Consider the following 98014-nt stretch of genomic DNA (forward strand, 5'->3'; position numbering starts at 1 on the left):
TATTGGTCGCATCGTCGACACCTACACGCCCGCAGAATCCACAAACTACTTCGTGGCCGCAGGGTACTTGCAACCTGATCGGCTAACGCTCTAGTCTAACTCCGCTGTTGTCGCGGCGAAGGCCAGGATCCATTACCCCGACCGTACATGTTGAAGCAGGCTGGAGCCACCAGCGTGCCAATTCCAGCCGTCCGTGGTCATGGGTCCCGGATCTGCGCTTACGCTTGTCCGGGACGACGTGGGGAGAGATCACGCCACGCGCGGCACGGCGTCGAACCTGTTCACCACGATATCCCGCTTGGTCTCGTCCACCCGCACGGTCATGTCGAAGCGGCCGTCGTGCAACTCCTTGGCCAGCACCTCGGAATTGCGGTGCAGCCAGGAGATGCCGGCGCCGTCGGCGGCATCGATGGAGAGGTCGAGCGTGGTGCGCGTGGCCGCCAGCCGTTCCTCGATCGTGGCGAGCAGTGCGTCGATCCCCTCGCCTGATACAGCCGAGACCAGCATCGCCGGATGATCCTCGGGCCTGCGCGCTGCGATGTTGAGCAGCTCTTCGCGTTGCTCGGCATCGTAACGGTCGATCTTGTTCCAGACCTCGATGATGCGACCGGAATCGTCGGGGTTGATACCGAGCTGGCGCAGCACCGCATCGACGTCGCTCTGCTGCGCCTCGGCATCCTCATGCGAGATGTCGCGCACATGCAGGATGACGTCGGCCTCCAGCACCTCTTCCAGCGTGGCGCGGAAGGCGGCGACGAGCTGGGTCGGCAAATTGGAGATGAAGCCGACGGTGTCCGACAGCATCGCCTTGCCGCCATGCGGCAGCGTCAGCGCGCGCAAGGTGGGATCGAGGGTTGCAAACAGCATGTCGGCGGCCTGCACGTCGGCACGGGTCAGGCGGTTGAACAGCGTCGACTTGCCGGCATTGGTGTAACCGACCAGCGCGACGACGCGATACGGCACGCGCTGGCGACCAGCGCGATGCAGCCGCCGCGTCGCCTGCACCTTCTTCAGCTCGCCCTCGAGCTTGGAGATGCGCTCCTGGATCAGGCGGCGGTCGGCCTCGATCTGCGTCTCGCCGGGACCGCCCATGAAGCCGAAACCGCCGCGCTGGCGCTCGAGATGGGTCCACGATCGCACCAGGCGCGAGCGCTGGTAATTGAGATGCGCAAGCTCGACCTGGAGCGAGCCCTCCTTGGTCTTGGCGCGGCGGCCGAAGATTTCCAGAATGAGCCCGGTGCGGTCGAGCACCTTGGCGTGCAGCTCCTTCTCGAGATTACGCTGCTGGATCGGCGCCAGCGCGCAATCCATCACCACGAGCTCGGCGTCGAGGCTCTTGGCCAGCGCGGCGATCTCCTCGACCTTGCCCTTGCCGATATAGGTCGCGGGCCGGATCTGGCTGATCGGCGCGATGACGGCGTCGGCAACGACGAGATCGATGGCGCGCGCGAGGCCGGTGGCTTCGTCGAGCCGGGCCTCGGCGTCGCGCTGGATGTGACTCTCCGATTGCGCGTCGGCACCGCCTGCGCGCACTCGCAAATAGGGGCCGATGACAAGCACCCGCCCCGTCTGCTTAGCCCCTGCCGACCGCGGACGGTCGGCATCCCCGTCGAAATTCCGGGGTTCCAATCAGATCACTCTCAAGCCGGCTGATCCTCGCCGCCTTCGAACAGCTGGATCGGAGCGCCCGGCATGATGGTCGAGATCGCATGCTTGTAGACGAGCTGCGAATGACCGTCGCGCCGAAGCAGCAAACAGAAATTGTCGAACCAGGTCACGATGCCCTGGAGCTTCACTCCGTTGACCAGAAAGATCGTCAGTGGCGTTTTGGTTTTGCGAACGTGATTGAGGAAAGTGTCCTGCAGGTTTTGTGCGCGGTCTGCCGCCATTGTTTTTTTCTCGCTTTGAGTTTCTTTTTATTGCGCCGGTCGTGACCCTGTTTTCAAAAAAGAGGCCTTCTTCCGGTTGCCGTCCCTCATGAGATCCCCCTCGGAGGAACGGCAGATCAATTAGAGGACAGGTCGGCTTGTTAGGCAAGCCGCTTGACGCGGCAGGGCCTGCTCGATTGCCCCGAAAAACTACGGAAATCGATGATTTTTCTCGCTTATCCCTGCGGTCTGACCGGGGCGCCGGGGCCTCAGCCGACGCCCAGCGCCTTCAACTTCCGATGCAGCGCCGAACGTTCCATGCCAACAAACTCGGCCGTGCGAGAAATATTTCCTGAAAAACGGCTGATCTGGGCAATCAAATAGTCGCGCTCGAACACTTCGCGAGCCTCGCGCAGCGGTAGGCCCATGATGTGCTCGCCATTGTTGCTGGTCGGCATCGCCGGCACCATCGAGCCGACATCCTGCGGCAGCATATCGGCGGTGATAATCACCTCCGGTCCGCCCGCGGCCAGAATCATGACTCTCTCAACGTTGTTGCGGAGCTGGCGCACATTGCCCGGCCAGACATGCGATTGCAGCACCGCCATCGCGTCCTGCCCGATCTGCCGCTTGGGCAGGCCGCTGCCGGCCGAGATCTGCTCCATGAAATAGTCGATCAGCTCCGGAATGTCCTCGCGCCGCTCCGAGAGCGCGGGCACGCGGATCGGCACCACCGAAAGCCGATGATAGAGGTCCTCGCGGAAACGGCCGACCGCGATCTCCTCCTCGAGGTTGCGCGCGGTCGAGGAGATGATTCGGACGTCGACCTGAACCTTGCCGGTGCCGCCGACGCGCTGGAACGACTGCTCGACCAGCACGCGCAGGATCTTGTTCTGGGTCTCGCGCGGCATGTCCGCAATCTCGTCGATGAACAGCGTGCCGCCATGGGCTTCCTCGAGTGCACCCGCCTTGCGCGGCTGCTCGCCGTTGGACTGCTCGACGCCGAACAGCTCGTGCTCCATCCGCTCCGGCGTGATCGCGGCGGCATTGATGACGACGAAGGGGCCGTCGGCGCGGCCCGAGGCCGTGTGCAGCGTACGGGCGGCCAATTCCTTGCCCGCGCCGGCGGGGCCGACGATCAGGATGCGGCTGTTGGCCTTGGCCGCGCGCTCGATGGTCTGGCGCAGCTGGTTCACGCTCGGGGAACGGCCGACGAGCTGGCTGGCGCTCGGCGCGAGCTGCTTCAGCTCCTTGACCTCGCGCTTGAGCCGCGAGTTTTCCAGCGCGCGGGTGGCGACCAGGATCAGCCGGTCCGCCTTGAACGGCTTCTCGATGAAGTCATAGGCCCCGCGCTTGATCGCGGCGACCGCGGTCTCGATGTTGCCGTGGCCGGAGATCATCACGACAGGCAGATCGGCATTGTCCTTCTTGACCTGCTCGAGCAGCTGCAAGCCGTCGAGCTTGGAGCCCTGCAGCCAGATGTCGAGGAACACCAGGTGCGGCCGGCGATTGGCGATTTCGGCCAAGGCCGAGTCGCTGTCGCGTGCGGTTCGGGTGACGAAACCCTCGTCCTCGAGGATGCCCGCAACGAGATCCCGAATATCGGCCTCATCATCGACAATCAGAATTTCACTTGCCATGGGGTCGCGCCTATCTTGTCAGATGCCTGATGAGGCTTCGATTTTCGTTGAATCATTGGTCTTTTCAGCGGGCTCTTTGGTTTCGCCCGCCGGCTCTTTTGTTTCCTGCGCCTGCTCGGCTCCCTCGGCCTTCTTGGCCTCGCCGGAGATCGCAAAGCGCATCCGCATCCAGGCGCCGCGCTGGCCTTCGCGGAAGTCGGAGGCGTCCTTCAGCTCGATGCGGCCGCCATGGTCTTCCAGCACGCGGCCGACGATGGCGAGGCCAAGGCCGGTGCCCTTGGCGCGCGTCGTCACATAGGGCTCGAGCAGCCGCGAACGCGCGACCTTGGGCAGGCCGATGCCGTTGTCGACGACGTCGATCAGCACGTCCTCGTCCTCGCGCGACACCACGACGTCGATACGGCCTTTGCCGAGCTCCTCCGCCGGGACCTGCTCGATCGCCTCGGTGGCGTTCTTGATGATGTTGGTGACCGCCTGCGAGATCAGCCGCCGGTCGAACTGGGCGCGCAGCGGATCGTCCCTGAACTCGGCCTCAATCTCGATCTCGGGATGGGCAACCTTCATCAGGAACACCGCCTGCCGCACGGTGTCGGCGACGTCCTCGCCTTCCATCACGGGCTTCGGCATCCGCGCAAAGCGCGAGAACTCGTCGACCATGCGCCTGATATCGTCGACCTGGCGCACGATGGTGTCGGTGCACTGCTCGAAGATCTGCTTGTCCTTGGCCTCGGTAATGTCCTTGCCGAACTTGCGGCGGATGCGCTCGGCGGAGAGCTGGATCGGCGTCAGCGGGTTCTTGATCTCGTGGGCGATACGGCGCGCGACATCGCCCCAGGCCGAGGTGCGCTGCGCCGACACCAGCTCGGTGATGTCGTCGAGCGTGATGATGTAGCTGTCGTGCGGCTGGTTCTTCTCGGCGCTGACGCGCACTGAAAGATTTCGCTCGGTGCCGTCGCGCGTGATCGTGATCTGGCCCTGCACCAGGCGCTGGGTCCCTTCCCGCGACGTCTTCATCATCTCGTCGAGCTCGGGCAGCACGTCGGAGAGCGGATGACCGAGCGTCTCGGCCTCGGAATGCCCGATCAGCTTCTCGGCGGAGCGGTTGAGGATGCCGACGCTGCCCGAGGTGTCGACGCCGATGATGCCGGCGCTTGCAGAGGACAGCACCGCCTCGATGAAGCGGCGGCGGCTGTCGATGAGGTCGCTGGCGTTGACGAGCTCGTCGCGCTGGCTGCGCAATTCCTGCGTCATCTTGTTGAAGGTCTCGCCGAGCTGGGCGAGATCGCCTTCCGATTGGTGCACGGGCACCTTCACATGGAGGTCGCCGGTCGAGACGGTGTGGGCCGCGTTCATCAGCCGCCGGATCGGCGCCACCAACGAGTTGGCGAAGTTCAGGCCGATCAGCACAGAGGCCATCAGGATGGTCAGCGCGATCACCGCAAACATCAGCGCAAACGCCACCTGAATGCCGAGCCGGCGCGACTCGATCTGGGCGTATTCGGCGACGCTGATCTCGGTCTGCTTGAGCTGACTGACGACCTTCGGATCGAGTGGCCGTGCCACGTACAGGAAGGTGTCGCTGAAGGCGCGCAGGCGGATCACTGCCGCGACGTAGCTCGCATCTGGCAGCACCGCGATCTCGGGCTCGGATTCGTTGACGTTGCTGAGGAAGTCCGGCGCCGGGGGCGAATACGCCAGTCGCATGCCGGTGTCAGCTGACTCCAGGATATTGGTGTTCTTGTCGATGATCATCGCGCCCGGCAGATTGCGGGAGCCGGCGCTGGCGGTCAGCAGCTCGCGGAACGACCGGCGATCCTGGTCGTAGAGTGGCCTTGCATGGGCGATGTCATTGGCCATGCCAATGATGTCGCCGCGGATCAATTGCGCATGGTCCTGCATGTAGGCCCGTGCGATATCCAGCGAGTTCTGGATGACTTCCTTGGTCGGCCCCGAGAACAGCCGGTCGAGACCGCGTTCGAGCGTGACGTTGGCGACGACGGAAACAAGCACCGCCGGCAGCACCGCGACGATCGAGAACAGGCTGACGATCTGGACATGCAGGCGCGCCGCCGCCCTGCCCCGCCGCCGCGCCAGGATCAGCTGCCAGAGCTCGCGCACGATGATGCCGACCAGCAGCAGGATCGTGCCCGCATTGATCAGGTAGAACGAGCGGACCACCTCCGGCGTCGGATCGATCCTGGTGAGGCCGGTGAGGACTAGGAAGGTCAGGAGGCCCGACAACAGCGCCAGCGCCACCGCAAACGGCACCAGCCAGCGCCGCACCGACCAACGCCGGGGCTCTTCCGCTGGGGCCGTGTCAAAGGATGCGGCCGAGGTGTCTGCGCTGGTCATTCCGGCAATGGGGTGCTGAAAACGGGTCCGCGATGGGCGGGTACTGATGTATTCGTACCACATTGTTGCCGAATTGTGACAATTCCACGGCGTCCGCGCCGCGACGGACGAGCGCATCCACAGGGGTGGCGGCCGGAACAGAATCAGGCCATCCCGGCTTGACCCGGCATGGACAGGATTTTTCTCGTGATCACGGTGACGGCGATGCTGCTGCTGATCGTGGCTACTGACCTCTTGGTCAATGGCCCCAGCAGGCAGGACCAGACGGCGGAGATGCCAATACGCAGCCGGTCGTGGCGCGCCTGGTCAGATCCGGCGGAACATTTCAGCCCGATGATGCGGACAGGCTCAGCTCACCTTTGGCAGGGGGAGCTGAGCCGCCGTTCCGAAATTAGCCCCCGCTCCGATACACCTGGATATCGAGATCCCGGATCTTCTTCCGCAGCGTGTTGCGGTTGAGGCCGAGCAGATCGGCGGCGCGGATCTGGTTGCCGCGGGTGGCGGCCAGCGCGGCAGTGAGCAGCGGCACCTCGATCTCCTTGAGGATGCGGTGATAGAGGCCCGGCGGCGGCACGCCGTTCGGGAAGCCCTGGAAGTGCGACGAGAGATAGGCCTCCACCGCACCGCCAAGATTGTCGACGCCCTGCTGGACCGCAGCACCTGGGCTGACCGAGGGCGGCGCGAGCTCGCCGTCGATGACGGAGGCCGTGATCACGTCCTGCGGATAGAGCGCAGCGAGGCGCCGGGCGAGGTTTTCGAGCTCGCGCACGTTGCCGGGCCAGCGATGCTGCTTCAGCCGCTCCAGCGCCAGCGAATCGAGCTTCTTCGGCGGCAGGCCGTCCTTCTCGGCCAGCGCGAAGAAGTGACGGATCAGATCGGGCAGGTCCTCGATACGTTCGCGCAAGGGCGGCAGCCGCAGCGGCACGACGTTGAGGCGGAAGAAAAGATCCTCGCGGAACAGACCCTGCTGGATCAGGACGCGCAGATCCTTATTGGAGGCAGCGACGATGCGCACGTCCGTCTTGATCGGCGTACGGCCGCCGACCGTGGTGTATTCGCCCTGCTGCAGCACGCGCAGCAGGCGGGTCTGCGCCTCCATCGGCATGTCGCCGATTTCGTCGAGGAACAGCGTGCCGCCCTCGGCCTGCTCGAAGCGGCCCGACGCTCTGGTGTTGGCGCCGGTGAAGGCGCCGCGCTCATGGCCGAATAATTCGGACTCGATGAGGTCGCGCGGGATAGCCGCCATGTTGACCGCAACGAACGGGCCGTTGCGGCGCTTGCCGTAATCGTGCAGCGCGCGCGCCACCAGCTCTTTGCCGGTGCCGGACTCGCCCGTGATCATCACGGTGAGGTCGGTCTGCATGAGCCGCGCGAGCACGCGGTAGATTTCCTGCATCGCCGGCGAGCGGCCGACCAGCGGGATCGCCTCCATCTCGGCGTCGTCGTCAGGCGTCGCGACCCGCTCCTTCGGCTCGGCTAGTGCACGGCCGACGATGGCGATCAGCTCCTTCAGGTCGAAGGGCTTTGGCAGATATTCATAGGCGCCGCGCTCGGAGGCGCGAATCGCCGTCATGAAGGTGTTTTGCGCGCTCATGACGATGACCGGCAAATTTGGCCGCATCTTCTTGATCCGTGGCAGCAGGTCGAAGGCGTTTTCGTCCGGCATCACCACGTCGGTGATGACGAGATCGCCCTCTCCCTGGCTGACCCAGCGCCACAGCGTCGCGGCATTGCCGGTCAGCCTGACTTCATACCCGGCCCGGGAAAGCGCCTGGTTGAGAACCGTGCGGATGGCGGTGTCGTCATCAGCTACGAGAATGCTACCTGCGGGCATCGTTAATCCTCATTTTGCCCCCTGTGATGCAGACGACGACTTCCCGGCAGAGCCGTCGCGACTGCTGTGATCGGGATGTTTCACCGATGTGGAATACATCGGCATCAGCACGCGAAAGGTGGTCTTGCGCGGCTGAGACTCGCATTCGATGATGCCCCCGTGATCGCCAATGATCTTGGCGACCAGCGCAAGACCGAGGCCAGAGCCGGTCTGCTTGGTGGTCACGAAGGGATCGAACAGATTGGGCAGAAGATCGTCCGGCACGCCTGGTCCATTGTCCCTCACGCAGAATTCAAGCGGCAGGGATACCCGGGATTTTTGACCGGGGACCGACAGGCGCACGCCGGGCCGGAACGCGGTGGTGAGCTGGATCTCGGCGTCGGGGACGTCGATCAGCGCTTCGGCGGCATTTTTCACCAGATTGAGGAACACCTGGATCAGCTGGTCCTGGTTGGCCAGCACCGGCGGTAGCGACGGATCGTAATCCTCGATGAAGCGGATGTTGCGGGCAAAGCCCGACTGCGCCAGCCGCTTCACGTGGTCGAGCACCGAATGGATGTTGACGGGGCCGCGCACCACGGGCCGCTCGTCGCCGAATACCTCCATGCGGTCGACCAGCGTCACGATGCGGTCGGCTTCGTCGCAAATCAGGCGGGTCAGCATGCGGTCTTCGGACGAGGCCTGCTGCTCCAGCAGCTGTGCCGCGCCGCGGATGCCGGAGAGCGGGTTCTTGATCTCGTGTGCCAGCATGGCGGCCAGCGCAATCACCGAACGGGCGGCGCTGCGATGGGTGAGCTGCCGGTCCATCTTGTCGGCGATGGAGCGCTCCTGAAGCATCACCACGATGTGGCCGGGCCGTTCGGTGAGCGGCGCGACATGCAGATCGACCTGGCGGTCGCCGCCCATGCGCGGTGTGCCAAGATCGACCTTGTATTCATTGACCGGCGAGTTCGACGAGCGCACCTGGTCGATCAGCGCCAGCAAGGGACTGCCGAACGGCACCAGCTCTTTCAGCGACTGCCGCTTCAAGAACTGCGTCGAGATATCGAAGAACGCTTCGGTCGCAATATTGGCTGCGACGATCTTGCCGTCCGGTCCGATCATCAGCACGGGATTGGGCAAGGCATCCAGGATCGCGTCGCTCTCGGACAGAAGCGGCCGGCGATGGTCAGCAGCTGAGCTCATGCAGCGGCGCTCCATGCGAAATCGTCGAAGGCATCCTGAAGTGAGCGGTGGACGAGGCCCGGATCCTCAGATGTGAGGATGTTCCGGCGCCAGGCCTTCAGCGTCTCGACCGGCGCGCCGCTCGCACCGGCCGCGACATCAAGCGCCCAGCCGAGATGTTTTCGCGCGTGCTTCAGGCCCACGCGCAGGCCATAGAGCGCGCAGACGCCCTCATAGAGCGTGCGGACATAATGCAGCTGCGTTGCGAGCGACGGCGTGGCTTCCGCCGCCCCGCCGTTCAGGCGCCGGCCGATCTCGCCGGGCAGCCAGGGCTGGCCCTGTGCGCCGCGGCCGATCATCACGGCATCGGCGCCGGAAGCTTCGAGCGCCGCGAGCGCCTTCTCGAACGTGGTGATGTCGCCGTTGACGACGAGCGGAATGGAAATGGCCTCTCGCACCGCGCGGATCGCATCCCAATCGGCCTCGCCCTTGTAGAACTGGCAGCGGGTGCGGCCATGCACGGTGACGAGCTTGATGCCGGCGGCCTCCGCGCGACGCGCGAGCTCCGGCGCGTTGCGGGTGCGGTCGTCCCAGCCGAGCCGCATCTTCAGTGTCACCGGAACCTTCACAGCGGCAATCGTGGCCTCGATCAGGCTGACGGCATGATCGAGGTCGCGCATCAGGGCCGAGCCTGACTGGCCGCCGGTGACGTGGCGGGCGGGACAGCCCATGTTGATGTCGATGATGTCGGCGCCCTCGGCCTCGGCGATCCGGGCGCCTTCCGCCATCCAATGCGCCTCGCAGCCGGCGAGCTGGACCACATGCGGCCCGATCCCGGCCGCTTCGCAGCGCAACCGCGACATGCGGTGACCGTTAGCGAGCTCATCGCTGGCCGTCATTTCGGAGATGACCAGACCCGCCCCAAGTTCGGCGGCCAGCCGGCGGACGGGTGAATCCGTCACTCCCGACATCGGTGCCAGGAAGACCGGGGTAGCGATTTCAATATCGCCTATTTTCAACGGCTTAGAGCCTGATCTTGCCGGGCCGGTCACAGCGGTCTCATTGAGTGGACAGGGGCCTCATCGCGCCTGCCATGGCCTATCTTGCGCACAATTCTTGTGCAGTCAAGCGCCATGCCTACAGTTTAGACAGTTCTGCAAATCTTTCAAGTGCAGTGCAGCAAAATGCTGAATCCCACAATCCGGGGAAACCCCTTTTTTTGCGGGCCTGCCGTGCTAGAGGCATGCCGGCAATCACCCCATGCCCGGCGCCTCTCCTTAAACAGTCGAATATTTGAGTCCTATGGCGAAATCACAGCGCACCGCAGTCGTTCTTGTCGCGGCCGGTCGTGGCCTGCGCGCAGGCGCGGGCGGCCCGAAGCAATATCGTGAGATCGGCGGCGTGCCCGTGATCTACCGCGCCATGGAAGCCTTCAGCACCCACGCCGACGTGTTCGCCGTGCAACCGGTGGTGAACCCCGACGACAGCGCCATGTTCACGGCAACGGTCGCAGGGCTGCAGCACGAGGCGCCGACCAATGGTGGCGCGACGCGTCAGGCCTCGGTGCTCGCCGGTCTCGAAGCGCTCGCCAGGCACAAGCCCGACATCGTCCTGATCCACGACGCCGCGCGTCCCTTCGTCTCGGCCGGCGTGATCTCGCGGGCGATCGAAGCGGCAAGCCGGACGGGCGCGGCGATCCCCGTCGTTCCCGTCACCGACACCATCAAGATCACCAGCGCGGACGGCAATGTCGAGGACACACCCGATCGGGCAAGTCTACGAATCGCGCAGACGCCGCAATCCTTTCGTTTCGACGTCATCCTCGAGGCGCATCGTCGCGCGGCAAAGGACGGACGAGGCGATTTCACCGATGATGCCGCGATCGCCGAATGGGCGGGATTGACGGTTGCGACCTTTGAAGGCGATGTTGCCAACATGAAGCTCACCACTCCCGAGGATTTCGTGCGCGAGGAAGCGCGCCTGGCCAGCCTGCTCGGCGACATCAGGACCGGCACGGGCTATGACGTGCACGCCTTCGGCGACGGCGACCATCTCATGCTCTGCGGCGTGCGCGTGCCGCACACCAAGGGTTTCCTCGCCCATTCCGACGGCGATGTTGGCCTGCATGCGCTGGTCGATGCGATCCTCGGTGCATTGGCCGACGGCGACATCGGCTCGCACTTCCCGCCGAGCGATACCAAGTGGAAGGGCGCCTCCTCCGACCGGTTTCTGAAATACGCCATCGAGCGCGTGACGGCGCGCGGCGGCCGCGTCGCCAATCTCGAAGTCACCATGATCTGCGAGCGGCCGAAGATCGGTCCCTTACGCGACACCATGCGCGCGCGCATCGCCGAGATCTCCGGCGTCGACATCTCCCGCGTCGCGGTGAAGGCGACGACCAGCGAGCGGCTCGGCTTCACCGGCCGCGAGGAAGGCATCGCGGCCACCGCGAGCGCCACCATTCGCCTGCCGTTTAACGAGAAGATTTGGAGCGTCTAGGCCATGGGCGGCAGCGACGCACGCGCCCTCTCCCGCTCGCTGCTCGATTTGTGCCGGATGCGCAAGCTGACGATCGCGACCGCCGAGTCCTGCACCGGCGGTCTTGTTGCCGGCGCCCTGACCGACATCCCCGGCTCGTCTGACGTCATCGATCGCGGCTTCGTCACCTATTCCAACGACGCCAAGCGCGCGATGCTCGGGGTCGAGGCCAGCACGCTCGCCAATTTCGGTGCCGTCAGCAAGGAGACCGCGACCGCGATGGCGGTCGGCGCGCTGGAGCGTGCTGGCGTCGATCTTGCTGTGGCCATCACCGGCATTGCCGGCCCCGGGGGGGCCACGCCCGGCAAGCCGGTCGGCCTCGTCCATTTTGCCGCTGCTGCGCGCGACGGCCGCATCATCCATCGCGAGCAGCGTTTTGGCGCGATCGGCCGCACCGCCGTGCGCCAGCGCTCCGTGGTCGAGGCGCTGCGCATGCTGATGGAACTCGCCCGCGGCCCGCAGGCCGCGGCCAAGCCGCGCCGCACCGCCGCCGCAACGAGACTGCGTCCCCGCGTCACCCGCTCGCCACGCCGGCATGTGGTGAAGCGCCGGCCACCGCGGTCGCCGCGGGGCTGATGCACGCTACGCCGCCGCCAGCAGCGCGCTGGCGTGGTCCAGCACACGCTGCTTGACCGCATCGGTATCCGACGGCTTCACCTTCGCGCTCACCGTCAATTCCACGACAGGCGCGGCCGGATCGGCGGCGATCACCTTGGACACGTTGACGGACGGCTCGGTCCGCGCGTCGACGCGGGGATCGTCGCGCAACTCCTTCAAGATCTGGTCGGCGAGTGTATTGGCTGAACCTGCCCGGACCGGAAACGTCACCTTGACCTCGCCCGTGCCGGGATAGGCGCTGTGATTGATGATCGCTGCGCCCCACACCTGCCCGTTCGGCAACAGAATCTGCGTGTTGTCGGCCGCTACCAGCTCGGTCATGAACAGCGACAGCGATCTCACCTTGCCGGCCTTGCCGCCGACCTCGACGTCATCGCCGATGTGGAAGGGCCGGAACAGCAGCAGCATCACGCCGGCCGCGAGATTGGACAGGGTGCCTTGTAGCGCCAGACCGATTGCGAGGGACGTCGCGCCCAACACCGCAACGAGGCTTGCGGTCTGGATGCCAAACAACTGGAGCACGGCGATGCCGACCACCGCCAGCACGCCGTAGCGCGTAACACTGGACACGAACAGAGTGACGAGCGGATCGACGCGATGGCCGACGGCGAGCATGCGCGTGACGACGCGCTGCATGGCGCCGGACAGGTACCAGCCGATTGCAAGCAGCAGGATCGCGTAGATCGCGTTGAGCCCATACAGGACAAGCGAGGCTTTCAGCGTGTCGAAATTGATGGTCATGATATCTCCAACCGGAACATTCGGTTGAGAACTCGCAGTTGCGGAGAACGATCCCTTTCGAGCCCGACCGACCGTCAGACGCCCGTTGCCGGATCGCATAGGTGAGGTCGACCTGAATTCCCCGGTATCTATCGGCGGGAATACGACATTCAAGGCAGGTCCGATCCTTGCGAGGTTCGCTCGATCCGATGGATGACGGGAAGGTTTTGCTCGATCGCCTTCGCGAGCACAGTTCCCGTGGTCCGACCGAGCTCCTTCGCGATCAACGTGATTGGCTTGGTCCCTGCAAGTTTCCTGAGCCGATTGAGGTCGTCGTCGCTCCACGATTGTTTCCAGCGCGCCATGTCTCCTGGGTCCCGCTACACAAGCCCTGCGCCCGACTCGGACTGTAATTGTCCTCCTCACGAAAAGCAGCCGGTCCAGATGTGCCGTCCACGGCAAGGGGTGTTCCGTCACTCCCCAGCGTTTTGGCACAAACTGCACTTGTCACCGTCGCTCATCGAGGCGTGAGTGGCGTATTACGCCTCGCAGCCGCCGGATGTGGTGAAGGCGGTGGATTGATCAGGACGACGCCAGCTTCGGCCGGCCGTAGATCGCATCGGCCCGCTTCTCGAACGCGGCCGAGAAGCGCGCAAACGCAGCGTCGAACATCGAGCCCATCAGCATGGCCAGCATGCGGCTCTTGAATTCATAGGCGAGGAAGAAGCCTACATCGCAAACGTCATGGCCCTCCTGCTGGCTTTTGGGCTCGAACGTCCAGCGGTTCTCGAGATTGCTGAACGGACCTTGCAGATATTCGACCAGGATTTTCAGATTGGCGCGATCGAGCGTCACGCGGCTGGTGAAGGATTCCTTGACCAGCTTGAACGACACCGTCATGTCGGCGACGAGCACCTCGGTGCCGTCGGGTTTCGCCATGCGCTGACGGATCTTCAGCGCGCTGCACAACGGCACGAATTCCGGGTAGCGCTCGACGTCGGCGACCAGATCAAACATCTTGGATGCGCTGTGATTGACACGGCGCTTGCTCGAAAATTTGGGCATAGCGGTTCAGCGGGCCGTTGCGGCCCGCGCAGCCTTCAGTCTCGCAAAGTCCTCGCCGGCATGATGCGACGAACGGGTGAGCGGGCTCGCCGACACCATAAGGAAGCCCTTGGTGTAAGCCACCTTTTCGTAAGAATTGAACTCGTCCGGCGGCACGTAGCGCATCACGGCGTGATGCTTGCGCGTCGGCTGGAGGTACTGCCCGATGGTGAGGAAGTCGACGTCGGCGGAGCGCAGGTCGTCCATCACCTGCTGCACCTCGTGGCGCTCCTCGCCGAGGCCCACCATGATGCCGGACTTGGTGAAGATCGCGGGATCGAGCTCCTTGACCCGCTGCAACAACCGGATCGAATGGAAATAGCGCGCACCGGGCCGCACGCTGAGATAGCGCGACGGCACGGTCTCGAGATTGTGGTTGAAGACGTCGGGCTTGGCCGCGACGACGATGTCAAGCGCGCCTTCCTTGCGAAGAAAATCGGGCGTCAGGATCTCGATCGTGGTCGAGGGGCACGCGGCCCGGATCGCACGGATAGTCTGTGCAAAATGCTCGGCGCCGCCATCGGCGAGATCGTCGCGGTCGACCGAGGTGATGACGACGTGGGCGAGTCCCAGCTTGGCGACGGCCTCGGCGACGTTCTGCGGCTCGGCCGCATCCAGCGCATTTGGCATGCCGGTCTTGACGTTGCAGAAGGCGCAGGCACGGGTGCAGGTGTCACCCATGATCATGAAGGTCGCGTGCTTCTTGTCCCAGCACTCGCCGATATTCGGGCAGCCCGCCTCCTCGCACACCGTGTGCAGGCCATTGGCGCGCACGATGTTGCGCGTGTCGGCATAGCCGCGGGTATTAGGGGCGCGCACGCGGATCCAGTCCGGCTTCGGCGGCGAAGCGGAATCGGGGCGGTTCACCTTTTCGGGGTGGCGCGGGCGCAACGGGTTCGTGATGGTATCGACAATAACGACCATGGGGTGTCCGGTCTGTTCAGGTCCTACCTAGTCGGTCTGGTTGCCTGCTGCAACCCGGCTCGCCCTGCTTCAGGGAACATGGCAGATATGGGCAATATCCTGCTCTGTTCTCTGGCGATTCTCACGTCGAATGGCTCCAACCTCGAAGACTTCCACACCGCGGCTTGGCAAAGCCCTGAAGCGCGGCTTTTTCGACCGCAATGTCCGCGAGGTCGCGCCCGATTTGATCGGTGCGACCATGCTGGTCGATGGCGTCGGCGGGATCATCGTCGAGGTCGAGGCCTATCATCATACCGAGCCGGCGGCGCACTCCTACAACGGCCCGACGCCGCGGAACCAGATCATGTTCGGCCCGCCCGGCTTTGCCTATATCTATCGTTCCTACGGCATCCACTGGTGCGTCAACTTCGTCTGCGAGGCGGAAGGTTCGGCCGCCGCCGTGCTGATCCGCGCGCTGGAGCCGACGCATGGCCTCGCCGCGATGCGCCGCCGCCGCCACCTCCAGGATCTGCACGCGCTGTGCTCGGGCCCGGGCAAGCTCACCGAAGCGCTTGGGATCACCATCGCGCACAACACACTGCCGCTGGACCGGCCGCCGATCGCGCTGCATGCGCGGACAGAGGATGTCGAGGTCGCGACCGGCATCCGCATCGGCATCACCAAGGCCGTCGAGCTGCCCTGGCGCTATGGCGTCAGGGGTTCGAAATTCCTCAGCAAGCCGTTTCCGAAATAAGGTTACGACGCCTGCTTCAGCCGCTCGAGCGCTTCGAGCAGCTTGGCTTTGCGGGCCAGCGCCGCCTCGCGCTTTTCGCGCTCCTCCTCGACGACCTCTTCGGCCGCGTTGGCGACGAATTTCTCGTTCGCGAGCTTCGACTCGGCGCGCTTGATGTCGGCGTCGGCCTTGCCGATCTCCTTGTCGAGACGCGTGCTCTCGGCGGCGACGTCGATCACGCCCTTCAGCGGCAACGCGGCCACCTCGCCTCGGACGAGGAGCTGAACTGCACCATCGGGCGCGCGGTCGGCAAAGGAGATGTCGGAGAGCCGCGCCATGCGCTTGATGACGTCGATCCAGCGCGGTGCACGTTCCCTGGTCTCGGCTGAGGCACCCACGAGCACGAGCGCCGTCAGCGTCGCCGGCGGGATGTTCATCTCGGCGCGCACCGAGCGGATCTGCGTGACGAGGTCGATCACCCAACCGATTTCGGCTTCAGCCTTCGGATCGGCGAAGTCGGCATGGTCGAAGATCGGCATCACCAATGCCGGCGAGATCAGCGGATCGGTCGGACCGGCCGCAGCCGCAAGCATCGCAAGCTGCTCCGGCGTCGGACCGGACGGCTTCAGCGGCCACGGCGCCAGCGCGAGCAGGCCGTCGCGCTTGGCCGTCACCTCCCAAAGCTCTTCGGTGATGAAGGGCATGAAGGGATGCAGCAGCTTCAAGATCTCGTCGCGCGCCCAGGCAACCATGGCGCGGGTCTCGACCCTCAGCGGGCCGTCGGCGCCGAGCAGCGCAGGCTTTGCGAGCTCGACATACCAGTCGCAATAGACATTCAAGACGAACCGGTACATTGCACTCGCAGCTTCGTTGAAGCTATGAGCTTCAAGCGCCTCTGTAACCTCGCGAGTGGCCTGTGCTGTCTCGTGTGCGATCCAGCGATTCAGCGGCTCCTTCGCCTTCGCCGGCTCAAAGCCTTCCGGCAAGACGCAATCGTTCATCTCCGCGAAGCGACAGGCGTTCCAGAGCTTGGTCGCAAAATTGCGATTGATTTCGACAAGCTGCGACGAAAGCTTGATGTCATGCGTGTGGGCCGCCTCTCGCGCCAACGCAAAGCGGAGAGCATCGGCGCCGTACTCGTCGATGAGGTTGAGCGGGTCGATGACGTTGCCTTTCGACTTCGACATCTTCGCGCCCTTCTCGTCGCGAACGAGGCGATGAATATAGACGGTCGAGAACGGCGCCTCCTTCATGAAGTGAAGGCCCATCATCATCATGCGCGCGACCCAGAAGAAGATGATGTCCCAGCCCGTGACCAGCACGTTGGTCGGGTAATAGCGCTTCACCTCGGGCGCGTCTTCGGGCCAGCCGAGCGTCGAGAACGGCCACAGCGCCGAGGAGAACCAGGTGTCGAGCACGTCCTCGTCGCGGGTGATGAAGCCTTCGCGCTTGTTGCGGTCGAGCGCCATCTCGCGGCCCTGCTCGGCCGTGATGACTTCCTGCTCGACGTAATAGCCGAGCGCGTGGCTGACGGCCTCCTCCTCGGTCTGGGCGACGAAGACCTTGCCGTCGGGCCCGTACCAGGCCGGGATCTGATGGCCCCACCAAAGCTGGCGCGAGATGCACCAGGGCTGGATGTTCTCCATCCACTCGAAATAGGTCTTTTCCCAGTTCTTCGGCACGAACGACGTCTCGCCCGAACGCACCGCCGCGATCGCGGGTTTTGCGAGTGTCTTGGCGTCGACATACCACTGATCGGTGAGATACGGCTCGATCACGCTGTTAGAGCGGTCGCCATGCGGCACCATGTGGGTGTGCGGCTCGATCCGTTCGACGAAGCCGAACGATTCCAGCCGCTCGACGATGCGCTTGCGCGCAGCGAAGCGGTCGACCTTGTTGAACTCCTCGGCGAATTGCGAGGCGCCTTCAGGCAGGCCCTTCAGATAATCCTCGTTGTCGAGGAGATCGAGGCAGCCTTCCTTGTCGAGCACGCTGATGCGGCGCAGGCCGTGGCGATTGCCGACCTCGAAATCGTTGAAGTCGTGCGCCGGCGTCACCTTGACCGCGCCCGAGCCCTTTTCCGGATCGGAATATTCGTCGGCGACGATCTTAATCTTGCGGCCGACCAGCGGCAGGATGACGTTCTTGCCAACCAGCTTCTGGTAGCGCTCATCCTCCGGATGCACAGCCACGCCGGTATCGCCGAGCATGGTCTCCGGGCGCGTCGTGGCGACCACGATAAAGGTCGTGGAATCCTCGGGATTGAAGGTTTTGCCTTCGATCGGATAGCGCAGATACCAGAGGTTGCCCCTGACCTCGGTCTGTTGCACTTCGAGGTCGGAGATCGCGGTCAAGAGCTTGGTGTCCCAGTTCACCAGCCGCTTGTCCTTGTAGATCAGGCCGTCGCGGTGCAGTTCGACGAACACCTTGACGACCGCCTTCGACAGGCCCTCGTCCATGGTGAAGCGCTCGCGCGACCAGTCGCAGGAGGCGCCGAGGCGCTTGAGCTGGTTGATGATGGTGTCGCCGCTCTCGGCTTTCCATTGCCAGACCCGCTCCAGAAACTTCTCACGGCCCATCTCGCGACGGCCGGGCTGCTGGCGCTCCATCAGCTGGCGCTCCACCACCATCTGGGTGGCGATACCGGCATGGTCGGTACCGGGCTGCCACAGCACGTCGCGGCCCCGCATCCGCTCGAACCGGCACAGGATATCCTGCAGCGTGTTGTTGAGGGCGTGGCCCATGTGCAGCGAGCCCGTCACGTTCGGCGGCGGGATCACGATGGTAAAGGGCACGGCGTCGCGGCGGTCGGGGCGACCGGCCTTGAAGGCAAGGCTGTCCTCCCACACGACGGACATGCGGGCTTCAATATCGGCGGGCTGGTAGTTTTTCTCGATCATGGGGCGCTAGAAAGCCGCGCGCGGGGTTCAAGTCAACGGAAAGCTCAGCGGCAAAAGGGCTTTCCGGCCCGACCGGCAGGTCGATTATGACACAGGAGCAGGGTTTTATCGGGGTCGAGCGGCCTACTTCAGCGGCCGCCGCGAGAGACCCGCTCGATTTCGGCCTTCACGATGCGTTCGACGAGGCCCGGCAGATTGTCGTCGAGCCAGGATTTCAGCATCGGACGCAGCATCTCCTTGACCAGATCCTCCAGCGTCCGCGCATTGCTGCTGAGCACCGTGTGGGCCAGGGAATTGAAGGCGGATTCGACCGCCGAGACGGTCGACTGGGCCAGGATCGGCTGCTGCGGCGGCAGTGGCGGCGCATCGAAGTCGACCGATGCATAGGATGGCGGCGGCGATGTCGGACGGGGCGGCGGCGCTTCGGCGAATTCGAGATCGTCGCGCGGCTCGACCCTGTGGAAGCTCGGCGGCGGTGGCGCGGGCGTCGGCTCCGGGTCCATCGCCATCTCGTCGGTCAGCTCGAGCACGTCGGGTTCGGGCTCAGGCTCGGGTTCGGGGACCCGCACTTCTGGCGCAGGCGTAGCTTCGTCGAGGCCCGCCAGCAGCGCGTCGATGTCGTCCTGGTTGTTGGGGCCGACATCCGCTGCTGGCGCAGGGGGCGGCGCCGGCGCGGGCTTCGCGGCCGGCGGTGGCGCGGGCTTTTCAGCGGCAGGTTTTGCAGGCGCGACCTTGGATGGTGGAATGTCGGCCATCGCCTGGGGCTTTGGTGCGGGCGTGGCGGGTGCCGGCGCGGGCTTTGCAGCCTCTGCGGGCGGCGGCTTGGCCTCATCATCGGCAATGATGCGCCGGATCGAGGCCAGAATCTCCTCCATGGAGGGTTCTGTGACCTTTGCAGGCTGCGTCATCTCCGACTCCACATCATCAACGCCCTCGCATGCGTTGTTTTACACCAAGCACGACAGGATTGGCCGGTTCCGGATGTGCGCCCCGACATTTTCGTCGCGACAGCCAGACTTGTCCCCAGATCACGGCTCAACGTGAGGCGGCGCGCCCCAGCCCCGTCACTCAAGCATTACGCATGCAACATTGGATGCGGGGCGAATCGACCCGCAGCTTCTTGGCAAGGCTATGTCAGGGATTTTGGTGATTGCAAGCAAAGCACCGGTCGGCCATGGCAGTTTGCGAGGCCGACCGGAGGACTACGGGTCTTAGCGTCCGTCGGGCGTACGCACGCCGACCCAGCTATCGCGGACCTGCTGGTAGTGCACGCTCGGATCGTAGACCGTGGTGTTGAGTCCGAGCACCTGCGGTGCAAGGCGGCCAACCGCGTTGAGCACCGAATAGGACGCCACCACGCGGTCATGCTGGGCCGTGACGAGTGCAACGCGTGCGTTCACCAGGGCCTGCTGTGCGTTGAGCACGTCGAGCGTGGTGCGCTGGCCGGCCTTGGCCTCTTCGCGGACGCCGTTCAGCGCGATCTCGGAAGCCGTGACCTGCGCCTGCGCGGACTGCACTTGCGCCTTGCCGGCTTCCAACTGGCCCCAGGCCTGCACGACGTTCGCGCGGGTCTGGTCGCGGGTGGTTTCAAGATTCAGGCGCTGCTGCGCCAAGTTCTCTTTCGATTGGCGGATCAGCGCATATTCAGCGCCGCCTTGAAAGATCGGCACCGAAGCAGTCGCGATGGCGGACGCGGTATTCGTTCGGAAAACCTGGAGGGTCTGCTGGTAGGCCGTACTCACGCCAGCTTGAACCGTGACCGTCGGCAGCAGTGCGCCTTCGTTGATCTTAACCTGAAGATAGTTGACGTCGATGCCGTACATCGACGCCGTGACGTTGGGATTCTCCACCAGGCTGAGACTGACCGCAGAGGCGATCGTCCCGGGCAGGAAGCGATCGACCGGCGAGCCGGGAGCAAGGTTGGTCGGCTCGTTTCCGATGATCCGGCGGAAAGTCGCGCGCGTCGTCGTGAGATTCGATTCGGCGGTCAGCGCTTGAGTCTTGCCGGCAGCCAGCTGCGCTTCGGATTGCGCCACGTCTGTGCGCGTGACCTCGCCGACGTTGAAGCGATCTCGCGTTTGCTTGAGCGTCTGCTCGAGCACGCGCACGTTGCTGCGCTGAACTTCGAGAGTTGCCGCGTCACGCAGGTAGTCCATGTAGCTCGTGGCAGCCTGCAGCAGGACCGTCTGCTCGAGCACACGCAACGCCTCGCGGGAGCCCGAGACCTGGCTCTCCGCCGCGCGCGTTCTGTTGGCAGTCTGATTGCCGTTGTAGAGCGTCTGATTAACGGTCAGGCTCGCACTGTTGGACTGGAGGACGCCATTGAATGTCGCTCCCTTCTGCGCTTGCTGGGTATCCTGATATTGATACCCGGTGCCGAGGGTCACATTGACCTTGGGGCGGTAGCCCGACAAGGCCTGCGGCACACCTTCGTCGGTCGAGCGCACCTGAGCGCGCTGTGCGTTGAGCTGCGGATTGTTCTGATAGGCGCGCACCAGCGCGGCCTCGATCGTATCCGCCAAGGTAGGCGTCGTCCCGGCCAGTGCCAGCAGCAGGACCGAAACCGCAGCTCCGGTGAAGAGCTTCACCCCATGCATCCGAAAATCCGTTCATTTTAACGCCCGGCTCGTGCCCGCGAGCCGGGTTACCGTATCCAAGTGGAGTCGTTGCCCCGCTGCAACATAGGACGCGGCCGAGCGCAACGGAACTACCTCCGGGTTGTTCTCAGCGGAAACTCTTCACGTGCAGCATCCCGGCCACACTTCTGATTCAGAACGGGATTTTAACGGGGTTTCGGCCGTCAGAAGACGAAGGCGGCGGCCCGTTCCAGCCCCGGAAGCACCGGGGCGGCGGCGTCGAACAGCGACCGATGGCCGAATTCGCCGTGGGTACGGGTCACGATCATGGCCCGTGATGGCCGGGATTCGGCCGTGACCCCCACCAGGCGTCCCCCTTCCCTGAGCTGGCCGAACAGCCCGTCCGGCGTCACTTCGGTCGCGCCGTTGAGGATGATCACGTCATAGGGCGCGGCAGCCGGATCGCCCTCGGCACAGGCGGCGACCTTGCAGGTCACGTTGGTGAGCCCGAGCCCGGCGAAGGCGTCCTTGGCTTTCGCAGCCAGAGCCGAATCGCTCTCCGTTGCCGTGACCTGGCGCGCAAGCTTGGCGGCCAGCGCGGCGAGGTAGCCGGTGGCGCAGCCGACGACCAGCACGTTGTCGCTTTCGCCGATCTCGGCGGCCTGGAGCAGCTTGCCGATCAGCTGCGGCTTGATCAGGAAGCGCTTGGCGCCGCCCTCGCTCACATCGAGATCGAGGTCGAGATAGGCCAGCGCCTGCCGGTTCGCCGGCACAAAGGCCTCGCGGGGAACCGTGAGCATGGCATCGAGAATGCCGCGATCGGTGACGTCATTGGTGCGCACCTGGCCATCGACCATTTTTAGGCGCGCGGTCGAGAAACCGGACATTTGCGGACCCTGCAAGGCGGACAATAGCCGCGGACGAAACTTGGCGGCATATTTGGAGCAGGCTCCGCGAAAACGCAACACGTCCGTTGGCCGGTGAACCAACGGCGACGCCACGCAGGCATCGGAGGCGAGATGGCCTATTCGATCGCGACGGCAAGGCGGCCGATCAGGGCCGCCACTTCGTCCAGCCGCGCCGAATCGGGGGTCTCGACCGCGCGGGCCAGACAAGCCAGGCATTCATCGTCGCTCAGCTCGGGAATATCGGCCGGCAGAATCGAGGGGGCCAGGTGGGCGCGGTCGATCTGGATGTCGGGCATGGGAATCAGCTCCGTAAGAGTCCGGCCCCACCAAGCTCGATTCGAATTAAGTCGATTTGGTGCCGTCTGCGTAGTGGGGATGCCGCCGTCCCACACATCCGCTTGAGCGCGATTCTGCTGGACGCAAGCGTAACGACGCGGAGAAACTGATCGTGCGACATCGCGCGCCGCATCAGCGAACGCCAACAAATAATTGAAAACGAAGCGGAATTTGGCTCCCCGGGCTGGATTCGAACCAGCGACCATCCGATTAACAGTCGGATGCTCTACCGCTGAGCTACCGAGGAAAAGGCGAACCAGTCGTTCGCGCGCGGCTGCGTATAACAAAGCCGGTTGCGCTTGCAAAGGACGAATTCGTCATCCTTCGCAAAGCATTGAGGAAGGGCCCGCCGGGTCCCTCTTCGGGCCTGGGTCAAGTCAAGATTACTCAGCGGTGAAGGACGTGGTCTTGGTGCCGGGATCGTAGCGCAGCCGGAGCGCGGTCATCTTGCAGAGATTGACGTTCTTCCAGAGCACCGACTCGTCATAGTTCTGCCAGTCGACGCGGATGTTCCAGACGCAGCCCTCGTCGTCCTCGTCGAACTCGACATAGGTCGAGGCCTGGTTCTGCAAAACCTTGTCCAGCTCGTTGTCCCATTCGTCCAGGCCATCGTCCGGCGCGTTGAAGCCGAGGAATTTGATGGCATAACCGGTCTCGTTGACGACGGTGACGTTGCGGGCATCGGCGGCGAACGACGACGAAGCACCTGCGATCGCAAGTCCGATCGCGATCAGTCCAGACAGAAAAAACTTCATGTGAAATTCTCCGGCTCGTTGCGCGACGCGAGACGCGCAACGAGCCAGTTCATATCGTTTCGAATTCTCCGCAGCAATGAACCGGCATTCATAGATCGGCGGTGTTTGTCTTCTCCGGCGCAGGTACGGCCGGCGGCGTTACCGCGGCACCATTGGCCTTGCCGGTAACAGCGCCGACCAGCGCCTTCACGGGATCATCGCCCGGCGCAAAACCGCTCTGGCGCAGGATCTCGTCGATCATCGGACGCAGCGCGTGGACCTTGAGGAGCTCGCCGGCAAGCCCCTCACCGAAGCCGACGCCGCCGCCCGCAGCCCCGTTTCCATTGCCGCCGAAGGCGCCGCCGGTGTGCAGGATGCGAACGTCCTTGAGGTTGCCGATCGGCCTGACCATCTCGGCCAGTGCCAACGGCATCGTCTCAATCCGCTTCTTGGCGAGCTCGAAATCGATGACGTTGGTGCCAAGCTTGTTCTGCGCTTCGTTCTTGAGCGTAATGACGGCAGCCTCCGCCTCACCGATATTCCTGACGCCGACCGCCTTGATCTTGTTCGACTCGGCTTCAGCCGTGGCCAGCGTCTTGACAGCCTCGGCGCGGTCCAGCGACGCCTTCTTCTCGGCTTCGGCCGCCACGATCAGCTCGGTCGATTTGCGCTCGGCCTCGGTGCGGGCGGCGAGCACCTGGGTAAGGCGGGAACGGTCGGCGACCTCGACGGCGCGCGCGGTCACGACCTTTTCCTCTGCCGAGACGGCGAGCGCTTCAGCGGCCTTGGCCTCGGCGACGGCTTCCGAGGTCTGCTTGCTCTTGGATGCGATCTGGATCTCGTTCTCCTGCGTTGCGATCTGGATTTCGCGCTGCGCGTCGGTCTTGCGCTTGTTGATCGCCAGATCGGACTCGATGACCGCGGTTTCCTTGACCTGCTTGGCGCCAGCTTCCTTCTCCGCGACCGCACGGTCGGTGTCGATGCGTGCGTTCTCCTCGGTCAGGCGCGCGGTCTGCGTCGCGGTTGCGACTTCAGCCCTCGTGCTCGCGGTCTTGTTGGCGATGTCGCGCTCCTGCGACAGCTCGGCCTCCTTCTTGGTCCGCTCGATCGTCAGCGTCTGCTGCCGCGCCTCGAGGTCCTTTTGCGCGATTGCTACTTCGTTGTCGCGCACGATCGAGTTACGGTCGCGCCTGCGCGTCTCGGTGACGGTTTTCAGCTGGGTCAGGCCTTCGGCGTCGAAAAAGTTTTCCGGATTGAAGAACTTCACATCGGTCTGGTCGAGCTTGGTCAGCGAAACCGACTCCAGCTCGAGACCGTTGGATTTCACGTCGGACTCCACGGTCGCCTGCACGTGCTTGACGAAATCGCTGCGCTTTTCCTGCAGCTCCAGGATGGTCATGGTGGCCGCCACCGAACGCAGGCCGTCGACAAATTTTGCCTCGACCTGGTTACGCAGGGCTTCGGCGTCATTCGTCAGCGCGCCCAGCGTCTGGCTCGCGAGCGCAATACTCTCATCGTCGGGCCGGACGCGGACGTAGAATTCGGCGACGATGTCGACGCGGAGGCGGTCCTTGGTGATCAGGGATTCCCGCTCCTTGCGCTCGACGGTCAGCCGCAGCGTCTTCAGATTGACGCTGGCGTAGGAGTGGAAGATCGGCAGGATCATGGCGCCGCCATCGAGCACGACCTTCTTGCCGCCGAGGCCGGTGCGCACGAAGGCCTCGTCGCGGGTGGCGCGCTTGTAGAGGATGGTGAAGACGATCCCGAGGACGACGATCAGCGCGACGCCGATCGTGGCCGGGACTGCGATGTCGAACATGACTTTCTCCAATAATGACTTGCTGGCTGCTTAGATTGATTAGAGTGGACTTGTTAGAGTGGGCCTGGACGGATTGAGTTCATCGTCGGCCTTGACCGCCACGAAGCGGGTGCCGGCGCGATCGACCAGAAGGACCAGGGTTCCCTGCGGCAATGGGCCCGATGCGGGCGCTGCAACCGCCCAGACGAAATGCCTGTTGCCGTGGATGTCGGCGACGCTGACGCGGCCGGGCGGCCCCTGATCGAGCGGGCCGATGACGACCTCGCCGACGCGGCCGACGAGATCGCCGAGGCCAACCACATAGCTTTCATCCCTGGGAATGATCCGCGCGATGGCCCCACTTGCGGCGCGGACCAGCGGCACCGACACCGCCACCGCCCCGACCGACGCGAGTGTCGCCGGCAAGGGACCGGCGATCATCCGCGCAATGTCCTGGATCAGGAAGCCGGTGATGGAAAAGGCGCCGAGCGCCAGCAGCAGGAAGATCAAGAGCGGCACGCCGCCGACATTGATCCAGGAGATGGCGTTGATCACCCCATTGTCGCTGGGATGACCGAAATCGATGTTGGTGCCGAGCATCTCGCTCAGCGACGCCCCGACCAGCATCGAGACGACCTCAATAGAGCCAACGATGAGGATCATGGCCGCCGCGATCGCGAACGGCCTGACCTCCGGCGAAATCACGTGCTCGAGCAGAGCGCTCATGACACATTACTCAAGAGCGCGATTTCAACCGCGCCAGCCTCGCTGCAATCTCCTTGTCGCGATGCAACGTGCTGAGCTCGTCGATGTCGCTCGAATACGGAATGCCTTGCGGCACGCCGGTGGCGCGCGCCACAGCCTTGCCCGCACGCAGTGCTTTCGCCGCGGCCGAGGCGCCGCCCTGTTTTCGGGGTGACGTCGAGGCCTGGTGGCTTGCGAGAGCCTCGCTCTTCTGGAGATCGGCGCGGCGCTGCTCGGCATCCTGGAGCGCCGACAGCACGGCACGCAGCGAGGTGACACTATTCTCGATCTTCTCATTGTTCTCGTCGATGGCGCGGGAGAGCACCTCGAACTGCGCCTCCAGATCCATCTGCCGCGCGATGCCGGCGCGGGCGAGATCGTCGCGGCTATCCGCGATCGCGCCCTCGATCTTCGCGGCGAGATCTGTCATCTCGCGCTCGATCTCGGTGCGCCGAGCATTGAGCCGGTATTCCTCGGCACGCGCGGCCGCGAGCGCATCGCGCGCTTCGCTCTCCGCGCGCTCGATCTCGCGGATGGCCTGTCCGACCACCCCAAGCTTGTTCTTGCCTTCCGCCTGCTCGATCGCGTCATAGGCGATGCCGGCGATCAGACGTCCGACCCGGGACAGGAAATTTTCGGGAGCGGCAGCGATGGTATCCATAGCGTTCTCCTCCTCTGGCAGACTGTTCGGCGTGACGCCGTAGTGAACCTCGAAACCGTCGTCGGTGCGGATCAGGTGCGCGGGCACGCTCTGCCCCCAGCCCTCCGCGTAGCCGACGTAGTCGAAGGGCACGCTGAAGCGGCCCTGCACGGTTGAAATCGAAATGGTCGCCGGGCCCTTGATCTTGGCGAGCTTGTCGTCGAGCGGCAGGCGGCGGCCTTGCGCTGCGCGATAGTCGGCGCGGTCGCGCAGGCCCAGCGTCACCAGCCGCGACGGCAGCGCGGTCTGCTTGCGGATCGGCTCATAGGCATGGGCATGCAGCAGGACGACGTTGGAGCCCACATTATGGGTCCGCGCGACCTCGTCGAGGATCTCCATCATGCGGTCATAAGCCCTAAACGTCGCCTCCATCGCGGCCCTGGCGGCCGGGTCAGGGGCTAGCCTGTAACGCAGCGCCGAAGGCGCATGTCGGGGCGACGGGCTCATGGAAAGCACTAAAGCACCATTTTAGTGCTTTACAAGAGGGAAGGTCGATCACGTTCCGCTGATCCTGATGCACTCTGAGGGTTAGTCGCTGTCGCGCCGGGCCGCGTTCAAGGCGGGCCATCACCTCTAGATCACCGCCAATCAAAGACTTCTTGCACGCACGGGTTGCAATTTAAGCAAAGGCGCGAGCTGCGTCGGCGGCATGAGACCCAGGTTGAGACGCATGTCCTCTCGGCTCCGTCATTGCGAGGAGCCCGCGACAAAATTGCGAAGCAATTTTGCGCTGGTGCAACGAGGCAATCCAGAGTCTTTCCGCGGTGGGATTCTGGATTGCTTTGCTGCGCTCGCAAAAACGGAGCTGGACGCAACACCTCGCGCCACCAACTCGCACTGCAACCCGAATTTCGGTAAAGTGGAATATTTCTGTGGAGGCGGGTTGACCGAGCCCCTGGCGTGTTTTGCCCGTCGGGCAGCACAAAGGCTTGTAGGTGGGTTAGCCGAAGGCGTAACCCACTCTGCGTAGCTTTCGAATTATTTAGTGAAGCGCTTTGACAGAGATATGACGCTCGAAAGACGCATCTGCTTTGAGGGTCCGCGGTACCGTCACGGCCTTCCACAGCCTGTCCGCAGCATATCCACAGGGCGACTATGCCGGATTCGTGAGCCCGCACGAGCCACTTGCTGCGCACAAATCCACAGGCCGCGCTCAGCCGCCGGCCTGGTCGAACATGGTGCGGCAAGCCTCGCTCAAGCTTGAGCGGTTACGGCGCAGGCAGGCCGTGATGGCGCGGACGTTGGGGATTTCGCCGGCGCAGAGCCGATAGACGTCGGGGGTGCAGGCCCGGCGCTGCTCCGGCGTGCCCTGCTGCGCCTGGGCGGCGCTGGCAAACAGCGTCAGGAACAGCCCGACCGTCGAGGCACGACGCGCCCGGCTTCTCACACCCGCAAACCGCAAGAACCTCGCCTTCATGACCGGTCTCCTGTCTGCCCTGCTCGCGCCGGCCCGCGTTGGCCGGCATGTGCAAAGAGATAGGAGGAATAAATCGCGCCGGATGTGATCTCTTTCACACTGGCGGGGCGGCGGAGGAACCTAGTGTCTCCGCGGGGATTTTCAGGAATCGCTAACCAAACCGATCTCGATCGCCCGATCGTTAAAATGCGAACGATCGGGTCAATCGGGAAACAAGCCGGCTTTGCGACAGTGCGCCATCCGCGTTCGGGAGGGTGTGATGAGCGAAGCCGAATTCAACTTGCTGCTGGATACCGTCCGCGACGCCATGATCAACGAAGATTTCGCGCCCGCGCCGGAGCAGGAATTCGTGCCCCGCTCGTGGAGCTTTCACGCGACGCCCAAGGGAAATCCGATGGCCAGAAATCCAATGGCCAGAACTCCAATGGCCGCGAATGACAATGAGGGTGCCTGGCCCCTCGTCCCCTTTCCAGACGGCTGGTACGCCGCCTGCTGAGGCGTTGTCGCTAAGACCGACGTCGTGCGACGGCCGCGGGGTTGCCTAAACCGCTGATCCCCTATATTGCTCCGCCCTCGTTGAGGCCACGTGGCGGAGTGGTTACGCAACGGTCTGCAAAACCGTGTACACCAGTTCAATTCTGGTCGTGGCCTCCATCACAACTCCCTGATATCCGAGCATAAAACCGCCCCCAAGCGCCGGTCGTGCCGCGCCTGCGGGCATCGCCCTCACCGGGTTTGCCCGGGGTGGTTGGAAACCCCGGATTCAGGTCGCTTGGCATAAAGTTCGCATCACCTGGGTGATGCAGTCCCAACAAGCGAGCGCTGGAGAGCACGTGGGCGAGATCGTCCGACTTATCCCGAAGTCCGAGCTGGAGCGAGCTCGCCTCATTCGTGAGGCGCGCGCGATCTATGACAGCATCTTCCCGCCTTCCGCGCCCGACCAAGGGACGCAGGACGACGAGGAGAGCGTCGAGAACTAGCAGGCTGAAGTCAGGACCGTTTGCCGCGGCGGAAATCGCGTCGCCGGCCTTTCGGCGCCGGCTTTGGCGCCAGTTCCGGCATCTCGGCCTGAACCTCGCGGTAGCGCGTCAACAGCCGTTCAAAGCTCGCGTTCAGCGTCTCGGCGATGTCGGGGCGCCGTTCGAGACAGGCCAGCAGCGTTGCGGCTGCCTCGATGGTCGACAGTCCGTCCTTGCGCGGCTCCCGGCGCAGCCGCCCGTAGCGCGAGGGCTGCGCGGGATTGAGGATCACGCGCTGGCATTTCAGCATCCAGGGATTGCGCCACCACAGCGCCTTGGCCTGACTCCAGGTGCCGTCGAGCAGCACCACACCCTCGAGCTTGCCGAGGATGGCGCGCTGGTTCTCCGCGACCTCGCCCTTGCGGTTGAGTGCAACGATCTCACCCTCCGCTTCGAGGTCGGCCGCGCGGGCCGAGCCGAGATAGAGCACGGCCCAGTGCGAGGCGTTTTCAACGGGGTGACCGAGCGCCTTGGACAGGCTCGGCCAGGACAGGCCGACCCGCAGCGTCGCCTTGGGGAAATGCTTCGCAGTCAGCCGCGCAGTGCCGAGCGCCCTGTCCTGCTCCTGCGGATGCTGGAGGATCAGGAGTCCGAGGCGGCTCTCGATCGGCGTGACACTGTCGCAGATGCAGAGCGGCATCGGCTTCTGGCAGTGCGGGCATTCGGGAACAGGCTCCGGCGCTGCGGCCGTGGTTTCAGCTGGGTTCGACATGCCGCCGCTATACGCTTGAAGCGGTGCTGCAACAACCTATTCCGCCGGCGCCGCGAGTGGCTGCGGCTCGGACCGCCGGCGCAGGCGGTCGATCAAGAGGTAAATCACGGGTGTCGTGTACAGCGTCAGGATCTGGGAGACGAACAGGCCGCCGATGATGGTGATGCCAAGCGGGCGGCGCAGCTCCGTGCCGGGACCCGTCGCGACCACCAGCGGAATGCCGGCGAACAGCGCCGCCATGGTCGTCATCAGGATCGGACGGAAGCGCGCCTGGCAGGCCTCGAAGATGGCTTCCGCCGACGACAGGCCGCGCTGGCGCTCGGCATCGAGCGCGAAGTCGACCATCATGATGCCGTTCTTCTTGACGATGCCGATCAAGAGGATGATGCCGACGAAGGCGATCACCGTCAGCGGCGTGTTGGTGATCTGGAGCGCGAGCAGCGCGCCGAGGCCGGCCGAGGGCAGCGTCGAGATGATCGTGAGCGGATGGGCGAGGCTCTCATAGAGCACGCCGAGCACGATATACATCGCGACCAGCGCGCCGAGGATCAAGAGTGGTTGACGCCCGCTGGTCTTGGCGAAATCGCCGGCATTGCCGTCAAAGCTGCCGCGAATGCCCTCGGGCATGTGCAGCTCGTCGACCGCACGCTGGATGTTTTGCGTAGCGGCCTGGAGCTCCACGTCCGGCAAGGTGTTGAACGACACCGTGGTCGAGGGCACCGACTGCGAATGATAGACCGCAAGCGCAGCGAGCCCGCGCGTCGCGTGCACCACGGCGGACAGCGGCACTTGCACGCCGCCAGCGCCGGCGACATAGATGCGATCGAGGTTGGACGGATCGACCTGGAATTTCGGATCGATCTCCAGCACGGTCATGTACTGGTTGCGCTGGGTGTAGATGATCGAGATCTGGCGCTGCGAGAAGGCGTTGTTCAGGGCATTGTCGATGTCCTGAACCTTGACGCCAAGCGCTGCTGCCTTCTGGCGGTCGATGTTCAATGTCAGCTGAAGCCCGCCGGGATCGCGGTCGCTGGAAATGTCGGTGATGCCCTCGACCGTCTCCATCCGCTTGGCCACGATCGGCGCCCACTTCTGGAGCAGGTCGAGGTCGGTGCTTGAGAGCGTGTATTGAAAGTTGGAATCGCTCTGCCGGCCGCCGGCGCGGACATCCTGGGCAGCAAACATGAAGAGACGGATGCCGGGCACGGCGAACAGTGCCTTCCGCAACCGGTCGATCACGACCTGCGTCGAGATGTGGTCGCGCTCCTCGGGCGGCTTCAGGCTGATGAACATGGTGCCGCGGTTGGAGGTCGCCGCGCCCGGCCCCCCGCCTCCGCTGCCCACGGTCGAGCCGATGCCGGCCACGGCCGGATCCTGCATCACGATGTCGGCGAGGCGCTGCTGCAGCGTCAGCATGGACTGAAACGAGATGTCGGCCGAGGCGCGCGTCGCGCCGATGACGAAGCCGGAATCATCCGTCGGGAAATAGCCCTTGGGCACCTTGACGTAGAGCATCACCGTCAGGCCGATGGTGGCGAAGAACACCAGCAGCGTCAGCAGCGGGAACTCCAGCACCGCGCGCAGGGTGCGGGTGTAGAACGAGACGATGCGCGACAGCGAGCCTTCGATCAGGCGGTCGAACAGCGTGGCGGACCCCGAAGTGGTCTGCCGGATGTAGTGGGCGCAGATCATCGGCGTGACCGTCAGCGACACCAGCGTCGAGACCACGATCGCGAAGGTCAGCGTCAGCGAGAATTCGCGCAGCAGGCGGCCGACGATGCCGTCCATGAAGATCAGCGGCGTGAACGCGGCGATCAGTGACAGGCTGATCGAGACTACGGTGAAGCCAATTTGCTTGGCGCCCTCCAGCGCCGCCTGCATCGGCCGCATGCCGTGCTCGAGATTGCGGAACATGTTCTCAATCATGACGATGGCATCGTCGACCACGAAGCCGACCGAGATCGCCAGCGCCATCAGCGACAGATTGTCGATCGAGAAGCCGGCGACCCACATCCCGGCGCAGGTGCCGGCCAGCGCCAGCGGCACCGAGATGCCGGCCGCGACCGTCGGCGTCACGCGGCGCAGGAACACGAACACCACGACCATGACCAGGACGGCGGTCGCCAGCAGCGTCCATTGCATGTCCATCACGCTGGCGCGGATCGTTGAGGTGCGATCGACCAGGGTGGAGACGTCGACGCCGGCCGGGATCCATTGTTTCAGCGCGGGGATCAGCGCCTTGACCCGGTCGACCGTGTCGATGACGTTGGCGTCGCCCTGCTTGGTGATCTGGATCAGCACCGCCGGCTGCTTGTTGAACCAGGCGATCGAGCGCGCGTTGCGGACGGAATCCTCGATGTCGGCGACGTCGGAGAGCCGGACGAAATTTCCGTTCGAGCTCTTGATGACGATGTCGCGGAATTCCTTGGCCGTGCGCATCTGCCTGTTCAGCGACAGCGTCTCGCTCTGGCGCTCGCCGTTGAAGATGCCGACGGGACCGAGGGGATTGGCGTTGATGATGGCGGTCCGGACGTTGTCGGTCGCGATCCCCGCATTCGACAGCGCGACCGGGTTGAGCTGGATCCGCACCGCCGGCTGGTCGGCGCCGCTCACGGTCACGTCGCCCACGCCCGGCACCTGCGAGATGCGCTGCGCCAGCACCGTGTCGGCGACGTCGTAGATGGCGCTGGCGGACAGCGTCTTGGAGGTCAGCGCGAGCACGAAGACGGGCGCGCCGGCCGTGTTCGCCTTGCGGAAGCGCGGCAGCGCCGGCAGATCGCTCGGCAGGTCGACCAGCGCGGCGTTGATGGCGGCCTGAACGTCGTGCGCGGCCTTGTCGATGTTGCGGCCGATGTCGAACTGGAGCTGGATGTTCGCCGTGCCGAGCGACGAGGTCGACGTGATCTGGTTGATGCCTGCGATTTCGCCGAGCCGCCGCTCCAGCGGCGCAGCCACGGTTGCAGCCATCACCGACGGATCGGCCCCGGGGCGGTTCGCCGAGACGAAGATGGCGGGGAAGTCGACATTCGGAACCGAGGCGACGGGCAGGAACTCGTAGGCGACGCCCCCCAGCAGGAACAGCCCGATCGACAGCAGCGTGGTCGCGACGGGGCGGCGGATGAAGGGCTCAGAGATCGATACCATCACTGCATCCCCTCGGTCGCGCCGGCCGTAGGCGGCGCGTCGGGCTCGGGCGGCGGCAGCGCCTGCTCGAGGCGGCGGTTGATGCGGTCGAGCGCGAGGTAGATCACGGGCGTGGTGTAGAGCGTCAGCAGCTGGCTCAGCAGCAGGCCGCCGATGATGGAGATGCCGAGCGGAAAGCGCAGCTCGGCGCCGGTGCCGCTCTCGATCGCCAGCGGCAGCGCGCCGAACAGCGCGGCCAGCGTCGTCATCATGATCGGGCGGAAGCGCAACAGACAGGCCTGCACGATCGCCTCATGCGCCGGCATGCCCTGCCCGCGCTCGGCCTCCAGCGCGAAGTCGATCATCATGATCGCGTTCTTCTTGACGATGCCCATCAGCAGGATGATGCCGATCAGGCCGATGACCGAGAGATCCTGTCCGCACAGGATCAGCGCCAGGATGGCGCCAACGCCGGCCGAGGGCAGTGTCGAGAGGATCGTGATCGGGTGGATGTAGCTCTCGTAGAGCACGCCCAGCACGATGTAGATCGTGATCACGGCGGCGAGCAACAGCCAGGGCTGGCCGGCGAGCGCCTTGGCGAACTCGGCGGCATCGCCGGCATAGACGCCGACGATGCTGTTGGGCATCTCGATCCGGGTCTCGATCGCCTTGACCGCCTCGACGGCGTCGCCGAGCGCGGCGCCCGGCGCGAGGTTGAAGCTGAGCGAGATCGCCGGGAATTGCGCCTGGTGCGAGATTGCAAGCGGCGCCGTGGTGCGCTTCAGCGTGGCTACCGCATCGAGCGGCACCTGGGCGTTTGGCGCGCCGACGAGGGCGCTGCTGGCGCCGCCCGGCAGGTACAGTTTTGACAGGATCGAGGGATCACGCTGGTACATCGGCAGCGCCTCCAGCACCACGCGGTACTGGTTGGCCTGGCCGTAGATGGTCGAGATCTGCCGCTGGGCAAAGGCGTCGTTCAGCGTGTCGGTGATGGCTTGCAGGCTGACACCGAGCTGGCCGGCGCGGGTGCGGTCGACGTCGAGCTGCGCGCGCAGGCCGCCTTCCTGGGCTTCCGAGGAGACGTCGCGGAACAGGGGATCGCGCCGCATCTCGTCGACGAGCTTCTTCGCCCATTCCGACACCAGCGTCGCGTCGGTCCCGGTCAACGTGTACTGGTATTGCGAGCGGCTCGACTGGGTCGATATCTGCACGTCCTGCACCGGCTGGAAGTAGACGGTCATGCCGGGGATACCGGAGACCTTGTCCTTCAACCGGGCAATGACCGCGCTGACATCGTCGCGCCGCTCGCCGCGCGGCTTCAGCGTCATGACGAGGCGCCCGACATTGGTGGTCGGGTTGACCGAGCCCGCGCCGATCACCGAGACCACGCCGGTTACGTCAGGATCGGCCTTGATGGCGTCGGCGGCGTCGGCCTGCCGCTTTTGCATCTCGCCGAACGACACATCGGGCCCGGCTTCCGTCACCGCCGTGATCGAGGCGGTGTCCTGCAGCGGCAGAAAACCCTTGGGCGCGACGACGTAGAGGACCAGGGTCGCGGCCAGCGTCGCAAAGGTCACGACCAGCGTGGTGCGCTGATGCCGCAACACCACGAGCAGCGTGCGGTGGTAGAACTCGACGGTACGGTCGATGAAGCGGCTGACGGCGGCCAGCCCCGGCACCGCGAACTCCTCATGGGCGTGCTTAAGCAGCCGCGAGCACATCATCGGCGTCAGCGTCAGCGACACCACGGCCGAGGTCACCACCGCGATCGTCAAGGTCAGTGCGAATTCGCGGAACATGCGGCCCACGAGGCCTGACATGAACAGCAGCGGAATGAACACTGCGATCAGCGACACCGTCAGCGAGATCACGGTGAAGCCGATCTCGCTGGCGCCCTTCAGCGAGGCCTGCATCGCGCTGTCGCCGTTCTCCATGTGGCGGACGATGTTCTCGATCATGACGATGGCATCGTCGACGACGAAGCCGGTGCCGATCGTGAGCGCCATCAGCGACAGGTTGTCGAGGCTGAAGCCGGCAAAATACATGATGCCGAAGCTCGTGATCAGCGACAGCGGCAGCGCGACGCCCGCGATCAGCGTGGCGCGCAGCGAGCGCAGGAACAACAGCACCACCAGCGTCACTAGCACCACGCTGAGGACCAGCGTGAACTGCACGTCGTGGACCGAGGCGCGAATGGTGACGGTGCGGTCGGAGACGATGGTCAGGTTCACGCCGGCCGGAATCGCACGCTGGACTTTCGGGATCTCGGCGCGGATCTGGCTGACGACGTCGATGACGTTGGCGCCGGGCTGGCGCTGGATGTCGATGATGACGGCCGGCGTGCCCTGGTACCAGCCGCCGGTGCGGTCGTTCTCGAGCCCGTCGACGATCTGGGCGACGTCGGCGATCGTGACCGGCGAACCGTTGCGATAGGCGATGATGATGGGACGGTAGGCCTCCGCGGCGGCGATCTGGTCGTTGGCCGCGATGGTGTAGGCTTGCTGGGCGCCGTCGAGCGAGCCCTTCGGCCCAGAGACGTTGGCATTGGCGATGGCGGCGCGCAGATCTTCCATCGCGATGCCGTAGGCAGCGAGCCGCGCCAGATCCGCCTGGATGCGCACGGCCGGCTTCAGCCCGCCGAGCACGGACACACGGCCGACGCCGGAGATCTGGCTCAGCCGCTGCGCCAGCAGCGTATCCGCAATGTCGCTCATCGCGCGGAGCGAGATCGTGTCCGAGCGCAGCGCCAGCGTCATGACCGGCGCGTCCGCCGGGTTCACCTTGGCGTAGGTCGGCGGATACGGCAGCGTCTTCGGCAAGACGCCTGCGGCCGCGTTGATCGCGGCCTGCACGTCCTGGGTCGCGCCGTCGATGTCGCGGTTGAGGTCGAACTGCAGCGAGATCTGGCTGACGCCGAACGAGCTCGTCGAGTTCATCGCCGTCAGCGACGGAATCTGCCCGAGCTGCCGCTCCAGGGGCGCAGTGATCAGCGAGGCGATCACGTCGGGGCTCGCGCCGGGCAACTGCGTCGAGACCTGCACGGTCGGGAAATCGACCTGCGGCAGCGCCGAGACCGGCAGCGCGAAATAGCCGAGCGCCCCGCCGATCAGCAGGGCAATGCCGAGCAGCGAGGTCGCGATCGGCCGGCGGATGAAGGGTTCGGAGACACCCATGAGATGCGCCTGCCGCTCAGGCGGCTGTTGCCGGGATCATGGCTGCTTGGCTCCAGGTCCCGATGGTTGAGCCCCCGGCCCCGGCGCCGGGCCCGTCTGGCCCTTCTGGTCGCCCTCACTGCTGCTCCGCTTGGCGCGGTGCTCGCCGTCCTTGCCCTGTCCGTCCTTCTGGCCGTCCGGCGCGCGCGTGCGCTTGCGCGGGGCGAGATCGGCCGACGGCGTCTGCTCGTCGCGGCCAATGATGACCTTGGAGCCGTCAGACAGATTGGCGAAGCCCGTGGTGACGACCTTGTCGTTCGCGGTGAGGCCGCTGGCAATGACCGCATCATGCTCGTTCTGCTGCGTCACCGTCACGGGCTTGGCCGAGACGATGTCGCCCTCGCCGATGACATAGCTGAACGTGCCGATCGGTCCGCGCTGTACCGCCGATGTCGGCACCACCAGCGCCTGCGACAGGGTTTCGACCTTGAGGCGGACATTGACGAACTGGCCGGGCCAAAGCTGGTAGTTGGCGTTGGGGAATTCGGCCTTGAGCTTGAGCGTGCCGGTGGTCTGGTCGACCTGGTTGTCGATGCCGGTGAGCTTGCCGGTGTCGATCACGGTGACGCCGTCGTTGCCGAACACGTCGACCGCGAGCACGCCTTTGGCGGCGGCAGCATTGACGCGCATGATCTGCTGCTGCGGCAGGCTGAACCACACCGCGATCGGCTGCAATTGTGTGATGACGACGAGGCCGGTGGTGTCGGCGGCGTGGATGATGTTGCCCTGGTCGACCTGGCGCAGGCCGGCACGGCCTGACAGCGGCGCCACGATCTTGGTGTAGCTCAGCGTCGCCGCCGCATTGTCGATCGACGCCTGGTCGGCCTTGACCAGCGCCTCGGTCTGCGCGACCGCCGCGCGCTGGGTGTCGGCCTGCTGCTTCGAGCCGGCATTGGACGCCGCGAGCTGCTCGTAGCGCGTCAGATCGATGCGCTGATTGGCGAGCTGGGCTTCGTCCTGGGCCTTCTTGGCGACGGCCTGGTCATAGGTCGCCTGGTAGAGCGCCGGGTCGATCTCGCCGAGCACGTCGCCCTTCTTGACGTCCTGGCCTTCCGTGAACTTCACCGCGATCAGCTTGCCGTCGACCTGCGAGCGCACGGTGACCGTGTTGAGCGCGCGGATCGCGCCGACGCCGTCGAGATAGACCGGCACGTCCTGGACCTTGGGCGTCGCCGCCAGCACCGGCACCGGCAGATCGGGCCGCTGCTGGTTGCGACCGTTCCCCGCCTGCTGCGGCTGCTGGTGCATCACGGTCCAGCCGAGATAGCCGAGGCCGCCGAGGATCGCGAGCGTGATCAGGGTCATGACGAAGCCGCGGCCGCGCGACTTTTTCGCCGTCCCCGCTTTCGCGTTGTCCTTCGTATCCGGCTTAAAGAGCATTGACCGGTTTCTCCATTCGCGGCTCCCAGCCGCCGCCGAGCGCCTGATACAGGCTGACAATGGCAAGAAGGCGTGCGAGCTGCGCCTGCGCCAGCGTGTCTTCGGCCTGGAATAGCGTCAGCTGGGTGTTGAGCACGGTCACGATATCGGCGGTGCCGGCACGCAATTGCTGCTCGGCGAGGTCGAAGGCACGCTGCGAGGCGTTGACGACATCGCGCTGCAATTGCAGCTTGATCGTGGTCTGCTTGATCGAGAACAGCGCGTTGTCGACGTCGGTGAAGGCCTGGACGATGGTCTTGCGGTAGGTCTGGAGCAACTCCTCCTGCCGCGCCTTGGCGTACTCGAAATTGCCGAGGATCTTGCCGCCGTCGAAGATCGGCTGGGTTGCGCTGCCGACCAGCTGGAAGAACGCCGCGTGCGGCTGGAATAGCGACACCAGTGCCGAGCTCTGATAACCGCCATTGCCGGTGAGCTGGATGGTCGGGAAAAACTGCGCGCGGGCGTTGCCGATATTGGCGGTCGCCGAGGCGAGCTGCGCTTCCTGCCGGCGGATGTCGGGCCGCTGCGTCAGCAGCTCCGACGGCAGCCCCGGGGTGACGCGCGGGATCGCGATCCGGTCCAGCGAGCCGCCCGCGACGCGCACGCTCTCCGGTGGCCGCGACACCAGCACCGCCAGCGCATTGGTGTTCTGGTCGAGGGTCTGGCGCAGCGGCGGCACCAGCGCCTTCTGGTTGGCCAGCACGCTCTCCTGCTGGGCGACGTCGAGATCGGTGCCGGTGCCGGCCTTGCGGCGCTCGCGGATGGCATCGAGGATACGCTGCGCGCTCGCAATATTGCGCTGGGCGGTGCGCAGGCGGTCCTGCGAGGACAGCACCTGGAAATAGGCATTAGCGACGGCTGCGAGCGTCGTCAGCGCGACGGTGTCGCGGTCGAACCGGCTGGCATTGGCGGTCTCCTCCGCCGTCTGCAGCGCGTCGCGGTTCTGGCCCCAGAAATCGAGCTGGTAGCTGGCGCTCAGCGACGCGGAGTAGTTGACAACCTCACGGCCGCCATTGGTCAGGCCCGATGCGCTCGAGCCGGATGTGCGCGAATAGGTCTCCGAACCGCCTCCCGACAGGCTCGGCAACAGCGCTGCGCCCGCCTGGCGCGCCTGGGCGTCAGCTTCGACAATCCGCGAGACCGCGGCGGCGATGTCGAGGTTGACGGTCTGCGCCTCCTCCATCAACTGCGTTAGTTCAGTCGAGCGGAAGCCGCGCCACCAATCCAGCGTCGGCGGCGCGTCCGCCTTCCCGGTGTACTTGTATTGCGTGGGGACATCGAGCGCGGGATCTGGAAGGTCCTGGGTCAGCACACAGGCGCCCGAGCTCGACGCCAGGCAGACCACGGCGAACGTACGCAGCGTTCGGGACGCAAGCTCGAGGAAGTGCCGCTTGGCGACGGCCGGAACCCGCTGTGTCACATCCACCCCCTGCCGGGCAGATCACACCGCCACCGCGCGGCCGGATTAGCCGATTCGCGGACGGACGGCCGGAGGCCTTTCTGTAACTCGTTCACGGCGTGATGCTTTCTGCGGGACCTGAGATTCATCCTAGCCGGGCGCGGAACTGCGGGACAGTCCCGCACCTGCGAAAAGCACACCTGATCGTCCCCGGCGTCTGGACGATGAAAATACAAAAAACCACTGTCTCGCAGCGGCTTTTTGATTTGTCGCGTCATTCCGAAGCGCGTTCAAGCTTACCAAGATTTCATGTGATATTGCGGCCACACTGGCCGCGAGACCAGCAAAGGCGGCCTTTGCTCCACTGAAACCTGCGCCGCAACGCACCGTAGCTTGTTTCACACGAGGCAGGACACTTTCAGGCATGCGCATCGCGGTCGTCCGCGACGACAGCAAGAAAAACTGTTCTACGGCTCGCCGTTCATGCCGATGGCGATGCGCTACCATTTTTGCGTGTTGCTGCCATCCGACACGGTCATGCCGGCTGTTGCCACAACCGAATGCAGCAGAGCAGCTTGGGTCAGAAACCATCTTGGCGGCCGGCAAATCGTACACCTATACTACCGGTCGCTGACCGCATGCAGGGCGCGCTCGGGTCTGGCGACATGGTGAGTTGGGCGCGACTAGCTCGCGGTCGGATATTATCCGTTCAATTGATGGATTTTCCGATGTCGAATGCCATCTCGGTGACGCCCGAGACTGTAGAGACAACGCTCGCCGATCTGCCACGCATCGTCCGACTTGCGGTTGCCTTCGGCTCCCGGCTCAGGCGCGGAACGCTTGATGTCACCCTGCCCGACGGGCGCTTGATCCGGATGGGCGGACAGGAGCCGGGACCGAAGGCCGCGATGCGCCTGCACAATTACAGCTTTGCCGCGCGCCTGATCAATGGCGGCGATATCGGCATCGCGGAAGCCTATCTCGCCGGCGATTGGGATACGCCGGACCTGACGCAATTTCTCTACCTGTTCTGCGTCAACCACGATCTGATCCAGGCCATGCTGCGCGACAAGCCGCTGATGCGGTTCGTGCAGACGGTGCAGCACTGGTTCAACCGCAACACCCGTCGCCAGGCCCGGCGCAACATCCACGCCCATTACGACATCGGCAATGCGTTCTATTCGGCGTGGCTCGATCCGAGCATGACCTATTCGTCGGCGCTGTTCGAGGGCTCGAGCACAAACCTCGCGGCCGCGCAGACCAACAAATATCGCCGTCTCGCCGAGGCGCTCGACCTGAAGCCGGGCCAGAAGCTGCTCGAGATCGGCTGCGGCTGGGGCGGCTTCGCCGAATTCGCCGCCAAGACTTTTGGTGCACGCGTCGTTGGCCTCACCATCTCGACCGAGCAGCGCGACTTCGCGCGCAAGCGCATCCACGAGGCGGGCCTCGCCGAGAAGGTCGATATCCGACTGCAGGATTATCGCGACGAGCGGGATCGCTACGACCGGATCGCATCGATCGAGATGATCGAGGCTGTCGGCGAGCGGTTCTGGCCGCGCTATTTCGCCCAGCTGCGCGACCGGCTGCTGCCGGGCGGGCTTGCCGGCATCCAGGCCATCACGATCCAGGATCGGCTCTTCCAGGGCTACCGGCGCGAGGTCGACTTCATCCAGCGCTACGTCTTTCCCGGCGGCATGCTGCCCTCGCCCGCGGTGCTGAAGTCGCTCGGGGACCGATTCAACGTCCCTGTCATCGGCGAGCGCATCTTCGGGCAAGATTATGCCAAGACGCTTGCCACCTGGCGCGATAATTTTCGCGCGGCTTGGCCCGGCTTGGTGCCGCTCGGCTTTGACGACCGGTTCCGGCGGCTGTGGGAGTACTACCTCGCCTATTGCGAGGCCGGATTCCTGTCCGGCAATATCGACGTCCGGCAGGTCATCTTCGCAAAGCAGCAATAAGAGTTTGCCGGCCCGCCTTGCAAGGGTCGCTTGTAAGGCCGGCGGCCCTACTTTAGGGTCTCGATGACTTCACGCATCCAGCCGGTAATTTGCCTGACATGACCACCAAAAACGACGTTGTCGAAGCCATCGGCAACACCCCGCTCATCAAGCTCAAGCGCGCCTCCGAGCTGACCGGCTGCACCATTCTCGGCAAGGCCGAGTTCATGAATCCCGGCCAGTCGGTCAAGGACCGCGCCGGCAAATGGATGATTCAGGAAGCCGAGAAGCGCGGCGAGCTGAAGCCGGGCGGCCTCGTGGTGGAAGCGACCGCCGGCAACACCGGCATTGGGCTGGCGGTGGTCGCGAGCGCGCGCGGCTATCGCACGCTGATCGTGATCCCGGAGACGCAGAGCCAGGAGAAGAAGGATTTTCTGAAGCTGTGCGGCGCCGAGCTCTTGGAATCGCCGGCACTGCCCTATTCCAATCCGAACAACTACCAGCATGTCGGCCGCCGCCTTGCCGACGAGCTGCGCAAGACCGAGCCGAACGGCGTGTTGTTCGCCGACCAGTGGAACAACCTCGACAACGCCAAGGCGCATTACGACTCGACCGGCCCCGAGATCTGGGAGCAGACCAGCGGCAAGGTTGACGGCTTCGTCTGCTCGGTCGGCAGCGGCGGCACGCTCGCCGGCGTCAGCCGCTACCTGAAAGAGAAGAACAAGGACATCCGGATCGCCTGCGCCGATCCGCACGGCGCCGGCATGTTTGAATACTTCAGGACCGGCGAAGCCAAGGCAACGCCAGGCGACTCCATCACGGAAGGCATCGGGCTCGGCCGGAAAACCGCGATCGTCGAGAGCGCCAAGGTCGATGACGCCTATCTCATTCCCGATGCCGAAGCGGTCACGGTGATCTACGAGCTGCTCCAGCACGAAGGCCTCTGCCTCGGCGGGTCCACCGGCATCAACATCGTCGGCGCGATGAGGCTCGCCAAGCAGCTCGGACCCGGCAAGACCATCGTCACCATTCTCTGCGATTCCGGCAGCCGCTATCAGTCAAAGCTGTTCAACGCCGACTTCATGCGCGCCAAGAACCTGCCGGTGCCGGAATGGCTGGAGAAGCGCAGCAACGTCAAGCTGCCGTTCGTCTAGCTCCAGGCTCTCAGCTCCAAGTTGGGCGCGCCGTGCCTTGCGACACGCGCGCAAGGCGCTGGTCCGATGTCGACGGCTTGCCGGCTGCGCGCGCGGGCGGCTCGAAGGGGTTGGTGTAAGAGCCCTCGTTGTCGGCGCCCGGCCAGAAGGTGAGCGCCAGCAGCAGAGCGAGATTGACCAGCCCGCCGAGCATCGTGCCCTGATGCTCCTGGCCGATCGCCCAGGCCGAAAACCGGCCTGCCGCCACATGATCCACGATCATGAGCGCGATCCAGGCCGGGATCACGCAGACCGGATCCCAGCCGATGTCGCGGATGCGCATCGATTGCAGCGTGAAGGTCACAACGCCGAAGAACACCATCGCAGCAATGATGGCCCAGTTTCGGGTGAGATCTTCGGGATGGACCATGCTCGGTGATGTCGTGCGCAACGCGGCCATTGCGATCGCAAAACAGATCGCGGTCATCACGATCGCCAGCACGACCGTGGCCAGAAAGAAATGCAGGCGCCCAAGGCGGGCATTGAGGCCGAACACGAAGCCGAGCATGTGACACATCCCCTTTTTGGGGCGTTATGCGCAGAAAGAGCTTTCGAACGCGTGAAGTGCTGGGGGTGTCGAAAGGTGTTATGGTTTTTAGCTGGCGATGAAATTGCGTAAAAGTTTACGCTTCGGCGCGGTCGTGCGGCGGTGCGGTAGGGTGGGCAAAGCGCAGCGTGCCCACCATTCCGCTGGCGATCGCGGAGAGATGGTGGGCACGGCGCAAGAGCGCCTTTGCCCACCCTACGAGATCAAACCTTGCCGGCCGATCGGCGGCCCCTCCGGGATGTCGCGGGAATCAGCGCAGGATCTGGCTCAGGAACAGTTTGGTGCGGGCATGCTGCGGGGTGGCGAAGAATTCGTTCGGCGTGTTGGCCTCGATGATCTGGCCGGCGTCCATGAACACCACGCGGTTGGCGACCTCACGGGCAAAGCCCATTTCGTGGGTCACGACCAGCATGGTCATGCCCTCCTTCGCCAGGTCGACCATGGTGTCGAGGACCTCCTTGACCATTTCGGGATCGAGCGCCGAGGTCGGCTCGTCGAACAGCATCACCTTCGGGTTCATGGTCAGGGCGCGCGCGATCGCGACGCGCTGCTGCTGGCCACCTGACATCTGGCCGGGGAACTTGCTGGCCTGGTGCGGGATCTTGACCCGCTCCAGGAATTTCATCGCGGTTTCCTCGGCGTCCTTCTTTGGGATGTTGCGCACCCAGATCGGCGCCAGCGTGCAATTGTCCAGCACCGTCAGATGCGGAAACAGATTAAAGCTCTGGAACACCATGCCGACTTCGCGGCGCACCGCGTCGACATGCTTGAGGTTCGGCCCGAGCTCGATGCCATCGACGACGATCTTGCCCTCCTGGAATTCCTCGAGCGCATTGATGCAGCGGATCAGCGTCGATTTGCCCGAGCCCGAGGGCCCGCAGATCACGATGCGTTCGCCCTTGTTGACCTCGAGGTCGATGTCGCGCAGCACATGAAACTCGCCGTACCATTTGTTGAGGCCGGAAATGTTGACGATGGGATCAGCGGACATGATGACCTCGATCAGTTGCGGCGGTGGATGTTGAGGCGGCGCTCGACGAAGAGCGAGTAGCGCGACATTCCAAAGCAGAAGATGAAGTAGATGATACCGGCGAAGGCAAAGCCGGTGAACGCGGTCGACGGCGTCGACCATTTCGGATCCGAGAACGAAGCCCGGAGCGAGCCCAGCAAGTCAAACAGCGCCACGATCGAGACCAGCGAGGTGTCCTTGAACAGCGAGATGAAGCTGTTGACGAGGTTCGGAATGACGTGGCGGAGCGCCTGCGGCAGCACGATCAGCGAGGTCGTCTTCCACCAGGACAGCCCCAGCGCCGCCGCCGCCTCGTTCTGCCCGCGCGGGATCGCGGCGAGACCGCCACGGACGTTCTCGGCCTGGTAGGCGCCGGTGAACAGCGCGATGCCGATCAGCGCGCGCACCAGGCCGTCGACAGTGAAATTGCCCGGCAGGAACAACGGCAGCATGTAGGTGGCGAAGAACAGCACGGTGATCAGCGGCACGCCGCGCCAGAACTCGATGAAGGCGATCGAGAAGATCCGGATCAGGGGGATTGAGGCGCGCCGGCCGAGCGCCAGCGCAATGCCGATCGGCAGAGAGGTGACGATGCCTGTCACGGAGACCACCAGTGTCACCAGCAGCCCGCCCCAGAGATTCGTCGCGACGATCGGCAAGCCGCCGTGGTCGAGCCCCATCAGCATGATAACCATCGCGATGGCGACGAAGGTGGCGATGCTCGACGCGAGCGCGCGCCACCCCGTGCGAATGCCGCCGCCGAGGACAAAGGCGATCAGCGAGACGAACGCCGTCGTGATGGCAAAATCGACCCAGACCGACTGGCCCGTCCCCTGGAGCTGGTCGCGCAGCCAGGTCAGCGGGTAGATCAGCCAACGGATCGCAATGCCGACCAGCACGATGAGATTGCCGACAACCCACAGCAGCGGCGCGATGGCCGATGTCTTGCTCAGGCCGAGCAGCACGTGCCCGGCGCTAACGATGCTGTCGTCGAACAGTTCCAGCAGGCCGGCGGTCCAGCTCAAGCCGAAGCCGCTGATGCCGCCGCCATGCAGGAGGAAGAACGCGACGACCGGAAAGGCGAAGAAGAACAGGCTGGCGTTGAGGCCCTTGGCAGGCAGGCGTGGAATCAGCAGCGGCAGGAGCAGTGCAGCCGCCAGGATCAGCGCGAGATTGACGCGCCAGCGCTCGGCCTCGGGATAGAAACCATAGATCAACTGCGGCAGCTTGGCCTGAATGTAGGGCCAGCAGGCGCCGACGGAAAATCCGGCGTTCTCGGCGAGGCAGGCGCCGCGGTCGTTGCCGCTCCAGACCGCATCGACGATCAGGAACCTGATGGACGGAATGATGGTGAACCAGAGCAGCAAGGCGCTGACGATCGTGAGCAGGATATTGGTCGGCGAATTGAACAGGCGGGTGCGCAGCAGGCCGACAAAGCCGGTAGTCTTGACCGGCGCGGGACGCTCGGCGACGAGGTCCCGACGGACGAAGGATGACGCCATGATGTCGGTCATGCGCCGAGGCTCCGGTTCAGGCGCCAGCCGTAGATGCTCATCACGCCGCTGGTGACGAGCGAGATCAGGAGGTAGACGCCCATCGTCATCGTGATGATCTCGATTGCCTGCCCGGTCTGGCTCAGCGACGTGCCGGCCCATACCGACACGAGGTCGGGATAGCCGATCGCGACCGCGAGCGAGGAATTCTTGGTAAGGTTGAGATACTGGTTGGTCAGGGGCGGCACGATCACGCGCATCGCCTGCGGCACCACGATCAACCGCAGCGTGGTGCCGCGACTCAGGCCCAGCGAGGACCCCGCCTCCATCTGCCCCTTGTGGACTGACTGGATGCCGGCGCGCACGATCTCCGCAATAAAGGCCGCGGTATAGGTCGACAGCGCCAGCGCCAGCGCCACGAATTCCGGAATGACGCGCGCGCCGCCGGCGAAATTGAACCCCTTGAGCTGCGGCAGCTGGACGGTGATGGGCAGACCGAACACCAGCATGGTGACAAGCGGCAGCCCGATGACGAGGCCCAGCACATAAGGCCAGATGTGGATCATCTGTCCGCGCAAGAACAATGCCCGCCGCGCATGGATGCGCAAGCCCAGCGCGGCGACGACGCCGAATGCCAGCGCCGCCAGGAACGGCTCCAGACCGGCCTGGCCGATCGGCTGTGGAATGACGAGACCGCGATTGCTGATAAAGGCGATGCCGAGCAGCGAGATGCTCTGTCGCGGATTGGGCAGCGCCGCGAGCACCGCCAGGTACCAGAACAGGATCTGGAACAGGAGCGGCTGGTTGCGGATGAGCTCGACATAGATCTCGCCGATACGCGACACCAGCCAGTTCGGCGACAGCCGGCACAACGCGACGATGAAGCCGATCACTGTAGCGAACACGATGCCCACCGCAGAGACCACGAGCGTGTTCAACAGCCCGACCACGAACACCCGCAGGAACGTGTCAGAGCCGGTATAGGAAATCAGGGTCTGGTTGACGTCGAAGCCGGCGTTGTTCGCGAGGAAGCCGAAGCCGGCGGCAATGTGCTGGTTTTCGAGATTGGCGCGGGCATTCGAGATGATCTCGTAGGCGATCCAGCCCAGCACCGCCGCGAAGGCAAACTGGACGGCGACGCCGTTCCAGCCTGCCTTGCCACCCAGAAGCCGCCTGATCTTCAGCGCGATCTGGAGCGGCGGTTTACGAGCTTCGGTGCTCATTGCCATGTGCCGGCTGATCGGGCCGGATCAGCGGATCGGCGGCGCGTACTGAAGACCACCCTTGTTCCAGAGATTGTTGAGACCGCGGTTGATTGCGAGCGGCGAGCCCGCGCCGACGTTGCGATCGAACACCTCGCCGTAATTGCCGACGGCCTTCACGATTCGGATCACCCAATCCTTGGTCAGGCCGAGCTGTTCGCCGAAATTGCCGTCGGTGCCGAGCACGCGTTTCAGCTCCGGATTCTCCATCTTGGCTTTCTCGTCGACGTTCTTCGAGGTCACGCCGAGCTCCTCGGCGGTGATCATGGCGAACAGCGTCCATTTCACGATGTCGAACCACTGGTCGTCACCGTGGCGCACCATCGGTCCGAGCGGCTCCTTCGAGATGATCTCGGGGAGAACCATGTGGTCGTTGGGATTGGCGAGCTTCAGACGGTTGGAGTAGAGGCCGGACTGGTCGGTGGTGAAGACGTCGCAGCGCCCGGCCTCATAGGCCTTGACGGTCTCGTCGTTGGTGCCGAACGCGATCACCTCGTACTTCATGTTGTTGGCCTTGAAGTAGTCGGCGAGGTTCTGCTCGGTGGTGGTGCCGGTCTGCACGCAGACCGAGGCGCTGTTCAGCTCCAGCGCCGAATTCACCTTGAGCGACTTCTTCACCATGAAGCCCTGCCCGTCATAGTAGGTCACGCCGGTGAAGTTGGCGCCGAGCGAGGTATCGCGGGAGATGGTCCAGGTGGTGTTGCGCGAGAGCACGTCGATCTGGCCGGACTGCAGCGCGGTAAAGCGGTCCTTGGCGGAGGTCGGCACGAATGTGATTTTAGTCGGATCGTTGAAGATCGCGGCCGCGATGGCGCGGCAGACGTCGACGTCGAGCCCGGTCCAGTTGCCCTTGTCATCGGGCGAGGAGAAGCCCGGCAGGCCCTGGCTGACGCCGCAGGACAGCGTGCCCCGGTCCTTGATGGTCTTGAGCGTTTGTGCGTCGGCGGCCTGGGCAGAGAGGCCGACGGCGAGAGCAAGAGAGAAAGCCAGGGTCACGCGTTTCATGGGCTTCAAGCCTTTCAAAGTCATCTCAAGGTCGGGAACGGTGTCTCTGCCAAGACTTTCCCTACAAAAAGGGTAGCCTTGCAAGAGTCATGCTGGAAAACCTTGCCGAACACTCGCCCATCCCGGGAGGCCATACCTTAATCCTCGTCGCAGGCGCCCGCACTTGAGGCCGTGGCGCAAGGTCCGGTCAGACGATGGATCGAAGGTCGCGGCAGGCCCCTCAACATGCGGCGACTGAATAGCACCCGCGCATCACAGAACGACTGGCGAGCCGGGTCAAGGGGTTGACGGGACTCTTCTGTGTTCTGTTATTAACGTCGGTGGCCCCCAGGCCGCCCCGACCGCGCGATCCGCGCCCGGCGGAAACGCTTTTTGAAAGCAGACGCATGGATTCCTCCCACCCCGCACAGCAGCACGCCGAAACCCGGCTGGTCACCTCCGGCCGCGACACCAAGGCGCAGAAGGGGTTCGTCAATCCGCCGGTGTTCCACGGCTCGACCGTGCTCTATCCGACCGCCGAGGACCTGCACGCCCATCGCGGCGAGTTCACCTATGGCCGTCACGGCAGTCCGACGACCCGGGCGTTCCAGGACACGCTGATGGCGTTGGAGGGGACACAATGCGCTGGCGTCGGCATCGTGCCGTCGGGCCTGTCGGCGATCTCGACCACCCTGCTCTCGGTCTTGAAGACCGGCGACCATCTGCTGGTCTGCGACAATGTCTATCGTCCCACGCGCAATTTCTGCAACGGCATGCTCGCCCGCCTAGGCATCGAGACCACCTATTTCGATCCGCTGATCGGCGCCGGCATCGAGAAGCTGTTCAAGCCCAACACCCGCGCGGTGCTGGTCGAGGCGCCGGGCTCGCAATCGTTCGAGATGCCTGATATCCGCGCCATCGCTCAAATTGCGCATGCGCGCGACGCGCTCGTCATCGACGATAACACCTGGGCCACGCCGCTCTATCACCGCTCACTCGAGCAGGGCGTCGACATCAGCATGATGGCTGCCACCAAATATATCGGTGGCCATTCCGATATCATGTTCGGCACCATCTCGGCCAACGCCAAGACCTGGCCGCAGATCGCGGAAGGCATCCGCCTGCTCGGCGTCTGCGCAGGCCCCGACGACGTTTTCCTGGCGCTGCGCGGCCTGCGTACGCTGTCGGTCCGCCTCGCACAGCATCACCGCTCCGGTCTCGACATGGCGCACTGGCTGGCCAGCCGGCCCGAGGTCGCGCGCGTCCTGCATCCGGGCCTCGAGACCGATCCGGGCCACGCCATCTGGAAGCGCGACTTCACCGGCGCCTCCGGCCTGTTCAGCATCGTGCTGAAGCCCGTGCCGCAGAAGGCCGTCGACACCATGCTCAACACGCTCAAGCTGTTCGGCATGGGTTTTTCCTGGGGCGGCTTCGAGAGCCTCGCGATTCCCTTCGATTGCACCGACTATCGCACGGCGACGAATTGGGCGCCGGACGGTCCGACACTGCGACTGCATATCGGGCTCGAGAGCACCGACGACCTCAAGGCCGATCTCGATCGCGGCTTTGCGGCCCTCAAAGCGGCAATGTGAGCCTGCTCACAAGGCATTGCGCCTGCGGACGCGCCAAGACACGCCGCGGGAACGTGCAAGCACCGAATGCGTTAACGCCGACGCGCCAACAAGGGGTTTGATCCGCTGGCGTTTGGCGTTAGCCTGCCCCTTCGACTCCAATCCGGACACGGAGCATGGGAACGTTGGTTCTGCTCGATCTGATGGGCGGCGTAGCGCTGTTGCTGTGGGGCCTCCATATGGTCCAGAGCGGCATCCTGCGCGCCTTTGGCCCCGACCTGCGACGCCTGCTCGGCAAGGCACTCGGCAACCGCTTCAGCGCGCTCGCTGCGGGCCTGGGCCTCACCGCGCTACTTCAGAGCAGCACGGCGACCGCACTGCTCACCAGCTCCTTTGCCGCCGAGGGTCTGCTCAGCCTCGTCGCCGCGCTCGCCATCATGCTGGGGGCCAATGTCGGCACGACGCTGATCGTGCAGGCGCTGTCGTTCAATATCGCGGCCGTAGCTCCCGTACTGTTCGTTCTCGGCCTCGTCGCCTTCCGCTCCGGCCCGCGCTCGCGGATCAAGGATATCGGCCGTATCGCGATCGGCCTTGGATTGATGCTGTTGTCGCTGCACATCCTGCTCGACACGCTGGCGCCGGCGGAGAACGCACCGGGCGTGCGCGTCGTGATGTCGGCGATCACTGGCGATCCGGTTCTGTGCATCATCGTCGCCGCGCTTCTGACCTGGGCCGTGCATTCAAGCGTCGCCAGCGTGCTGCTGATCATGTCGCTGGCCTATTCGCAGTTCATCACGCCCGATGCGGGGCTGGCGCTGGTGCTCGGGGCCAATCTCGGCAGCGCCGTCAACCCCGTGTTTGAAGGCGCAAAACGCGACGATCCCGCGAGCTATCGCCTGCCGGTCGGCAATCTCGTCAATCGCGTCGTCGGCATTGCACTGGTTCTGCCGTTCCTGGGCACGATCGCCGGCCACATGCACGCCTGGCAGCCCGATCTCGCCAAGATGATTGCGGCCTTCCACATCGCCTTCAACGTCGGCACGGCCGTCATCTTCATCGGCCTGCTCGACACCATGTCGCGCCTGCTGACGAAACTTCTGCCGGATCGCGTGCTAGAAACCGACCCGGCCCGCCCCCGCTATCTCGACGAGACGGCGCTGGAGACGCCCTCGCTCGCGCTTGCGGACGCTGCCCGCGAGACGCTGCGCATGGGCGATCTGGTCGAGGTCATGCTGCGCAAGGTGATGGCCGCGATGATGACCGGCGACCGCTCGCTGGTCGACCAGGTCTCGAAGACGGACAATGTGGTCGACAGTCTCGACGAGGCCATCAAGCTCTATGTCACCAAGCTGACCCGCGGCAGCCTCGACGAGAGCGAGGGAAGGCGCGCGATGGAGATCATCTCCTTCGCCATCAACCTCGAGCATATCGGCGATATCATCGACAAGAATTTGAGCGAGCTCGCGACCAAGAAGATCAAGCGGCGCTTCCAGTTCTCGGCTGAGGGCGCAGACGAACTCGCCGCGTTCCACAAGCGCACGATGGAGTCGTTGCGGATCGCCTTCGGCGTCTTCATGTCGGGCGATGCCAACGAGGCCCGCAAGCTGCTGGTGGAAAAGACTGCGCTGAAGAACACCGAGCTCGCCGCCGTCGAACGCCATCTCGACCGCCTGCGCGAGGGCCGCCCCGAGACCATCGAGACCACGTCGCTGCACCTGGACGTGCTGCGCGATCTGCGCCGCATCCACTCGCATATCTGCTCGGTCGCCTATCCCGTGCTGGATGCGGCCGGCGAGCCCTATCGCCGGACCGAGGCGGAGACGAACGCCCTGCCCGCCTCGGGCGCCACGGCGCTGCCGCGCTAGGGCTGCGACGCGACGCGCGGCTTGACTTGCGTGATGGCGACGCCGGAGATCGCGAGCAGCCCGCCGACGATCAGCTTGGGCGTTATGCGCTCACCCAGGAACAGGACGCTCGAGATCAGCGCAAACACCGGCAGCAGCAAGCCAAACGGTGCGACGCGCCCCATCGAGCAACGGGCGATCAGCCAGAACCAGAGGCTGAACCCGACAATGCCGCCGATGAAGATCGTATAGGCGAGTGCCAGCCAACCACGTCCATCAGCCGTGACAAGGCTCGCCAGCTGTCCATGTTCGAGGAGCAACGACATCAACATGACCTGCGGCACCGTGAGCAGCGACGCCCACCCCATCAACATCAGGGGATCAAAAGGGCCGTAGCGCTTGGTCAAGACGTTGGACACCGCGAACGCGAAGGCTGCCCCGACCACAAGCAGCAGCGGAAGTACGTTTGCCGACAGGCCAGGCCCCGCCACCAACACGACCACGCCGACGAAAGCAAGCACCACTCCGGCGGACGTAGTTAGGGACGGCCTCTCCGCGAGCAGCGGCCAGGCCAGCAGGACGGTGAAAGGCGGCGCGAGTTGATATGCAACGGCCGACATGCTTCCCGAGCCGAGCCCAAGGCCAACATAGAACAGCCCGAAGTTCAGTCCACCAAGGAAAAACGAAATAGCTGCGATAGGGCCGAACTGTTGCCGCGTGGGGCTTTTGACAAAGGGAACAAGCAGCAACGCGATGGCCAGAAAGCGTATCGCGAGGAAGAAGAGCGGCGGAAACTCCGTAACCCCCACCTTGATGGCCACGAACTGATAACCCCAGAGCAAGGGAACGGCCACCGCGCAGACGATCTGGATGGCAGACATGGCACCTTTCCTTTCAAGACCGATCAGTCCAAATATCGACGCGCCAATAGCGGAGACGTCCATGGGTTGTTTATCTAATGAAACGGTCGAGAAGAGCGTCAACGGTGGCTTGCGACGTGTTTCGCGTCGGTGCCGTTTTGGCAACCACTCGCAGCCCCCAAAGGAAACAGATGAGAATTCGGGCGGCACTTGAAGGCTCAACACCGTCGGCCAGCTGCCCCGCCGCCTTCGCGCGGGATAGTGCGTTCGCCACCCTGCCCTCCATCGCCTTAAAGTAGCCCGCGACGCGCCGGCCAACCTCGGCATCCTGGCCCGCCAGCTCCATGGCGGTAGCCACTAGCAGGCAACCGCGCCGCCCGTTGCCCCCGCTGGTGCGCTCGACGTAACCGGCCAGGTAGGCCTTGAGGCCGTCAATCGGATCCTTGCGCGGGTCGAATTCGAACTCCATCCGCGCCAGGGCATCGGCAATGTAGCGATCGAGCGCCCGCAGGAAGAGCGAATGCTTGTCGCCAAAGGCGGCGTAGAGGCTGCCGCGCGAGAGTTTTGTAGCCCGCAGCAGGTCAGGCAGCGCCGTGCCGTGATAGCCGCGCGACCAGAACACATCCATCGCACGCTCGACCGCGGCCTCGATGTCGAAACCTCGGGGCCGCCCACGCGGCGACTGCACTGGGGATTGGTGGCGCATAGCCCATATATGAACCGATCGGTCTTGAAATAGCAAGCGCCGTTTTGGATCGGTTCCGAACAGCTTTTGGGAGGTTTGCGGCCTGGTCCCGGATCAGCGGTCCAGCGTCTTCGACGTCCGGCCGCGGTTCCTGATGATCAGCATGATGTTGCGGACATAGATGATCGTCGCCAGCGCTTGTCCGAGAATGATGACGGGCTCGCGCTTGACGACGCCGTAGACCAGCGTCATCAACCCGCCGCCCATCGAGCAGAACCAGAACGCCATCGGCACCACGCTGTTGCCGGCGCGCTCGCTCGCAATCCACTGCACCAGGAAGCGCGCGGTGAAGAACAGTTGCGCGACCAGGCCGAAGGCGAGCCAGAAATCGAACTTGGCGACGAAGACGTCGTAGAGATAGTTGTTCAGCGCCTGGCCGTATTGGATGATCATGCCTTCACCTCAGTCACTTCTGGCGCCGGCTTCTTGCGGCGGATCAGCCACCACACGCCGGCGAGATCCATGATCCCGATCCACAGCCGGTCGAAGAAGCCGTAATTGGACACTCCGGAATGGCGCGGCCGGTCGATCACGTCGACATAGGCGATGTCAAAACCTTCGCGGCGGACCAGCGCCGGCAGAAACCGATGCAGCCCGTCGAAATAGGGCATCATCAAGAACACCTCGCGCCGGAATGCCTTCAGCCCGCAACCGGTGTCGCGCGTGCCGTCCTTCAGGATGCCGTTGCGGATGCCGTTTGCTACGCGCGACTGGAATTTCTTGAAGCCGGTGTCTTTGCGCCCGACGCGCTGTCCCGCGGCAAGCCCGACATTTGCGCCGTTCTCGACCGCGGCAATCAGATCCGGCAGGAAGACGGGATTGTTCTGGCCGTCGCCATCGAGCGTCGCCACGATCGCGCCGCGGGCCGCACGCACGCCGCTGCGCACCGCCGCCGACTGGCCGCCCGATTTGGCATGACGCAGCTGCCGCAGATTGTCCCGCTCCGCCATGATCGCCGCGAGCCGCTCGCCGGTCGCATCGGTCGAGCCGTCGTTGACATAGATGATCTCATAGGCCCAGCGGCCATCGAGCGCGGCCGTGATCTCCTCGATCAAAGGCGCAATGTTGTCGGCTTCGTTGCGCACGGGGACGACGATGGAAACCGAAGGCTGGGACGACGACAAATCGAAGCTCGTGGTTGGAATTGGCCTGCCTCCGGGGGGAACCGGCAGCCCCGGGAAGCAGCCGCTTTTATGGGGCGGATGCCCCGCGGGCAACCCTTTTGAGGCGCCCGGGAAGCGGTCCCGGCAGCGGCACGATGGTGCCGTCGGCCCGGATCGCAAAAGCGAGGCGGCGCGCCGCAAACCAGTAACGGACAGCCATGGCGCCGATCATGCCGACCAGCGCACCGGCCGTGACGTCGCTCGGGTGATGCGCCAGCAGCACCAGCCGCGTCAGGATGATCACGACCGCGTAGGTGAACATGAACACGCGCAGACGCGGCCATAGCGTTGAGACCGCAAAGGCGAGCGCGAACGCCGTGATTGCATGGCCAGACGGCAGGCTCGCATAGGCGCCCGTTCCCTCGAACGGGATGAAGTTGAACGGATCGGCCTTGCCGCCGACGAAGGGCCGGCCCCGACCGATCAGATATTTCAGGATCTCTCCGGCGAACACCGACAGGGCAACAGACAGAAACAAGAATTGGAGCCGCGTGCCCAAGCCCAATAGCAGTACGCGGCGGGCGCCGTGGAGCCCCGCCGCAACGAGCGCCACGACAACCAGCGCAACTCCCAGCACCGAGAGCACATACTCGTCCTGGCCGAAATCGGTGAGGATGCGGATCGGCCAGAGCGCCGGCGTGCCGCGCGCCGGCATCAGCTGGATCTCGGTCCCGTCGAACGCGACCATCAGCACGATAATCAGAGCAGCGCCCGCCGCACTGAGCCACAGCGAATGCCGCGCCAGCTTTCGCGCGGCCTCGGCGCGGCGCGAATGCGAGGGCGTACGCACGAGCTGAGCCAACGCACCGCCAAAGATCGCGAGCAATTGCGCGGGGTAGCTCGCGCGCGGCGCAATATCGGTTGAGGCCGGCATCCTACTCGGTGCCCTCGGAGCGGAAGATCGAGATCGAGATCGCGCGTCCCTGTGAGAAATTATAGCCGTCGATGCGCGCCCCAACCTTGTAGCGCAGCCCGATCGCCTCGGCGCGCTGGACGAAGCTGCGCTCCGAGCGCTGCTCGATCAGCGCAAACCGGCAGCTTCCCTGCCTGAGGAAATCGGCGGCTCCCGATCCGTCGGTCAGCAGCGTCTGGGTGCCGGTCAGGAACACGAGGCTCGGCTCATGATAGCCGGCCGACGCCGCCTTCGGCCCGACACAGGTGACGTTGCGCAGCGCGCGCGCGACCTCGATGCTCGGAAACAGCGGCGTCAGCGACGGCAGCACGATGCCGTAGACCACGACCGCCAGCATCAGCGCCGCGACCAGCGCGTTGAGCACCGAGCGTTCGGCGCGGTTGCTGTCGAAGAGCCACCAGGCGAACAGGCCGAAAATCAGCGAGGCCGCGATGAACGGCCAGGCCGCGAAGGCCGGCTGCCGCGTCAGCACGACGGCGCCGACGACTGCGATGATCGAGCCGCCCGCGGGGATCGCGAACCACCAGGCCGAGCCGCGCGCCAGCCAGGAGCGCGACAGCACATTCCGCTCCAGCGCGCCGGCGGTGAGGATCGCAATCGCGGGATAGAGCGGCAGCACGTAATGCGGCAGCTTGGTCAGCACCGCCTCGAACACGATCCAGGACGGGATCAGCCAGGCCAGCAGGAACTGCGCGCCGGGCTCGCGCCGCGCCCGCCACACCGCAGGCGCCGCCATCGCCGCGAGCGGCGCGCCCGGCCAGAAGGTGATCCAGAACAGCGCCAGGTACAGTCCGGGCGGCGCGCCATGGGATTCCTGCGCGCCGATCTTGCTCAGCATGTCGCCGCCGACGGAGTCGGCGAAGAAGGCATCGCCCGCGCGCCAGAAGATCGCGATGAACCAGGGCAGCACCAGCACCAGCAGCCACATCAGGCCCCAGAGCGGACGCAGCTTCCACAGCCATGAAGCATCGCGGTCCTGGATCGCGAGCGCAACGATCGTCAGGCCCGCGAACATCAGGATCAGCGGGCCCTTGATCAGGATGCCGACGGCGAGCGCGGTCCAGAAGATCGCAGGCCAGCTCCAGGGCGGATGGGTTTCGTCCTCGGCGCGCTGCCAGGACAGATAGGCGCGTGCCATCGCGCCCATTGCGGCGACCACGCAGAACAACAGCATCGCGTCGGTCTTGGCGAGCCGCGCCTCGACGCCGAGCAGCACGGAGGAGCACATCAGAAGCCCGGCAAGGACCGCGGCGCGCCGCGTCACGAAGCCAAGCGCCGCCCAATAGGTCATCAGCACGGCGCCGATCGCCCCCAACAACGACGGCAGCCGGTAGACCCAGATCCGGAGTTCAGCCTTCGGCAGCTTTAGCGCCGTCGCGACTTCGACCGCGGCGGATTGCAACCAGTAGATGCCGACCGGCTTCTTGTAGCGCACGTCCTCCTGGAAGCGGATGTCGACATAGTCGCCGCTCTCGACCATCTGCTTGGTGGCCTGCGCAAAGCGCGCCTCATCGCGGTCGACCGGCGGAATCGTGAAGAAGCCGGGCAGGAAGAGCAGTAGTGCGCACAGCACGAGGAAGGCCACAGCGCGGGCGTGGCTGGCGGTGACAAAGTCGAGCATCAGCACGAGCCGGCTGCCCGGATTCACAGGCATTTTCGGCTCTCGGGGCGCGCCAAAACGGGGAGTCGGATAGGTCTCGGCCATTGGTTCCGCTTACGCTGAAACCGCCATCGCCACAACCGCTTGAGCCACAGTCATTGAATTCGAATGACAACTGTGTCCGCGGCGCCAACGGCGTCGATCACGGTCAGCCGTGCAAAGCCCGGGCCGGGCGGATCGATCAGGCGCTGGCGCCGCCCGTCGATCTCGCCGAGCGCGGTACCGTTGACCATGACAGTCATCGGCAACACCCCGCCGGCGACCTTAACCGGCATGGCGGAAGCCTCGGCCCCGCCCGAGCGATCCACGTCGATCCGGGAGCCGTTGAGCGGGAACTGGATGTGGAGCGCCTGCTCGCCGCCGGTTCGGACGAGCTCCCCGACCGGACGAAACCGCTTCAGCGGCAACGGCAACTTCGCGTTGCTGGCGACCAGGGTTCCCTTGGGCGGCTTCGGCAGCGGCGTCAACGTCTTGCCGGTCCGCGCGAAGGCATCGAACAGAATGGGCGCAGCGGCGACACGGCCAATCAAGCCAGGAACCGGCGCGCCGTCGGGCCGGCCGACCCAGACGCCGATCGTCATGCGGCCGTCGAACCCGACCGACCACGCGTCGCGATAGCCATAGGAGGTGCCGGTCTTGAAGGCGATACGGTTGTGGGCGGCGTTCTCCGGCGGTGGGGTTCCGAGAAGCACGTTGCCGACCTGCCAGGCCGCGACCTGATCCAGCAGCCGCAACGGCTCGCGGTCGTCCACGGCCGCCATGACCTCGCGCAGCGGCTTGGTGGTGCCGAGCCGGGCGAAGCCCGCATAGAGCTGGGCGAGATCCTGCAGCGTCACGCCGACGCCGCCAAGGCCCATCGCGAGCCCGGGTGCTTCGTCTTTGGGCAAAACCAGATTGCCGCCGGCCTGCCGCAGCCGCGAGGCCAGCCGGCTCGCGCCGACGCGGTCGAGCAGCACGATCGCCGGCACGTTCAGCGACAGCTGCAGCGCCTTCTTCACCGGCACCGTGCCCTGGAACGTCATGTCGAAATTTTCCGGCGCGTAGGAGCCGAAGCGGACCGGACGGTCGTCGATCAGGCTGTCGGGGTGGACAAAACCGTCCTCGAAGGCGAGCCCGTAGATGAACGGTTTCAGCGTCGAGCCCGGCGAGCGGATGGCGCGGGTCATGTCGACCTGCCCTGCCCGGCTCTCGTCGAAATAATCGGCAGACCCCACGCGTGCGAGCACGTCGCCGCTCTCATTGTCGACCACGATGATGCCGACCGAGATGTTCGGCCCCAGCGCAATCGCGCGGTCGCGCGCCAGGGGCTCGAGCACTTTCTGGAGATTGGAATCCAGCGTCAGCTTGATGACCGGCGCATCCTTGACGGTTGTCAGCGCGCTGTCGGACGCGTGCGGCGCCAGGATCGGCATCGGCTTGCGTAGCTTTGGCACCGGCACGGCTTGGGCCTGCTTCGCCTCGTCGGCGCTGACCACATGCTCCTCGACCATGCGGTCGAGCACGCGGTCGCGGGCGATGCGCGCGGCGTCCGGATAGCGGTCGAGCCGACGGGTCTCCGGCGATTGCGGCAGCGCCACCAAAAGCGCTGCTTCCGCCAGTGACAGTCGCTTCGGCTCCTTGCCGAGATAGGCGATGGAGGCGGCACGGATGCCTTCGAGATTGCCGCCATAGGGCGCGAGTGCGAGGTAGAGGTTGAGGATCTCGTCCTTGCTCAGCGTCCGCTCCAGCTCGATCGCGCGCACGATCTGGTGCAGTTTTGCGTAGAGCGAGCGCTGCCGCCTCGGCTCCATCAGTCGCGCGAGCTGCATCGAGATGGTCGAGCCGCCGGACACGATGTGGCCGCGCGTGGTGAGCTGCACCGCGGCGCGGCCCAGCGCCAGCGGATCGATGCCATCATGGGCGTAGAAGCGCTGGTCCTCATAGGCGAACAGCAGCTTGAGATAGGTCGGATCGACATTGGCCATCGCATCGACCGGCAGCCGCCAGCGTCCGTCGGCCATGGCATAGGCGCGCAGCAATTTACCGTTGCGGTCGACGACCGTGGTCGAGACACGACGCGCCTCGTCGAGCGGGAGAGGAGCGAGAGAATAGACCCAGCCGATGAAGCCGATGATGGTGAGGATGAACGCGAGCGCGAGGGTTGAGAGCAGACGGTGCCCCCCGCCCTTCGCTCCGTCATCCCCGGGCTTGTCCCGGCCATCTACGCCGTCCATCAGCGCCTCGCTCATCTCACTGCTCACTTCGCCGCCCGCACCTCGACAGTGCCCGTGCCGGTGCGGCCGTAGCGCGAGGGGTTGTACATGTCCTCGACATAGGCCTGCGGCAGCACGTATTTGCCGGGCGAGACCACGCGCACGACGTAGGCGACGGTGAAGACCGCCTTGGAGTCCGAGGCGCGATCCACCGCCGCCGTAAAGCGGTCGTCGCGGAACTCGGTATCCTCCGGCTCCTGGCCGTCCTCGATCCAGTCCAGGGTGCCACTGTCACCCGACGACACCAGCTTGGGATTGTCGATCTCAAGACCTGCCGGGAGATAGTCGGACACCATGATGTGGCCGTACTCGGGCTTCGCCTCCGTAATCTTCAACACCACGGCGAAGCGATCGTTCTGCTTGACCTTGCTGATATCGGCGGGCTTGCCGTCGAGCGTGAAGTAATTACGCTCAATCTTGAAGCCGTTCGATGCAGCCGGCTCCGGCGTGACCGGCGAGCCCGACACCGAGATCACCGCCTGCACCGGCGCGTCGCCGGTGTTGGTGATCTTCAGCGGCTTGCCGCTCAGCGTGTCCGCCTTGTAGCTGCGGTAGAGCGCGGTCTTGACGCTCTGGCCGTCGACCTCGATCGAGAGGTTTTCCTTGGCCAGCGCCCGCGCCGCCAGCACCAGCCACGCATTCTCCTGCGTCGAGGTGTAGGGCGTGAGCCCGCGCGCGGTTTCGACCCGCATCACGGCTTGCGTCAGCGTCGCCTTCGGCGCGTTGCCTTCGCTTGCGAGCGAGACCAGTGCTGCGGCATCGCGCAGCTGCGAGCCGTAGTCGGTGCGACCGAACTCCAGCACCGGCTTTGGCGCGAGGCTATCGAGCGCCGCGCCATAGACCCGCTCCGCACGGTTGCGATCGCCGACCAAAGCGAGCGCTGCCGCGAGCTGGGATTTGGCGATCGGCGTCGCCAGATTGTTCAGCTTGGTATCCGCGAGATAGCGGAGGTCGCCGATGGGAGCAGCGCCATTGCGGGCCAGCACATAGAGGCCGTAGGCGAGATCACGGCCACCATCCTTCTCCGGCTCATTGCCGTTGACCACCGAGTTGCGGATACGATCCAGCGCGTTCTTGAACAGGACGTCCGGCACCACAAAACCCTTTTCGCGGGCGCGGGTGAGGAAGTCTGTCACATAGGCATCGAGCCAGGCATCATCGCCGCCCGCCGACCACAGGCCGAACGAGCCATTGGAGCCTTGACGGGCCAGGAGCCGCTCGATCGCATCGCGGATGCGGCTATCGACTTCGGTGTCCATCGCGAGATGTGCCCCGGCCGCGAGATCGTTGACGTAGAGCAGCGGCATGGCGCGGCTCGTGATCTGCTCCGAGCAGCCATAGGGATAGCGGTCGAGCGCCTTGAGGATCGTCGCCGCATCGAGTGCGGTCGACAGGCTCGCCGAGACAGAGACGCTGCCGGTGCCCGGCACGAGATCGGAGAACATGTCCGATGTCAGTGTCAGGCTCTCGCCCTTCGCCAGCGTCCGGATCGAGCGCCGCGCTAGCACCTGGGTTGCCGCCTTGACGTCGAGCGCATAGTGGCGCGCGAGCGCAAGGCCGTTCGGTCCCTTGATGTCGACGTCGAGCGTCGCCTGCCCCGCCGCGGTGGCGTCGATCGCAAGCGTGAACGAATTGCGCTGCTTGGCGGCGAGCTTGACGGTGGTGGCGGCATTGCCGGTCATCTTCACCGGACCGCCGGTCTTCACGTTGATGATGTAGTCGCCGCCCTCGCCCTCGACATTGTCGATCTCGAGATTGACCGTGCCGTGGTCGCCATTGAGAAGGAAGCGCGGCAGGGTCGTGGTCAGCACCACGGGATCGCGGATCACCACGTCCGTGTTGGCGCGGCCGAGCTTGGTCGCGGTCCACGCCACCGCCATCACGCGCGCGGTGCCGGCGAACTCCGGAATATCGAAGCTCACTTCCGCACTGCCGTCGGCGCCGACGGTGACGATGCCCGAATAGAGCGCGAGCGGCTTCTGCGCGGGCGGCGAGCCCTGGAGCTCGGCAGCGCCGGCGTCGCCGCCTGACTTGATCTGGCCGCGCGTGCCCGACATGCCGTCGATCAGTTGCCCATAGAGATCGCGGATCTCCGCGCTCAGGCGGCGCTGGCCGAGATAATAATCATCCGGCGCCGGCGGCTTGTAATTGGTGAGGTTGAGAATGCCGACATCGACCGCAGCGATCACGATTTTGGCGTCCTCGCCCGGATTGAGCCCGTCGAGCTTGACCGGAATCTTCAGCATCGCGTTCGGCCGGATCAACGCCGGCGGCGTCAGCTTGACCTGGAGCGTACGCGTCTGCTTGTCGATGCCGAACCATTTCAGGCCGATGGCGCGGCCCGGCATGCGCTGGGCTGCCGCATCGAGCGGACGGCGCAGCGTCGCCACCACATAGGCGCCCGTGCCCCAGTCCTTGCCGACCGGAAGTTTTATCTGCGCGGTGCCTTCCTTGACGTCGATGGTCTGCGTCGTCAGCAGGCGATCGCCGAGCACATTGACGGTGAGCTTGCCGGCGGAGCGGACATTGACCGAGACGGTCATGGTATCGCCGGAGGTGTATTGCGGCTTGTCGATCGAGGTCTCCAGCAGGTCCGGCGTATCGGCGCTGCCGTCGGAATACCAGCCGACGTCGAACTGCACCGAGGTTACCGGGCCGTCTGCATCGTTCGACTTCACGTCGAGCCGGTAGCGACCGGGCTTGGGCGCCAGCGTGATCCGCGTTGGCTTGTCGGCGGCAATGGTGACGTCGCCGTCGGCGACGCGCGAGGTCGACTTGACCGGCTCATACTCCCAGTAATTGTTCTGGCGGTACCATTGGTAGCGCGACTCCATCTTCAGGAGCTCGTAGCGCAGCCCGTCGCGGGGAAGCGTCTTGCCCTCGGGCGAGACGAACACGATATCGAACTCGGCCTTGTCGCCTTCCGCGACGTTCTTGTCGCCGAATAGCGGCTTGATCCCAATCAGCGCGGCCGCCGGCGCGACCGGCAGCACGAGCTTGCGCTCGACGGCGCGTCCCCCCGTCTCGACCATACGGACGAAGATCTGCGCTTCCTGCGGACGCGTCGAGGCCGGCTGCTTCTCCAGTATCACCGGGAAGATCGCAACGCCGTTGGCGTCGGCTTCCGGCAAATTCTCCAGTGGTGTGCGCTCGTTCGAGGTGGTCTGCTCGTCATCGACGCCGAACTGGTAGCCGGCATAACCGGGCCGTTCGCTCGTGGGCGCGATCAGCATGTCGCCCTCGAGCTGGAGGCCGGATGCGGGCGCGCCATAGAGGAAATGACCGTCGGCCTTAAGCTCCACAGGAGCGTTAGCTTTGATCAGCTTGTCCTTGGCCGACAAGTCGAATTCGATCCGATCGGGGACGTAGTCCTCGACCATGAATGTGGTCTCGCCGACCGATGAGCCCTTCGGATCGGTGAAGGCGCGCACCCGCCAGGTGCCGGTCGGAACGGCCGAGTTCAGCGGCACGGCAAGCGTGCGGCCGCCGGCGCCCTGGTCGGACAGCACGGCGCGGCGGAATTCAACGCCGTCGGGGCGCTCGATCACCAGGATCAGCGGTCCGCCATTGACGGCATTGCCCTGCCCGTCGCGCAGCAGTGCGGTGAGATAGACCGTCTCGCTGGAGCGATAGACGCCGCGCTCGGCATAGACGAAGGCGTCGGCGCCCACGGGCACCGCACGGCCCGCGACACCGCGGTCGGACAGATCAAAGGCCGAGGTCTTCAGGCTGAGGAAGGCGTAGTCGGCCTTCTCGCTTGTGACGGTCAGCATCGCCGGCGACAGGCCGCCCTCGCCGCGCGCCAGCCCCGCCTCGAACAGCACGTGGCCGTTCTCGTCGGTCTTGCGCGTCGCCAAAATCTCGTTGTTGCGGGCGACCAGCCGTACCTCGGCTTTGCCGACCGGATCGGTCGAGGCCAGCGAATTGACGAAGACGTGGATGCCGTCATTGCCGGAATAGGCCGTGACGCCGAGATCGGAGACGATGAACCATTGGGTGGCGAGCTGGTAATCGTCGTCGCTGCCCGGGCCCTTGGCCGCTGCCGTCATCACATAGACGCCGGGCTGGAGCTCACCGAGCGCCTGGTCGACCGGAAATGCGGTGATAACGTCCTGGTTCAGTGTCGTCGCAGTCGCGAGCTCGCCGGTCCAGACCTTCACGCCGCGTTCGCCGCCGAGATCGCTGAGCTGGTACTTCGACAGCGTCTTCTGGAAGTCGCTGTCGACCACCGTGTTGATCAAATTGCGATCGCCGATCCGGAACACGTTGACGGTAACCGCCGGCGTGTTGACGCTGACCACGGGAATGCCGCGCTGGCCCGTGCGCGGCAGCACATAGGCGCGGCTGGTAAAGCGCACGAATGGCTTGCGGTCGCGCACATAGATGTTGAACTCGGCCGATTTCGGCAGGCCTTCCTTTACGGTCGACGGCAGGCCGGCGCGCAAATTGATGTTGTAACGCTCGCCGTGCTTGAGCCCGTCGACGCAGAGCTGCTTGCCCTCGGCCGACAGTGCCGGCTTGTCCTGGCCGGCAAGCGCAAGGAACGGCGCGAAGTCGGTGCGCTTGGCGAGCTCTTCCGAGAACTGGAAGCAGGCACGCGGGCTCGCCGGATCCGAGTCCACGGTATAATCGAGCAGCCGGAAGCCGTGCTCGTCGCGCAGCTTCTCGTAATTGCCGCGAACATCGGCGACCTCGCGCATATCGAGCGACAGCCGCAGCGCATCCAGCGCCGGCCGCCACAGTTTGCGTTCGGCGAGCGACTTGCCGAGCACGGCGAGCGCATCCGCCTCCTCACCCGGATTGCCGGCGCGCTGGTAGGCGATGTAGGCAGCGGTCGAGGCGCGCTCCAGCAGGAAAGTCTGCTCGCTCGAGCTCTTCGGCGATATCTGGAAGATGACCTTTGCGAGCCGCAGCCAGTTGCCGGCGTCGTCAGGCGTGACGGCGGCGATCTGGCCGAGCACCGAGAGCCCGGTGCGGTAATCGTTGCGCTTGAAGGCGGCATCCGCGTCGGTGCGCAAGGTCGCCCCGGTCTTGGCGACCGGCCCCGCCTCACTCTTGATCTGCGCCTCCAGCTTGATCGCGGAATCGGCGAGATCGTCGCGCTTGAACGCCTTGTCCCCGGCTTGCGCCGCGCTCAGGCCAAGCGCCAGCATGGCGCAGAGTGTGACGGCGCGAACCAGACCGATCATGAAGGACTCCCGGAAATCGCGGACGAACGCCGCGTCGGTGATAAAGTGCGCGGAAAGGTGACGGACTCAAGGCGATGGAACCAAAGGTGCAAATCGTCGCATTCACCATGGCAAGTCACGCCCCAAGGCACGCCCAGAGGAGACCGATCGAAATATCGCCGCGCACGCCGTCCTGGGGCGCAGCAATATCGGACCAGTCGTCCGGCAGCCGTGTCCCGGAAGCTAGTCAGCGCCCCCGGCGATGTGATCCATCGTCCAGTACGCTGCCGCTCGACCCGGCACCCTGACACTCCGCCGTTCCGCTTTGTCGCCGCTCCCTGGAAAACGGTTCGGTTCAGGCTTGGCGAAGCACCAGATTTTTCCTATTGGCATGATATATGACGGCCAGCCCCCGAACCGGGGTGGCCCAGGACGGTCCCGTAGCTCAACTGGATAGAGCATCAGATTTCTACTCTGAGGGTTGCAGGTTCGATTCCTGCCGGGATCGCCAGCCCTGATTTTGTCGACCGGTGCCGGCGTTCGTGATCGACGCCACGGCGTGACGCCCAATTGCAATTCGCGGCCTTTCACGAACGCGTGGGTGCCCTCGCCCCGGTCTTTGAACCGTGCGGGTGCGCCCTATCTATGCGCGGCGGGCAAACTGCGCCCGATAGGGACTGCCGATGCCGCGAACGGAATTGACGAGAATGGGGATCGCCGTTGCGGTGGCGATCGTCGCGATGTCGTTTCTGGCGCTCGACGCAGTCGTGGACGTCAACTCCGGCGTGATCGCAAAGCGGATCGAGCTGGCGCAGGCGTCCATTGCCGACGTTGCTATGAGCCAGCATCAGCTCGCCTCCGCCGTTCAGGCCTGCGCGCATCGAGACCAGCAGCAGCAGCCGACGGCGGTCGAGCGATTCTAGCTTGGGCCCCGAATGGTCCAGCATTCCGTTTGTTCACGGTCCGACTCTGCTTCGTTCCCAAAGCACGAATCGCGACCGCAAAACGTAGTGCCGCGCATGTCTTAACGGCGCGTTTCGCAAATCCCCCCGAGCACGGGGCTTTCTCATGACTGGTGCTAAGACCCGAACCGGGTCGACTTGTCTGTCAGACGAAAATCGGCCCTTCGCTCGTCGTCGCGCCGATCGCGAGCGAGTTGATGCCACGCCAAGGCCAGTTCGATGAGGCGTTGCCGGTCGGGGCCTTCGGACGCCGCGGCGCGCTTCATTGCTGCCTCGGCTTCATGCTGAGGGTCGTACTTCGTGCACATGCGGGCAACTTTAACCGGCCGATATGGACAAGGGCGTGGCAATTTCGTCCGTATGATTGCGGTGGACGAAGGTCGCACCGCGTGCGCGCTTCCGCACGATATTACCGCGACGAATTTGAGGTGCCGACGTCCCGACGCGACTGTTGTGAGCGCCGCGCGCTGCCGCGGGGAGCGCCAGAGAAAAGTTGGGACAGTTATCGCGTCTCGCCGCAACGTTGAGGCGGGCACCGGGCCCGCCCCATTCATGCCGGATGTCGCCGTGAGCCGTTCAGTAGCAGGCGCGCGGATCGGCCTGCACATACTGACCGCTCGGATAGCGGTAATAGCAATTGCCTTGTGCGAAATAGTAGCCGGGGCGCGAAGCAGCGGTGGCACCGGCAATCGCGCCAGTCGCGCCGCCGATCACGGCGCCTGCGGCCGCACCCGAGGCGTTGCCGGAAATCAGGCCGCCGAGCACGCCGCCGACGATGGCGCCGCCCAGCGCGCTCGCGCCGGGATCGGGTGCTGGCGGCGGCGGTTCATAGGCGACCGGCGGACCCGGCGGTGCGTAGGCCACCGGCACGTCGTCGATATAGTCTTCGGAAATGTAGGCAGGCGGGCCGTCCATCGGCTGCGGATAATAATACCAGACGCCGCCGACATCCCACCACCAGCCCGGGCGGCCGTTGTGGACCTCGTGGCGCCAGCGTCCGCCGTCCCAGGCAAGATGGCCGCGATAGGCCTGTCCGCCCCAATCGCGCGCTGGCGCGGGCCCGCGGGCCATGTAGCGACCGGATCCGGGCGGCGGACCGCCGGCATTGCGCGGTCCCGGACCATGCGGGCCCGGAGCTGCTGCTGAACCTACTCCTGGACCTGCTCCCGGAGCCATGTGGGCCTGGCCGCCGGGCTGAGGCGTGGGGTGCACGGCCTGTTGCGGCGGAGGACCCTTGCGCATGTTCGGATTGGCGGGGGGTGGGCTACCTGCGCCCTGCCCTGGCGGCTGGCCGGCGCCCTTCGGCGGCGCTGCGTCCTGCGCTTGCGCTGACACTGCCAGCAACGCCATGGCCGAAACTATGGGAATGATGATCTTCATGCGGCTGGACGCACTCATGCGCGCTTACCCCCCTCAACTTTCGCAATTGCCGTAGTCCACGCGCGATAGACGATTCGGATCGCGCCTGGGTGATGCCGACGGACATGACCGGCCTGTCAAATTGACCCCGACAGGTCGGCTATGTCCCGTTACAAATGATTAAGATCACGGCAATTTTTCGTCCGGGCGTGTCCGGCGAGACCGGCCTAGCGGGCAGGCTCGATCACATTGCAATTGCTTCGCCCCGACATCAGGCAGTCCTGCATCTTGCTGGCGGCCGTGAGGTCGCGGGCGAGCCACAGCCCGACACCGAGGATGACAGCGGCGATGATCAGACCCGCGATTGCGCCGCGCCGACTGTCGCCGGATTGGGGTTTTGGCGGCGCGCCGGGCTTGTCGGCAGGATCAGGCTTGGACATGGCTACTTGGATTTGGGGACCTTGTCGCGCGGTGAGGCCCTTTATCACCTCTGCGACGTCGCGTCACATCCTGCCCTGCCCCTCGCCGCTTAGCCCCTGGTCGCCCTCAGCGCCTCCTTGCGCGAGGTCTCGACCGCCGGGATCGCCTGCTGCCGGCGCGGCGCGCAGCTGGTCAGGATGAAGGCGGTCTGGGTGCACTCCCATGCGGCCCCCAGAACGGTGCTCTCGATGGGCTGCGGGCGGGCGAGTAACAGCACCGCACCTGTTACCGCCACTGCCGCGGCCGTGATTGCAAGGGCCTTCAGGCTCAGCCGGAAAAAGATCATGCCCGTGCTCCGTCTCGTGGCGAACGCTAGGCGCCGCCGTTGGGGTGCCCTTATGAGGGACATCACAATTCGGCAGTTTTTCCGGGCTACGAAGGATCGGCTGGTCGAGCGATTTTCGTTGACCTGATCGGCTGCGATTATGGGTGGCTTCGCGGCGCGTGACGATGTACACGCTTCTGCGTCGCGTGGTGCCTGCTTGTGCCCAGCCGACGTACCAACAGTCACCGATGTAGGATTGAAAGCGAGGAAGGCAAGGCCCGTGAGTGGATTTAGGGAACCCGGGTTTTCAGACCGGCAAAAGGCGGCGCAGGAAGCGCGCAAGAATCTTTTGAACAAATTCAAGTCGCAGCCCGGGCCTGATGATCCCGCGGTTGTGGCGAAGCGTGCCGAGCGCGAGGCTCTCGCGGTCAAGCGCGCCGAAGCGAAGGCTGCGCGCGATGCGGAAAAGGCCGAGCAGAAGCGTCGCGAGGAAGAGGCCGCAGCGCTGGAAACCGCGCGGATCGCCCGCGAAGCGGAAGAAGCGGCAGCAAAGGCGGCTGAGGTCGAGGCCGAGCAAAAGGCCAAGCGCGACGCGCGTTACGCCGCCCGCAAGTCCAAGCGGAAGTGACCTTCAACAAAATTTGACCTGAAGCGCACGTGCTTCAGGTCAAATCCTGACGGTACGGACCAGCCACGTCCGCGCGAACGCGCGCGTACGTTGTCAGGCCCTCGACCGAAATCGGAGCAGCGCATGCCGGGCTCGCCCCCTCGAGGCGCCCGGCACGACGGCAAGAGATCAGTTCTTCTTCATGCCGTCGTCTTTCTTCATGCCATCCTTCGACATCGTGTCTTTCTTCATGCCGTCGTCCTTGGACATGGTGTCCTTCTTCATGCCGTCCTTGGACATCGTCTCCTTCTTCATCATGCCGTCGTCCTTGCCCATCTTGTCCTGGGCGAACGCGGCCGGCGACAGCGCCAGGCCAAGCGAGAGAGCGGCAGCCGAGACGCCGAGCACGATGCGGGTGCGAATGGTCATGAGAAATAATCCCTTCAAGGTGGTGTTTGTCAGCGACTTGTGCCGCTACACAATCTCGACGGATCGACGCGCATGCTTGTTACGCGACGTTGCGGACTTTTTTTCTGTCAGGCCGGCGCCCCTGCTCGCCAATCGTGCTAATGCCCGGAACAGGGCCAAGCCGCGTGTGCGTCGCAGCAACGACGCGACTTGCAGCCGCATTCGATCTCGAACTATCAGATGAGAGAATATCGGGTGGAAGACCGGCTAGGATGGGCCCTGGGCCGGCCTCAAAACCCGATCCTGCCAACAAGAAAACAGTCCAAGGGGATCACGTCATGCTTACCCGCCGCCATCTGCTCGCGACCGCCGTCGCCGCGCCCGCCATTCTCCGCTTCGGCATCGGTACTGCGCATGCCGCGACCACGCTGAAGATCTCGCATCAATTCCCCGGCGGCACCATCGACAAGGGCGATTTCCGCGACCGGCTCTGCCGCATGTTCGCCGCCGAAGTCAGTAAGCGCAGCAACGGCGACATCGCCGCCGAAATCTATCCGAATTCCTCGCTGATCAAGACCAACGCGCAGTTCTCGGCGATGCGCAAGGGCGCACTCGACATCTCGCTGTATCCGATGCCCTACGCCGGCGGCGAATTGCCGGAGACCAATATCGGCCTGATGCCCGGCCTCGTCACCACCTACGACCAGGGCATGCGCTGGAAGAAGGAGCCGGTCGGCAAGGCGCTGACTGACTTCCTCGCCGACAAGGGGATCATTCTCCTGAGCTGGGTATGGCAGGCCGGCGGCGTCGCCAGCCGCTCCAAGCCGATCGTCGCTCCCGAGGATGCGAAGGGTATGAAGGTGCGCGGCGGCTCGCGCGAGATGGACATGGTGCTGCAGACCGCCGGCGCCTCGGTGCTGTCGGTGCCCTCGAACGAAATCTACGCGGCGATGCAGACCGGCGCCTGCGACGCCGGCATCACCTCCTCCACCAGCCTGATCTCGTTCCGGCTCGAAGAAGTAGCGAAGTCGCTGACCTCGGGCGCGGGCGCATCCTACTGGTTCATGCTGGAGCCTCTGATGATGTCGAAGGCGATCTTCGACAAGCTGCCGAAGAACCAGCAGGACGTTCTGGTCGCCGTCGGCGAGGAGCTCGAGGCGTTCGGCCGCAAGGGCGCGCAGGATGACGACGTCGAGGTCGCCAAGGTCTACGAGAAGGCCGGCGCAAAGGTCTCGGCGCTGGATGCCGCGACGGTCGGCAAGTGGCGCGACATCGCCCGCGACACCGCGTGGAAGGATTACGGCGCCAAGACCGCGACCGCTGCGAACCTGCTCAAGCTCGCCTCCGACGTCGCTGCATGAGCCACGGTCCGCTCCCGGATCGTGACGACACGGCGAATGCTGCCGCAAGGACCGGCCTTGCGGCGGCGCTCGATCGCGGCCTCGCCGTCCTCAATCGCATCATCGTCGCGTTCGCCGCGCTGGCGCTGGTCGCCGCCTGCGCCATCCTGAGCTACAGCGTGCTGAGCCGTGCTTTGTTCAAGGCCGCCAATTACTGGCAGGACGAGGCCGCAGTGTTCCTCTTGGTCGGCGCCACCTTCATGACGGCGGCCTATGTGCAGCAGAACCGCGGCCATATCGGCATCGAGGCCTTCGTCGGCCTGCTGTCGCCGCTGGCGAACCGGATCCGGCTCTGGATCGTCGACGCCGTGACGTTCCTGTTCTGCGTCTTCTTCGCCTGGAAGTCGTGGACGCTGGCGCATGAAGCCTATGTCGACGGCCAGGTCTCGAACTCGATGTGGTCGCCGCCTCTGGCCATTCCCTATTCCCTGATGGCGCTTGGCATGAGCCTGCTCTGCGTCCAGATCCTCGTGCAGCTGGCGCTGCCGTTCGCGGGAGCCAAGCGTTCATGAGCGTTTTCGGTATCGGTATCGCTTACGGGGTCGCGACGCTGCTCGTGATGTTTTCGGGCATGCCGATTGCGTTCGCGCTCGGCGCGGTCGCGGTCGTGTTCATGGGCATCTACATGCCCGCGGCATCGCTGGATACGGTGACGCAGAACGTCTACGAGGAGATGGCCTCGATCACGCTGCTGTCGATCCCGCTTTTCATCCTGAAGGGTGCGGCGATCGGCAAATCGCGCGCCGGCCAGGATCTCTATTCGGCGCTGCACGCCTGGCTGCATCGGGTGCCCGGCGGCCTCGGCGTTGCCAACGTCTTCGCCTGCGCGCTGTTCGCGGCGATGGCGGGCTCCTCGCCCGCGACCTGCTCGGCGATCGGCTCGGCCGGCATCCCCGAGATGCGCAAGCGCGGCTATTCCGGCGGCTTCGCGGCCGGCATCATCGCCGCCGGCGGCACGCTCGGCATCCTGCTGCCGCCCTCGATCACCATGATCCTGTTCGCGGTCGCCGCGGAGAAATCGCTGGGACGCCTGTTTCTCGCCGGCATCGGCCCCGGATTGCTGCTGGTCTCGCTGTTCGGCGGTTATGCCGTGATCCGCTTCCGTCAGGAATATGCCGCGGCCGAGGCGGCCTACAAGAACGGCGGCCCGGAAGCCGCGATCCTCGCCCGCGACGAATATACGCTTGCCGAGCGCTTCAACGTGCTGCCGCGCGTGCTCCCCTTCGTCCTGCTGCTGACCGGCGTCATGGCCGCACTCTATGGCGGCTATGCCACGCCGTCGGAGACCGCCGGCCTCGGCGGCCTGCTGGCGCTGGGATTGATCGCGGCGATCTACGGCGTGTGGCGGCCGAGCGATCTTGGCCCGATCATGAAGTCGACGATCCGGGAATCGACCATGCTGATGATGATCATCGGCATGTCGCTGCTCTATTCCTACGTGATGAGCTATCTCCATATCTCGCAATCGGCCGCCGAATCCGTCGTCGCCATGCATCTGCCGCGCTGGGGGCTGCTGTTTGCGATCCTCGTCATGGTGGTCGTGCTCGGCTTCTTCCTGCCGCCGGTCTCGATCATTCTCATGACCGCACCGATCATCCTGCCGCCGTTGCGCGCCGCCAATTTCGACATCATCTGGTTCGGCGTGGTCATGACCATCGTGATGGAGATGGGTCTGATCCATCCGCCCGTCGGCCTCAACATCTTCGTCATCCGCAACGTCGCGCCGGACATCTCGCTGAGCGAAGTGATCTGGGGCACGCTGCCCTTCGTGCTGCTGATGATGGGCGCCGTGCTGCTGCTCTGCCTCGTGCCTGATATCTCGACCTGGCTGCCGGATTTGGTGATGGGGCCGGACGGAAGCAGATGACGGTCTCTCCGCCGTCTTTGCGAGCGCAGCGAAGCAATCCAGAGTCTTTCCGCGGTGGGATTCTGGATTGCTTCGCTGCGCTCGCAATGACGGAAAATTAGGAAGCAGCCCGCTTCTTCTTCGCATTCAGCGCTGTCGCGACGCGGCTCACCGGCGGCTTGCCCAGCACGCCGCTCATCGCATTGGTCGCCGCCAGCAGCTTCTCCATGTCAACGCCGGTCGTCACGCCCATGCCCTCGAGCATGTAGACGACTTCCTCGGTCGCGACATTGCCCGTCGCACCCGGCGCGTAGGGGCAGCCGCCGAGACCGCCCGCGGCGGCGTCGATGACGCGGACGCCCTCCGCCAAGCCGGCATAGAGATTGGCCAGCGCCTGGCCATAGGTGTCGTGGAAATGCATCGCGAGCCTTGCGGCGGGAATGTTGGCGGCCACCGCGCGCAGCATCGCCCTGGCCTTATCAGGCGTGCCGACGCCGATGGTGTCGCCGAGCGAGATCTCGTAGCAGCCGAGATCCCACAGCGTGCTCGCAAGATCGGCGACCGCCTTCGGCTTGATCTCGCCGTCAAAGGGACAGCCGAGCACGCAGGAGATATAGCCGCGCACCTTCACGCCGTCGGCCCTGGCGCGCGCCAGCACCGGCTTGAACCGCTCGATGGACTCCGCAACCGTGCAGTTGATGTTGGCGCGCGAAAAGCCCTCGGAGGCCGCCGCGAACACGGAGACCACCTTTGCGCCGGCGGCACGCGCGGCGTCATAACCCTTCTCGTTCGGCACCAGCACGTGGAATTCCGCGCCGGTCACGTGGGCAACGCCGCGCAGCACGGCATCCGAGCTCACCATCTGCGGGATCGCCTTGGGCGAGACGAAGGCGCCGACCTCGACCGTGTCGAGGCCGGCAGCAACCAGCGCCTCGATGAAGGCGATGCGGGCCTCGACGCTGACGGGCGTCTTCTCGTTCTGGAGGCCGTCGCGCGGCCCCATCTCGACGATGCGGACGGGATCGCTCATGTCATTCTCCGGAAGCCTCGACCACGGCGAGCTCGACGCCCTCCTGGACGATATCGCCGACCTTGCACTTGATCGACTTCAGCACGCCGGCATAGGGCGCGCGCAGCGTCTGCTCCATTTTCATGACTTCCAGTGTCAGGATCGGCGCGCCCTTCTCGAGCTTCGCCCCCTCCTCGGCCAGCACGGCGACGACGGTACCCGGCAAGGGTGCCGCGATCTTGTCCGCGCCGGCCTGCTCCTCGGTCTCGCCGCCGAACGGATCGACCCAATGCAGGTCGAAGCGACCGTTGCGCGTGCGCAAATACAGCTCATGGCCGTCGATCACGGCGGCGACGGAGGACTTCATACCGTCGAGCGTCAGGTCGAAGCCGCCCTCCTTCGGCGCAACCGTGAACGCGAGTTCGCGCTCGCCGATCACCAGCGTCGATGGCCCGCTGCCGTAATTCAGGCTGATCTTCTGCTCGGGCCCGTGGCCGACCCGGAACGCAAAGCTGCGCTGACGGCGGCCGACCGGCATCCAGCCAAAGGTCTGCCAGGGTGAATTCGCCTCCCCTTGCGCGGCCTGCCGCTCGTCATTGACGATCGCGGCGGCTGCGGCACACAGCTCGAGCTCACTGGGCGCCGGCGCCGTTGAGGTCAGGGCTGCCAGCTCGCGCTCGATGAAGCCGGTGTCGATCGCATTCGTCCGCACCTTCGGGTGCGTGATCAGCGCGGACAGGAACGGAATGTTGGTGACGATGCCGCGGACGTCGGAGTCTTCCAGCCCGCGGTTGAGCCGGTCGATCGCAACGTCGCGCGTCGGCGCCCAGGCGATCATCTTTGCCAGCATGGCGTCATAGTACGGCGAGACCGTATCGCCCTCGCGATAGCCGGCGTCGATGCGCAATCCGCCGGTCTCCTCGGGCAGCCGCCAGGTCGAGAGCTTTCCGACCGAGGGCATGAAGTTCTTGGTCGGATTCTCGGCATAGACACGCGCTTCGACGGCGTGGCCGTTGAGCTTGATCTCGTCCTGCTTCATCGGCAGCGCCTCACCGAAGGCAACGCGCAGCTGCCATTCGACGAGGTCGATCCCGGTGATCAGCTCGGTCACGGGATGCTCGACCTGAAGGCGCGTGTTCATCTCGATGAAGAACACGTCCTTGCCGTCGGAGACGAACTCGATGGTGCCGGCGCCGACATAATTCACCGCGCCCGCTGCTTTTCGTGCAGCAGCGCAAACGGTCTCGCGCTGGGCGGGATTGAGCGTCGGCGACGGTGCCTCCTCGATCACCTTCTGGTGACGGCGCTGCAAGGTGCATTCGCGCTCGAATAGCGACAGCAGATTGCCCTGGCTGTCGCCGATGATCTGCACCTCGATATGCCTCGGATTGTCGACATACTTCTCGATCAGCATGCGGTCGTCGCCGAACGCGGCCTTGGCCTCACGCTTGGCGCTGACGATCGCGGGCGCAAGCTCGGCCGCCGAGCGGACGATGCGCATGCCGCGGCCACCGCCGCCGGCGGAGGCCTTCACCAGGATGGGAAAGCCGATCTTGTCCGCGGCCTTCGACAACGTCGCATCGTCCTGGGCCTCGCCGTGATAGCCGGGGACCAGCGGCACGCCGGCCTTTTCCATCAGCGCTTTCGAGCCGGATTTTGAGCCCATCGCCGTCATCATCCCGGCGGTCGGGCCGACAAACACCAGGCCTGCATCGAAACAGGCCCGCGCGAATTCGGCATTTTCCGATAGGAAACCGTAGCCGGGATGCACGGCCTCCGCGCCGGTTTTCCGTGCGGCCTCGATCAACCGCTCCGCATTGAGATAGCTGTCGCGAGCCCGTGCAGGCCCCAGCAGCACGGCCTCGTCCGCGAGCGCGACATGCATCGCGTCGCGGTCGGCCTCGGAATAGACCGCGACGGTGCGCAGGCCCATGGCACGCGCGGTGCGGATGACACGGCAGGCGATCTCACCGCGATTGGCGATCAGGAGCGTGTGAAAACGGCGGTAGAGCTTCGAACTATCCATCGCATCACATCCTGAACAGGCCGAATTTCGTAGGTTCAATGGGCGCATTCGACGCCGCCGAGAGGCCGAGGCCGAGCACGAGCCGCGTGTCGGCCGGGTCGATCACGCCGTCGTCCCACAGACGCGCGGTCGCGTAATACGGATGGCCCTGGCTCTCATATTGCGCGCGGATGGGCTCGCGGAATTTATCTTCCTCATCCTTCGACCAGCTATCGCCTTTGGCCTCGATATTGTCGCGGCGGACCTGGCTCAGCACCATCGAGGCCTGCTCGCCGCCCATCACCGAGATGCGTGCATTCGGCCACATCCAGAGGAAGCGCGGTGAATAGGCGCGGCCGCACATGCCGTAATTGCCGGCGCCGTAGGAGCCGCCGATCACCACAGTGAATTTCGGCACCGACGCGGTCGCAACCGCCGTCACCAGCTTGGCGCCATCGCGCGCGATGCCGCCGGCCTCGTATTTCTTGCCAACCATGAATCCGGTGATGTTCTGCAGGAACACCAGCGGAATGCCGCGCTGGCAGCACAGCTCGATGAAATGCGCGCCCTTCAGCGAGCTCTCGCTGAACAGGATGCCGTTGTTGGCAATAATGCCGACCGGATAGCCCCAGATGTGCGCAAAGCCGCACACCAGCGTCGTGCCATAGAGCTTCTTGAACTCGTCGAACTCGGAGCCGTCGACGATGCGCGCGATGATGTCGCGGACGTCGAACGGCTTGCGGCCGTCGACGGGGACGACGCCGTAAATCTCCTCCGCCGCGAACAGCGGATCGCGCGGCGGATGCATGTTGAGGTTCGGCCGGGTCGATGGCTTCAGCGTGCCGACGATGCGCCGTGCGATGCCGATCGCGTGCGCATCGTTCTGGGCGTAATGGTCGGTGACGCCCGACTGCCGCGAATGCACGTCGGCGCCGCCGAGCTCCTCTGCGGTCACCACCTCGCCGGTCGCGGCCTTCACCAGCGGCGGGCCGCCGAGGAAGATGGTGCCTTGATTGCGCACGATGATGCTCTCGTCCGACATCGCCGGCACGTAGGCGCCGCCCGCGGTGCAGGATCCCATCACGATCGCGATCTGCGGAATGCCCTGCGACGACATCTGCGCCTGGTTGTAGAAGATGCGGCCAAAATGGCGCTCGTCAGGGAAGATCTCGTCCTGCAGCGGCAGGAAGGCGCCGCCGGAATCGACCATATAGACGCAGGGCAGATTGTTCTGCCGCGCGATGTCCTGCGCCCGCAGATGCTTCTTCACGGTCATCGGGTAATAGGTGCCGCCCTTGATGGTGGCGTCATTGGCGACAACAACGCATTCGCGGCCCGAGATGCGCCCCACGCCGGTGACGATGCTTGCCGAATGCACGTCGCCGCCATAGAGGCCATGGGCCGCCAGCGGCGACAGCTCCAGGAACGAGGTCCCGGGATCGACCAGCAGATCGACGCGCTCGCGCGCCAGCATCTTGCCGCGCGACGTGTGCCGGTTGCGCGAGACCTCGCCGCCGCCGCCGGCCACCTGGCTGAGTTTCTCGCGCAAATCGGCGACGAGCGCGCGCATGGCGTCGGCATTGCGCGCAAAATCCGACGATGACGTGTCGATGCTGGAATGGAGCGGCATGTGGTCCCGCGTTTCTGGTGACGTGGTTGCGTGGAGGGTTTAAGCCGTTTCCGCCATCAGCTCACGGCCGATCAGCATGCGGCGGACCTCGGACGTACCGGCGCCGATCTCGTAGAGCTTGGCGTCGCGCCAGAGACGGCCGACCGGAAACTCGGATGTATAGCCGACGCCGCCCAGCGCCTGGATCGCCTCGCCCGCCATCCACGTCGCCTTCTCCGCGGAATAGAGGATCGCGGCGGCAGCGTCCTTGCGCAAGCTGCGGGCGTGATTGGCGCGGTCGCAGGCCTTTCCCACGGCGTAGACGTAGGCGCGCGTCGCCTGCCAGGTCGAATACATGTCGGCTAGCTTGCCCTGCATCAGCTGGAAATCGCCGATCGGCTGGCCGAACTGTTTTCGTTCGTGCATGTAGGGCACCACCGCGTCCATGCAGGCCGCCATGATTCCGAGCGGGCCGCCGGAGAGCACCGCGCGCTCGTAGTCGAGGCCCGACATCAGCACGTTGACGCCCTCGCCCACGCCGGCGAGCACGTTCTCCTCCGGCACCTCGCAGTCGTCGAAGAACAAGGGATAGGTGTTGGAGCCGCGCATGCCAAGCTTGTCCAGATGCGGGCCGTGGGTGAAACCCTTGAAGCCCTTCTCGATCAGGAAGGCGGTCATGCCGCGCGGGCCGGCCTCCGGATCGGTCTTGGCATAGACCACCAGCACGTCCGCATCGCCGCCATTGGTGATCCACATCTTCGAGCCGTTGAGCACATAGCGGTCGCCGCGCTTGTCGGCCCGCAGCTTCATCGACACCACGTCCGATCCGGCGTTGGGCTCGGACATCGCGAGCGCGCCGACATACTCGCCGGAGATCAGCTTCGGCAGATAGCGCTGCCGCTGCGCGTCGTTGCCGTTGCGGCGGACCTGGTTGACGCAGAGGTTGGAGTGGGCGCCGTAGGACAGCCCGATTGCGGCCGAGCCGCGCGAAATCTCCTCCATGGCGACGATATGGGCGAGGTAGCCCATGTTGGAGCCGCCATATTGCTCCGGCGCGGTCATGCCGAGCAGGCCGAGGTCACCAAAACGCTTCCAGAGATTGGCCGGGAACAAATTGGCCTTCTCGACCTCCGCCGCGCGCGGCGCCACCTCAGCCTCGACAAAGGCGCGCACGGTGTCGCGCAGCATGCCGATGTCTTCGCCCAGATCGAAGTCGATGCTCGGGATGTTCAAGGCGATTCCTCCAGTTCCCTGCGAATTTCTTGTCGGCACCAAACCTACCCCCGCCCGGGCGCCGTGGCGGTCGAAAAGGTTGCATTTTCCGCCAAGTTTGGCGAGGGTTTTCCAAAGGACTATCGATGCCCTTTCAGGCCGCAACCGCCACGCCCCGTCGCGCCATGACGCCCGCCGCCTTCGTCCGCAGCGTGGTCGCGGCCTATGCCCGTTATGGGCGAGATCCGGCCGAGGCATTGAGCAAGGGGCAAGTTCTGTCCGACCTCGTCGGATCTGCCGACGGGCGTGTCACCGCGGCGCAGTTTGAGGCGCTGGCGGGTCACGCCATGCGCGAGCTCGATGACGAGGCGCTCGGCTGGTTCTCGCGCAGGCTGCCTTTCGGCACTTACGGCATGCTGTGCCGTGCCTCGATCACCGCGCCCAATCTCGAGGTCGCGCTGAAACGCTGGTGCCGGCATCATCGCCTGCTGACGGAAGACGTGCTGTTCGAGCTTGCGGTCAGCGGCGAGACCGCAATCATTTCCATTCGCGAGCAGCACGATCTCGGGCCCCTGCGCGAGTTCTGCCTCGTCACCCTGCTCCGCTATGTGCTCGGCTTCTCCTGCTGGGCGGTGGATTCCGCGATCGCACTCCGCGCGGCGGAGTTTCCCTACTCCGAGCCCGGACACGTCTCGGTCTATCCGACCATCTTCTGCAAGCACGTCCGCTTCGACGCAGACGGTGCCCGCATCGTCTTCGACAAGCATTATCTCTCGCTGCCGCTGACCCGCAGCGCCGCCGACCTCGACAGCATGCTCAAGGGCGCGTTGCGGCTGACCGTGCTGCCCTATCGCCGCGATCGTTTGCTGGTCGAGCGTGTCCGGCGCGTGCTCCGCGAGGCGCGCGGACGCATTCTCGGCGCGGAGGATGTCGCCAGCGAGCTCGCGCTCTCCACCCGCACCATGCATCGTCGGCTGCGCGAGGAGGCCACCTCGCTGCGCGACCTCAAGGAGGAAGCAAAGCTCGAGCTTGCCAAGCAGGAGCTGATGCGCGGCCGCACGCCGATCAAGCGGATCGCGGAACTCGCCGGCTTCCGCAACGAAAAGAGTTTTTCACGGGCCTTCCGCAGCTGGACCGGCGCCAGCCCGCGCGAGTTTCGCGGCAGATACCGTTGAGTCTCGCGCGGCTCCTATCCTGCCGGCGCCGCAGCCGCGATCTCCTGCACCGGCAGCGGCACGTCCTTGGCGACGCCCAGCACCGGAAAGCTGCGCACATTCTTCACGTTGGGCATCGCGGCGAAATGCAGGAGCTGCTGGCGCATGCTCTCGACGCTCGGCGCGACGCATCTCAGGAGATAGTCGGTGTCGCCGGAAATCCGCCAGCACTGCTGGATGCGCGGGATTGCAGCGATCGATCCCTCGAACGCCTCCAGCACCGGTTGAGCCTGGCTGCCGAGCTGGATCGAGACGAACGACACCACCTCATAGCCGAGCAATCGCTCGTCGATGACGGCACGCACCGCACGGATCACGCCGCGGCTGAACAGCGATTTGAGCCGCCGCAGGCAGTTCGGCGCGGACACGCCGACGCGCAGGGCTAGCTCGTTGTTGCGAACCCGCCCGTCCTGCTGCAGCTCGGATAAGATCTTCAGATCGACGCCGTCGAGCTGGTCACGCCCCGCCATCCCCCACCTCGTCATGGTCCCGTCACGCGGACCAGCGAAGCACGCGGCGGAATGGGTGCCAAGGGCTCCCCGCAGAGGACGGCCGAAGCGACGCCCCTCAGTGCGTCCAAGGCTCACCGCGGCGGAAGGAGAAGTTGTCGGCATACGCGACCTGGCGGTGCAGCGATTCCTGGGGCTCGATCACCTGGTAGGCGATGCCCTTGCGCACGCAATAGGCGACCGCCTCGTCCTTGGTGTGGAAGCGCAGCGTGATTTGCTGGTTCATGTCGCCGGACGAGGTCCAGCCCATCAGCGGCTCGACCGCGCGGGGCTGCTCCGGCTCGTAATCGAGCTGCCATTCCTTGGTCTTGGACCGGCCGGATTGCATCGCGTTCTTGGCGGGCTTGAAAATGCGTGCGGTCATTGGCGGTCCGGCCTCTTGGACTTTTCGTTCGATTTTGATGCGTCACGGTAGCGATTGGTGGAAACCGCGGGCATAGTATAGAGACACCTTTCGGGAACTGATCGGTGATTCCGGGCCCCCGGGTCCCTCACCGGGGTATAGTCATTATGCTGCACTGTGACAATTGCGTACCCGCCGTCCGCCCGGGAATCATGCCCGGCGGTCCCGCCTCGCCGACCTCAGCGAAACCGTCCCCTTCGAGAGCTCCCGTCGCATGGCCTTCCTGAACATCAACGCCACGCTCCCCGAGAAGGGCCGTGACCTCAGGCTCGACCTGTTTCGCGGTGTCGCCAACTGGGCGATCTTCCTCGACCACATCCCCGACAACGTCGTGAACTGGATCACGACGCGTAATTACGGCTTCTCCGACGCGGCCGACCTGTTCGTCTTCATCTCCGGCTATACGGCCTCGTTCGTCTATGCCCGCATGATGCTGGAGCGCGGCTTCATCGTCGGCGCGACCCGCCTCACCAAGCGGGTCTGGCAGCTCTATGTCGCCCACATCATCCTGTTCGTGATCTACATCGCCTCGATCAGCTATCTGGCGCTGCGCTTCGGCGATTCCGAGATGATCAACGAGTTCAACGTCGCAGGCCTCGTCGACAATGCCACCGAGACGCTGCGCCAGGGCCTGTTCCTGCGCTTCAAGCCGCTCAATCTCGACGTGCTGCCGCTCTACATCGTGCTGATGGGCCTGTTTCCGCCGGTGCTGTGGTTCATGCTGCGCAAGCCCGATCTGACGATGGCGCTCTCCATCATCCTGTGGCTGTCCGCGCGCCATTTCGGCCTGAACCTGAACGCCTACCCGGCCGGCCAGTGGTACTTCAACCCCTATTGCTGGCAGGTGCTGTTCGTGTTCGGCGCCTGGTGCGCGATGGGCGGTGCGCGCCGCTCGATGACGCTGATCAACTCGCCGATCACGCTGTGGCTCTGCCTCGGCTATCTCCTGTTCGCGCTGGTCATGACCATGGCCGGCCGCTTCCCCACCCTCGGCGGCATGCTCCCGGAATGGCTGTTCTCGGCGTTCAATCCGAACGACAAGACCAACCTCGCGCCTTACCGCTTCATCCACTTCGTCGTGATCGTGATCCTGGTGATCCGCTTCGTGCCGAAGGACTGGCCGGGCCTGGAGTGGAAGATCTTCGATCCGGTGATCGTCTGCGGCCAGCAATCGCTCGCCGTATTCTGCGTCGGCGTGTTCCTGTCCTTCGTCGGCCATTTCGAGCTGTCGATGAGCTCGGGCTCGCTGTTTGCGCAGCTCTTCGTCTCCATCGCGGGCATCGCGATCATGACGACGGTCGCCTATTATATCTCCTGGTCGAAGCGGCAGGACAAGCCGCTGAAGCCGCCGCCGGCGAAGCCCGCGGCTGCTCCGGCGTCCAAAGCTGCTTGAAAACAAGACTGCTTGAAAAGGCCGCCTGAGACCCGTGGCGGCGGAAGCCTCAGGCCGCCGCCTCGCCGTCGTATTCGGTGAACTTCTTGTAGATCCAGTCGCGGCCGTCGTGACGGCGCCAGACCTTGCCGTAGACGAGCTGCCCGTTGATCGAGCGGCGCGGCACGATCACGGTCCAGAGGTGCCAGATCTCGGTCCAGCTCGACCGTTGGCGGGGTGTTTTGGAGGTGAGATCGAAAGTCATGGCGGACAACTCGCGCGAAACGAAACGCCGCGACGAATGTGATCTCGTGTGAGCCGTTGATGCGGCGTCGTCGCGTGCCGGGACCAGCTTGATAGCAGCCGTCAAAACGGCCGCAACGACGGCCCGTGCTTAACCTAACCGATCAACCTTACTTGCCGGCAGACCGCCGCCTTGCCGGTTGAAACGCCTGCCTATCTTTCCTAAGATGCATGCGCGATTTGAGAATGCGTGCGCCGTTTCCGAAGCGCGCGTCCGGTTGATTTCAAGCTCCATTTTTTCAAACGACTGACTGCGCAGGTCGATGATCATGAATTTGCAGTTTGCACATTTGCATCTGACGATGGTTTTATCGCCCCCGACACCGATCGCCAGGCCGCCCCACGAGAAGTCGGCGAGGGCTGCCAACGACAATTGTCGGGTCTGGCCGCTGATCCCGTTTCCGGTGGGCTGGTACGCTTCGGGCTGAGCCCCAAAAGCGCAACGCCGCGCAAGCGGAATATCATCGCTCGGCGGCGTCCGTTTAGGCATTGGGCGCTGAAATCCCCAACACTGATATGTCCGTGGCGACGGCCAAAGGTTCGATAAAGCCCAGGTAATTCTGCGCCGGATAACCTGCATTAGTTCCAGCAAAAATCGCGCAGAGACGGCGGCCTTCGAACAACAAGCGCCATGCGTTCTGCGTCGCGCTCGACCGCGCTTTTTGGCCCCGCCGCGAAGCAGGTGCAGCAGGCGTGAAAAAAGCGGCGACGCTGCCGTATCTCCGCTTCCCATGCAGCAACCAATCGGCGTGCCACGAGTTGCAGGTTCTTCCCTCTGTCCGGATGGCCGGCGACCAGCCCGCAATCGGGTCCCGCCCGCCATGAATGGACAGTTATCCCGTCTCACGTCCGTGTGAGTTGGAGCGCGGCCGGTGAATTTTCGCGAGCGAACGGAGACCAATAAACAGCGGGCCATTGGCCAAGGGGATGCCGTGAGCCAGGTTGATACGACCGAGAAACTGTCCGAGGCAGAAGAGCCCCGGACGTCGCCGTTAGCACTGTGCGGGCTCGGGATTGCGACGGTCGCGATGGTGGGCTGGATCTGCGCGCTGGGCTGGCTGGCCTGGCGCCTGGCGGACTGGCTGCTGTTCTAGGTCCGAACGACTCCGACGGGATCACGCCAGACGCTACGCCCACAGTCGCGGTGTGAATCGTATTCCTGAGTTGGTGGACGGTGACGCTGTTGACGGGACTGGTCAGCGGGAACGGCTGCGCCGCAGGCCGGCGATGACGGAACGAGGCACGAACCGCGTGTCAGAATCACGTCAGAATCACTTGGGAAAAGTGTAGGAAATTCAACGTCGGGACTGGTCGGGGCAGCTGGATTCGAACCAACGACCTGCAGTACCCAAAACTGCCGCGCTACCAGGCTGCGCTATACCCCGAATGTCCGGCGAGCCCCGTCGATACACGCTTCCCCAAGCGCCAGCAAGCTTCCGAAGCGCCAGCAAGCTTCCCAAACCGCCGAAACCGCGCCCCTTTGCTCAATTTGCGGATCTATTTGCTGCCGAACAAGGGGTGGCCGACGCGATCGCCGGGACGGATGCCGTATTTCTGCGCTGTTCCCGCCACCACCTCGAGGACGGCCCGGGCGGGACCTCTCGACGAAATGATCCTGGTCGAGAGCGGCTCGGTATTCTCGGCAATGCGCAGGATGCGGCCGTCGGCGCGAATGAAGATCATGTCGAGCGAGACATAGGTGTTCTTCATCCACATCGAGACTTCCTGCTCGGGGTTGAAGTCGAACAGCATACCTTTGCCGTCGGCCAATTCCTTGCGGTACATCAGCCCGGTCTGCTTCTCCTCGTCCGTGGTCGCCATCTCGACCGAGAACACCTGCACGCCGTTCTTGGTGACGATCTCGAGCGGCTGGAAGCTGGCCGCGCGAACGGACCCGATTGCGACGGCAAAGCCGGCAACGACGAGGACGGCGGCAAGCCAGCCCCGGGCAACGGACCGGGCGGCCTTTCGATCAAAGCTCATGGAAATGGACTCATGGGGCTGACGGCGAGGGATTGGGCCTGACGGCGCGGAACTGCGGCATCCTTACGCGGCGATCATGACAAAAGCCAGAAGCGCCCGACCCGGGGGCCGCGCGCTTCTGCTCACAAATACGAAAACGGGAAGCCGCCAGCTAGTGCGACTGGAGGCCCGGCGATCCGGTCTCGGGATGGATCTCGGCGGCCATCATGCCCTTGGAGCCCGGCCCAAAGCGGACCAGCACATACTGGCCCGGCCTCAGCTCGGTCATGCCGAAGCGGCGCAGCGTCTCCATGTGCACGAAAATGTCGGGGGTGCCCTCGCCGCAAGTCAGGAAGCCGAAGCCGCGCAGCCGGTTGAACCATTTGACCTGGGCCCGCTCGAGCCCGCTGGTCGCGGTCACCGTGACGTGGGTGCGGGGCGGCAGCATCTGCGCGGGATGGATCGCGGTCGACTCGTCCATCGAGACGACGCGGAAGGCCTGATAGCCCTTGGCGCGCTGGATGCACTCGACGACGATGCGGGCGCCCTCGTACGCGGTCTGGAAGCCGTCGCGCCTGAGCACGGTCACGTGCAGGAGCACGTCGGGCCATCCATTGTCGGGAACGATGAAGCCGTAGCCCTTTGAGGCATCGAACCATTTGATGACGCCATGGACCTCGACGAGGTTGGCGGTGCTCTCACCCAACCCGGTGAAGGGACTGAGCGCGCTATCGCGACCGGCGCCGTGCTCGCCCGGCGCGGGAGCTCCCAGCTTCTTGGACTCAAATCCGTCCGACGACCCCATAACCCCGGACCCCACACATGCCATGCAACCCGCCTCAATGGCGGCGTCGAATCACGCGTCTCTAGAGAACCTTCAGAGAATCTTCTCAATCGACGCGACGCGAATCTTTCGAATCAAAAGATAACACTCCCGGTTGCGAGGCATAGACAAAAAAGAGATTCGCCGGAACCTATGAACAGCTTGCACAGGCGCGAATCAAACTGATGCCTCAATTCCCGACAAAGGGCCCGAGTGCTTCGCCGATGTCGTGATGGATGACGAGGTCGGCAATGTCGTCCTGCTCGGTCGGCTCGCGATTGATGATCACCAAACGTGCACCTGCGTTCTTCGCCATCATCGGAAAGCCCGCCGCCGGCCACACCACGAGCGAGGAACCGATCGCGATAAAGAGATCGCAGGCCTGCGACAGCTCGGTCGCGCGCTGCATTTGATCCTCGGGCATGGCCTGACCGAATGAGATCGTTGCGGTTTTGACCGGCTCGTCGCATGCGGTGCAGTTGGGCGCGGCGCCGTCCTGGTCGAAGCGGCGCTTCACCCAATCGAGCTGATAGTCCTGCCCACATCCGATGCAGCGCGCGTAAGTGGTATTGCCGTGAAGTTCAATCACGCGATCGGCGGCGAAGCCCGAGGCCTGGTGCAGATTGTCGATGTTCTGGGTGATGACCGCGGGAATCTTGCCGGCGCGATGCAGCGAGGCGAGTGCGCGATGGCCGCGGCCGGGTTTCGCTGCGGCGAACACCTCCTCCATCGCAAAACGCCGGCGCCAGGATTCATCGCGCGCCTCCTGGCTGGCGACGAACTCGTCGAACGGGATCGGATGGTTGCGGGTCCAAATTCCACCCGGCGAGCGGAAGTCGGGGATGCCGCATTCGGTCGAGATGCCGGCGCCGGTGAACGGCACGATGATCTCAGCTTTCGCGATCATGTCGCCGAGCCGTTCGACACCGCTCTGAAGGTCCGATGCAATCACTCGCCGCCTCCTGATTTGCCGTCGCGTCAGCTGCAACATCTGCAAGCGACAAGATTGTTGACGCTGTTATCCACCGCCGCGCAAGTCGCGGGCGGCGATAGGGCGGCAATTTTTTCCGGCCATCGCTTATCACAATCCTGCAATGCCGCCTCCCCATTGACGCCCCAATCAGAAGCGCCAATGCATGTGTTGACGCGACTCAACGTGATTGCGGCGGCAGTGCTTGAGTTCAGCAGTGCACATATACTCAGGTGTAGTGGGGGATTTGACATGACCGAAGACGAACAACGCAAGATCCGCGAACGCGAAGAGATCGCCGCCCGTGTCGCCGCTTTCCGTGCCACGCAGGAAAAATTCAAGCGCGAGCGCGAGGAGTATTTCGTCTCGACGCTCGAGAACGCCCGCAAGGTGGAACGGCCCTCACTCTGGCCGTAAGACGTCGCGAAAGGACGCACACGAAACAAGACCCTGCGCCTACGAAAAAGCCCGGAGCACCGCTCCGGGCTTTTTCGATTCTCCGGCCGTTACCAGTGACGGTAGTAACGGTGGTATCGGTAGTACGGTCCACCATAATAGGCGTACGGGCCGGGGCCGTAGACGTAGGCCGGGCCGCCATAGTAGCCATAGCCCGGACCGTAATAGTCATAGCCATACGGATGCGACGCGGCGATGGCGCCTGCGGTGATCGCACCGGCGGCCAAGCCGAACGCCAGGCCCGGGCCAATGTGGCGCGCCTCGGCAGGCGCAGGGGCCGCGACAGCGGTTACGCCGACGGCTGCGACGGTGGCGAGGACTGCGAGTGTCTTCTTCATGATCTCCTCCTTCGCATCTCGCGGAGACAACGCGGACCATCGGGGATGGTTCGTCTTCGGTGGAACCGCGCCGCGCAGAAAAGTCTCGTGTGAAGAGGAACAATATCGGGACGCGCGGATTGGACCTGCAAGTGTGGAAGCCTCCGCCATCCGGGTCGAGGCGACAGCACGACGACCCCGTCAGCATCTCCGCGGTGCTGGCGGGGTTTTTATCTGTGTATTGCTGGCCAGTATTCGCAGGCTTGTTCCCAAATCCAACGCGCGGCATTACGACGAGCTCGCCCGCGCCATTGCCGAGTTCCTCAAGGATTCGCCCTTCGGCGGAATCGGAAGTCGGGAACAAGCGCGCCGCGCACACGTTGAGGTAGTCTTCCCGCAAGAGGAGAGGCGCATCATGCCTGCCTGGCTCGAAATATTGCTCAACCTGTCCGGCTATGCCGGGTTCGTGGCGCTTGCGACCCGCGGCGCCGCATGCCGGCAGGAGTCCGCCGACGATGAGGTCTATGGCAGCAAGCGCTAGTTCGCGTGCGGCGGCTGTCCTGCCGTGCGCACCAGCCGGTCGGCCTTGACCGCAACGCGCGTGTCCTCGACCTCGGGCCGCAGCGAAAAGCTGATCACCACGAAGGCGAGACAGAACAGCGTGCCGACGACAGCGACACGGCGATAGGTCTGGCGGTCGCCCTGATAAAATGACGGTTCTAGAAATGGGGTCATTGGCAAAAATCGGTTTCTTGTTGTCTTTGCCGGACTCCTATCCCAAGGCGCGGCAAGCGCAACGCGATTGAGCTTTTAACCTAACCGAATAGGGTTATCGCGATCGCTGCAAGCTTTCGTTAGGAGACAGCGGAGCGTCTCAGGCCTCGGCCAGCCACTTCAACGACGCGCGAAATCCGAGGCTGCGATGGCCCGCGACCAGCACGGTGCCGTACACTTCGGCCCCCTCCTCGCTGAACGTGCCGGAGAAGCCGCTGGTCGCCTCGGCGCCGGCGAACAGCGGCCTGACAAGCGGATCGGCGAACGGCGAATGCTGGTTGGTGGCAAGCTCGCCCTTCCAGGTGCCGTTGCCGACTGTGTAGGAGCCGCGCGACCAGAAGTAGGGTCCGCCGCCGAGCAGCACGCCATCGCGCAGGATCAATACGCCGCTGTCGCGGCCCTTCACGCCGTCGAGCATGTGGATGTGGATGGAGTAGAGCCCGTTCTTCATGGCAGCGCCCACCGTGGCCTGGGACGATAGCGCGGCGCGCGGGGAGCGTCGAGCCGGCAGCCTCTCGTCCTTCGGTGACCGGCTTTGTTCGGGCTTCGCCGCCATTTCGTTCCCGGAGAACGAATCGGAATCGACGAAATCGGAACCAGGCAACTCCTAACAATCGGTTTGCGTCGCGCCAACCGATGCTCGGGTCACATCGCCGTTGCGGACGGCGCTCGCGACGGCGGCGCTTGCGGCACGGACGAGCACGCGCAACTTGTTCTGCAAACGACTCCATTTCGTTCCCGAAGAACGAATCGGAGTCGCGAAAATCGGCGCGATGCGATTCCTAACGATCGATGAAGCGAAGCGCCGTCACGCCTACAGCGCGAAAGCTCAGGCCGCGCGCTTCGCGTTGCTCTTCTCCGAGAAGCATTCCAGGATCTGGATGCGGAGCTCTTCCGCGGCCGGGCCCTCGAGCTTCCTGAGCTGGTTCCAGAGCCGGATCACTTCGCGCTGTTTCTCGACGGTCATGAGTCACCTCCAAAGCGGGTGACTCACTAGAACAAAATGAGAACAAAAAGTCCAGTCCTCGCGCAAAATTTCACGGGCATGTCGCGCTGACCATTTTCGGCGCGCCGAAGACCCATGGACGCCAGCGATTTCAGCGCCCGGTCACATGGCAGCGCCGCGAAGGACGAACATAGTCCGTCACCGCGGCGCGGTTGCTTTTTGGATCTTCAACCTTAAGTGAAGCACGATCTCGAGTTTGAGATGGCTGACGGCCAGGCGCTGAAATCCCAACGCCGTCAGCGAGAGAGCCCCGTGCGCAAGCGCGGGGTTTTTCTTCTTGGAGATCGGACGATGACTTGCGGGGACGGGCGAGCACGATCTCTCTTTGCGCGGTGAACTTTTTCAGTGCTGGCGCGTCTCATAAAGGAAGCTTTCCCCAGGCTTCACCCCCATCAGAAAACCCCGCTCCCCCCAAGGCGGGGTTTTCCCCTTTTATCGGCATCACGCCGGCGGTCCGCGCGCTCAAGGCGCACGCAGACGGTGCGCGATCGCCGTGGATCAGACCGAGTCCTTGGCCACCTTCAGCGGCGAGGCCTTGACCGATTTGCTCGCCGGCTTCGCAGCAAACTGCATCGGCTCCTTGGTGAAGGGATTGACGCCCATGCGGGCTTCGGTCGCAGGCTTGTTGACGACCGACATCTTCACGAAACCGGGAATGACGAACTCACCGGACTCGTTGAGCTCCTTGTAGCCAACCGTCGCCATGTATTCGATGACCGACTTCACGTCGTTCTTCGCAAGCTGCGTGCCTTCCGCAATTGCATCGATCAATTGGGTCTTGGTCATCTTCGCCATGTCTGGATTTCCTCTGAATTGGATGCGCGCGAGCGGCGACGGTGCTTGGTCCGGGAAGCGGTAAAACTACGCGGGCTACGCGTCAGTTCATGCCTGTCGGCCACGAAGCAGCCGGGCTTAGAACCCATTGAGGCCGAAAACGCAAGCAGCAGTTCGACCTGAGTTCCGTCATGTTTCCGCCGGAGAGTGCTGGCTGTGGCAACGGCAAATCGAATTCCACAGCATCCCTAGAGAGTTCTGCCAACCCGCGGACGCATCCGCGCTCGCGCGCGACCAGGTCTCCCGAGACACACGGGCAAGCGCGGCAGCACGCGATCAAGCGCGCCCGCCTCGCCGCGTCATGCTCATGCCCATGCTCACTGGCTCAGACCGAGGACCGGTCGAGACCGTTCCTCGCGATGACCGCAATCAAGGGTTCTCTTTTCGGACCATCTCCTGCATAATGCTGCATGGCAAAAATAAAAGTGACCTTCAGAACCGCCCGGATTGCAGACAACGAGTGGAAAATCCTGGCTGATTACCCCGACCACGAGCAGCGCCAGATTACCGGCTTCACCAGCAAGGCAGATGCCGACGACTGGATCAACGGCGACCGCAAGATCGCCTGGCTCCGTTCCCAAGGCTATGCCAAATAAGGCTACGCCAAATAGGGCTACGGCAAGTGAGCTAGCCGAGTGAGGTAGCCGGGTGAACACGTGAGATTGCGTCACCTCGCCGTGAAACTTGTGACTCGACAGACATTGTTCAGATTCTGGTAACCCAACGCATCCACTCTCCATTCAGTATCGTTGCGTTGGAGTACCCCACAGTGCTGGATTTTGACGAGCTGCGTGAACTCGCGGCCGATGTTCGTGTGTTTGTCGATGTCGCCGAAGACAAGGCCGAAGCGCTCAGGGCGGTCATCGGCGCCTATGACGTGGTGCTGGCGATCTTCCCGTCCGGAGACGGCATGGGCCTCCACGTCATCAAGGGCAAAGAGATCCTGGACAAGATCACGACATCGCGCACGCACGCGGCCTACAGCCACACGGCGATCGCGGTTCCCGACCTCGAGCATGCAGAAGTGCTGAAGCTGCTGACGACGGCGGCGCCGGACGTGCAGCGGATTGCAGCTTAAGCGCAGACTTCTGCCAGCGACATCGACGCAGCCGTACGCACTGGTTGTGACCTCCGGAACGAGGGCCGCGTCGGAGACGGCAAGCCGCCGAAAACGACGAAGCACGGCACCGGCCACTCAAGCCGCTTTTCGAAAGCCGCTCCCGGCGATGCCGGGGGCGGTTTTTCGCATTTCGGATTGGCGCTGCCGGAACGTCTCGCTTCAGTGTCCCCACAACGCGGCCGTCAGGCCGATCGCGATGAAGCCAAGACCGATGATCGCAGTCGCGATTTCGGCGGCGTTTTCCAGACTGAACAATTTGACGATGGCGGTGCCGACCGCACTGAGGACGATGTCGAACACCAGGCTGAGCAAGGCGTCAAGCATGGCCGCTCATCCTGCCTTGCCTTGGCGGACGTCATGCACCACGTCGCCGATGGTGCTGCCCACCACAATTGCGGCGACGACAGGCCAGCCGGCCGACGCCAGCAGGATGGCGCCGTAGCGCATCTCCTCGTCCGGGTGTTTGAAGCTATCGACGGCGGCAAACAACAGCACCGCGATCAGGCAGCCGACGACATATCGTTTGAACCAGCTCACGGCGAAAGACCTCGTTTCCAGGCATTCGTCGCGTCACACGCCACGCTGGTTCATCGGGCGGGCCATCCCGCCCCTCGCCGGCAGGACTGTGCCGACGATCACGCATGCGTGGCCACGAATTTCGGTGACAGTGCACTCAATTCGAATTTCGGTGACAGTGCACTCAATTCACTCGTCGTCGCCGCCCTGCTCGTCCTGCGGCTTCGGTCCGCGCTTGGCTGCTTTTAGAGGCCGCCCGGTCAGCCGCTCGAGGCGGGCGAGGAAACGATCATTTCCGAGCGGCCGGCCGATGCTTTCCGCAGCGCGCAGCCGGTCGAACAGGTCCGTCTCCGGCGTGCCGTGGAGCAGGTCGGCGAAACGCGGGAAACGCTCCCTGATCGGTGCAAGCGCAGTCACTCCGTCGTCCTTGCCGCGCAGATGCGCACGCGTGCTCGACCAGCGCCAATCCTGCGCCCGCTGCACCAGGCGGGCGCGCACCGGGTTGAGCGACACGTAGCGCAACGCCGCCGCCAGATGCTCTTCGTCCATGGCCACCGCGCCGAAGCGCCCCTGCCAGAAGTGCCCCGTGCGCTTGCGCCGCGCCTGGATCACGCCCGCATAGGACCGGTGCACGCGTGCAAGTGCGCGGCGCAGCCCGTCCGTGTCGGACGGGACCAGAACGAGATGCACGTGATTCGGCATCAGGCACCACGCCCACACCTCGACCCCGGCCGCCTGGCAATTCTCCGCGAGCAGGTCGCGATAGAGCGCATAGTCGTCATCGCCAAAGAACGTACGCGCCCGGCCATTGCCGCGCTGGGTGACATGGTGAGGATGACCTGGAATGACGACACGGGCAAGACGGGCCATACCCCATCATGACCCCAGAGCCGCGCGATGTCAATTTAGTGCACTGTCACCGTAATTTGCGACCGTCGGCAATGGATGCGTGATCATCGGCGTCAGCGTTTAGTATGTCACCGGTGCAGCCGCGGCTCCGATGCCCGTTCAATCGGCGCTAGCGCCGAAAATTTCACCATCTCCGATGCCGCCGGCGAAATGACAGGGCAAGGCACCTCGCCGCGCAAGTGTGGCCTCACTGTGTCGTGACCGGCGTGGGCGGCAGCCGTTGCCCAAATCGGACCGAACTCAACCGAACGGTGGAGGCAGCGGCCGCCCGTTTCAGATTGAGTGTTTCTGCTTCGCCGCATCAGACGCAAGCGCGTGCGTTCCGTGTGCCGACCAAGCCGTTGACGGATCAAATCGCGAAGGCCTGGACGGAACGATGGCCCGGATACCGAACGCGATCGAGTTCAATTTCACCAATCGGATTGCAGGAAATAAGATGGCTGGACCGAACGACGCACAAGGCGAAATCGTACGCATTTCAAGCGCTCAGGATGGAACGCCGGCTAATAGTGATACCTACTTCAGCGGCTTTTCACCGGATGGTACCAAGGCGCTCCTCGCGTCCTACGCAACCAATCTGGTTCCGGGGCTGAACCTGATTCACGGTAGCGCTCGGTTTTATGTGAAGGATCTCACTACGGGCGCAGTGACTCTCGTCTCGTCACCCGGAGGAACCGATTCGGCCTCTTTGGACTCTGACGGCTCAGGCAGTTTCGGGACCAACGACTCCGTTATCTTCTCGTCGTCCTCCGACAAGCTCGTACCAGACGATACCAATGGTGTGTCTGATATCTTCGAGAAAGACCTCACGACGGGCGCGATCACGCGGTTGTCGACCACCGCTTCGGGTGTGCAAGCTAACGGCCTGAGTAGCAGTGGAGTCCTGTCGCCGGATGGACATCGGCTTCTATTTTCTTCTTTCGCTTCGAACCTTGTTCCCGGAGATACGAATAATTCGCTGGACGTCTTTATCAAAGATCTCGGCACAGGCGTGATCACCCGCGTTTCGACGACGAGTAGCGGGACCGAACTCAATGGCGGGGTTTCCGGAAGTCAGATCCGCTGGAACGCTAATCAGCTTTTTTTCACAAATGACGCCACGAATGCCAGCGCCGGCGATAACAATGGGGCGACGGATCTCTTCGTCAAAGACTTGACGACTGGAAGCGTCTCTCGAATTTCAGACGCCGCTGATGGAGTTCAGGCGAATGGGTCTATCAAGGCTTTCAGCGTTTCTCACGACGGCACAAAAGTCGCGTTCTGGTCGGACGCCAGCAACCTTGTCGCCGGCGATACCAATGGCGTTGCGGATCTTTTCGTCAAGGATCTCAAGACTGGGATAATCACGCGCGTCTCCACGACCTCCGATGGAAGCCAAACCGATTCCGGGGTCTTCGCGAGCCAATATGCACCATCGTTCTCTGCCGACGACAGCAAGCTCGCCTTCATGTCCCTGTCCGGCGACCTTGTTCCAGGCGACACCAATGGTGGCCGCGACATTTTCATCAAGGACCTCGTCACGGGTGCCGTCACTCGCGTATCGACGGCTGCCGACGGATCGCAGGGCATTTATCAGAACCCGGACGGAAACTTCACCTATCCTGGCGGCTTCTCGCCCGACGCCAGCATGATCGCCTTTTCTTCGGAAGAAAGTGGCCTCGTGGCGGGTGGCAACCCGACCTCCCTCAATGAGGTCTTCATCAAGACGCTGCACCCAGCGCCCGGCACGGCGGCGGACACATACGTTGCGAGCTATAGCGCGCCGCTCAAGGTGGATGTGGCCCATGGCCTGCTCGCCAACGACTCCGTGGCGGCCGGCGAGAGCACCCTGGCGGTCACCTCCTTTTCAGACGCCAAGCACGGGCGGGTCGACCTGAACCCGGACGGGTCATTCACCTACACGCCAGATGGGACTTTCATCGGGACCGACAGCTTCACTTACAAGGCTGGCGCCGGCTACCAGTCGAGCCAAGACACCACCGTCACGATCAAAGTAACCGGCAATATCGAGCGGGTGGATACGCAAGCGGATGGCAGCCAGGCCTATTTCGGCGTGTTCGCCGGAACACCCGTCTTGTCGTCGGACGGAAGGTATGCCGCCTTCGTCACGAACTCCTCCGATCTCGCGCCAAACCCCTATGCCGCCGCGGCTCAGGTCGTGCTCAAGAACCTGGCGACCGGCGCCCTGACCATTGTCTCCGGCCCCGAGGGTGGCGACAGTCCGGTGTTTTCCCCCGATGGAACGAAAGTCGCTTTCTCGTCGGGTGACCGCAACATCATCGTCGATGATCTCGTTTCGGGCACATCCACCGTGGTCTCGACGACCCCGGGCGGGACGGTTGGTGTCGGGTTCAGCTACTCTCCGGTCTTCTCGCCCGACGGCAACAGCATCCTGTTCAGATCGTCAAGCTCCGACCTCACCAACAATTTGGCCGGCGACCTTTTCGTCAAGAACCTCACGACCGGCACCATCACCCGCGTTTTGACAGCGGCTGATGGAACGCCTGCCGACGGGCAACTGGTCGGCTCACTCGAGCCCGGATATTCATTTTCGCCCGATGGCAAATGGGTCGTGTTCGCATCCACCGCCGACAATCTCGTCGCAGGGGATACCAACCACGGATCCGACATCTTCGCCAAAAATCTCCAGACTGGACAAGTTATCCGCGTCTCCACGACGGCCGACGGTGCGCAGGCCTACGGCGATTCTGAATTGCCTGTGTTTTCTCCGGATGGAAAATCCGTGGCTTTTCAGAGCGACGCCGAGAACCTTGTCCTCGGCGATACCAACAAAGCCCCGGATATTTTTATCAAGAACCTGGAAACGGGCGCGATCACGCGGGTTTCGACCGGTGCGAATGGAGAACAGGGGACGACAACCGCGACCGCGTATTATGAATATCCGGTCTTCTCGCCCGACGGAACGCGGATCGCCTTTGTCTCGACGGACGCCAATCTTGTGCCCGGCGTCGGCAACAGCAAAGGTGACATCTACGAGAAGAATCTCGTGACGGGAGCGATCAGGCTCGTCTCCGACGACTCCTTCGGGACGGACGGAAGCGGCTGGTCGACGAACCCCACCTATTCCGCCGACGGAACGAAAATCAGCTTTGTCTCCTACGCAGCCAATCTCGTGCCGGGCGACACCAATGGAGCGGGCGATGTCTTCATCAAAGACCTGACCAAGTTTCCCTACGATCCATCACATCCGGTCGACGTCGCACCGACGCTCGCCAGCATCAGCCCTGCAGACGAGGCGACCAATGTCGCGGCAGCCGCCGACATTACCTTGAATTTCGACAAGACTGTCCATGCTGGCCACGGCACGATCACGATCACAGGCGACGCCGGCGACGTGCGCACGATCGACGTCACCGACGCCAATCAGGTCATCTTCTCCGGTACGACCATGACGATCAATCCGACCGGCGATCTTGCGGGTGGGCAGACCTATCATGTCACATTCGGGGCCGGTGTCGTGGTCGATGCCGCAGGCACTGCGTTTGCCGGTCTCTCCAGCGGCACGCTTGATTTCACCACGGCAGTGCCGCCGCCACCCGAGACCGACGGCAAGGTGGTCGATGGCTATCTGTCAGGCGCGACGGTTTTTGCCGACGCCAACGATGACTTGTTGCTCAGCCCCGGCGAGGTCTCCACCCACACCGGTGCGGACGGCGCTTTCACGCTCGTCGGCGGGACGGGGGTGTTGGTGGCGACCGGCGGGACCGATGTTTCGACCGGCCTGCCGTTCGGGGGGCTGCTTCTCGCTCCCGCAGGTTCGAGCGTGCTCACGCCGCTCACGACGCTCGCGACGCTGCTGAGCGTCGGGACGGTGCTGACGAAGCTTGGCTTGCCGACCGGTTTCGATCTCCTGCACGCCGACCCGGTCGCGCAGGCGGGCGCCGGCAACGCGGATGCAATCGCCGTGCTGATCGCCGGCGCACAGGTGCAGGACACGGTCTCGTTGATCGCGGCCGCGCTCGTCGGTTTGGGCCAGGACCCGAGCGAGACGGCGTTCAACGCGATCCGCGCCGTCGCGGGACAGTTGAGCACCCAGAGCGCCGTCGACCTCACGAGCGTCGCGCAACTGACCGCAATGGCCACTGCGGCGGGGGTCAGTGAGGCGGTCGCCGATGCTGTCGCGCATGTCGCGGCCGCGACCAATACGAGCCTGGCGCACCTCTCCACCTCGCCGACGGTGTTAGACGACGTGGCGTTCGTGGAAACGGCGGTCCAGGGAAGCGCGGTGGACGCCGTCACGCAGGCGGGGAGCGACCCCGTGCTGCTCAACGCCGTGGTCGCGGCCTTTGCGGATGGCGTCGAGACCGGGAATGGGTTGCCCACCGCGGGCGGCGATCACGTCACCGCACAGGAACATACGCCGCTCGTCATATCGGCCGCCGCACTTATCGCCAACGACACCGATCCCGACGGCGACACGCTGAGCCTGGTCAGTGTCGGTCACGCGACCCACGGCGACGTGGTGTTCGATGCCACCAATCAAACCGTCACCTTTACGCCGGATGCCGGCTACAGTGGCGCCGCGGCGTTCGACTACACGATTTCCGACGGCCATGGCGGCCTGGCCACGGCGACGGTCGGCGTCACCGTCGCCATCGCGACACCCGCGGCTCCGACGCTGACACTTGCCCACGATTCCGGCGCGTCCGGCACCGACCGCGTCACCAACGATGCAACCATTGCGGTCGCGGCGGTCCCCGGGGCGACACTCACCTATACGGTGGATGGAAGCGTCGTTGCTTCCTATGACCCCGCTGGCCTCACGCAGGGCGTCCACCACGTCAGCGTTACCCAGACCAATGCCGCCGGATCCGTCTCGGCCGCCGGCGAGATCGAGTTTACTTACGACACCGTGGCGCCGGATCTCGCATTCGCCGCGCCAACCGGACCCACCATCACGGACAGGCCAACCGAAATCTCCGGCACCGCCGGGCTTGAGGATTCCGGGCGGACCGTCCAGATCAGCGAAGGCGGATCGGTGCTCGGCACCGCGATTGTAGGCTCCGACGGCAGCTGGCACGCTGATGTCACGCTCCACGGTGTCGGCGATCACACGCTGGTCGCGTCGGCCACCGACCTCGCGGGCAACACGGATCAGATCTCGACCACGCTGTCGGCGGCCGCCAATGGGGTGCCCACCGCGGGCGGTGATCACGTCACCGCACAGGAACATACGCCGCTCGTCACATCGGCCGCCGCACTTCTCGCCAACGACACCGATCCCGACGGCGACACGCTGAGCCTGGTCAGTGTCGGTCACGCGACCCACGGCAACGTGGTGTTCGATGCCGCCCACGATACCGTCACCTTTACGCCGGATGCCGGCTACAGTGGCGTCGCGGCGTTCGACTACACGGTTTCCGACGGTCATGGCGGCCTGGCCACCGGGACCGTTGGCGTCACCGTCAAGTCAGGCACCACCGGGGGCGGCTGGGGCGACGTTCACTACACTTCGTTCGATGGATTCAAATTCAATCTGCAGTCGACTGGCGATTATGTCATCGCCCACGCGACGTCAGGCCCGGAATTCGAGATCGAGGGACGCGCTGAAAATCTGGGGCACACCGGGGTCAGTTATCTGACAGCCGTCGCTGTCGAGGCGGGCGACCACCTCATTGTGTTCGACGAGGTCAAGCCGAGCACGATGCTCGTCGACGGCCATGCCGTCACGTTCGCGGTCGGCGACCGCCTCGACCTCGGAGATGGTGTCGTCATCGGCAGGGCGACAGCGACGACGCACCAGATCGAGACATCGCTCGATTTCGTTCAGATGACCGATCACGGCAGCTATCTCGATCTTTCCGTGCATGCGGGAAGCGCCCGCGGGCCCGGCAGTTTCGAGGGATTGCTCGGCAATCTCGACGGCAACGCCAGGAACGATTTCGGCCTTGCCAATGGCTCGTGGCTGGTCAATCCAAGCACCAAGGTAATCGAAGGGCTGTTTGCGGATGCCTGGCGGGTTGGACCGCAGGACAACATGCTCGTGAGCCTCGGCAACGAAACTTTCGCGCAAAGGCTAAGCGATGCGACACATGATCATGCGTCGGCGATCTCCGTACACGACTGGCACATGATCTGAGCGTTTGCCAAAGAGATCGCGGCCCGTTCCGATTGACCGGGCAAGCATTCCCGCAGCCGGATCGCGGCGGGGCCTGTGGCTCAACGGTTATAGCCGGCCGCTCATAACGGTCTGGTTGCAGGTTCGAGTCCTGCCGGGCCCACCACGCTTCCCAACCGCAAGGCCGACCACGGCTCGCGCCCGCAACTCAAATATCGAAAACACCCCCCGTGCAAAGTAACAGGGGGCGCCGGCATGGATGCTTTTGGGCGGATCAGAAGTGCCCCGTGCGCTTGCGCCGCGCCTGGATCACGCCCGCATAGGACCGGTGCACGCGTGCAAGCGCGCGGCGCAGCCCGTCCGTATCGGACGGGACCAGAACGAGATGCACGTGATTCGGCATCAGGCACCACGCCCACACCTCGACCCCGGCCGCCTGGCAATTCTCCGCGAGCAGGTCGCGATAGAGCGCACAGTCGTCATCGCCAAAGAACGTACGCGCCCGGCCATTGCCGCGCTGGGTGACATGGTGGGGATGACCGGGAATGACGACACGGGCAAGACGGGCCATGCCCCATCATGACCGCGGAGCCGCGCGATGTCAATTTAGTACACTGTCACCGTAATTCGATGTCAATTTAGTGCACTGTCACCGTAATTCTAATTCCCAACGCAGCCTCATCGTGCCGTTGAACTTTAGGTCTGCTTGATTTCGAAGTCGAGGGCCAGCGGCAGCGACAGGCGCCTCATGACGTCGATGATTCCCTCGTGCAGAGGGAGAGATAGATCGCGGCCAATATCTTCATCGCCGCGGTTACAACGAAGACCATCTGCGATGAGTCTGCCGACAGAGATCGGATCGGCTACGAACATCAGTAAGGGCTCAGATGACTGAGGAGCTTTTGTGCAGACCACACCGTTATTCTCATATATCCAAATGTAGGAAGAGCCAGGTGACCGACGGTACATCCGCTTCGATTGGTTGCCCAGGCGCCGCGACTCTCCGCTTTTGAGCAAAGAGGTTCTGCGCTTGGCCTGCACCAAGACTCCTTTGCTTATTGGAGCGAAAAGCGTTTCGTTTCGAACGAGGGATAAATAGAGGTCGCCACCATTGTTCTTTTCCTGCGCACGCCTGAACTCTTCGATGTGCACTTCGAGCATAAGATTGGCCACGGTGATCGGATCGTTGCGCAGCGTGCTGATTATGGCCTCCGCCAGCCTAGACGTAGTATTTTCCTCGTACCTTTCCAATCGATAAGATTCTATCGCAATGCCATTGACGATTTCATCGACCCGCTCCGCCGTACGGCTTAACAGTTCCTCAAGGGGATCGTGAAAGGTCGTACCCGTTGCTGTTATTGTGCTCATTATGGTGGGATCTTGCTAACAGGAAAATCATATCTGAGTACGGTGACGGTGCTGGACTGCACCTCGGGAATGGCGTCTGCTACACGCCAGTGTGCCAGGGCTTTGGAATCTTTAGTCCCTCGAATTTGCCTCCAAGCAAATATCGACCGGCGTTCGCAACGAACGAGATGAATACATAGACCGCTGCCCAACTGGCATAGGGCGATTGTAAGTAAATCACATAAACCGAAATGAATATCGAGGCCACAAAACCGAAGCCTGTTAGCGAGAGCCTACCTACCTGATCGGTGCGCCTAGCGATGATATCGGACGATTGGAGGGTGTGCTTTGCTTGAATTTCGATCAGTTCCTTTTGACGCTCCCACTCGGCCTTCCCGGCTCGACTGAGTGTCTGCTGATATCGGATGTTAAGGCGCACAGCTATTTGCTGGAACGTGTCGTAGATCTTTGTGTCGTCGTCCGGCAACTCTTCAACAAACCGCGTAGCCAGCTCTTTGTAGCGGTCCTTGACCCACACCTCCCACACCAAGCTGTCGGCGATCTGAGTAGGTCCGTAAATTTCTAGAACTTTGTCGCCGATGCCAACGTCTTCTACTAGCTGGGAGATTGCGAGTTCCTTTGAACTGATCGGCTTTTTTACCTGCTCAGCATCCGCCACATTCACCCCCTGACTACAACTTAAGGTGATAGTACTCTTGAGAAATTTAACGACAAAGTAAAGCGCCCCCTTCGCCTTGATACCGGGAATTACGGAATTACGGTGACACCCATTAGCCGGCCGGTCGTCAAGATGACGAGCGCATTTTTTTTGGCAGCGCAAGCTGCCAAATCTTTCGCTGGTCGCT

At 64.2% G+C, this 98014-nt stretch carries 86 protein-coding genes and 5 tRNA genes; 25 read left to right on the forward strand and 66 right to left on the reverse strand.

Annotated features, from left to right (window positions below):
• Positions 1–249: 249 nt before the first annotated feature.
• The 7 genes from hflX to dusB form a co-directional block, all read right to left on the reverse strand.
• The gene (hflX, locus tag ABID58_RS31625; protein WP_354036820.1) at positions 250–1629 is read right to left on the reverse strand and encodes a GTPase HflX; all 1380 of its coding nucleotides are present in this window, start codon (positions 1627–1629) and stop codon (positions 250–252) included.
• Positions 1630–1640: 11 nt separating this feature from the next.
• On the reverse strand, positions 1641–1889 hold the full coding sequence (gene hfq / locus ABID58_RS31630) for an RNA chaperone Hfq (protein WP_007591126.1): 249 nt from the start codon (positions 1887–1889) through the stop codon (positions 1641–1643).
• A gap of 248 nt (positions 1890–2137) precedes the next feature.
• A complete protein-coding gene (ntrX, locus tag ABID58_RS31635; RefSeq protein WP_148752256.1) occupies positions 2138–3508 on the reverse strand; it encodes a nitrogen assimilation response regulator NtrX in 1371 nt (456 codons plus the stop codon).
• An 18-nt stretch (positions 3509–3526) separates the two neighbouring features.
• Positions 3527–5860, reverse strand: coding sequence for a sensor histidine kinase NtrY-like (locus ABID58_RS31640; RefSeq protein ID WP_354036821.1), 2334 nt, complete (start codon positions 5858–5860; stop codon positions 3527–3529).
• A gap of 391 nt (positions 5861–6251) precedes the next feature.
• Positions 6252–7694: a nitrogen regulation protein NR(I) gene (ntrC, locus tag ABID58_RS31645; RefSeq protein ID WP_148752259.1), complete on the reverse strand. Its 1443-nt coding sequence runs from the start codon at positions 7692–7694 to the stop codon at positions 6252–6254.
• A gap of 9 nt (positions 7695–7703) precedes the next feature.
• Positions 7704–8879, reverse strand: coding sequence for a two-component system sensor histidine kinase NtrB (locus ABID58_RS31650; protein WP_148752261.1), 1176 nt, complete (start codon positions 8877–8879; stop codon positions 7704–7706).
• The gene (dusB, locus tag ABID58_RS31655; RefSeq protein ID WP_354036822.1) at positions 8876–9877 is read right to left on the reverse strand and encodes a tRNA dihydrouridine synthase DusB; all 1002 of its coding nucleotides are present in this window, start codon (positions 9875–9877) and stop codon (positions 8876–8878) included. Before dusB ends, ABID58_RS31650 begins: the two co-directional genes overlap by 4 nt.
• A gap of 283 nt (positions 9878–10160) precedes the next feature.
• Here dusB and ABID58_RS31660 point away from each other — a divergent pair, with 283 nt between their 5' ends.
• Positions 10161–11357 (forward strand): bifunctional 2-C-methyl-D-erythritol 4-phosphate cytidylyltransferase/2-C-methyl-D-erythritol 2,4-cyclodiphosphate synthase, encoded by a 1197-nt coding sequence (locus tag ABID58_RS31660; RefSeq protein ID WP_354036823.1) that lies wholly within the window; start codon positions 10161–10163, stop codon positions 11355–11357.
• Positions 11358–11360: 3 nt separating this feature from the next.
• Positions 11361–11972 (forward strand): CinA family protein, encoded by a 612-nt coding sequence (locus tag ABID58_RS31665; RefSeq protein ID WP_354036824.1) that lies wholly within the window; start codon positions 11361–11363, stop codon positions 11970–11972.
• 6 nt (positions 11973–11978) lie between these two features.
• Here ABID58_RS31665 and ABID58_RS31670 read toward each other — a convergent pair whose 3' ends face one another.
• From ABID58_RS31670 to lipA, 3 genes are all read right to left on the reverse strand, one after another.
• Positions 11979–12755, reverse strand: a complete 777-nt coding sequence (locus ABID58_RS31670) for a mechanosensitive ion channel family protein (protein WP_148752268.1) — start codon at positions 12753–12755, stop codon at positions 11979–11981.
• A gap of 561 nt (positions 12756–13316) precedes the next feature.
• Positions 13317–13799: a type II toxin-antitoxin system RatA family toxin gene (locus tag ABID58_RS31675; RefSeq protein ID WP_148752272.1), complete on the reverse strand. Its 483-nt coding sequence runs from the start codon at positions 13797–13799 to the stop codon at positions 13317–13319.
• Positions 13800–13805: 6 nt separating this feature from the next.
• On the reverse strand, positions 13806–14762 hold the full coding sequence (gene lipA / locus ABID58_RS31680; RefSeq protein WP_148752274.1) for a lipoyl synthase: 957 nt from the start codon (positions 14760–14762) through the stop codon (positions 13806–13808).
• Between the two features lie 130 nt (positions 14763–14892).
• On the opposite strand from lipA, the gene ABID58_RS31685 reads away from it, so the two are divergent.
• Positions 14893–15495 (forward strand): DNA-3-methyladenine glycosylase, encoded by a 603-nt coding sequence (locus ABID58_RS31685; RefSeq protein WP_354036825.1) that lies wholly within the window; start codon positions 14893–14895, stop codon positions 15493–15495.
• Positions 15496–15497: 2 nt separating this feature from the next.
• Here the strand turns inward: ABID58_RS31685 and ABID58_RS31690 are convergent, their stop codons facing one another.
• The 11 genes from ABID58_RS31690 to ABID58_RS31740 form a co-directional block, all read right to left on the reverse strand.
• Positions 15498–18374, reverse strand: a complete 2877-nt coding sequence (locus ABID58_RS31690; RefSeq protein WP_354036826.1) for a valine--tRNA ligase — start codon at positions 18372–18374, stop codon at positions 15498–15500.
• Positions 18375–18502: 128 nt separating this feature from the next.
• Complete coding sequence (locus tag ABID58_RS31695) at positions 18503–19282, reverse strand: PopZ family protein (RefSeq protein WP_187434960.1); 780 nt, start codon at positions 19280–19282, stop codon at positions 18503–18505.
• A gap of 303 nt (positions 19283–19585) precedes the next feature.
• Positions 19586–20971 carry a TolC family outer membrane protein gene (locus tag ABID58_RS31700; protein ID WP_354036827.1) on the reverse strand — a complete coding sequence of 462 codons (1386 nt, stop codon included), beginning with the start codon at positions 20969–20971 and terminating at the stop codon, positions 19586–19588.
• 203 nt (positions 20972–21174) lie between these two features.
• Positions 21175–21837: a protein-L-isoaspartate O-methyltransferase family protein gene (locus ABID58_RS31705; protein ID WP_354036828.1), complete on the reverse strand. Its 663-nt coding sequence runs from the start codon at positions 21835–21837 to the stop codon at positions 21175–21177.
• Positions 21838–21974: 137 nt separating this feature from the next.
• Positions 21975–22154: a hypothetical protein gene (locus tag ABID58_RS31710; protein WP_148752283.1), complete on the reverse strand. Its 180-nt coding sequence runs from the start codon at positions 22152–22154 to the stop codon at positions 21975–21977.
• A 212-nt stretch (positions 22155–22366) separates the two neighbouring features.
• Positions 22367–22441: transfer RNA gene (locus ABID58_RS31715), tRNA-Asn, on the reverse strand.
• 136 nt (positions 22442–22577) lie between these two features.
• Positions 22578–22949, reverse strand: a complete 372-nt coding sequence (locus tag ABID58_RS31720) for a hypothetical protein (protein ID WP_354036829.1) — start codon at positions 22947–22949, stop codon at positions 22578–22580.
• Positions 22950–23037: 88 nt separating this feature from the next.
• Entirely contained in the window at positions 23038–24747 is a 1710-nt protein-coding gene (locus tag ABID58_RS31725; RefSeq protein ID WP_354036830.1) for a flotillin family protein, read from the reverse strand.
• Positions 24748–24786: 39 nt separating this feature from the next.
• On the reverse strand, positions 24787–25452 hold the full coding sequence (locus ABID58_RS31730; protein WP_354036831.1) for an OB-fold-containig protein: 666 nt from the start codon (positions 25450–25452) through the stop codon (positions 24787–24789).
• Positions 25453–25462: 10 nt separating this feature from the next.
• The gene (locus tag ABID58_RS31735) at positions 25463–26626 is read right to left on the reverse strand and encodes a PspA/IM30 family protein (protein WP_148752319.1); all 1164 of its coding nucleotides are present in this window, start codon (positions 26624–26626) and stop codon (positions 25463–25465) included.
• 697 nt (positions 26627–27323) lie between these two features.
• A complete protein-coding gene (locus ABID58_RS31740) occupies positions 27324–27587 on the reverse strand; it encodes a hypothetical protein (protein ID WP_148752321.1) in 264 nt (87 codons plus the stop codon).
• A gap of 259 nt (positions 27588–27846) precedes the next feature.
• Between ABID58_RS31740 and ABID58_RS31745 the strand changes: the two genes are divergently transcribed.
• The 3 genes from ABID58_RS31745 to ABID58_RS31755 all read left to right on the forward strand — a co-directional run bounded on the left by ABID58_RS31745 (position 27847) and on the right by ABID58_RS31755 (position 28567).
• Positions 27847–28083, forward strand: a complete 237-nt coding sequence (locus ABID58_RS31745; RefSeq protein WP_148752323.1) for a hypothetical protein — start codon at positions 27847–27849, stop codon at positions 28081–28083.
• Positions 28084–28167: 84 nt separating this feature from the next.
• Positions 28168–28241 (forward strand) — tRNA-Cys (locus ABID58_RS31750).
• Between the two features lie 179 nt (positions 28242–28420).
• Positions 28421–28567, forward strand: coding sequence for a hypothetical protein (locus ABID58_RS31755; RefSeq protein WP_354036832.1), 147 nt, complete (start codon positions 28421–28423; stop codon positions 28565–28567).
• 10 nt (positions 28568–28577) lie between these two features.
• On the opposite strand, the gene ABID58_RS31760 is transcribed toward ABID58_RS31755, so the two are convergent.
• The 5 genes from ABID58_RS31760 to ABID58_RS31780 are packed head-to-tail and all read right to left on the reverse strand — an operon-like array spanning position 28578 to position 38498.
• Positions 28578–29318 carry a tRNA-uridine aminocarboxypropyltransferase gene (locus ABID58_RS31760; protein ID WP_354036833.1) on the reverse strand — a complete coding sequence of 247 codons (741 nt, stop codon included), beginning with the start codon at positions 29316–29318 and terminating at the stop codon, positions 28578–28580.
• Between the two features lie 36 nt (positions 29319–29354).
• A complete protein-coding gene (locus tag ABID58_RS31765; RefSeq protein WP_354036834.1) occupies positions 29355–32462 on the reverse strand; it encodes an efflux RND transporter permease subunit in 3108 nt (1035 codons plus the stop codon).
• The gene (locus ABID58_RS31770) at positions 32462–35614 is read right to left on the reverse strand and encodes an efflux RND transporter permease subunit (RefSeq protein ID WP_148752328.1); all 3153 of its coding nucleotides are present in this window, start codon (positions 35612–35614) and stop codon (positions 32462–32464) included. Before ABID58_RS31770 ends, ABID58_RS31765 begins: the two co-directional genes overlap by 1 nt.
• A gap of 36 nt (positions 35615–35650) precedes the next feature.
• Entirely contained in the window at positions 35651–37033 is a 1383-nt protein-coding gene (locus ABID58_RS31775) for an efflux RND transporter periplasmic adaptor subunit (protein WP_354036835.1), read from the reverse strand.
• Complete coding sequence (locus tag ABID58_RS31780; RefSeq protein ID WP_502916445.1) at positions 37023–38498, reverse strand: efflux transporter outer membrane subunit; 1476 nt, start codon at positions 38496–38498, stop codon at positions 37023–37025. Before ABID58_RS31780 ends, ABID58_RS31775 begins: the two co-directional genes overlap by 11 nt.
• Before the next feature lie 701 nt (positions 38499–39199).
• Here ABID58_RS31780 and ABID58_RS31785 point away from each other — a divergent pair.
• Positions 39200–40429: a class I SAM-dependent methyltransferase gene (locus tag ABID58_RS31785; RefSeq protein ID WP_354036836.1), complete on the forward strand. Its 1230-nt coding sequence runs from the start codon at positions 39200–39202 to the stop codon at positions 40427–40429.
• A 98-nt stretch (positions 40430–40527) separates the two neighbouring features.
• A complete protein-coding gene (locus ABID58_RS31790) occupies positions 40528–41562 on the forward strand; it encodes a cysteine synthase A (protein WP_148752336.1) in 1035 nt (344 codons plus the stop codon).
• Positions 41563–41572: 10 nt separating this feature from the next.
• On the opposite strand, the gene ABID58_RS31795 is transcribed toward ABID58_RS31790, so the two are convergent.
• From ABID58_RS31795 to ABID58_RS31815, 5 genes are all read right to left on the reverse strand, one after another.
• Positions 41573–42109: a DUF805 domain-containing protein gene (locus ABID58_RS31795; RefSeq protein ID WP_354036837.1), complete on the reverse strand. Its 537-nt coding sequence runs from the start codon at positions 42107–42109 to the stop codon at positions 41573–41575.
• A 289-nt stretch (positions 42110–42398) separates the two neighbouring features.
• A complete protein-coding gene (locus tag ABID58_RS31800) occupies positions 42399–43139 on the reverse strand; it encodes an amino acid ABC transporter ATP-binding protein (RefSeq protein WP_354036838.1) in 741 nt (246 codons plus the stop codon).
• 11 nt (positions 43140–43150) lie between these two features.
• The gene (locus ABID58_RS31805; protein ID WP_354036839.1) at positions 43151–44671 is read right to left on the reverse strand and encodes an amino acid ABC transporter permease; all 1521 of its coding nucleotides are present in this window, start codon (positions 44669–44671) and stop codon (positions 43151–43153) included.
• Positions 44668–45873, reverse strand: coding sequence for an amino acid ABC transporter permease (locus tag ABID58_RS31810; protein WP_354036840.1), 1206 nt, complete (start codon positions 45871–45873; stop codon positions 44668–44670). Before ABID58_RS31810 ends, ABID58_RS31805 begins: the two co-directional genes overlap by 4 nt.
• 27 nt (positions 45874–45900) lie before the next feature.
• Positions 45901–46917: an amino acid ABC transporter substrate-binding protein gene (locus ABID58_RS31815; RefSeq protein WP_148753932.1), complete on the reverse strand. Its 1017-nt coding sequence runs from the start codon at positions 46915–46917 to the stop codon at positions 45901–45903.
• Positions 46918–47303: 386 nt separating this feature from the next.
• On the opposite strand from ABID58_RS31815, the gene metC reads away from it, so the two are divergent.
• Positions 47304–48488, forward strand: coding sequence for a cystathionine beta-lyase (metC, locus tag ABID58_RS31820; RefSeq protein WP_354036841.1), 1185 nt, complete (start codon positions 47304–47306; stop codon positions 48486–48488).
• A gap of 155 nt (positions 48489–48643) precedes the next feature.
• Positions 48644–50332 carry a Na/Pi cotransporter family protein gene (locus ABID58_RS31825; RefSeq protein ID WP_354036842.1) on the forward strand — a complete coding sequence of 563 codons (1689 nt, stop codon included), beginning with the start codon at positions 48644–48646 and terminating at the stop codon, positions 50330–50332.
• Here the strand turns inward: ABID58_RS31825 and ABID58_RS31830 are convergent.
• From ABID58_RS31830 to ABID58_RS31865, 8 genes are all read right to left on the reverse strand, one after another.
• The gene (locus tag ABID58_RS31830) at positions 50329–51192 is read right to left on the reverse strand and encodes a DMT family transporter (protein ID WP_354036843.1); all 864 of its coding nucleotides are present in this window, start codon (positions 51190–51192) and stop codon (positions 50329–50331) included. The genes ABID58_RS31825 and ABID58_RS31830 overlap by 4 nt on opposite strands.
• Before the next feature lie 70 nt (positions 51193–51262).
• Complete coding sequence (locus ABID58_RS31835; RefSeq protein ID WP_246230163.1) at positions 51263–51799, reverse strand: TetR/AcrR family transcriptional regulator; 537 nt, start codon at positions 51797–51799, stop codon at positions 51263–51265.
• Positions 51800–51970: 171 nt separating this feature from the next.
• Positions 51971–52309, reverse strand: coding sequence for a lipid-A-disaccharide synthase N-terminal domain-containing protein (locus ABID58_RS31840; RefSeq protein WP_148753928.1), 339 nt, complete (start codon positions 52307–52309; stop codon positions 51971–51973).
• Positions 52306–53040 carry a glycosyltransferase family 2 protein gene (locus tag ABID58_RS31845; RefSeq protein ID WP_354036844.1) on the reverse strand — a complete coding sequence of 245 codons (735 nt, stop codon included), beginning with the start codon at positions 53038–53040 and terminating at the stop codon, positions 52306–52308. Before ABID58_RS31845 ends, ABID58_RS31840 begins: the two co-directional genes overlap by 4 nt.
• Before the next feature lie 67 nt (positions 53041–53107).
• Positions 53108–53953: a phosphatase PAP2 family protein gene (locus ABID58_RS31850; RefSeq protein WP_354036845.1), complete on the reverse strand. Its 846-nt coding sequence runs from the start codon at positions 53951–53953 to the stop codon at positions 53108–53110.
• Between the two features lies 1 nt (position 53954).
• The gene (locus tag ABID58_RS31855) at positions 53955–55697 is read right to left on the reverse strand and encodes an ArnT family glycosyltransferase (RefSeq protein WP_354036846.1); all 1743 of its coding nucleotides are present in this window, start codon (positions 55695–55697) and stop codon (positions 53955–53957) included.
• Between the two features lie 50 nt (positions 55698–55747).
• Positions 55748–57865, reverse strand: coding sequence for a penicillin-binding protein 1C (pbpC, locus tag ABID58_RS31860; protein WP_502916446.1), 2118 nt, complete (start codon positions 57863–57865; stop codon positions 55748–55750).
• A gap of 23 nt (positions 57866–57888) precedes the next feature.
• A complete protein-coding gene (locus tag ABID58_RS31865) occupies positions 57889–63093 on the reverse strand; it encodes an alpha-2-macroglobulin family protein (protein WP_354036849.1) in 5205 nt (1734 codons plus the stop codon).
• Between the two features lie 413 nt (positions 63094–63506).
• Here ABID58_RS31865 and ABID58_RS31870 point away from each other — a divergent pair.
• A tRNA-Arg gene (locus tag ABID58_RS31870) sits at positions 63507–63583 on the forward strand.
• Between the two features lie 196 nt (positions 63584–63779).
• Positions 63780–63995 carry a hypothetical protein gene (locus tag ABID58_RS31875; RefSeq protein ID WP_354036850.1) on the forward strand — a complete coding sequence of 72 codons (216 nt, stop codon included), beginning with the start codon at positions 63780–63782 and terminating at the stop codon, positions 63993–63995.
• Between the two features lie 615 nt (positions 63996–64610).
• Here the strand turns inward: ABID58_RS31875 and ABID58_RS31880 are convergent.
• From ABID58_RS31880 to ABID58_RS31890, 3 genes are all read right to left on the reverse strand, one after another.
• On the reverse strand, positions 64611–65432 hold the full coding sequence (locus ABID58_RS31880; RefSeq protein ID WP_354036851.1) for a hypothetical protein: 822 nt from the start codon (positions 65430–65432) through the stop codon (positions 64611–64613).
• A gap of 188 nt (positions 65433–65620) precedes the next feature.
• Positions 65621–65833, reverse strand: coding sequence for a hypothetical protein (locus ABID58_RS31885; RefSeq protein WP_187435167.1), 213 nt, complete (start codon positions 65831–65833; stop codon positions 65621–65623).
• An 89-nt stretch (positions 65834–65922) separates the two neighbouring features.
• Positions 65923–66159 carry a hypothetical protein gene (locus ABID58_RS31890; protein WP_187435166.1) on the reverse strand — a complete coding sequence of 79 codons (237 nt, stop codon included), beginning with the start codon at positions 66157–66159 and terminating at the stop codon, positions 65923–65925.
• A 259-nt stretch (positions 66160–66418) separates the two neighbouring features.
• Here ABID58_RS31890 and ABID58_RS31895 point away from each other — a divergent pair, with 259 nt between their 5' ends.
• The gene (locus tag ABID58_RS31895; protein ID WP_148753917.1) at positions 66419–66766 is read left to right on the forward strand and encodes a DUF6481 family protein; all 348 of its coding nucleotides are present in this window, start codon (positions 66419–66421) and stop codon (positions 66764–66766) included.
• 168 nt (positions 66767–66934) lie between these two features.
• On the opposite strand, the gene ABID58_RS31900 is transcribed toward ABID58_RS31895, so the two are convergent.
• Positions 66935–67174, reverse strand: coding sequence for a pentapeptide MXKDX repeat protein (locus tag ABID58_RS31900; RefSeq protein ID WP_354036852.1), 240 nt, complete (start codon positions 67172–67174; stop codon positions 66935–66937).
• A 317-nt stretch (positions 67175–67491) separates the two neighbouring features.
• Between ABID58_RS31900 and ABID58_RS31905 the strand changes: the two genes are divergently transcribed.
• From ABID58_RS31905 to ABID58_RS31915, 3 genes are read left to right on the forward strand one after another with little or no spacing between them, the layout of a single operon-like run.
• A complete protein-coding gene (locus ABID58_RS31905; protein ID WP_148753915.1) occupies positions 67492–68514 on the forward strand; it encodes a TRAP transporter substrate-binding protein in 1023 nt (340 codons plus the stop codon).
• A complete protein-coding gene (locus tag ABID58_RS31910; protein WP_354036854.1) occupies positions 68511–69065 on the forward strand; it encodes a TRAP transporter small permease in 555 nt (184 codons plus the stop codon). Before ABID58_RS31905 ends, ABID58_RS31910 begins: the two co-directional genes overlap by 4 nt.
• Positions 69062–70420, forward strand: a complete 1359-nt coding sequence (locus tag ABID58_RS31915; RefSeq protein ID WP_354036855.1) for a TRAP transporter large permease — start codon at positions 69062–69064, stop codon at positions 70418–70420. The genes ABID58_RS31910 and ABID58_RS31915 overlap by 4 nt, the downstream gene beginning before the upstream one ends.
• Before the next feature lie 97 nt (positions 70421–70517).
• Here the strand turns inward: ABID58_RS31915 and ABID58_RS31920 are convergent, their stop codons facing one another.
• The 4 genes from ABID58_RS31920 to ABID58_RS31935 are packed head-to-tail and all read right to left on the reverse strand — an operon-like array spanning position 70518 to position 76210.
• Positions 70518–71429, reverse strand: a complete 912-nt coding sequence (locus ABID58_RS31920) for a hydroxymethylglutaryl-CoA lyase (protein WP_354036857.1) — start codon at positions 71427–71429, stop codon at positions 70518–70520.
• A 1-nt stretch (position 71430) separates the two neighbouring features.
• Positions 71431–73434, reverse strand: coding sequence for an acetyl-CoA carboxylase biotin carboxylase subunit (locus ABID58_RS31925; RefSeq protein ID WP_354036859.1), 2004 nt, complete (start codon positions 73432–73434; stop codon positions 71431–71433).
• A gap of 4 nt (positions 73435–73438) precedes the next feature.
• Entirely contained in the window at positions 73439–75043 is a 1605-nt protein-coding gene (locus ABID58_RS31930; protein WP_354036860.1) for a carboxyl transferase domain-containing protein, read from the reverse strand.
• Between the two features lie 39 nt (positions 75044–75082).
• Positions 75083–76210, reverse strand: coding sequence for an isovaleryl-CoA dehydrogenase (locus tag ABID58_RS31935; protein WP_502916447.1), 1128 nt, complete (start codon positions 76208–76210; stop codon positions 75083–75085).
• Between the two features lie 170 nt (positions 76211–76380).
• Between ABID58_RS31935 and ABID58_RS31940 the strand changes: the two genes are divergently transcribed.
• Entirely contained in the window at positions 76381–77409 is a 1029-nt protein-coding gene (locus tag ABID58_RS31940; protein ID WP_354036862.1) for an AraC family transcriptional regulator, read from the forward strand.
• 14 nt (positions 77410–77423) lie between these two features.
• Here ABID58_RS31940 and ABID58_RS31945 read toward each other — a convergent pair whose 3' ends face one another.
• Together ABID58_RS31945 and ABID58_RS31950 are read right to left on the reverse strand one after the other, a co-directional pair.
• Positions 77424–77918: an Lrp/AsnC family transcriptional regulator gene (locus ABID58_RS31945; protein ID WP_148753908.1), complete on the reverse strand. Its 495-nt coding sequence runs from the start codon at positions 77916–77918 to the stop codon at positions 77424–77426.
• Between the two features lie 97 nt (positions 77919–78015).
• Complete coding sequence (locus tag ABID58_RS31950) at positions 78016–78321, reverse strand: ETC complex I subunit (protein WP_354036864.1); 306 nt, start codon at positions 78319–78321, stop codon at positions 78016–78018.
• A 253-nt stretch (positions 78322–78574) separates the two neighbouring features.
• On the opposite strand from ABID58_RS31950, the gene ABID58_RS31955 reads away from it, so the two are divergent.
• Entirely contained in the window at positions 78575–79753 is a 1179-nt protein-coding gene (locus ABID58_RS31955) for an OpgC domain-containing protein (protein WP_148753907.1), read from the forward strand.
• A gap of 49 nt (positions 79754–79802) precedes the next feature.
• Here ABID58_RS31955 and ABID58_RS31960 read toward each other — a convergent pair whose 3' ends face one another.
• Together ABID58_RS31960 and ABID58_RS31965 are read right to left on the reverse strand one after the other, a co-directional pair.
• Positions 79803–79997, reverse strand: coding sequence for a hypothetical protein (locus ABID58_RS31960; RefSeq protein ID WP_148753906.1), 195 nt, complete (start codon positions 79995–79997; stop codon positions 79803–79805).
• Positions 79998–80126: 129 nt separating this feature from the next.
• On the reverse strand, positions 80127–80525 hold the full coding sequence (locus tag ABID58_RS31965; RefSeq protein ID WP_354036866.1) for a hypothetical protein: 399 nt from the start codon (positions 80523–80525) through the stop codon (positions 80127–80129).
• 382 nt (positions 80526–80907) lie between these two features.
• Between ABID58_RS31965 and ABID58_RS31970 the strand changes: the two genes are divergently transcribed.
• Positions 80908–81129 (forward strand): RNA-binding protein, encoded by a 222-nt coding sequence (locus ABID58_RS31970; protein WP_354036868.1) that lies wholly within the window; start codon positions 80908–80910, stop codon positions 81127–81129.
• Between the two features lie 214 nt (positions 81130–81343).
• On the opposite strand, the gene ABID58_RS31975 is transcribed toward ABID58_RS31970, so the two are convergent.
• From ABID58_RS31975 to ABID58_RS31990, 4 genes are all read right to left on the reverse strand, one after another.
• Positions 81344–81420: transfer RNA gene (locus tag ABID58_RS31975), tRNA-Pro, on the reverse strand.
• Positions 81421–81532: 112 nt separating this feature from the next.
• A complete protein-coding gene (locus ABID58_RS31980; protein WP_354036869.1) occupies positions 81533–82018 on the reverse strand; it encodes a DUF192 domain-containing protein in 486 nt (161 codons plus the stop codon).
• 151 nt (positions 82019–82169) lie between these two features.
• Positions 82170–82802: a cold-shock protein gene (locus ABID58_RS31985; RefSeq protein ID WP_187435163.1), complete on the reverse strand. Its 633-nt coding sequence runs from the start codon at positions 82800–82802 to the stop codon at positions 82170–82172.
• Between the two features lie 208 nt (positions 82803–83010).
• Entirely contained in the window at positions 83011–83772 is a 762-nt protein-coding gene (locus tag ABID58_RS31990) for an SIR2 family NAD-dependent protein deacylase (RefSeq protein ID WP_354036871.1), read from the reverse strand.
• A 54-nt stretch (positions 83773–83826) separates the two neighbouring features.
• Here ABID58_RS31990 and ABID58_RS31995 point away from each other — a divergent pair, with 54 nt between their 5' ends.
• Positions 83827–84207: a hypothetical protein gene (locus tag ABID58_RS31995; RefSeq protein ID WP_354036889.1), complete on the forward strand. Its 381-nt coding sequence runs from the start codon at positions 83827–83829 to the stop codon at positions 84205–84207.
• A gap of 89 nt (positions 84208–84296) precedes the next feature.
• On the opposite strand, the gene ABID58_RS32000 is transcribed toward ABID58_RS31995, so the two are convergent.
• Entirely contained in the window at positions 84297–84584 is a 288-nt protein-coding gene (locus tag ABID58_RS32000) for a hypothetical protein (protein WP_148753902.1), read from the reverse strand.
• Here ABID58_RS32000 and ABID58_RS32005 point away from each other — a divergent pair.
• Positions 84583–85104 (forward strand): hypothetical protein, encoded by a 522-nt coding sequence (locus ABID58_RS32005; RefSeq protein WP_354036873.1) that lies wholly within the window; start codon positions 84583–84585, stop codon positions 85102–85104. The genes ABID58_RS32000 and ABID58_RS32005 overlap by 2 nt on opposite strands.
• On the opposite strand, the gene ABID58_RS32010 is transcribed toward ABID58_RS32005, so the two are convergent.
• From ABID58_RS32010 to ABID58_RS32025, 4 genes are all read right to left on the reverse strand, one after another.
• The gene (locus ABID58_RS32010) at positions 85101–85298 is read right to left on the reverse strand and encodes a hypothetical protein (RefSeq protein WP_354036874.1); all 198 of its coding nucleotides are present in this window, start codon (positions 85296–85298) and stop codon (positions 85101–85103) included. The genes ABID58_RS32005 and ABID58_RS32010 overlap by 4 nt on opposite strands.
• Positions 85299–85437: 139 nt before the next feature.
• Entirely contained in the window at positions 85438–85788 is a 351-nt protein-coding gene (locus ABID58_RS32015; RefSeq protein WP_148753939.1) for a GrlR family regulatory protein, read from the reverse strand.
• A gap of 378 nt (positions 85789–86166) precedes the next feature.
• Positions 86167–86304 carry a hypothetical protein gene (locus ABID58_RS32020; protein ID WP_354036875.1) on the reverse strand — a complete coding sequence of 46 codons (138 nt, stop codon included), beginning with the start codon at positions 86302–86304 and terminating at the stop codon, positions 86167–86169.
• Between the two features lie 537 nt (positions 86305–86841).
• Positions 86842–87138, reverse strand: a complete 297-nt coding sequence (locus ABID58_RS32025; RefSeq protein ID WP_027531020.1) for an HU family DNA-binding protein — start codon at positions 87136–87138, stop codon at positions 86842–86844.
• Between the two features lie 449 nt (positions 87139–87587).
• On the opposite strand from ABID58_RS32025, the gene ABID58_RS32030 reads away from it, so the two are divergent.
• Both ABID58_RS32030 and ABID58_RS32035 read left to right on the forward strand, forming a co-directional pair.
• Positions 87588–87773, forward strand: a complete 186-nt coding sequence (locus ABID58_RS32030) for a hypothetical protein (protein ID WP_148753900.1) — start codon at positions 87588–87590, stop codon at positions 87771–87773.
• 173 nt (positions 87774–87946) lie between these two features.
• Positions 87947–88255: a hypothetical protein gene (locus ABID58_RS32035; protein ID WP_354036877.1), complete on the forward strand. Its 309-nt coding sequence runs from the start codon at positions 87947–87949 to the stop codon at positions 88253–88255.
• 201 nt (positions 88256–88456) lie between these two features.
• Here ABID58_RS32035 and ABID58_RS32040 read toward each other — a convergent pair whose 3' ends face one another.
• From ABID58_RS32040 to ABID58_RS32050, 3 genes are all read right to left on the reverse strand, one after another.
• Positions 88457–88621, reverse strand: coding sequence for a hypothetical protein (locus ABID58_RS32040; protein WP_187435161.1), 165 nt, complete (start codon positions 88619–88621; stop codon positions 88457–88459).
• A gap of 6 nt (positions 88622–88627) precedes the next feature.
• Positions 88628–88834, reverse strand: a complete 207-nt coding sequence (locus ABID58_RS32045; RefSeq protein WP_354036879.1) for a hypothetical protein — start codon at positions 88832–88834, stop codon at positions 88628–88630.
• 168 nt (positions 88835–89002) lie between these two features.
• Positions 89003–89683, reverse strand: coding sequence for a transposase (locus ABID58_RS32050; RefSeq protein ID WP_148753897.1), 681 nt, complete (start codon positions 89681–89683; stop codon positions 89003–89005).
• A 415-nt stretch (positions 89684–90098) separates the two neighbouring features.
• Between ABID58_RS32050 and ABID58_RS32055 the strand changes: the two genes are divergently transcribed.
• Together ABID58_RS32055 and ABID58_RS32060 are read left to right on the forward strand one after the other, a co-directional pair.
• Entirely contained in the window at positions 90099–95822 is a 5724-nt protein-coding gene (locus tag ABID58_RS32055) for a cadherin-like domain-containing protein (protein WP_354036880.1), read from the forward strand.
• 69 nt (positions 95823–95891) lie between these two features.
• Positions 95892–95967, forward strand: a tRNA-Ile gene (locus ABID58_RS32060).
• 108 nt (positions 95968–96075) lie between these two features.
• On the opposite strand, the gene ABID58_RS32065 is transcribed toward ABID58_RS32060, so the two are convergent.
• The 3 genes from ABID58_RS32065 to ABID58_RS32075 all read right to left on the reverse strand — a co-directional run.
• Positions 96076–96372 (reverse strand): transposase, encoded by a 297-nt coding sequence (locus ABID58_RS32065; protein WP_354036882.1) that lies wholly within the window; start codon positions 96370–96372, stop codon positions 96076–96078.
• A 125-nt stretch (positions 96373–96497) separates the two neighbouring features.
• Positions 96498–97169 (reverse strand): hypothetical protein, encoded by a 672-nt coding sequence (locus ABID58_RS32070; protein ID WP_354036883.1) that lies wholly within the window; start codon positions 97167–97169, stop codon positions 96498–96500.
• Positions 97170–97248: 79 nt separating this feature from the next.
• Positions 97249–98014 (reverse strand): hypothetical protein (locus ABID58_RS32075; RefSeq protein ID WP_354036885.1); only part of this gene is annotated, 766 nt, incomplete at its 5' end.

Source organism: Bradyrhizobium sp. S3.2.6 (assembly GCF_040546885.1).
GTDB lineage: Bacteria > Pseudomonadota > Alphaproteobacteria > Rhizobiales > Xanthobacteraceae > Bradyrhizobium > Bradyrhizobium cytisi.

Excerpts from the sequence above, each read along its gene's own strand:
- ABID58_RS31925 (WP_354036859.1), bottom strand. The coding sequence starts at position 73,434 with ATGGATAGTTCGAAGCTCTACCGCCGTTTTCACACGCTCCTGATCGCC.
- ABID58_RS31760 (WP_354036833.1), bottom strand. The coding sequence starts at position 29,318 with ATGTCGAACCCAGCTGAAACCACGGCCGCAGCGCCGGAGCCTGTTCCC.
- ABID58_RS31815 (WP_148753932.1), bottom strand. The coding sequence starts at position 46,917 with ATGAAACGCGTGACCCTGGCTTTCTCTCTTGCTCTCGCCGTCGGCCTC.
- ABID58_RS31730 (WP_354036831.1), bottom strand. The coding sequence starts at position 25,452 with ATGAGCGCTCTGCTCGAGCACGTGATTTCGCCGGAGGTCAGGCCGTTC.
- metC (WP_354036841.1), top strand. The coding sequence starts at position 47,304 with ATGGATTCCTCCCACCCCGCACAGCAGCACGCCGAAACCCGGCTGGTC.
- ABID58_RS31835 (WP_246230163.1), bottom strand. The coding sequence starts at position 51,799 with ATGGATGTGTTCTGGTCGCGCGGCTATCACGGCACGGCGCTGCCTGAC.
- lipA (WP_148752274.1), bottom strand. The coding sequence starts at position 14,762 with ATGGTCGTTATTGTCGATACCATCACGAACCCGTTGCGCCCGCGCCAC.
- ABID58_RS31690 (WP_354036826.1), bottom strand. The coding sequence starts at position 18,374 with ATGATCGAGAAAAACTACCAGCCCGCCGATATTGAAGCCCGCATGTCC.
- ABID58_RS31740 (WP_148752321.1), bottom strand. The coding sequence starts at position 27,587 with ATGAAGGCGAGGTTCTTGCGGTTTGCGGGTGTGAGAAGCCGGGCGCGT.
- ABID58_RS31980 (WP_354036869.1), bottom strand. The coding sequence starts at position 82,018 with ATGAGCTTTGATCGAAAGGCCGCCCGGTCCGTTGCCCGGGGCTGGCTT.
- ABID58_RS31965 (WP_354036866.1), bottom strand. The coding sequence starts at position 80,525 with ATGCCTAAACGGACGCCGCCGAGCGATGATATTCCGCTTGCGCGGCGT.
- ABID58_RS32030 (WP_148753900.1), top strand. The coding sequence starts at position 87,588 with ATGGCAAAAATAAAAGTGACCTTCAGAACCGCCCGGATTGCAGACAAC.
- ABID58_RS31920 (WP_354036857.1), bottom strand. The coding sequence starts at position 71,429 with ATGAGCGATCCCGTCCGCATCGTCGAGATGGGGCCGCGCGACGGCCTC.
- ABID58_RS32000 (WP_148753902.1), bottom strand. The coding sequence starts at position 84,584 with ATGAAGAAGACACTCGCAGTCCTCGCCACCGTCGCAGCCGTCGGCGTA.
- ABID58_RS31795 (WP_354036837.1), bottom strand. The coding sequence starts at position 42,109 with ATGCTCGGCTTCGTGTTCGGCCTCAATGCCCGCCTTGGGCGCCTGCAT.
- ABID58_RS32055 (WP_354036880.1), top strand. The coding sequence starts at position 90,099 with ATGGCCCGGATACCGAACGCGATCGAGTTCAATTTCACCAATCGGATT.
- ABID58_RS31695 (WP_187434960.1), bottom strand. The coding sequence starts at position 19,282 with ATGACGCAGCCTGCAAAGGTCACAGAACCCTCCATGGAGGAGATTCTG.
- ABID58_RS32070 (WP_354036883.1), bottom strand. The coding sequence starts at position 97,169 with ATGAGCACAATAACAGCAACGGGTACGACCTTTCACGATCCCCTTGAG.
- ABID58_RS31710 (WP_148752283.1), bottom strand. The coding sequence starts at position 22,154 with ATGCCCGACATCCAGATCGACCGCGCCCACCTGGCCCCCTCGATTCTG.
- ABID58_RS31875 (WP_354036850.1), top strand. The coding sequence starts at position 63,780 with ATGGGGATCGCCGTTGCGGTGGCGATCGTCGCGATGTCGTTTCTGGCG.
- ABID58_RS31950 (WP_354036864.1), bottom strand. The coding sequence starts at position 78,321 with ATGACCGCACGCATTTTCAAGCCCGCCAAGAACGCGATGCAATCCGGC.
- ABID58_RS31700 (WP_354036827.1), bottom strand. The coding sequence starts at position 20,971 with ATGCATGGGGTGAAGCTCTTCACCGGAGCTGCGGTTTCGGTCCTGCTG.
- ABID58_RS31725 (WP_354036830.1), bottom strand. The coding sequence starts at position 24,747 with ATGTTCGACATCGCAGTCCCGGCCACGATCGGCGTCGCGCTGATCGTC.
- ABID58_RS31670 (WP_148752268.1), bottom strand. The coding sequence starts at position 12,755 with ATGACCATCAATTTCGACACGCTGAAAGCCTCGCTTGTCCTGTATGGG.
- ABID58_RS31865 (WP_354036849.1), bottom strand. The coding sequence starts at position 63,093 with ATGATCGGTCTGGTTCGCGCCGTCACACTCTGCGCCATGCTGGCGCTT.
- ABID58_RS31660 (WP_354036823.1), top strand. The coding sequence starts at position 10,161 with ATGGCGAAATCACAGCGCACCGCAGTCGTTCTTGTCGCGGCCGGTCGT.
- ABID58_RS31765 (WP_354036834.1), bottom strand. The coding sequence starts at position 32,462 with ATGGTATCGATCTCTGAGCCCTTCATCCGCCGCCCCGTCGCGACCACG.
- ABID58_RS31900 (WP_354036852.1), bottom strand. The coding sequence starts at position 67,174 with ATGACCATTCGCACCCGCATCGTGCTCGGCGTCTCGGCTGCCGCTCTC.
- ABID58_RS31905 (WP_148753915.1), top strand. The coding sequence starts at position 67,492 with ATGCTTACCCGCCGCCATCTGCTCGCGACCGCCGTCGCCGCGCCCGCC.
- ABID58_RS31880 (WP_354036851.1), bottom strand. The coding sequence starts at position 65,432 with ATGAGTGCGTCCAGCCGCATGAAGATCATCATTCCCATAGTTTCGGCC.
- pbpC (WP_502916446.1), bottom strand. The coding sequence starts at position 57,865 with ATGGACGGCGTAGATGGCCGGGACAAGCCCGGGGATGACGGAGCGAAG.
- ABID58_RS31650 (WP_148752261.1), bottom strand. The coding sequence starts at position 8,879 with ATGAGCTCAGCTGCTGACCATCGCCGGCCGCTTCTGTCCGAGAGCGAC.
- ABID58_RS31850 (WP_354036845.1), bottom strand. The coding sequence starts at position 53,953 with ATGCCGGCCTCAACCGATATTGCGCCGCGCGCGAGCTACCCCGCGCAA.
- ABID58_RS31915 (WP_354036855.1), top strand. The coding sequence starts at position 69,062 with ATGAGCGTTTTCGGTATCGGTATCGCTTACGGGGTCGCGACGCTGCTC.
- ABID58_RS31985 (WP_187435163.1), bottom strand. The coding sequence starts at position 82,802 with ATGGGGTCGTCGGACGGATTTGAGTCCAAGAAGCTGGGAGCTCCCGCG.
- ABID58_RS31830 (WP_354036843.1), bottom strand. The coding sequence starts at position 51,192 with ATGTCTGCCATCCAGATCGTCTGCGCGGTGGCCGTTCCCTTGCTCTGG.
- hfq (WP_007591126.1), bottom strand. The coding sequence starts at position 1,889 with ATGGCGGCAGACCGCGCACAAAACCTGCAGGACACTTTCCTCAATCAC.
- ntrC (WP_148752259.1), bottom strand. The coding sequence starts at position 7,694 with ATGCCCGCAGGTAGCATTCTCGTAGCTGATGACGACACCGCCATCCGC.
- ABID58_RS31800 (WP_354036838.1), bottom strand. The coding sequence starts at position 43,139 with ATGTCCGCTGATCCCATCGTCAACATTTCCGGCCTCAACAAATGGTAC.
- ABID58_RS31805 (WP_354036839.1), bottom strand. The coding sequence starts at position 44,671 with ATGACCGACATCATGGCGTCATCCTTCGTCCGTCGGGACCTCGTCGCC.
- ABID58_RS32025 (WP_027531020.1), bottom strand. The coding sequence starts at position 87,138 with ATGGCGAAGATGACCAAGACCCAATTGATCGATGCAATTGCGGAAGGC.
- ABID58_RS31935 (WP_502916447.1), bottom strand. The coding sequence starts at position 76,210 with ATGCTGCGCGACACCGTGCGCGCCTTTGTCGAGGCTGAGGTGGCGCCG.
- ABID58_RS31665 (WP_354036824.1), top strand. The coding sequence starts at position 11,361 with ATGGGCGGCAGCGACGCACGCGCCCTCTCCCGCTCGCTGCTCGATTTG.
- ABID58_RS32050 (WP_148753897.1), bottom strand. The coding sequence starts at position 89,683 with ATGGCCCGTCTTGCCCGTGTCGTCATTCCAGGTCATCCTCACCATGTC.
- ABID58_RS32010 (WP_354036874.1), bottom strand. The coding sequence starts at position 85,298 with ATGACCCCATTTCTAGAACCGTCATTTTATCAGGGCGACCGCCAGACC.
- ABID58_RS31840 (WP_148753928.1), bottom strand. The coding sequence starts at position 52,309 with ATGATCATCCAATACGGCCAGGCGCTGAACAACTATCTCTACGACGTC.
- ABID58_RS32065 (WP_354036882.1), bottom strand. The coding sequence starts at position 96,372 with ATGGCCCGTCTTGCCCGTGTCGTCATTCCCGGTCATCCCCACCATGTC.
- ABID58_RS31855 (WP_354036846.1), bottom strand. The coding sequence starts at position 55,697 with ATGGCCGAGACCTATCCGACTCCCCGTTTTGGCGCGCCCCGAGAGCCG.
- ABID58_RS31955 (WP_148753907.1), top strand. The coding sequence starts at position 78,575 with ATGGCCTTCCTGAACATCAACGCCACGCTCCCCGAGAAGGGCCGTGAC.
- ABID58_RS31910 (WP_354036854.1), top strand. The coding sequence starts at position 68,511 with ATGAGCCACGGTCCGCTCCCGGATCGTGACGACACGGCGAATGCTGCC.
- ABID58_RS31640 (WP_354036821.1), bottom strand. The coding sequence starts at position 5,860 with ATGACCAGCGCAGACACCTCGGCCGCATCCTTTGACACGGCCCCAGCG.
- ABID58_RS32015 (WP_148753939.1), bottom strand. The coding sequence starts at position 85,788 with ATGAAGAACGGGCTCTACTCCATCCACATCCACATGCTCGACGGCGTG.
- ABID58_RS31785 (WP_354036836.1), top strand. The coding sequence starts at position 39,200 with ATGTCGAATGCCATCTCGGTGACGCCCGAGACTGTAGAGACAACGCTC.
- ABID58_RS32040 (WP_187435161.1), bottom strand. The coding sequence starts at position 88,621 with ATGCTTGACGCCTTGCTCAGCCTGGTGTTCGACATCGTCCTCAGTGCG.
- ABID58_RS31930 (WP_354036860.1), bottom strand. The coding sequence starts at position 75,043 with ATGCCGCTCCATTCCAGCATCGACACGTCATCGTCGGATTTTGCGCGC.
- ABID58_RS31675 (WP_148752272.1), bottom strand. The coding sequence starts at position 13,799 with ATGCCCAAATTTTCGAGCAAGCGCCGTGTCAATCACAGCGCATCCAAG.
- ABID58_RS31810 (WP_354036840.1), bottom strand. The coding sequence starts at position 45,873 with ATGAGCACCGAAGCTCGTAAACCGCCGCTCCAGATCGCGCTGAAGATC.
- ABID58_RS31685 (WP_354036825.1), top strand. The coding sequence starts at position 14,893 with ATGGCTCCAACCTCGAAGACTTCCACACCGCGGCTTGGCAAAGCCCTG.
- ABID58_RS31770 (WP_148752328.1), bottom strand. The coding sequence starts at position 35,614 with ATGGGTGTCTCCGAACCCTTCATCCGCCGGCCGATCGCGACCTCGCTG.
- ABID58_RS31775 (WP_354036835.1), bottom strand. The coding sequence starts at position 37,033 with ATGCTCTTTAAGCCGGATACGAAGGACAACGCGAAAGCGGGGACGGCG.
- ABID58_RS31940 (WP_354036862.1), top strand. The coding sequence starts at position 76,381 with ATGCCCTTTCAGGCCGCAACCGCCACGCCCCGTCGCGCCATGACGCCC.
- ABID58_RS31705 (WP_354036828.1), bottom strand. The coding sequence starts at position 21,837 with ATGTCCGGTTTCTCGACCGCGCGCCTAAAAATGGTCGATGGCCAGGTG.
- ABID58_RS32020 (WP_354036875.1), bottom strand. The coding sequence starts at position 86,304 with ATGACCGTCGAGAAACAGCGCGAAGTGATCCGGCTCTGGAACCAGCTC.
- ABID58_RS32005 (WP_354036873.1), top strand. The coding sequence starts at position 84,583 with ATGATCTCCTCCTTCGCATCTCGCGGAGACAACGCGGACCATCGGGGA.
- ABID58_RS31825 (WP_354036842.1), top strand. The coding sequence starts at position 48,644 with ATGGGAACGTTGGTTCTGCTCGATCTGATGGGCGGCGTAGCGCTGTTG.
- ABID58_RS31945 (WP_148753908.1), bottom strand. The coding sequence starts at position 77,918 with ATGGCGGGGCGTGACCAGCTCGACGGCGTCGATCTGAAGATCTTATCC.
- ABID58_RS31960 (WP_148753906.1), bottom strand. The coding sequence starts at position 79,997 with ATGACTTTCGATCTCACCTCCAAAACACCCCGCCAACGGTCGAGCTGG.
- ntrX (WP_148752256.1), bottom strand. The coding sequence starts at position 3,508 with ATGGCAAGTGAAATTCTGATTGTCGATGATGAGGCCGATATTCGGGAT.
- ABID58_RS31790 (WP_148752336.1), top strand. The coding sequence starts at position 40,528 with ATGACCACCAAAAACGACGTTGTCGAAGCCATCGGCAACACCCCGCTC.
- ABID58_RS31720 (WP_354036829.1), bottom strand. The coding sequence starts at position 22,949 with ATGAAGTTTTTTCTGTCTGGACTGATCGCGATCGGACTTGCGATCGCA.
- ABID58_RS31890 (WP_187435166.1), bottom strand. The coding sequence starts at position 66,159 with ATGATCTTTTTCCGGCTGAGCCTGAAGGCCCTTGCAATCACGGCCGCG.
- ABID58_RS31885 (WP_187435167.1), bottom strand. The coding sequence starts at position 65,833 with ATGTCCAAGCCTGATCCTGCCGACAAGCCCGGCGCGCCGCCAAAACCC.
- ABID58_RS31745 (WP_148752323.1), top strand. The coding sequence starts at position 27,847 with ATGAGCGAAGCCGAATTCAACTTGCTGCTGGATACCGTCCGCGACGCC.